Source organism: Microvirga mediterraneensis, assembly GCF_013520865.1.
GTDB classification, from domain to species: Bacteria; Pseudomonadota; Alphaproteobacteria; order Rhizobiales; family Beijerinckiaceae; genus Microvirga; species Microvirga mediterraneensis.
The window spans coordinates 3,327,114-3,439,625 of record NZ_JACDXJ010000001.1; the positions used below are offsets into that span (position 1 = coordinate 3,327,114).

Sequence of the window (112,512 nt, forward strand, 5' to 3'; positions counted from 1 at the left end):
CTCGGCGCTCATGGGCATCGGCGGCGGCCAGCTCTCCAACCTGTTCATGACCTTCTACAACCGCCCGATCCACCAGGCGGTGGCGACCTCGTCGGGCCTCGGCATCCTGATCTCCATCCCCGGCGCCATCGGCTACATCTATGCCGGCTGGCCGCACATGGCCGATTATCCGAACGTCATCGCCTTCCAGCCGCCTCTGGCCCTGGGCTATGTCTCGCTGCTCGGCTTCCTGCTGTTCATTCCCACCAGCACCTGGATGGCGCCGGTCGGCGCGCGTCTCGCTCACCGGCTCTCGAAGCGCCGCCTCGAGGTGGCCTTCGGCGTCTTCCTTCTGCTCGTCTGCGCCCGCTTCTTCGTCAGCCTTCTGGCCTGAGATCGATTGAGGCTCTAAGCTGTGCCTCCCAACCGGAGGCACGGCCATGGCTCTATCCACGACAGGACCTCTCCATGCCTTTCTCGCCGGCACCGGGCGCGACGGCCGGGGGCGCCTCGTGGCCGATGTGCTCGGCTTCTCCAATGACCGGCTGGAAGAGGTGCACGATTATATCCAGTGGCTGTTCCCGCTTCCGACCCGCAGCGCCGCCCAACCGGGAGCCCCAGTCCTGACGCAGGCCGAAATCGATGCGATCAGGGCGGACCAGGCGGCCCAGGACAATCTCGCACGAGCGACCGAGCGAATGCTGCAATTCTACCGCGAGACGCGCTGGTGGCTCACCGGGTACGATCACAACCACCTGCGCATCACCCGCATCATCCATAGCCTGAGGATCCTCGCCGGCCCGGATGAAGCGCAACGCTTCCACGAGGCGATTTTAGCCCTGAACGACGCCGCGGGATCGCCCGTCAATGCCCGCAGCCGCACTTACTGGTCGGATGCTGCGTGCGCCTGAGCTCAGGCGAACTGCGCCGAGCGCTGGTCGATGGCAATCGGGCTGAGAACCAAGCAGGCTGCAGCGGACCTGTCCGCTGCAGCCTATCTCACCCGGCTTGAAACATCTTACGCCGCGTATTTGTCCCGCAGATAGGCGAGGTAAGGCGCCGGATCGAGACCCCGCCCGGTTTCGCGCTGCAGCAGCTCGTCGCGCTGGAAGCGTCGGCCGGGCTGCCAGATCCGGCTGCGCCGCTCTTCCGCCAGGGCCGAGTACTCGCCGGCCTCGATGGCCGCATCGAGGGACGGCTTCTGCCGGCGCAGGGTGTCCATCATCTGGGCGCCCATGACGTTGCCGATCGTGTAGGTCGGGAAGGAACCGATATAGCCCGTGGACCAATGCACGTCCTGCAGGACGCCCTTGGCATCGTCCGGCACGACGAGATCGAGATCGCGCTTGATCGCAGCGTTCCAGGCGTCGGGCAGGTCGGCGACGGGCAGCGATCCGTCCATGAGGGCGCATTCGATGTCCGCCCGCAGCATGATGTGGAAGTCGTAGGTGAGCTCATCCGCCTCGACACGGATGAAGCCGGGCTCGACGCGGGTCACGGCGCGATAGAACTCCTCCGCGCTCACGTCGCCGAGCTGATCGGGGAAATGCTTTTGCAGCTCAGGGAAGTGCAGCTGCCAGAAGGTGCGGCTGCGGACGATGTGGTTTTCCCACAGGCGTGATTGGGACTCGTGGGCGCCGAAGCTGGTCCCGCCGACGGCATAGAGGCCCACGAGATCGGTTGCCAGCGTCGTGCGGGTATAGGCGGGGTCGACGCCCTGCTCGTAGAGCCCGTGCCCGACCTCGTGAGCGGTGCCGAACATCGAAGCCGGAAGGTAGTTCCGGTTGTAGCGGGTGGTGATGCGCACGTCGTTGCGGGTGAACGACACCTCGAAGGGATGCACCGTCGTGTCCAGGCGACCCCGCTTGAAATCGTATCCGAGTTTCTCAGCGAGGCTCAATCCGAAGGCGCGCTGCCCGTCTTCCGGATAGTCGCGGAACAGGAAGTCCGAACGGGGAGTTGGGCGAGACCGTGCGATATCGAGGATCGGAAGAAGCCCGGCGCGCAGTTCCCCGAACAGGGATTTGAGGCTCGCGGCCGTCTCGCCCGGCTCATAGATCGACACCATGGCGTCGTAGGGATGCTCGCTCCAGCCGATGCAGTCGGCATAGGCGCGGGACAATTCGACCGTCTTGGCAAGATGAGGCGCGAAAATCGAGAAATCGCTCTTCGAGCGCCCCTCGATCCAGGCCGCCTGGGCGACGGTGCGAAGAGCCGCACGTTCCTGGATCAGAGACGCCGGAACCCGCTTGTGGTGATCGACCGCATGGCGCGTCTGCCGCACCATGCGCCGCTCGGCGGAATCTTCCGCAAGCCCTTCCACCACCCGTTCGGCGTCCTCGAGCGCCTTCTCGGTCTCCGGTGCGAGCAGCAGATCGCGCGCGACGCGGGTCAGAGTCGCGATTTGATGACCGCGGGTTTCCGCCCCGCCCGCAGGCATCATGGTGCGGGAATCCCATGTCAGGACGGACGTCGCATTGAGCACGTCGTTGACGGCGGCGATGCGCTCCTGGAGCGCCACGAGAGAGGCTTGCTGGGTCATCTATCGGTCGTCTCGATTAGTCCGTGCCGCCGGTGTTGAGATGGCAGGCGGAGAAGCGGCCCGGGGCGATGCCCGTGAGAGGGGGCGTTTCCCGCTTGCAGCGCGGACCGGCGAAGGGGCAGCGCGGATGGAAGTGGCATCCGCTCGGAGGGTGAAGCGGCGACGGAATCTCGCCCGCGATCGGGCGGAAGCTCTTCTTGCCTACACCGATGCGCGGAACGCTTTCGAAGAGCGCGCGCGTATAGGGATGGTTCGGAGCGGCGTAGAGTTCCGAGGTGGGCGCCAGTTCGACGATCCGGCCGAGATACATGATCGCGACCCGGTCAGAGACGTGCCGCACCACGCCGAGATCGTGGCTGATGAAGATGCCGGTCAGGTCGAGATCCTGGCGCAGATCCATGAACAGGTTGAGCACCTGCGCCTGGATCGATACGTCGAGGGATGCCACCGGCTCGTCGAGCACCAGCAGATCCGGCTTCATGGCGAGCGCGCGGGCGATGGCGATGCGCTGGCGCTGACCGCCGGAGAACTGATGGGGAAAGCGCCTGCGATAGCTCGGGTCGAGCCCGACGCGCCCGAGGAGATCCGCCACGTAGGAATCCGCGTCGCGTCCCTTGACGATATTGTGCGCCACCGGCCCCTCGGCCACCGTGTCGCCGATCCGGATGCGAGGATTGAGGCTGGCGAAGGGATCCTGGTGGATCATCTGTACGCGTGTCGTCAGCTTCTGCGTCCGACGGCCCTGCGACTTGGCCACGGGGACCTTGTCGAACAGGATCTTGCCGTCGCTCGGCGTGTAGATACCGGCGATCATGCGCCCGAGCGTCGACTTCCCGCAGCCGGACTCGCCAACCAGGCCCACGACCTCGCCCTTGGCGACCGACAAGCTGACATCGGTCACCGCGCGCACGGTCTCGGCCTTCGGCCCCACACCCAGCATACCGGCGATGCGCTCGCCGATGTTGGGCTGCTTTACGAAGCGCTTCGATACGTGGTCGATGTCAAGGAGAGCGGCTGGCATGAAACGGGCTCGATCGGGTAATGGCATAGGGCGGTGCGTCCGTCCTCGAAGGTCTGGACAGGCGGCGTCGTGGTGCAGGCGGTTCCCGCCTTGGCACAGCGGGGCGCGAAGGCGCAGCCCGGTGGGAGGTTGGCCAGAGACGGCGTCGATCCCGGAACCTGCGGAAGCTTCGTCCCGGGCTCGTGCTCGGCCGGAACGGATGCGAGGAGGCCCGCAGTGTAGGGATGACGCGGCGATGCGATCACATCGGCGGCCGGACCGCTTTCCACGACCCTGCCCGCATACATGACGCAGATATCGTCCGCGAGGCTCGACACGACGGCGAGGTCGTGCGTCACCCACACGAAGGCGGTGCCGGTCTCGTCCGCAAGACGACGCACCTCGGCCAGGATCTGGCCCTGGATCGAGACGTCGAGCGCCGTCGTCGGTTCGTCCGCGATGATGACAGCGGGGCTATGCAGGAGAGCGATGGCGATGGCCACACGCTGGCGCATGCCGCCCGAGAGCTGGTGCGGATAGGCGTCGAGACGCTCCTCGGGGCTCGGAATGCCCACCTTGGCAAGCGCGTCGCGCGCCCGGCCCCGGGCCACCTTGCGCGAGACCTTGTCGTGCGCCCGCACGGCGGCGATCATCTGCGTTCCGATCTTGAGGACCGGATTGAGGGTCATCATCGGATCCTGGAAGACCATGGCGATCTGGGCGCCGCGGACCTTCCGCATGGCCTCGCCCTTCAGGCCGGTCAGATCCTTGCCGTTCAGGAGGACCTCGCCGCCGGCGATCCTGCCGGGCGGCTCGATCAGGCCGAGAATGGAATAGCCCGTCACGCTCTTGCCGGAGCCGGACTCGCCGACGAGGCCTAGGATGCGGCCGCGGCCGACCTCGAAGCTGACGCCGTCGACTGCCTTCAGAACGCCGGCCCTGGTCTGGAACTGCGTCTGAAGGTCTTTGACACGAAGGACCGCATCGCTCATCGGCTGCGCCTCGGGTTCAGAACGTTGCGGACCTGATCGCCCACGAGATTGATGGCGACGACCGTCAGCATCAGGGCGATGCCGGGATAGATCGAGATCCAGTAGCGGCCGGACAGCAGGAACTGGAAGCCGTTGGAAATGAGCGAGCCCAGCGACGGCTGCGTGATGGGAAGGCCGAGCCCCAGGAAGGACAGCGTCGCCTCCAGCGCAATGGAGTTCGCCACCTGCACGGTCGCCACCACGATCAGGGGCGGCAGCGCATTGGGAAGCAGGTGCCGGAAGAGAACGTGGCGCGCGGGCAAGGGCGTCGAGAGGGCCGCCTCGATGTAGTCCTTGCGCCGTTCCGCGCTGGCCGCCCCGTGGGTCGTGCGGGCGAAGTAGGCGTATTGCGCGGCCACGAGGGCGGCGACGAGCTGCATCAGCCCCTGCCCCAGCATGGCGACGAGGACCAGCGCGAGAAGGATCGCCGGCAGCGAGAGCTGCAGGTCGATGATGCGCATGATGAGCGCCTCGACACGGCCGCCGTAATAGGCCGCGATGAGGCCGACCGTCGTGCCCAGGACGAGCGCCAGGCTGCCCGCCATGACGCCGACGATCAGGCTCGTGCGCAAGCCGTAGAGGATGGCCGAGAAGAGATCGCGCCCGGCCGCATCGGTGCCGAGCCAGTGGACATAGCCGCCGGAGCCGACTTCGCCGGGCTCGAGGCGGGCGTCGAACAGGTCCAGCGCTTCCTGGTTATAAGGATCCTGCGGGGCGACGAACGGGGCGAAGACGGCCATCAGGACCACGACGGCGACGACGACGAGCGCCGCCACGGCGACCGGGCTCTGGCGGAAATCCGCCCAGAAGTTCGAGAGCCGGCTCCAGCCGGTCTCGGCCGGCAGTGGGAGAGCGGGAGAACTGCTCATGATGCCGCCTTCACGCGGATGCGCGGATCAAGCTGGCCGTAGACCAGATCGACGATGAGATTGATCATAACGAAGAGGAAGACCACGAGGATGAGATAGGCGACCATCACGGGACGGTCGAGCACGGTGATGGAGTCGATGATGAGCTTGCCCATGCCGGGCCAGTTGAAGACCGTTTCCGTCACCACCGCGAAGGCCAGCGTCGAGCCGAGCTCCAGTCCGAAGACCGTCACGATGGGGATAGAGATGTTCTTGAGCACGTGGAGGCCGACGACCTTGCTCTCGGAAAGCCCCTGGGCGCGGGCGAAGCGCACGTAATCGGAACTCATCACCTCGGCCGTGCCCGCGCGCGTCAGACGGATCAGCAGGCCGAGCTTGAACAGCGCGAGGGTGAACGCCGGCAGGATGATGTAGCTCCAGCCCTCGAGCGAGGTGATCGACAGGTTCATGCCGAGCACCTGCGTGGTCGGACCGCGCCCGCCCGACGGCAGCCAGCCGAGCTCCACCGCGAAGGCCATGATGAGCAGAAGGCCGACCCAGAAGCTCGGAACGCTGAAGCCGAGAACCGAGAGCCCCATGATCGCCTTGGCGGAAAGCGAATCCGGCTTGTATCCGGCCCAGAGCCCGAGCGGAATGCCAAGGCCTGTGGCGATCAGCATCGCGGTCAGCGCAAGCTCCAGGGTTGCCGGAAAGCGCGACCAGATCAGGTTCAGCACCGGCAGACGATAGATGAACGACTCGCCGAGATCTCCGTGCAGCATGTTGTTCATGAACACGAAGTACTGCTCGTACAGCGGGCGATCGAGGCCATAGCGATGGATCAAAGCCTCGCGCAGTGCCTGATCCGACGCGGGGTCGATCATCACGTCGATGGGGTTGCCGATGGCGTAGACGCCGAGGAACACGATGATCGACATCGCGATGACGACCATGAGCGCCTGCAGAACGCGCTGAATAAGAAAACCAATCATGCTGTCTCGTGCATGGTGTCGAAATGCCGGGGAGCGAGGAACAAGCTGCCCGATCCTCCCAGGCATCCATCAATCAGAAAACCGGAGGGAAAGGAACTTCCCTCCGGAAGAGAAACGGGCCGGGCCGAAACGCCCGGCCTTTTATCGATGCGATCAGCTCTTCGGCTTGATCTCGTAGGCCAGGGTCTCCTGGTCGACGCGGGCCGGGATCGTGAGCATGCCCTTCTTGGCGGCCCAGACCGTCTGGATCTGAACGGTCGGGATCAGCGCCCGGTCGTTCATGGAGACCTCCGTCACCTTCTCGAAGAGAGCGCGGCGCTTCGGATCGTCCATGGTGCGGGCACCTTCCTGAAGCAGCTTGTCCACTTCCGGATTGGAGTAGCCCTGCTTGTTGAAGGCGCCGAGGCCGATCGATGGATCCGCCGTGTGCACGAGCGAACCATAAGTGTAGCTCGCCTCGCCGGTCAGCGTGCCCCAGCCGCTCATCCAGAGCGAGAACTCGCCCTTCTGCTGAGCCGGGAAGAACACCGTGCCGTTGAGCGCGTTGGCGTTCACCTTCAATCCGGCGCGGGCCCACATCTGCGAGAGCGCTTCGCACACCGCGCCGTCGCCGGGCAGGCGGTTGTTGGTGCAGTGGAAGTCGATCTCGAAGCCCTTCGGGTAGCCGGCATCGGCGAGAAGCTGCTTCGCCTTGGCCAGATCGTAGGGACGCTCGGGCAGGTTCTTGTTGCCGCCGAAGAAGTTGGACGGCATCAGCTGGTTGGCCGGGCGCCCCAGGCCTTCGAGCACGACGCGGACGAGGGTCTTGCGGTCGATGGCGAGATCCAGCGCTTCACGCACCTTGGGATCGCGCAGCGGGTTGGCGTCGATTTCCTTGCCGTCGACCTTAACCTTCTTCGGAAGGGTCTCCTTCACGTTCGGCGTGAGGTTCAGGAAGTACACCGAATCGGCCACGAAGGTGTCGACCGACTTGTCCTTCTGCATCGCCGCGTAATCGGTCGCAGGCACGTAATTGACGAGATCGACCTGGCCGGACTTCAAGGCTGCCATGCGGGCCGGATCGCTCGGGATTTCCTTGCGGACGACCTTCTGCCAGGGCTGCTTTCCACCCCAGTAATTGTCATTGCGCTCGAGGACGAGATCGCCCTTGGGCTCCCAGGACACGAACTTGTACGGTCCCGTGCCGATGGCGGCCTTGCCGGAGTTGAACTGCTCGTTGCGAGCCTCCATACCGACATTCTTCGACACGACGAAGAGGCGGATGAAATCGTTCGGCAGCGTCGGCGCGGGAGACTTCGTCTTCACATGCAGGGTGTACTTGTCGGCGACCTTCGTCTCCGCGACCTGCTTCGTGTAGATGGTCATGCTCATGGGGCCGGTGACGACCGGGATGCGATCGATCGAGAACTTCACGTCCTCGGCGGTCAGATCGGATCCGTCATGGAATTTCACGCCCTCGCGGATCTTGAATTCCCAGGTCGTATCGTCGATCGGCTTCCAGGACGTGGCGAGACCGGGCTTCAGCCCCAGGTTCTCATCGGACATCACGAGCGTATCGAAGATGTGGCGCAGGGCTTCCGCCTGGCTGCCGAGCGTCGACCAATGCGGGTCGATCGAGTCGGGGCCGGCGCGCAATCCCATGGTCAGCGTTTGCGCGGAAACAGACCCGCAGAGCACCGTTCCGAGAACGACGGCTGCGACGAGCGATCCACCAAGTTTGAAGTTTTGTTTCACTTCACTTCCCCTCTTGCTAAGACCCTGGCTTTTCGTCCAAGGTGTTCTTATCGATTAGAACGGTAGGTCACTCGGTTACGAAAAGTCAACAGCGCCGTGCCCAAACCTGTACCAACACCTGACGCTTATGAAGGCACCCGTTATAAAGAAACGGAACGGACGCCAGATGAGCGCATTCTTGCCAATCTCGCGGCGGCGCTCGACCGTTCTCTCCCCGTGCCACTCGGCATCCAGCTGCGCGGCCTGATCGAGTTCGGCATCGCGCTCGGCGAGTTGCCCACGGGCCAGCGCCTTCCTTCGGTACGGGAACTGGCGGAGCGTGCCGGCATCGCGCACATGACCGTCGCGACGGTGTACCGCGAACTGCGCGAAGCCGGCCTCCTCGAGGCGAAGCCGGGTGCCGGCACCTACGTGGGCGACGGACACAGCAGCGACGGTCTGCGCTCTTCCGCGATCCGCAAGATCCAGAACCGAATCGAAACGCTCTTTAATGAAGCCGAGAACCTCGGTCTCGCGCCCTCCGTCGTTTCTTCTCTGGTTAATGCCCGCGCTGCGCGTGGCCCGACACCGTCTCGACCTCTGCGCCTCGTCATGGTGGGCAACTTCGTCGACACGACACGACAATATGCCAACAGGATTCAGGAATATCTCGGCACGGGCGATACCATCACGGTGACGACGGTCGACGCCCTCCATGCGGGCGAGACCTTTCCCCTGCCCTGCGATGTTTGCGTCACGCTCGCTCACCGTCGCGGCGAGGTCGAGCATCTCGTTCCCACCGGCATTCCCGTCGTTGGATTGAGCTTCATTCCAGCGGAGGAGACCAGGGCGCAGCTCGCCATGATCGATCCCATGGCGCGTGTCGGAATCGTGTCGATCTTTCCCGAGTTCACCGCCTTGATGAAGCCTGGCGTGCTGCGCTTCGCGCCGCACGTGTCCGATGTGGACGTGCGCCTGATCACGGCTCCCGATCTGGAGGCATTCCTGTCCCAGGTCGATGTGGCGATCTATGCCAGCGGTGCCGAAGCGACCGTCAAGAAGATGCTGCCGAAGAACCGGCAGGCCATGGAGTTCCGCTACGTGCCGGATCCCCATGCCATCCGCGCCACCCTGCTCCCCGTGTTGGAGCGATTGCGCTCATCCATCGTTACGCAAGAGGAAGACCCTTCATGAAAATCAGTGAGATGAACTGGCTTCAGGTCGAAGAATACCTGAAGACGGATGATCGCGCCGTCATTCCGCTCGGCTGCACGGAGCAGCACGCCTATCTGAGCCTGTCCGTCGACAGCATTCTGGCCGAGCGTGTGGCCTCCGAGGCCGCAGCCCCGACGGGCGTGCCGGTCTTCCCCGTGCAGGCCTACGGGATCACGCCCTATTTCATGGCTTATCCGGGAACCATCTCCCTGAAGGCCGATACCTATCTCCGCATCATCACCGACATTCTCGAATCCTTGAAGCGCACCGGCTTCCGCCGGATTCTCTTCGTCAACGGCCATGGCGGCAATACGCCCGGGCAGACGGCGGCGATCGAGTGGATGGGCGAGAATCCCGATTGCCGCGTGAAGTTCCACAACTGGTGGAATGCGCCGCGCACGTTCGAGAAGGTGAAGCAGATCGACCCGGTCGCCTCCCACGCCTCCTGGATGGAGAACTTCCCCTGGACTCGTCTGCCCGGCATCGAGCAGCCCTCCCACCAGAAGCCGATGGTCGATCTGGAACGCATGCGCACGTTCGGCCCGGAAGGTGTCCGCGAGATCCTCCAGGAAGGCAATTTCGGCGGCTACTTCCAGCGGTCGGACGAAGACATGAACGCCGTCTGGGCGGTCGCCATCGAAGAAACCCGCGCGCTGATCGAGAACTGGTAATGAACGAGAACACCATTCTGATCTGGGGCGCCGGCGCCATCGGCGGAACGCTGGGCGCCTATCTCGCCCGCGCAGGCGAGGACGTGCTGCTCGTCGACATCGTCGAGCCGCATGTGGACGCCATGAACCGCGACGGCCTCTTCATCGAGGGGCCGGTCGAGACCTTTCGGCAAGCCGTGAAGGCGGTTCGCCCCAGCGAGGTCGAAGGACGGTTCAAGCGCATCATCCTGGCCGTCAAGGCACACCACACCCGCGAGGCCGTGCGCGCCCTGAAGCCGCACCTCGCCGAGGACGGCACCGTGCTCTCCGCCCAGAATGGGCTGAACGAGATCGTCATTGCCGAAGAAATCGGTGCCGAGCGCACTATCGGCTGCTTCGTCAATTTCGGTGCCGACTGGCTCGAACCCGGCCGCATTCTCTTCGGCAACCGCGCCGCAGTTGCCGTCGGCGGGCTTGACGGGCAGACGACGGATTCCATCCGCGACTACCATCGCCTGCTGTCGATCTTCGAGCCGAAGGCCGTGCTCACCGACAATATCTGGGGCTATCTCTGGGGCAAGCTCGGCTACGGCTCGCTGCTGTTCGCGACGGCGCTGACGAATGCCTCGATGTCGGAAAACCTCGCCTCCGAGCGTCACTTCCCGGTCTATCACCGTCTCGGCCAGGAGGTCATGGCAGTCGCGAAGGCCCGTGGCGTGAAGCCGCTGGGCTTCAACGGTTTCGACCCCCACGCCTTCATGCCGGGAGCCGACGAGGCAGCGGCGCGCCGTTCCGTCGCCGACATGGCCGAGTTCAACCGGCACACGGCCAAGACCCATTCCGGCATCTGGCGCGATCTCGCGGTGCGCAAGCGCAAGACCGAAGTGGACGCGCAGATCGCCATCATCGCAACCCTCGGCCAGGACGCCGGCATTCCGACGCCGGCCATCCGCAGGCTCGTCGAACTGATCCACGACATCGAGGACGGGCGGCGCGAACAATCCTGGTCCACCCTCGACGAGATGCTGACGCCATGATCCTGGATTTCACCAATCGCCGCGTCGCCGTGACCGGAGCGGCTCAGGGCATCGGCAGAAGCATCGTCCAGTGCCTCGCGGCCGAGGGTGCCCATGTGTGGGCGCTCGACTTGGACGAGGCCGGATTGCGCGTTGCCGCCGAGGCCGGAGCCAAGGCGACTCGCACCCTCGACCTTGCCGATCGCGCCGCGGTCGGCCGCGTCTTCGACGAGATGGCGGAGAGCCTCGGCGGCATCGACATCCTCGTCAACTGCGCCGGCGGCGTTCGCGGGCAGGTGGCGAAACCGATCGAAGAGGTGAGCGAGCAGGACTGGCTCGTTCTCTTCGAAGCCAACGTACACGGCGCATTCTGGTGCTCGCAGGCCGTGGCCCCGTACATGAAGCGCCAGAAGTTCGGTCGCATCGTCAACATCTCGTCCGGCGCCGGACTTCGCCCGAGCCTGACCGGCATCCAGGCCTATACGGCCTCGAAGCATGCCCTTGTCGGGCTGACGAAGCAGCTCAGCTTCGAACTCGGCCCGTACGGCGTCACCGTGAACAGCGTTGCTCCCGGATTCGTGCTGTCGAACCCGGCGACGCAGCGCCAGTGGGAGAGCTATGGCCCGGAAGGCCAGGCTCGTCTTGTAGAGAGCATCCATACACGACGCCTGGGCCATCCGCAGGACATCGCCAACGCCGTCCTGTTCCTGGTTTCCGACGCGGCCTCATGGATTTCAGGGCAGATCATCTCCGCCGATGGCGGACGCTCCTGAGCTGGGCCCGAGTAGACAGATATTGAACGAAGGATTTTAAGAACCATGGACGATATCAGCAGCCAGCCCTGGCGTTGGGACGAGCAGACATGGCGCGGCAAGGTGGACCATGTACGCGCCGGCCGCTCCATGAAGCCCGCCAAGTGGAAGAACGGCGCCCGCTGCGCCGTCGCTTTCTCCTTTGATTCGGACCATGAGACGAACGAACTGCGCGATGGCGGCAAATCCATCGGCCGCATGTCTCAGGGACAGTACGGCAACCGGCAGGGTGTACCGCGTATCCTCAACGCGCTTGCCAAATACGATGCCAAGGCGACTTTCTTCGTTCCCGCCGTCGCGGCCCTCCTCTACGAGGACGAGCAGCGCAGGGTCGTCGCGGAAGGTCACGAAATCGGCATCCACGGCTGGATTCACGAGCTCAACAGCCAGCTGCCCTACGAGATCGAGCGCGACCTGATGTGCCGCGCGACCGACACCTTGGAGCGGATCACCGGCGTACGTCCCGTGGGCCTGCGCACTCCGTCCTGGGATTTCAGCCCCACCACGTTGCGTATCGAGCGGGAGCTCGGGCTCCTCTACGATTCATCGCTCATGGCCGACGACGATCCGTACGAACTGGTGGAACACGGAGAACCCACGGGCATCGTAGAGCTTCCCGTGGAGTGGATCCGCGACGACGCGGTGTATTTCAACATGCATCGCTTCAACGGCCTGCGCCCGCATACGCCGCCGACCGCGGTCTTCGACATCTTCTTCCGTGAGTTCGAACGGGCCTACGAGGAAGGCGGGCTCTTCCTGCTGACCATGCATCCGCATGTGACCGGCTACCGCTCCCGCATTTGGATTCTTGAAAAGCTTCTCGAGGAGGTTACCCGCCGCTCGGATGTCTGGGTCGCCACCCACGCGGAGATCGCCGCCTTCGTTAAGGCGGAATGCGCCCTATGAGCCGCCCTCCCCGCGCCCGGGACCTCGGCTTCGCCTGCGGCACGCTGCCCGCCGGCGCCCTCAACAGCATTGCCGATGTCCCAGGCGTGCTGGTCGGGCATCGGACGCTGGTCGATGGCGATGTCCGCACCGGGGTGACGGCGATCGTGCCCCATGGCGGAAATCTTTATCGGCAGAAGCCCGTCGCGGCCGTTCATGTCCTGAACGGCTTCGGCAAAAGCGCGGGCCTGGTGCAGGTGGAGGAGCTGGGCACTATCGAGACGCCGATCCTCCTCACCAATACGCTCTCGGTCGGCACCTGCTGCACCGCTCTCGTGCGCCATGCCATCGCGCGGAACCCGGATATCGGCCGCGAGACCGCCACCGTGAATCCGGTCGTGTTCGAGTGCAATGACGGTTACCTGAACGACATTCAGGCACTGGCGATCACCGAATCGGATGCCCGCGCTGCCCTGGAGTCCGCATCATCGCAATGCGCCGTCGGTTCCGTAGGAGCCGGCTGCGGGATGAGCACCTTCGGATTCAAGGGCGGAATCGGCACATCCTCCCGCCGTCTGGACCTCGACGGTTCAAGCTTTCACCTCGGTGTGCTCGTCCTGTCGAATTTCGGGCGCTCCGGAGACCTCCGTCTGCCCGACGGCAGGATCGTCTCGCCTTCGAGCGCCCCAGACGGGAAGCAGACGGAGAAGGGCTCCATCATCATCGTTGCCGCCACGGATATTCCGCTGAGCGATCGGCAACTCAAGCGCGTCATCCGCCGCTCCGGCGTCGGGTTGGCGCGCCTGGGATCCTTCTGGGGGCATGGCAGCGGCGACATCGCGCTCGGCTTTACCAACGCCAACATCCTGTCCCACGATGAGAAGGCGGCTCTCATCGGTCTTCGGATTCTCAACGAGGATCGCATCGATCTCCTCTTCGAAGCCATGGCCGACGCAACGCAGGAGGCCGTGCTCGATGCGCTCGTCGCCGCAAGCTCCATGACCGGCCGCTCGGGGCATCATCGTCCGGGCCTCTTCGAAACTCTGAAATCCCTCTCACCCGAAGCGTGAACACCATGACCGGCAGCACGACCTCCAATAACGATTTCGCCCTCGCGATCCATGGCGGGGCGGGTACGATCCTCCGCAGCAAGATGACGCCCGAACGGGAAGTCGCATACCATGCGGGCCTGCGCCGGGCCCTGGACGCCGGCCGCGCCGTTCTCGCCGATGGCGGGGCCGCGCTCGATGCCGTGTCGGCCGCGGTCATGGCCCTCGAGGACGAGCCGCTCTTCAACGCCGGGCGCGGGGCCGTCTATACCTCGGCCGGCAAGCAGGAGATGGACGCCGCGATCATGGATGGCCGCGACCGCTCGGCCGGTGCCGTCGCGGGCATCTGCGGTCCGCGCAACCCGGTTCTCGCCGCCCGCGCCGTGATGGAACGTTCAGGCCACGTGATCCTCATCGGCGACAGCGCCATGGAGTTCTGCCGCAAGCAGGGCCTTGCCTTCGAGGAGGCTTCCTATTTCTACACGGAACAGCGCTGGAACGCCCTGCAGGAAACGCTCGCCATGCGCAAGAGCGGCGCCGACGACCAGGACGAGTCGCGCAAGCACGGCACGGTCGGCGCGGTGGCCCGCGACCGCCACGGGAACCTTGCCGCAGCAACCTCCACCGGGGGAATGACCGCAAAGGCGCCGGGACGCGTCGGCGACAGTCCGGTGATCGGCGCCGGAACCTGGGCGGACAATGAGACCTGCGCCATTTCGGCCACGGGTCACGGCGAGATCTTCATCCGCTACGCGGCCGCTCACGAGATCGCCTCGCGTATGCGCTATGCGGGCCAGTCCCTGGAAGACGCCTCGCGTGCCGTGGTGATCGACATGCTGGCGCCGGCAGGCGGCTCCGGAGGCATCGTGGCGGTCGATCATGCGGGCAACGTGTCTCTGCCCTTCAACTGCTCCGGCATGTATCGCGGCATGGTCAAGGGCGACGGCAGGCTGCTGACGGCGATCTACGACGAGCCTCTCGTCGATTTCGGACGAATGTAAAGCCGGTGGCGGCACCGACGCGACGGGAGCCTTGGGGTTCCCCTGCTCTGGGCTGAGCCTATATCTCACCCGTCGCGAACCTGCCCTGAAGAGGAATGTCCCATGCCGCTCAACGAGAATCCAGTCTGGTTCATTACGGGCTGCTCCACCGGATTCGGGCGTGAACTTGCCCAGCTGGTACTCAAACGGGGCTGGCGTGCGATCGTGACCGCCCGCGATGTTGAGCGGGTTCAGGACCTGACTCGGGGGTACGAGGACAGGGCACTTGCCCTACCGCTCGACGTCACCAGGAACGACGACATCGCCGCCGCCGTCAAAGCGGCCGAAGAGCGGTTCGGCGCTATCGATGTGCTCGTGAACAATGCCGGCTATGGCTATCAGGCTTCCATCGAGGAGGGCGACGATGCCGAGATCCGCGCGCAGTTCGAGACGAACGTCTTCGGTCTCGCCGCCATGATGCGGGCGGTGCTTCCCGGCATGCGCGCCCGTCGGCACGGACACATCGTCAACATCTCGTCGCAGGCAGGCTTCATCGGCTATCCGGGCTCCGGATATTATGCCGCTACCAAGCATGCGGTGGAAGGCCTGTCGGACGCGCTCGCCAAGGAGGTCGCTCCGCTCGGGATCAAGGTGACCTGTGTCGAACCCGGCCCCTTCCGCACCGATTGGGCGGGCCGTTCCCTGCAGCAGCGGCGCCCGACGATTTCCGATTACCAGGGCACGGTCGGCGCCCGCCTCGAAACCACGGCGAACTACAGCGGAAAGCAGCCGGGCGACCCCGCCCGCGCTGCGCAAGCGATCATCAAGGCTGTCGAGGCGCAAGATCCGCCCAAGCATCTGGTTCTGGGGGCCATCGCGCTCGACGGCATCCGGCAGAAGCTCAGGGAGACTCTCGCAGAAATCGAGGACTGGGCGGAAACGAGCCGTGGAGCCGATTACCCCGACGGCGAGGGCTAGAGAAACGCATTTGCACAGCAGACGGCGCGGCGGCTATCCTGGGATGATCGCACCAGGCGGGCCATTCATAGCATGCCGATCGCGTCAGCCTTCCAGCCAAGGAGCCTCTCGACCATGAGCCTTGAATCCGTTCGCGCATTCCTCGCCCAAAAGGCGCCGGATATCGAGATCATCGAGATGCCGACAAGCACCGCCACGGTCACCCAGGCGGCGGAAGCGCACGGAGTCGAGCCCGAAATGATTGCCAAGACGCTGTCGTTGCGCGTTGGTGAGAAAAGCTTTCTGGTCGTCACCAGCGGCACGGCCCGCCTTGACAATCGCAAGGTCAAGGCGGCTTTCGGGGGCAAGGCCTCAATGCTGGACGCGGAACAGGTTCAGACGCTCACAGGGCACCCTGTCGGCGGCGTATGCCCCTTCGGATTGGCGACGCCGCTTCCTGTCTATTGCGACATCTCCCTGAAGGCCTTCGACGAGGTGGTGCCGGCGGCAGGCTCGATCCATGCGGCGGTGCGCATCCACCCTCAGCGCATGGCCGAGCTCGTGGGCGCCGACTGGGTCGATGTTTGCCAGTAAGAGCAGAGCCGTCCGTCCGGCAGATGCGCAGGAGCAAGCCGGTTTCAAGCCAGCATCCTAAATGACGTAGAAATCCTTATCGGTCATGGCGAGACCGGACTTCAGCTTGGCGAAGAGAAGGGCTTTGGACTTGGATCCGGAGCCATCCGGGTCGTAATACAAGTACCCGGTCTTCTTGTTGTAGATCAGGTAGTCGTTCTTGTCCTGCGCCTTGCTGCCGATGGTGAAGAAGTCAGGTTTCAGCTTTCCGGCCTTGCCGAGCTTCTTGAAGATGCTGTTCTCCAGGCGGATCGTGTCGTCCTTGACGTCGAAGTCCTTGATCGTGTCGACGTTGGTTTTGGCGTTCAGCTTGTCCTTGAACGTGAAGACATCGCGTCCCCAGCCGCCGTTCAGCGTGTCGTTGCCCGCTCCACCATCGAGCGAATCGTTTCCGGCATCGCCGTAGAGCTTGTCGTTGCCATCGCCGCCCAGCAGGGTATCGGCGTGCATCCCTCCGTACAAGGTATCGTTTCCGTCCTGCCCCAGCAGCCGATTCCGTCCGGTTCCTCCGTAGAGGACGTCATGCCCGTTTCCTCCGTAGAGGACGTCATTGCCGCCGTCACCATAGAGCCAATCATCCCCATCGCGGCCGTCGATGACATTTGCGCCCGCGTTGCCGAAAATCTCGTTCGAGAGCGCATTTCCGGTCAGGCTAAGGTAGAAGTCGCCGCCGGCGGCTTTCAGAACTTCGATATTGTCGCCCAGCGCATACGACACAGATGTGATGACCGTGTCATACCCTTGCCCTGCCTCTTCCCAGACGACATCGAACGCAGTATCGACAAGGTAGAGATCGTCACCGGCACCACCGACCAGGGTGTCGACGCCACCCTTTCCGTCGAGCGTGTCGCCGCCTGACGTTCCAACAATCCGATTCGAGAAGTCGTTACCGAACAGAGCCAGAGAGTTTGCCCCGGTGGCGGCTCTCAGTTCTTCGATCTCGGACTCGATCGCCAGGGCGAAATTGGCACTCGTCCAAATAATGTCATAGCCGCCACCGGCAGCTTCGAAGACACGATCATCTCGATTGTCGACGATATAGGTATCGTTCCCGGCCCCGCCATCCAGCGTATCGGCACCCTCCCCGCCGTCGATGTAGTCGTCGCCGCCATAGCCATCAATATAGTCGCCACGAGAGGAACCGATGAAGTGATCGCTGCCCCCCAGGATCACGGTCGCGCCTGCGGCGCCGCTTCGATGGAACTCCCTTAGCCCGCCATCGTAGTCGACCGGAATCGGGCCGCTCCCGTAGGTGAACCACAGCTCCCCGGCGCGCCGTACCTCAATCGACGAAACCTGCCCTGAAGTCCCGTTGATGGCAGAACCCCGATAGACGATGTCGAACATCATGTGATCGACATCAACCTGGAACGTCGCCGTTTCCAACCCATCCTCCACTCTGTAGGCAATCTCGCCCACGATCGCGGTGAAGAAGTCCTGCAGGCGGAGGCCAGGCCGCATGTTGTTGGTGAAGGTAACGACAGCCATCGCGGGGTACCGAGAAACTTTCGAATGCGTGTCGGAGAAGAAGACCGACTGAAGAGACGATGCACGCCTCGCCGGTTCTCCTCCTCGGAGAAGGCGATCGCCAGAGTCGAATGAAACATAATGTCAGAAAGCGATGAGGTTATTTAATCCTACCTCTTCGTCAACGCAATGGCAGGCAGGCATTTTTATCCGGCAGGCGTCGTGTCGATCAGGGACATTGAGAACAGATCAGCCTATTTTTGCGAGCGAACGTTCAGGAGAGCTTGCCAGGAGGAAGGGAACGCATTTTTTTGTGCGCCAATACTCCGATACCCCAAAGTACCCATCGAAGTAAGCTTGACATTTATTTTATCGGCTGATGCGATCTGTCCTTACGGAATATCTTCGCATTGGGACAGTGGAGGGTGTGATGGGCCGCATCATGAAAGAGGACGATATCTTCATTTCTGGATTGTTCGATCTCATGAACCTTCGCTTCGGCCCGTCGCAAGGTCCGGGAGAGGCTTTCGGAGGCATCGAGGAGATGGGCGTCCTGCAGAAGGAGTTCCAGATCTTTCAAAGGGGGCGTTCCTTCCGGGACTGCGTCGCCGTCCTGAATCTCGGGGGCTTCTGGAACGCCCGGGCACGGAACAGGTGGCTCAAGCTCATCGGGGACCTCGACAAATACGATTCCGATGAGCCCGGCGTGAACGGCAACGACCGCATCATGAACATGATGGTGGAGAATTTCGAATCAGGCCGTCCTCTCCCGGTGCTTTTCCAGGCTCACGATTCCCGCAGCGAGGAAGGGCGCCGGGTCGTCGTGAGAGATTCGAGAACCGGGTTCTTCTATATGGAGCAGCCCTACATCATCGTGTCGCTGCCGATGCTTCCGAAAACGGCCCCTCGGATGACCCAGCAGGCGTCGAAAACAGCCCGCAAGACTCCTGCTAAGACAGCCAAGACGTCCAAGGCTGCGCCCAAAACGGCGAAAAAGACCCCTCGTCGAAGGTAGTCCACAGGCCGGATGACCAGTCGTCGCTCCGCCGAACTCGACGAGGCCTATGGGCAGGTCGGGCAATACTACACGCAGAAGCTTCGTCGCCACGGCCCCAGCCCCCTGGGCGTGGACTGGAGTTGCTTTCCGACGCAGGCGCTGCGCTTCCGAAAGCTTCTCACGCTCTGCGATTTCGAGAATCCCTTCTCGCTCAACGATTTGGGGTGTGGGTATGGCGCCCTTCTCGATTATCTGGCGCTCTATCACTCACAAACCCAGGTCGATTATCTCGGAATCGACTTGTCGCCCGCCATGGTCCGCAGCGCCAGAAAGCGCTGGGCTGGGGAGACGATCCGGTTCCACCAGGGCAAGGAGTGCCCGCGCCTGGCGGATTACGGCATCGCAAGCGGGATCTTCAACGTCATGCTCGATCAGCCGATCCCGGTCTGGGAGCAGCTCATCGAAACGACGCTGGTGCATCTCCGAACCAGCAGCCGGAAGGGCTTTGCCGTGAATTTCGTCCATTTGCCGTCATCCGGCCAGAGGGCGCGGACGGGGCTCTATTGCACGAGCCCGGAACGATGGGGTCAGTTCTGCGAAAAGCATTTGGGCTCTCGCGTCCGCGTCATCGATGATTACGGGATGAACGAGTTTACGCTGCTCGTCGAGCCCCGCAGCCCTTGAGCGCCCTCAGGCACATGCCGCCTCCGAAACGCTTCGTCTCATGAACTCCCGATGAGCAGCTTCTCCCGAGCGGCTTGCAGGCGAGACTCCAGAATGGTTGCCCCGGTCAGCTGGATCAGCGCCTCGGCCTTCTCGAAGAGACGCAGAGCATCCTTTCGGCGGTCCTTCCCACGCCGCGCGATCATGGCCTCCCCGGCGACGATCAAGGCGCGGCATTCGGTGAGACGGGTCGCCCGGTCGCGGGACAAACCGATCGTGCGTTCGGCCGTCAGAAGAGCCTCGCCGTACTGGCCGGCTAGGGCCTGGCATTCGGCCAGACCGGCCATCATGTCGGGTTCGTAGTCCAAGGCCGCCCTTGCGGAATGCATGAAGTTCAGCCCTTCCTCGAACTCGTGGATGGCTCCCAGGGCGTCGCCCGCTAACCCTTTTGCCATCGCGACGCAGGCATAGGCGAAGACTTTCAGGTAAGGAGTGCCGTGGCGCTCGGCGAGCTGGCTCACCCGCGTCGCGTGCCGATGAGCGAGGTCCGGATCGCCCGAGAGCCAGGCGAGGTCCACGTAGCCGAGGTGGCTTATGAACTGGACCGTCGGATCGATCCGGCCGTCTCCGAGGGCGAGCATGTGGTCGAGCCATGCCCTTCCCTCGTCGATCCGATTGAGATGGATCAGGATCCTCGCCCGCAGGCTGAGCGTCCAATGCTCGACGCTGTATCCCAGGAAGCGGTTCTCGAAATCCTGAACATGCTGCAGCAGGGAAAGAGCGCGGTCGTTCGCCTCGAGCGCCTCCTTGAAGAGGCCGGCCCATCCATAGGCCTGGCTCAACGAGGCATAAAGGGTCGCCGCCCTGCTTTGATCGGCCGCATTGTCCAGGATTGCCAGGGCGTCCGTGACACGAGCGACGTAGTGGTCCGCGGCGCCTCCGCTCGCGCCGCTGATCCTGGCCTCCACGAACAGAAGCAAAGGAACCATCGTGTCGTCAGTTTCCCTTGCGATAGCCAGCGCTTCCTGGATGTAGGGAGCGGCATCCTTGGCTCCCATCCCTTCCCGCCAACCAAGCCATGCGATTTGAGCGCTCGAAAGAATAAGCAGAGCATTGTCTCTCACGGACCGGCTTTGCGCGTGGACGAGGCGGCGCACCACCTGCCATTGCCTGATCGCCTGGGCGGGGTGCATCGATCCGATCCACTCGGCCGCCTTGCGGGCGTATTCCGCCGCCTTCGAAAGGATGCCCGCCGCCTCGTAGTGGAAGCTGATGAGGCCCGCGACCTCGTCCTGCCGCTCCGCATAATAGTCGGCCAAGGCAGGAGCCGCGAAGGCATGAAGCCTGCTCCGGCGGGACTTCAATTGGCTTGAATAGGCCACCTCCTGGATGAGCGGGTGGCGAAAGGAGTAGTAGCGCCCGTCCGGCCTGTCCTGGTCCTGCAGCAACTCGACCGCACATAACCGGAGAAGCGCCGGCTTGATCTCGGCGGCCAGTTCCTGCGCACTGACGGCTTCCAGGACTGCATACGGCACCTCTTTTCCGATGACGGAGGCCATTTGCAGGATCGTTCGATCGAAGGGTGAAAGCCGGTCGATCCGCTCGCCGATGACGGCCTGGAGGGTGACGGGAAGCGGATTGTCCTTGATCTCGCCCCCGAGACGGTAATCTCCGGGCTTGCCGATCAGGACTTCGCTTTCGATCAATGAGTGGATGATCTCTTCGGCGAAGAAGGGATTTCCGCCCGACCGCTCCGCAATGCGGGTCCGGATCTCGGCCAAGTCCGCATGAGACCCGACGACCGAGGCGATGAACCGGTCGATCTGAGAGCGATCGAGATCGTTCAGTTCCAGGAGTTGAAACCCGTCCCTCTCCATCCAGGGGGCCCGATAGGAAGGCCTGTAGTTCACGACCATCAGGGCATGGGATCCGACGATTGAACCGCAGAGGACCTCCAGGAAACTCTCGCTCCCTTCGTCCAGCCAGTGGAGGTCTTCCAGGATGATGGCGCAGGGTTCGGAGGCCTGGGCACGGGCCAGCCAGGAGATGACGTCCAGAAGCGCGGCATGCCGCATCTTCGGGGTCACATCCTGTCCTGGAGCACCTTCGGCGATGCCGAGAAAATCGTACAGGATCGGCAGTGCGTCATCGGGAGGAGAACCAAGCTTTTCCAAGCGATCCTCGACGACCCTGCGGGCGATGGCGGGCTCATCGCTCGAGGAAACCCCGAGCATCAGCCGCACGAGTTCGAGAATGGTCTGGATCGGGGCCGCCTTGCCGTAGGATTGGGCCCTGACCTCGATGACCGGGATCCGGTCTCTCCGGCATCGCTGAGCGAATTCGTAGCACAGCCTCGACTTTCCGCTTCCGGCCGAACCGCATATCCCTACGATACGGCTCTCGCCCCGCAGGGCTGCCTGGAATGACGCTTCCAGCTCCGTCATCTCACGCTCGCGGGCTTGGAAGAGCGTCAGATTCGGGTCCTTGAAGAGCATCTCGGACGACGAGGCCTGAAGGCCCAGGAGTTCATAGACGCCGATGTCGTCCGGCAATCCCCGGATCGAGCGGCGCCCGATCGGTTTGGCGGAGCAGAACCGATCCACGAGATGGTAGCAATCCTCGCTGATATAGATCGTCCCCGGCTCCGCCATGGATTGCACCCGGCTGGCGATGTGGATCGCGACTCCGTACGCTTCCCTTTCGTTGATCGGCCAGGAAAACCTCGTCTCGGACACGATCAGGCCGGAGTGCAGGCCAAGCCGGACGGCCGTCGCCCCGAGCACGCCCTTGATCTCGGCCTGAATGGCGAGGGCGGCCTGGCAGGCCAGCAGGGCGTGCCCCTCCTGAACATGCGGCGCCCCGAAAAGCGCCATGATCCCGTCGCCGAGGCTGTGAATGAGGGTCCCTCCGAAGCGCTCCGCTTCCCGCCGCATGAGCATGACGGCCGGCGCCAGACGCCTCATCGCCTGTTCGGGATCGAGTTTCGAAACCAGCTCCGTGGAAGCGACGATATCCGCGAAGAGGATCGTGACCGGCTTGAATTCCTCGGTGCTGGCCGGCTCCGTCGTAGGGACGCCCGTTATGGGCGCGTCCGGGACGAGAGGCGCGCCGCACTGGCTGCAGAACCGCGCATTGGCCGGAGCAGGGTGTGCACAGCGTGGACAATTCATCGCCAGCCCTCAGTCCCGCACAGCCTCACCATCGCAACGTTCCGCCATTAAACGAGATAACCTGGAGACATTGCAAGCTACACGTGTGTCTTCCGCCGAGCTTCGACACACCGCTCCAATAAAACGGCGTTACGCCGACCCGTATTTTGTTTCAATATAACGAAGTTTTCATCCGTTCATCGCTGGAATTCGAGGTGTTCGGAGGTTGACGAGAGCGACATAACCATCGGACCGTCAAAAGAAATACAGTTACTATTCGATCCTGTTGGATCCCGCAGTTTCGCCACCCCGGAATCCGCGTCTCCTCCAGGGGAGGACCCGGCAAGCGTCACCGTATTGTTGTCGCACGTCTTGCATCCGCCAAATTCTCCACCCACATTAGCGGGGCCTAGGGGTCCGGGCCCCTCTGGCGGGCGGGTTGCCGCTCGCGATGTCGGACACCTCATTTTGCTCATGCGCCGACGAGCGCTCCCGCATTTGGAGGATCCATCTTGGACTACGTCGTTTTTCGCTCCCGACCGGCGGCCCCGCGCGGCGGGGGCTTGCTGTCCATTCTGCTGAGGCTCGTCGCCTTGGCGGCGGCGGGGATCGCCATGCTGGCGATCGTGGTGGTCGGCCTTTTCGTCGTGCTCCCTGTCCTGTTCGTCGGTGGCGCGGCCTTGTATTTCTACCTGCGCCGCCGGGTGCGCCGGGCGCAAACCCGCCCGCAGGACGGCATCATCGACGCTGAATATACGATCGTCGAGCGCCGAGAGCCGTAATCTCCGGCTGCGACAAGCGTTTGTTGCAACCTATAATGCAATATTAAGGGCATGGGTCGAGACTGACCGGACCGGCGGGCTTAACGATGAGCCTGCCTGGTTCGGACCCACCCCATGATGCCTCCCACCGATGTGAAAGACCGGCATGTCGCCAATCGGCAGGGCGCGGCCTTTGCCTTCGCCGACATGGTGCTCGTCGTCATCGCGATGGGCGTCATCAAGCAGGCCGGCGCGACTTTTCCCGCCATTCAGCTCGTCTTCTTTCGCGCTGTCGTCGGGCTTCTGCTCATAGCCCCGCTCATCTGGCGCTACCGTTCCGACGTGCTCAACAGCCGCCAGATGAAGGGGCATATCGGACGGGTGCTCTGCAGCAGCATGGCGCTGAGCTGCAACTATGCCGCAACGGCCGCCTTGCCTTTGACCCTCGTCACCGTGATCGGTTTCACCCGTCCCTTCGTCATCCTCGGATTTGCCGCCGTTCTGTTGGGCGAGCGCATTCTCAGGCGGCACTGGATAACGTCCGTCATCTGCTTCGTGAGCGTCCTGTTCATCGTGAAACCGGGCTCGATGAGCTGGGATTGGGGCCTTCTGGCGGCTTTGGGGATGGTTCTGTTCGGCTCCTCCAGCGTCATCCAGACCCGTCGCTTGACCAGAGAACCCGCCGTCGCCCTCATGGTGTTCTACACCATCGGCCTCGCCGTCCTGACGGCCGTTCCGGCGGCTTTCGTCTGGGTTTCCCCGGCCTTGAGCGACCTGCCCACCTTCCTGATCATCGGCGCGCTCGCCCAGGTCGGCCAGTTCTGCTTCCTGCGATCCCATCAACTGGCGGAAGCGAGTATCCTGGCACCGCTCAGCTACGTGGTGATCGTGTTCTCCTCGATCGCCGATTATCTCTATTTCGGCATTGTCCCGACCCTGTCTCTGGTCGTGGGAAGTCTGGTGATCGTCATGGCGGCCTTCACGGGAACTCAGATCGGCGGGCTGCGGCGCTAGTTCCCTTCTGCCCACGCGATCCCCGTTCGCGGCCCGAATGGCGCCCATGCAATTCCCGTGCATGGCAGCGCAAAAATTTGCATTTGCGTGAGGATTGCAACCCTCGCCCTGCCGCGCAACAAATTCATGCAACGAGAAAAGGTGGGAGGATATGACGAGAGTGAGCCTCAGCCGACGTCCGCGCCAGACGGATATCGCCCGCTTCGCCGGTGTCTCGGTGAGCACCGTTTCCCGCGTCCTCGCGAACGAGCCCGGCATCAGCACGAATGTCCGCGATCAGGTGATCAGGATCGCCTCCGAACTCGGCTACAGCATCCGTCCGGTCCCGGCGGTCCAGCCGCAGAACCCACGGGCGGTGGCGCTCATCCCGGTCGATCAGGCGACCGGGGGCCTCGGCGTGTTCTATGAGGGCATTCTCGGCGGCCTGAGGGGCGCGGCGGCCCGGACGGGTGGCACTCTCCTGCCGCGCCTCGTCCGCTCCTCCTCCCTCAAGGTCTCCGAGATCGAGCAGACCCTGTCGGAGACCGACGCCACGGGAATTTTCCTGGTCGGCATAGACCCGCCCGAGGACCTCTGCGAGTGGCTTCTCGCCTCGAAACTTCCGACCGTCTGGGTCAACGGCAACGACCCGAACCTGCAATTCGATTGCGTTTCTCCGGCCAATTTCTACGGCGCCCGGCTCGCGACCCAACATCTCATCGATGCCGGGCATCGGCGTATCCTCCATTTCACCATGTCCCACCGGCACACCATCCGTGAGCGCGTCCGGGGCTTCGAAGCGGCGGCAGCGAAGAATGGCGTGGCCACGCGTATCGTCCAGCTGCCGCCCGGATCCCGGACGAGCTCGGACGCATGCGAAGCCATGGAGGCGATCCTGCAGGAGGATCAAGGCTTTACGGCCGTCTTCTGCATGAACGACATGATGGCGGTCGGAGTCATGGAGGCGCTGACCAACCATCATATGTCCATTCCCCAGGACTTCGCCGTGATGGGCTTCGACGACCTCCCCTGCGCGGCCATGACCATGCCGCGCCTGACCACCATGCATGTGGACCGGGAGGCCATCGGCCAGGAGGCCTATTGGCTCATGCAGCGGCGGATCGCGGACCCGAGCGCCGATCCCCGCAAGGTGGAGCTGGCCGTCCGGCTGGTCGAAGGGGCGACCGTGCAGGCCCACACCAAGCCGTCCGAAAGCGAGGAGACCCCGGCATGACCTATGCGGCCGTTCACGCCAATCCCCTCACCGGCAACCCGCTCAGGACCCGAGCGGATGTCGAGAAGGCGCTTCTGGACCTCTTCGCCCCGCTCCTGCCGGCCTTCTCCGAGGGCAGCGCCCGGGTGAGCCTCAGCGCCACGGCGGCCCATTTCGATCAGGCGGCCGCGGACCTGGAAGGCTTTGCGCGGCCGCTCTGGGGTCTGGCGCCCTATGCGGCGGGCGGCGGCGACTTTGCCCATTGGCCCCTCTACGCGAAAGGTCTCGCCAACGGGACGGATCCGGAGCACCCCGAGTACTGGGGCAAGGTCACCGACCGCGACCAGAGGATGGTCGAGCTGGCGGCTCTGGGCTTTGCGCTCCGCCTCGTTCCCCAGCATCTGTGGGAGCCCCTGGACGAGCGGGCGAAGCGGAACGTCGCGACCTATCTGCTGGAGGCAAGGCCTCACGAATTCGCCGACAACAACTGGAAATTCTTCCGGGTCATGATCGATCTCGGCCTGGAACAGGCCGGTGTCGCGTTCGACCGGACGATCACCGAGCAATATCTCCAGGAGCTGGAATCCTTCTATCTCGGGGACGGCTGGTACCGGGACGGCAACGTACCCCGCGTGGACCATTACATCCCCTTCGCGATGCATTTCTACGGGCTGATCTATGCGGCCCTGGCGAGTTCCGACGAGGAGCGGAAGCACCGCTTCCGGGACTGGGCACGCCTGTTCGCACCCAACATCCGGCACTGGTTCGCGGATGACGGCGGCGCGCTCGTGTTCGGCCGGAGCATGACGTATCGCTTTGCCTGCGCGGGTTTCTGGGCCGCGCTGGCCTTCGCCGACGAGGAGGCGCTGCCCTGGGGCGAGGTGAAGGGCTATTATCTCCGGCACCTGCGCTGGTGGGCGAAACTTCCGATCACGGACAGGAGCGGCGTCCTCACGGTCGGGTTCGGCTATGCCAACCTGCTCATGTCCGAGAACTACAACTCCGCCGGCTCCCCCTATTGGGCCTTCAAGGCCTTCCTGCCCCTGGCGCTGCCGGCCTCGCACCCGTTCTGGACCGCCGAGGAAGCGCCCGCTCCCGTGTTCTCCGAGCCGTCGCCGCAGCCGCAGCCCGGCATGGTGATGATGCACATGCCCGGCAATGTGGTCGCGCTCTCGGCCGGCCAGGAAAACCTCCAGATGCGGTTCGGGAGCGAGAAATACGCCAAGTTCGCCTATTCCTCCCGCTATGCCTTCAGCGTGGAGAGCGATGAGCGGATCTTCGAGGGGGCGGCCCTCGACGGGATGCTGGGCTTCAGCGACGATGGACGGCATTTCCGGGTGCGCGAGACCAACGAGGACGCCCGCATCGCCGGAAATCTTCTCTATGCCCGCTGGCGCCCCTGGTCCGACGTGGAGGTCGAGACCTGGCTCCTGCCCGCTTCCCCATGGCATGTCCGGGTCCACCGGATCAGGTCGCCGCGTCCCTTGAGCACCGCCGAGGGGGGCTTTGCGATTCCGCGCGCGGATGCCTACCGGAAGCTGGAGCGGGTCGAGGAACGGCGCGGCGCCGCCCAGGTGATCGGCGCGGCGGATTTCAGCGGCATCGCGGATCTCGGCTCCACGATCGAGCGGCGTGGTATCGCGTTGAAAGCCCCTCCCAACACGAATCTCCTCTACCCGAAGACCTTCGTGCCGCAGCTCCGGGGCGAAATCCCAAGCGGCGAAACGGTTCTGCTGACGGCTGCCGTTGCGTTGACCGATCGGTTCGATGTGGCGGGAATCTGGAAGGACCTTCCAACCGCACCGACCATCGGCGAGCTCGAAGCTGTCATGAGGCGGGACGGCCGTCGGGTCGGCGCTCTGGCTTGGAGAATGGGCGAATGACCGGCCCGCGAAACATTGCCTTCGCCATGGACCCTGTCCGTACGGAAGGCGTCCTGACCCCGCCCCTGCTCGACCGTCTCGCCCGCTCGGGCACGATCCTGTCGCCGGAGCCCCTGCGGACATTTACGCAAGGACAGGCTGCGGACGTTCTCCGGCGGACGGAGATCCTGGTCACCGGCTGGGGCTGCCCGGCCATCGGGCGGGACGTCCTGGAGCTGGCGCCGAACCTGCAGCTGATCGCCCATGCGGCCGGGACGGTCAAAGGGTTCCTGTCGGCGGACGTGATCGACGCAGGGATCGCGGTCACGCACGCGGCCGAGGCCAATGCCATCCCGGTGGCGGAGTTCACGCTGGCGGCGATCCTCTTCGCCAACAAGCAGGTGTTCCGCTTCCGCGACATCTATTGCGCAGACCGCAACCGCTCGCGCACATTCCCGATGACCTCGCAGCCGCTCGGGAATTTCAACCGCACCATCGGCATCGTCGGCGCCTCGCGCATCGGGCGGCGCGTCATCGAATTCCTGAAGCCGTTCGCGTTCCGCGTTCTTCTCCACGACCCCTACGTGGATGCGCGCGAGGCCGCGGCACTCGGCGTCGAGAGCGTTTCGCTCGACGATCTGATGAGGCGCTCGGACGTGGTCTCCCTCCACGCGCCCGCCCTGCCCTCGACGCAGGACATGATCAGGCGCAGGCATCTCGCGCTCATGCGCGACGGCGCCACGTTCATCAACACGGCGCGCGGCATCATCGTCAACCAGGACGATCTCATCGACGAACTGCGCACGGGCCGCATCGATGCGATCATCGACGTCACCTACCCGGAGGTGCCGGAGGAATCCTCCGCGCTCTACGATCTGCCGAACGTGTTTCTCACGCCCCACATCGCAGGCGCCATCGGCAACGAGCGCGAGCGGCTCGGCGAATACATCGTCGAGGAGATCGAGCGATTCGTGGAGGGGCATCCGCTCCGCTCCGCCATCACGGCGGAAGCCCTGGAGACCATGGCATGACGTCGTTCCGGCCCGGCCTGTGCTCCGTCACGTTCCGCAAGCTCGCGCCGAGGACCATCGTCAGGCTCGCGGCCGAATGCGGCATCGAAGGAATCGAATGGGGAGGCGACGTGCATGTTCCTCCCGGACAACCCGACCTTGCTCGCCATGTTCGGCGCCTGACCGAGAACGCCGGTATCGCGGTCGCCTCCTACGGCTCCTACATCGCTCCCCCGAGCGACGATGAAGACGCCTTCGCATCCGTACTCGACACCGCGCACGCCCTCGGCGCGCCGAATGTCCGCATCTGGGCGGGTTCGCGCAACCGCGATTCCGCAACCTATTCGACGGAAGAGCGCCGGGACACCGCAGCGCTGATCCGGCGCATGGCCCGGCGGGCAGCGGATGCTTCCGTCACGCTCGGCCTCGAATACCACCCCGGTTCCCTCACGGACGATCTCGCCTCCGCCCAGAACCTGATGGCCGAGATCGACGATCCCAACGTGTTCCTCTACTGGCAGCCGCGCCCCGGCCTGCCGCTTGCGGAAGCCCTCGACGAGTTGCGCGCCATCGGCCGCGAGACGTCGCACGTGCATGTCTTCGCATGGGACAGCGAGAAGGCGCGCTATCCGCTCGCGGACCAGCGGGCCTATTGGAGCGAGATCCTGACCCATGTCCCAGCGACGCGCTGGCCCGGAGAGCGTTTCGCCATGCTGGAATTCGTGCGCGACGACAGCCCCGAGCAGTTCCGCGCCGACGCCGCCGTGTTTCACCAGATGTTGGAAGAGGCCAGGAAGCGCCCGTCCGGCGCGGACCGATCTCTATAACGACACTCGACGAGGAGCGTGCTTCTCGCTCCCTCGCCGAAGAACGACTTGAGAAGCGAATGGGAGGAAGCCATGAAGACTCAACTCGATCGTCGTACGTTACTGAAATCCGCCCTGGCGCTGGGCGGCGCCGCGGCCATTGGCGCTCCCGGCACGAGCTGGGCGCAGACGGAAGGCGGAAGGCTGCGCGCGACCTGGTGGGGCTCGCCGGACCGGGCAAAGCGCACCACCGAAGTGGGCAAGCTGTTCACGGAGCGCACCGGCATCGAAATCGCCGGCGAGCCCGTCGGCGCCGATTACTGGACGAAGATCGGCACGCAGATGGCCGGGCGCAACATCGCCGACGTGTTCCAGCTGGAGCCGAACAGCCTCGCGGATTATGCCGGGCGCGGCGCCGCGAAACCCATGGACGACTTCGTCGGGAAGCAGCTCGACATCTCCTCCTTCGGCGACAAGATGGTCGATCTCTGCCGGGCGAACGGCAAGCTCTGGGGCGTGGCGCTCGGCCTCAACTCGTTCTCGCTCTTCTACGACCAGACGGTGTTCGAGAAAGCGGGCATCGCGCCGCCGACCCATGAGACCACCTGGAAGCAGTTCGCCGACATGGCGGTCGATCTCACCAAGGCGGTGGGCCGTCCCGATTACTGGGGCGCTCCCTACGGGGCGCGCTATCACTACGTGTTCGACGTGTGGCTGCGCCAGCGCGGCAAGCGGCTCTATACGGAAGACGCCAAGCTCGGTTTCACGGTGGACGATGCGAAGGAGTGGTTCAGCTACTGGGAAGACCTGCGCAAGCGCAACGGCTGCGTACCGGCGGACGTGCAGACCCTCGACCAGGCGCAGATCGAGCGCAACGCCCTCGCGCTCGGCAAGTCGGCCATGGGCCTCACCTATTCGAACCAGCTCATCGGCTATCAGCTTCTCACCAAGAACAAGCTCGGGATCACCATGGTGCCGACGAACGGGCCCGGCACGAAATCAGGCCACTACTACCGCCCGGCCCTCATCTGGAGCATCGGCGCGACGAGCAAGAACCCGGACAAGGCCGCGGCCTTCATCAGCTTCTTCGTCAACGACATGGAAGCGGGCAAGATCCTCGGCGTCGAGCGCGGGGTGCCCATGTCGCCCAAGGTGCGCGAGGCCATCCTGCCGAACCTGAACGAGGTCGAGCGCGCGACGGTCGATTACGTCAACCTCCTGGCCGACAAGGTGAGCGACTACCCGCCGCCGGTCCCAGTCGGCGCCGTCGAGTTCGACAACAACGTCATGCGTAAAGTGGCCGACCAGGTGGCCTTCGGCCAGATGTCGATCGCCGATGCGGCGCAGCGCCTGCTGGAGGATGGCAATGCCGTACTGCGGAAGGTGAATTAGGGGGGCGAAACGGCAAAACCGTTGTCATTCCGGGTCGCCTTCGGCGCGAACCCGGAATGACGGAGGACACCGTGCCCCAGTGTCATTCCCGGCCGGAGATGGCGAAGCCATCGGAGGGGAAGGGAATCCACGTTCAGGTGCAACGCCATGGATCCCCTTCCCTCGCTTCGCTCGCCGGGGATGACATCACCCTGTCCCCCTCCTCCAACGCGCCGCAGAGCTCATACACGCGCACCCTCGCCTCGAAGCCCTTCGGCTGGATCGTATCGACCATCCGGAATGAGAAACGGTCCGCGACATGCTCGCGGACGGCGTCGCTGACGAGGATCTCGGTGCCGTAATCCTTGTTGAGCGGCTCCAGCCGCGCGGCCAGGTTCACCGCCGCGCCGAGAACCGTGTAGGCCATGCGGTCGGAGGATCCGATGGTGCCGACGACCGCTTCTCCGGTATGGAGGCCATAGCGGGTCCGGTAGGCGGGCCACCCTTCCCTTTCGAATTCCTCGTTGAGCTTGCGGTTGGCCTCCCGACAGGCCAGGACGGCCGCGCAGGCATGGGCGACATGGTCGGGATCGTCCGCCGGGGCATTCCAGATCGCCATGACCGCATCGCCGACGAATTTGTCCACCGTGCCGCCATGCTCCATGATCACCGCCGAGAGCGCCGCGAGATAGCGTGACGTGCGGAGCATCACCTGCTCCGGATCGGCCTTCTCGGTGATCTGCGTGAAACCGGCGATGTCGGTGAACAGGATCGTGACATTGCGCCGGGAGCCGCCGAGCCGGAGAGCATCGCCCGTGGCAAGGAGCTGCTGGACCAGGCGCTTCGGAACGAAAGCCGCGAAGGTTCGCACCACGGTGCGCATGGTGGAGACCGACCGGCCGAGATCGTCGATCTCGCGGATGATGGAACGGACGTCCCTCCGCGGCCCGTCGGTGTCGAATCTCTGGATGCGGTCCGTCTCGGCCGCGAGCGCCTTCATCGAGCGGGACAGCAGCAGGCCGATGCCGCCGATGACCGGGAGAGACGCGAGCACGAAGCCGAGCGCCAGGAGAACCAGTCTCCGCCGGCTGTCCTCGATTTCCGCGAAGAACTCGTCGAGCGGCGCCACGACGGCCAGTCGAAGACCGGAGGATCCCGAGGTCTTGATCGGCCGGAAGGCCGCCACATAGGTGCGCCCGTCGGCATCGTCGAAGATCTGCTGCGCCGAGCCGCCCCGCTGCCATGCATCCAGGGGCCGAGAGATGTCGACATCCAGCATCCGGTCGAGCGGCGGCAGGTCGAGCCGAGCATTCGCCCCCTGGCCCTTCAGGAATTCCGACATGTGCGGGTGCGCGACCACCGTGCCGCTGTCGTCGAAGAGGAACACGATTCCGGATTGTCCGAGCTTCTGTGATCGAAGAAAGGCTTCGGCATCGGTGAGCAGGATGTCTCCGGCGGCGATCCCGCCCCGTCCCCGCGTGAACGGGGCGCGCACCGTATAGCCGATCAGGTTGGCGATCTCGAAAACGTAAGGCTCCGTGACGGCGCCCGCGCCCGGCTTGAACGCATCCTGGTACCAGGGGCGCACGCGCGGATCGTAATCCGCCTCCCGTTGCTCCTGGGCCAGAACCTCGAGGCTGGAGGACAGGTAATACGTAAAGCGTCTTCTCGACGTCGCATCCTTCGGCGTATCGATGACGGTGAGCCGGAACATCGTACCCGCCGGGGGCTTGAGCCGCGCGCGCAGCTCCGGACCGGCGCGATCGATGACGTCGAGTTCGACGAGGCCGCCGTCGTCATAGCCGACATAGAGATTGTAGAGCTGTTCGTGCCGGTTCAGGAGCGCGGCCAGGATCGCGGTGAGCTCCGGATTGTCCTGGATCGCGCCGGTCTCGACCGGCCCGAGCTGCCGCAGCACGGCCAGGATGTCGAGAACGTCCTTGAACTGTCCGTCCACCCGGTCGGTCGTCTGATCGGCGACGCGGTCGATGAAGGACAGGGCGGCCGAACGGGTGATCGACCGGGCGCTCTCGAAGCTCAGGAACACCAGCGAAAGGCCGACGGCCATAACCACCGCCACGAAAAGCGCCGTGATCGAGGGTTGATAGCCGATCCGAACACGCATGCGCCCGCCTTCCTGTCGCCGCTCCCAGAGTTACCCGGGATCGCCGATGGAAGACAAGGGCCGGGCTGTTCCCATACCCCGCCGTTGTCGCTGACACCGCGCCTCCTGCGTGACACACTGCTCCGGCTGGAGAAACGGGCCATGGCGCAGAACGTGACGGTCTATTTCGCGACGAACCGCATGCCGCTCACCGACGGGAGCGGAGAAACGATCGTGGATTTCGGCTCGGAGCCCGGGCCCATCGACGGCACGGCGGTGCGGTTCGGCTCCGCGCAGGCGAGCGTCACGGCGACGGGTTCCGGCTTCGTCGCGGGGTCGCTCTATGTGGCGCCCGAGCAGCTCATCGGGCCGAACATCCAGCGGGGCAGCCGCGACATCTTCGAGAAGCTGCGGCAGGACATGCAGGAGGGAGGGCGGCCGACCCTCGTGGTGATCCACGGTTTCTCGAACACCTTCAAGGACGCCATCGAGCGAGCCGCGAGCATTCTCGTCTTCTACGGCATCGACGCCAACGTGTTCTCGTTCACTTGGCCGTCCATCGGCTCGCCGCTGCCGACGCCCCTGCCCTACAACGATTACTTTCACGACCGCGGAACCGCGCGCGGTTCAGGCGTCGCCATCGCCCGCACCATGCGCATCCTCTACGACTTCATCGACAACCTGCCCCGCCGGGACTTCTGCCGCCAGCCGCTGCACCTCATCTGCCACAGCATGGGGAACTACGCGTTCCGCTATGCCGTGCAGTCCCTGATGCAGGTGCCCCAGGGCGAGCCGCGCGAATATGTCCGCACGGCCGATACGCCCGCGCCGAACGCGGAGGAGCGCCCCTTCCCGGCTCTCGTCGCGCTTCCGACCGAGGCATCCGATTCCAACCGCCTGCGCCGGACTTTCGACCAGATCGTCCTCGCGGCCGCCGACGAGGACGAGGATGCGTTCGAAGACGTCAAGGAGCTGCGCTACCTGCCGCGCCTCGGCAACCGCGTCACGGTCTACCACACGCAGAAGGACTGGATCCTCTCCACCTTGAGCTCGGTGACCAAGTTCAACGGACCGCGCTTGGGCGTGAACGGGCCGGAGAACATGGCGATCATCAGCGACAAGGTCACGGCCGTGGACGTGAGCGACGCCATCGATCCCAGGCACGATGTCCAGAGCCACCAATATTATCGGCTCTTCCCGCCCGTGCGCGACGACATCGTGGCCGTCCTGTCCGGCGAGCGCCAGGACAAGATCACCAACCGCGACCGCACCGACATGCAGCGCTACAGCCTGCAGGCGCCCGCACGGAGCAGGCGGCGGAAAGGGCGGTAGGAGAGCCCATAAGCCCAAGCACTCTTTGGAGCTGGCTCGTCCCACTCCGACCTCATCCTGAGAGTCTGGCTCGTAAAGGGCTCGCGCGCATTTCCCCTCCCCTCAAGGGGGAGGAGAGCACCCGCGCTTTACGAGTCAGACGCTCAGGGTGTTCGAAACCACGCGCTTGATCTGCCTCAATCCCTGGACACCATCTCTTGCCACCATTCCCTATTCGTCCTCTGCGGCGTACGATGTTGCAACCAACGTCATGGAGCGCAGACCGCCATGAGCGGCACCCCGGCCCGGATCCTCGGACTCATCGGCTGCCTCCTGGCCCTGTCCGCCGTCCTGCCGGCCCGGGCGGACCCCTTCTTCGTCAAGGTCTATGGGCGAACCTACAAGATCGATCCCCGGTCCGCGCCCGATCAGAAAGGACTGGCGCCGCAGGACATCCTGAAAGCCCTCCCGGCCGATCTGGCGAAAGCTCCCGCGATCCGGCCCTCCCACGAGGAGGTGCTGGCGGAGGTGGAGGAACGGCTCTGGATCGCCAGCAGCCAGCTCGACGCGAAAGTCGAGGACGCGGCGAAGTCCCGCGACCGGCGCAATGCGGGATCGGACACGAAGGCCGCCAGGCAGGAGATCACGGATTCGCTCGAGTCGGGAACCGGCCAGGGGCGCTCCCCGGAACTCCAGGCGCTCTACGACCGCTACCGCGCCCTGAACCTGCTCGCGCGGGAACTGCGCCGGTCCCTCGACCTGCCGGTCAGGACACCGGCATCGGGCTTCTCACGGCCGAAGCTGACGCCCGAGATCGAGGCGACCTACCGCGCCCAGAAATTCGATCCCTATGAGGCCTATTACGGCTTCAGGCGCGTGAAGGCGGCCTTTCGCTCGGGCGATGCCGAACTTATCGCCCGCGTGACCGATTATCCCCTCAGCCTCACGGGCAAGATCAGGCGCACCCTCCGCAACCGCGATCAGGTGCTCGCCGCGAAGGAGACGATCCTGAACGCCGCCGTCCGGGACGCGGTGGCCAAATCCACCTTCGAGAGCGTGTTCGTGCGGGACAAGGGCATGATGGTCGGCGGCGGCGCCGTCTGGATCACGCCCGACAAGTCGGGCTTCGGCCTGGGAACCGTCAACCTGGACTAAGCGTTACGAAGCTTGACCATTATGCCTCAACTTGGCCGGGATGATGCGGCAGCATCTGTCCGGCGCAACCGATCCGGAAGGGAAAACGAATGATCAGAGGCCGGCATTACACGATCGCCGCTTTCACCGCCCTGGCATCGCTCGTCGGGATGGCCCACACGGCGCAGGCCGCGCAATGCGGCAACAGCGCGGCCGGCTTCGAGAACTGGAAGCGGGAATTCTCGCAGGAAGCGAAAGCCAACGGCGTCGGGCAGACGGCGATCTCCGCCCTCATGAACACGGATTACGCGACGGCCACCATCCGGGCCGACCGGGGCCAGAAAAGCTTCCGACTCTCGCTCGACCAGTTCATGGCCAAGCGCGGCGCGCCGGTGATCGTCTCGCGCGGGCGCTCGCTCAAGCAGTCGAACGCATCGCTCTTCGCGTCCCTGGAGCAGCGCTACGGCGTCCCGCCGGGCCCGCTGATCGCGATCTGGGGCATGGAGACGGCCTTCGGAACCCAGCGCGGGAACCAGAACACGCTCTCGGCGGTGGCGACCCTGGCGTATGATTGCCGCCGGTCGGAATTCTTCACGGACCAGCTCTACGCGGCCCTGGAGCTGATCGACCGCGGGGTGCTCTCGGGCAGCACGCGCGGGTCCATGCACGGAGAGATCGGCCAGACCCAGTTCATGCCGAAGAACATCCTGCAATACGGCCGGGGCGGCAATCTCGACAACACCGCCGACGCCCTGGAGGCCACGGCCAATTTCCTGAAGGGCCACGGCTGGCGCGCCGGAGCCGGATACCAGCCGGGCGAGCCGAACTTCAAGGCGATCCAGGCCTGGAACGCCGCATCGGTCTATCAGCAGGCCATCGCGCTGATCGGCCAGCAGATCGACGGCAACGCGCGCCGGTCCGCCGAGCGGTAAACATCACTCCTCCCGGCGCGTCGTGCCGAGCCGCACGGCGCGCCGCTTACAGATAGCGGACGCCCAGCTCCTGGAAGCCCCGGCGCACGACCTGGCAGGTCCGCGCGATGTCGTCCCCGTCGACCCTGAGAACGAAGCGGTCCGGAACATCGACCGTCGCGACGCTGATCTTCGCGCCGGTCTCGGACATGTTCAGCACCATGCATGCGATGTCCTGAGCCTCGCCCGCGAGGGCGGAGAGCCGGATCCGCGCCGGGCGGCTCACCCTCGTGCGCTCGCTCGCACGGCGCTCCTCCACGCCGACCACCCATTCGTCCAGGCTGCGCGCGATTCCCGCCACGCCGCCTGCAGCGATCTTGATGTTGCGCCAGACCTCGGTCGTCACGGCGCTCTGCCGTTCGATGGCATCGGCCGTTTCGACGATGAATCCTCTCACCTCGGTGACGGCCGCGCTGATCGAGGCGAGCGCCTGCTCCACGTCGCCCGAGACGGTCTGCATGGACAGGATCTCGCCCGAGATGCGCGCGGTCGCCTGCGCGGCCTGGTTGGCGAGGTTCTTCACCTCGTTCGCCACCACGGCGAAGCCCCGCCCCGCATCGCCGGCGCGGGCCGCCTCGATGGTGGCGTTCAATGCCAGAAGGTTGATCTTCTCGGCGATGACGGTGATCGCCTGGACGACGCCGTCCATGGCCTGCGCGGCGTCGCGCAGCTTGGCCGTCGAGGCGTCGGCGCCCTGCGTCCTCACATGGATCTCGTCGACGGCGCTGCGCGATTCCTGCATCCGCCCCGAGATCGCTTCCGCCGTGACGTTCATGCCTTCGGCGGCCGTCGCGATCGCCTGCACGTTGCCGAGCGTCTGCTCGGCCATCTGGATCGCCTCGCCACGGACATTCATGCTGCGGGTGATGTCGGTCGCGAACTTGACCACCTTGAACGGCCGCCCGTCCGCATCGAGCACGGGGTTGTAGTTGCCCTGGATCCAAACCTCGCGCCCGCCCTTCGCGACGCGCTGGTAGACGGCCGCCGAATACCGGCCGGCGCGCAGGGTTTCCCAGAAGCCCGCATATTCGGCGCTCGCCGCATAATTGTTCGAGACGAACATGCGATGATGCCGTCCCCGGACCTCGTCCAGGGTGTAGCCCATCGTGTCGAGGAAATTCTGGTTCGCGTCCAGGATGACGCCGTCCATGTCGAAATGAATAACCGCCTGGGAGCGGCTCATGGCGGCGACCTGGGCGGCGGCCTCGGCGGCTTTGCGCTTCTCCGCCGTGATGTCGGAGGCATACTTCACGATCTTGAAGGGACGCCCATTGCCGTCGAAGATCGGATTGTAGCTGGCCTGCAGCCACACCTCCCGGCCGTTCCTGTCGATGCGCTTGAACTCGCCCGACAGATACTCGCCGCGATTGAGATTCTGCCAGAACGCCTCGTAGTCGGGACAGGCAGCGTATTCGGCGGGCACGAACATGCGGTGATGCTTGCCCTTCACGGCGTCGAGCTCATAGCCCATCGTCTCGAGGAAGAGTTCGTTCGCATCCGTGATCGTGCCGTCGAGCGCGAAATGGATCACGGCCTGCGACCGGTTGATCGCGGCGATCTGTCCGGCGAAATCCGCCTGACGAAGCCTCTGCGCCGTGATGTCAGTGGCGAACGCGACCACCTCCGCGACCCTGCCATTTCGATCGAGGACAGGCACGTAGCTCGCCTGCAGCCAGATGGCGCGGCCGTCCTTGCAGAGGTGCCGGGACTCCGCCGTGTGGCGGTGTCCCTGCCGCAGCTCTTGCCAGAATCTGCCATAGGATGGGGATTCGGCATCGGCCGGATCGACGAGGACGCGGTGATGCCGGCCGCGCATCTCCTCCAGCCGATACCCGACCAGCGTCAGGAAGCCGTCGTTCGCATCCAGGATATGGCCGTCCGGGTCGAGCGTGATCGTCGCAAACGTCGCATCGAGCGCCCGAACCTTCGCGCTGGTTGGGCGGAACGGACGCAGACCAAAAGGCATCGGAGACTCCTGAAACGGAAGGCCCCTCATGTCACGACGCACCTAAAAAGATCTTAAGCCAAGCTTCGCGCCTCCATGTTTTCTTACCCGTTCCTGCTGTTTCGAGAAGTGTTTCCGAGATCCGTTCGATCTCTGCCTGGAGGCTGGTTCATGCAGCGCGGGAACTCTCCTCCACTCAAGGGGGAGGAGTTGGGGGTGTCGGCGTCGGCCTATAGAGGTGTGGCGCGGTTCACCCCTCCCCATAGGAGGGAATTGCCCAATCCCCCTCCCGCCGGAAAGCACCCGTCGGGATTGACATGGAGCCCGTTGTGCGAGCTATCGGTTGGCGCGCCGGACGGCAGTGTTATGAGGAGAAGCGGCATGGTCAAGAAGATCGGCTCAAAGGCCTGGCGGGTCCAGGCGTCGGACGACGGTGCGATCATCGCCCTGGGCATTCGCACCGATACGGACCGGGAATACGAGATTCTCATCAGCGCGGTGGATTCGACGCCCATTTTGACGGATCTGCTCGGCGAGATGGTGCGGACCCACAAGGGCAAGCCGCCGAAGGCGTTTGCCGAGAATGCCGGGCCGAACCATTTCAAGAGCGTGCCGGTAGAACCGCTGAGCACACGAATCGAACGTGGCGGCGAGAAACCCGTTCTCGTGCTGGATTTCGGCGGAACGATCCTGAAGGTGGCCATCGATCCCGCTCGCCTCCAACAGGATCTGAGCGGGACTTAGCGCATCGACTGCGACTTCGAACGTGAGTCCGGATCTCTCGGTTTTGCGTCCGATGCTTCGTGGTTTCGGACGGACGCATCATTTGTTCTCAGGCTGGGTCGCTTTCGGCGTCACGATGATGGCACCGGCGTTGGGATGGCGATTGTCCACCCGCTCTCTCCGCCGGGCGCCGTCGCCTTTCATCCGTCCGTCGAACAGGAACGGCTGTGTTCCATTCGTGCTCGCAGCAGCCGGAGCCTGCGATGGTTTGGACGGAGCATTTTGAGCGTTGGCGGCGGTCGCGGACAATGCCAACGCAGTCGCGACCGCCAGAGCTTCGGACCCAAAAGTGCAAGCCCACCTTTTGGTCCGATGATCTAGTCTCGACATGACAGCCCTCCTCTTCCTATGTGGCACCGACGCGACCGTATGAATCGGCTTCGGTCACCCTCGGGGAGCAACCGGGCAGCAGGATGGCAGCCGTTGAACGGCTGCTCACCTTCAGAAAGGCTTGGCTCCGGCGGGCCGCTTACGACTTGTCCTTCGACGGCAGGATCGACCCGACGATGCCGCGCGCGGTATTCGCCAGCACGCTCCCCGTATCCGGATCGCCCTTGACGAGCGCCCCCATGAAGTGGCGCGCCTGCTTCAGGGTGATGTGCGGCGGCAGCGGCGGCACGTTGGGATCGGTCACCATGTCGAGCACGAACGGCCTGTCCGCCGCAAGCGCCCTGTCCCATGCCGGGCCGACCTGCTCCGGGTCCTCCACGCGAAGGCCGTCGAGGCCGATGGATTTCGCGAACTCGGCGTAAGGCACGTCGGGCAGCGACTGCGAGGATTCCCATTTGGGATCGCCGGACTGCACCCGCTCCTCCCAGGTGACATAGGCGAGATCGCGATTGTTGAGCACCATGACGACGAGGCGCGGATCGGCCCACCGGTCACGGTACTTGGCGATGGTGATGAGTTCCGCGAGCCCGTTCATCTGCATGGCGCCGTCGCCGACGAGCGCGATCACCGGCCGGTCGGGGTGCGCGAACTTCGCCGCGATGGCATAGGGCACCGCGCATCCCATGGTCGCCAGGGTTCCCGAGACGGAACCCATCATCCCGCGCCGGAACGCGAGGTCCCGCGCATACCACACGGTGGTCGTGCCACTGTCGGCGGTGACGATGCAGTTTTCGGGCAGGCGCGGCGACAATTCGGTCGCGACCCGCTGCGGGTTGATCGGCCGGGCGGGCGCGGCGGCCATGCCGTCGAGCTGCTTGCGCGAAACCGCGATATTCGCCTCGATGGTGTCGGCCCAGGACCGGTCGGTCTTCTCGTCGAGGAGCGGCAGCAGGGCGGCCAATGTGGCGGCCGCGTCGCCCACGAGGTTGACCTCCATGGGATAGCGCAGGCCGAGCATGCCGGCATCAAGGTCGATCTGCACGCCCCGGGCCTGGCCCTCCTTCGGCAGGAACTCCGTGTAGGGGAAGCTCGATCCGATCATCAGCAGGGTATCGCAGTTCGCCATGAGCTCCCAGCTCGCCTTCGTTCCCAGAAGGCCGATGGATCCCGTGCAGAACGGCAGGTCGTCAGGCACGACGGCCTTGCCGAGAAGCGCCTTGGCGACGCCGGCTCCCAGCCGTTCCGCGACGGCGATGACCTCATCGGTCGCTCCGAGCGCTCCCGCTCCGACCAGGATGGCGACCCGTTCGCCCGCGTTCAGCACCTCCGCGGCCCGGCCGAGCGCCGCCGCGTCGGGAACGACGGGCGACATCTCGATGCCGACGCCCGAATGGGTCATTCCGTGCTCGCGCGCCGGCTGGACCATCGGCTCGGCCTGGAGGTCGTTGGGGAGGATCACGCAGGTGACCCGCCGCTCCGCCTTGGCGATCCGATAGGCCCGGTCGATCAGGTGCCGGACCTGCTCGGGCGTCGAAGCCGTCTCGACATAGGCGCCGGCCACGTCCTTGAAGAGCGTCTGCAGGTCGAGGTCCTGCTGGTAGTGAGCCCCGATGACGGTGCGGGCCTGCTGCCCGACGAGGGCCAGGACCGGCTGGTGATCCAGCTTGGCATCGTAGAGACCGTTCAGGAGGTGGATGGCCCCGGGTCCCGAGGTCGCGATGCAGATTCCGACCTCGCCCGTGAACTTCGCCTCCGCGCATGCCATCAGCCCGGCCATCTCCTCGTGCCGCGCCTGGACGAACTCGATGGAATCCTCCACGCGGGAGAGTGCGCCGATCAGGCCGCCGATGCCGTCGCCGGGATAGCCGTAGACCCGGCGCACCCCCCACTCCTGCAAGCGCTGCCATATGAAATCGGCCACTGTCTCTGCCATAACGGGCTCCTGTCTGGGATCACCCGTTCAACACATGCGGCTCCGGCGCGGTTGCATTCGGGCACGTCCGCGCGCTGCGAGCCGCGCAGGCGGAGGAAGCGTCGTCCGGCTTGAAGCCTGAGCGCGACGACACATAATTACGCCGCATGCGATCCGGCTTTTTCCGCAGGATCCGTCCGAGCCACAGTAGCCCCATGAGCCATGCTGAGATAGGAGACGGCAGCTTGGTCTACCTTGCGACCTGACAGGAACTTTGAAGTGTTTGCCGTGCCACAGCCCCCGACCAACGAAGCCGAGCGGCTCGATTTCCTCTATTCCTGCGGGATCCTCGACACGTCTCCGGATGAGCGGTTCGACCGCATCACGCGTCTGGCTGCCCAGTTCTACGAAGCAGATGCCGCGTTCATCGGCTTCATCGACGACCGCTATCAATGGATGAAGTCGATCCAGGGTGAGGGCCTCGCCTCCTGGATCGAGCGGGACCGGTCCGTCTGCCAGCTCGTGATCGCGTCTGGAAAACCTCTCGTCATCGGGGACATGAAGGCCGATTCACGACTCGAGGGGCATCCGGTCGTTCCCCTCCTGCCCTTTCGATTCTACGCCGGCGTGCCGCTCGTGACGGATGACGGCGCCGCCGTCGCGTCGCTGTGCATCCTCAAGCGCGAGCCGCAGGACGCGGACGGGTTCAACCTGTCTCCCCTGGAGGATCTCGGGGCGATTGCCATGGACGAACTCGAACTCTGGCGGCTCAACCGGGAACTCGAACGGGCCTCCACGACCGACGGCCTGACCGGCCTGGCGAACCGGCGTGCCTTCGATGCCGCCCTCGATCAGGCGTGGCGCCGGCTCGAGCGCACGCGGGAGCCCCTGTCCCTCCTGCTCTTCGATCTCGATTTCTTCAAGATCCTCAACGACCGGGCCGGGCATCCGGCAGGCGACGAGGCGCTCCGGCATTTTGCCAAAATCCTGTCGGAAGCGACCGGGCGACCGGACGATTTCGCGGCGCGCTACGGGGGCGAGGAATTCGCCCTTGTCCTGCCGGACACCGACGGGGCCGGAGCCCTGGCGGTCGCCCGGGCCGTCAGGGATTCCCTCGCCTCGGCCAGGATCGCGCATCCGGGCGGCATCGGCGGGTGCCTGACGACGAGCATCGGGCTCGCGACCATCGGCCCGGAGGACGTGGATTGTCCGGACGCTCTGGTGGCGCGCGCCGATACGGCCCTCTACCGGGCCAAGCAGCAAGGCCGCGATTGCTGCGTTCCTTGGAGCGCCTGATCCGGCAGGCGCCATTCTCCTTTGCGCAGGCGACGCTTATGATGGCCGCGCGGCCTTTTCAGGCGGCGGGAGATGGCCATGGCGACGAAGTCTCAGCTCACCCAGCCGACGGGGACGACGCAGGAGCCGGCTCCGTTTTCTCCGTCGCCCCTCCTGATCGATCCGCGCAGGGGCGACGTGGAGGACGACCTCGCGAGCACCAAGAGCCGGTCGCTCGTCGCCATCGGCGGGCGGCTCCTGGCGGAAATCAGCATTCCGAAGCTCATCCTGGCGTGGATCATGCTGATCGGCCTTCCGGCCGTTCTTCTGGGGCTCGCGCCCCTGGTAGTCCTGGGATGGGCCGCCAAGCTCACCGGGCAGATGGCGACGGCGCTTGCCGGCTTCTGGCCGCTGCTCATCCTTGCCGGTCTCGCAGCCCTCGCTTGGTTCGGCGGCAGGACCGTGGTGCGCGCGGCGGAACGAAGCTTCTGGTCGCTCAACGCCCTGGCCGTCCAGCCCGTCTATACCCTGTTCCGCGAAGGGCTGCGGCACATCGCCGGCAAGCTCGCCCCCGATCTCCGGCCACGTCGGCTGACGCGCCTCTACGCAATCGCCGCCCTCGGCGGCGGCCTTCTGGTGAGCGTCCTCGCGTGCTCGCTCGTCGTCCTCGCCTGGCCCGCGTCGCGCTGGGTCGGCGACGCGAGGGACCTCCTGGCGCCGCTCCAGCTGATCGTGCCGGCCCTCGCCAACGCGGCCGTCATCATCGGATGCTACGTCACGGGGGCGGCCCTGGTGTGGGCCGTGGCCGATGCGGCCCTGGGACGACCGGCCGATCTCATGGCCTTCGACGACATCCCGTCCGAGTCACGCACGTGGCGCGTCGCGCACCTGTCGGATCTCCATGCGGTCGGCGATCGCTACGGCTTTCGCATCGAGAGTGGGCGCATGGGACCCCGGGGCAACGAGCGGATGCGCCATGTCCTGGACAGGCTGGACGCGGTCCATGGGCGCCAGCCCCTGGACCTCGTTCTGATCACCGGCGACATGACCGACGCCGGCCGCTCCGGCGAATGGGCGGAGTTCATGGAGGCCGTTGCGGATCATCCCGCCTTGGCCGAGCGCCTGCTGATCCTTCCCGGCAACCATGACGTGAACGTGGTCGACCGCGCCAATCCGGCGCGGCTCGAGCTGCCGACGAGCCCCGGCAAGCGCCTGCGCCAACTGCGCACGCTCTCCGTCATGGAGGCCCTGCACGGCGGCAGGGTTCTCTGCTTCGACACCGGGACCGGCCGCCTCGGCCCCAGCTTGAGCGAGCGGCTCGCGCCGCATCGCGACGACATCGCGGCCTTCGCGGACGACGGCGGCATCCGCCGGTCCATCCGGCTGACCCGGATCTGGGACGACGTGTTTCCCATGGTCGTTCCGCCGACGACCGAGGACGGGTTGGGCGTGCTGATCCTCAACTCGAACGCGGAGGCGCATTTCTCCTTCACGAATGCGCTCGGCCTGATCTCGGCCCTCCACGCGAAGGATCTGGCGGCCGCGATGAATCTCTACCCGCGCGCCGGCTGGATCGTGGCGCTGCATCATCATCTGGTGGAATATCCCACGCCCGCGAAAGCGTTCTCCGAGCGCATCGGCACGGCTCTCATCAACGGAACCTGGTTCATCGGGCAGCTTCGCTCCTTCGCCGACCGGATCGTGGTGTTCCATGGGCACCGGCACACCGAATGGATCGGACAATGCGCAGGCGTGCGGATCGTCTCCGCGTCCTCTCCGGTCATGAACGCGCCGCAGAACGGCAGCGTCTCGTTCTTCGTTCATACCCTCGCGGTCAGCGACAGCGCGCTGAAACTCGCCTCCCCTGAGCGCGTCGAGGTCAGGCTTCCGGACGCGACCGGTCGGGAAGGAGCAGTTCCGTCTCCTCCGGCGGACCGAGCAGCATCGCCAGCCACCGGGTCGATGGATCCTGGGCGCAGAAGGTGAGAACCGCGATGGTGATCGGCAGGCCGATGAAGGTGCCCGGCAGGCCCCACAGGAACGTCCAGAGGAAGATCGAGAACAGCACCACGGAAGGAGACATGGCCAGCACGCTTCCGGACAGGCGCGGTTCGATATAGCTGCCGACCACGAACTGGATGACGTTCAGGCAGGCGAAGACCACGATGACGGCCTGCCACGTGTCGAACTCGACCATGGCGAGCAGGGTCGGAAAAAGCGTCGCGATGAACGGGCCGATGAACGGGATGTAGTTCAGCGTGAAGGCGATCACGCCCCATTCCTGCGCGAGCGGCAGGCCGAAGAGCACCGCAAAGGCCCAGACGAGCGCGCCGGTGAGAATGCTCATCAGGGTCCGCACCACCATGTAGCGCCGGATCTTCACGCCGGTTTCCGCGCTCCCGGCCAGCAGGACCCGCGCGATGCGGCGGTTCGGGAGAGCCTCGACTTTCCGGGCCGTCGCCTCGACCTCAAGGAGGCCGAGGATGACATAGACGAGGACGACGAGCCAGAAGCTCAGGGTCGTGTTGACTTGGCTCGTCAGCTTCTGCGTCAGGCCCACGAGCCAGCCGATGTTGAAGTGGTCAGCCCAGAGGCTCGCTACCGCGACACCCTGCTCCTCGAGCCAGAACGCCGTCTGGTTGTAGAGTTCCTGGAACCGGCCCAGGTTGCCCAGGATCCAGCGCCCGACGCGGCTGAACGCCCAGACGATGAGCGACGCGAAGCCGCTGAAGGCCACCACGAGCAACAGGATGCTGACGGCCAGGGCCAGGAGACGCGGGATATAGGTCTGAAGCCGGAACTGGAGCGGCCAGACGAGCGCGATCAGGAACAGCGCGAAGGCGAAAGGCGCGATGACCGCCTCGGCCGCGTAGATCGCGCCCAGCAGGGCCAGGACCACGAGGGTGATCAACGGCCAATGCATCGACCCGGGACGAGAGGGTGTGCGCTGCGCTGCATCCGAGGGAACCTGCGGCCGATCCATGTGGTCTTTCCCGGTTGGGCTTATGCGTCGAGGAGTCATGCTTCCTCGGCGGCCGCCTGTCGTTGTCGGCGCTGCGTCGAGTTCGAGGGACGGCAAGTCCGGGTTCTCGCCTGCAGACCGGATGATGTCCCGATCCCATCTGCAACTCAAGTTTCGTTCATTGCGGAGGGATCGGATGCGCCGGCCTCAGCACTCCGCCAGCAGGACATCCAGGTCCGCCGTGGAACGCTTGCCGATATCGTCGGCGCCGGTCTCCAGGAATTCACTCGCGGCCCGGCGCCCCTCCGTCCGCAGCATCGACACGAACTCCCATTCGCCGTTGAGCTTCGACGACGCGCCGAACCCGGCGAGCATGTCGCTCCTGATCCGGTGCGTCCGCATCCGCGCCCAGCGCGCGCCCTCGCCCGTTCCGGGATCCGCCACCTGGCGCAGGAGCGCGATCATCCGGAGTTCCTTCATCAGGGGAGAGTTGAAGGAGATCTCGTTGAGGCGGTTGAGGATGTCGGCTGCCGTGCGCGGCATCTCCTTGCGCTCGCGCGGGTTGATCTGCACCAGGATGGCGTCGTTCGCGTCGGTCTCGCGCACCAGCGGCGTGATGGTGGGATTGCCCACATAGCCTCCGTCCCAATAGAGCTCGCCGTCGATCTCGATGGCGGCGAACATCGTGGGCAGGCAGGCGGACGCCAGAAGCACGTCGGGCGTGATCTCCCCATTGCGAAAGATGCGACCGCGCCCCGTTCGCACGCTCGTCGCCGTGACGAACAACTGGATCGGCGACGCGCCCAGGCGCTCGAAATCGATGCTCTCGGCCAGGATGTGGCGCAGCGGATTGAAGCCGGAGGGGTTGATGTCGGATGGTGCGAGAAGGCGCGAGGTCAGGTCCATCGCCACATAGGCCGGGGACGTGTCGAGGGTCCAGCGACCCATGAGCCGGTCCAGGGGCGACCGCTGCAGCGGACTGAAGGCCGCGGCCCGCGACACGCGCTCCCAATATCGGTCGAGTGCATGGCGCGCGCCCTCCGCGCCCCCTTCGAGCCAGCCATCCGCCAGCACGGCGGCGTTCATCGCGCCGGCCGACGTGCCGGAGATGCCCGCGATGCGCAGCCAAGGCTCCTCGAGAAGCCGGTCCAGCACACCCCAGGTGAACGCACCGTGAGAGCCCCCGCCCTGAAGGGCCAGATCGACCAGGACAGGCCTCCGTTTCATGGTGCACCTCCGCCGCGCGAGGCCGATCCGGGCCTCTGTCGCGCAACCTGGGCCGTCATCATGCAGGCGGCGGCTGTCGGAATTGGGGCAGCCCGGCGGGTACGGAGGCATCGCGGGTGCGGTGGCTGGGAGGCGCCTCCTGCGTCAAATGGGAACGAGACGGGAGAAAATCGCGAAAAGGCGTCCAGCGCGCTTGGAAACGCGCCATATAAGAACGGGCGTCATGTTTCAGGCAAGGCGGTGTCGCGCCGTCGCCCTGCCGTGATTTTTTCGGCAAAGCTCTTGCAACCCGGCAGTGATGTCAACCATATTGGGCGATATCGCGCAAAAGCCGGAGTTTTGCCCCGCTCCCCACCCGGAAGGAGACCGCCCCACCCATGTCCAGTGGCCTGCCCCTCCTGGCCATCGTCGCCCTTCCTTTCATCGGGAGCCTCGTCGCCACCTTTCTGCGTCAGGACGCACGTAACGGCGCGGCCTTCCTGGCCGGAGCCGTGGCCCTGTGCGGGGCCGTTCTGACGGCCTTCCAGTATCCCGCGGTCGGTCGCGGCGGCGTCCTGCACGCCACCATCCCGTGGATCCCGTCCCTCGGCCTGGACTTCAGCCTGAGGATGGACGGCTTCACGTGGCTGTTCTCCATGCTGGTGACCGGCATCGGCTTCCTGGTGGCGCTCTATGCCCGCTACTACATGTCCCCGGCCGATCCGGTGCCGCGCTTCTTCGCTTTCCTGCTCGCCTTCATGGGCGCCATGCTGGGCATCGTGCTCTCGGGCAACCTGATCCAGTTGGTCTTCTTCTGGGAGCTGACGAGCCTCTTCTCGTTCCTGCTCATCGGCTATTGGCACCACAACGCCAGCGCGCGCGACGGCGCCCGCATGGCGCTCACGGTCACGGCCACGGGCGGCCTGTGCCTGCTCGTCGGCATCCTCCTGCTCGGGCACATCGTGGGCAGCTACGATCTCGACAAGGTGCTCGCGTCCGGCGACCAGGTCCGCGCCAGCAGTCTTTATCTCCCGACCCTGATCCTCGTGCTGCTGGGAGCCCTGACCAAGAGCGCCCAGTTCCCGTTCCATTTCTGGCTGCCGCACGCGATGGCTGCGCCCACTCCCGTTTCGGCCTATCTCCACTCCGCCACGATGGTGAAGGCGGGCGTGTTCCTGCTCACCCTGCTCTGGCCGGTGCTGTCCGGCACGGAAGCCTGGTTCTACATCGTCGTGACGGCTGGCCTCAGCACCCTGCTGCTCGGCGCCTATTCGGCCATCTTCCAGCAGGACCTGAAAGGCTTGCTGGCTTATTCCACCATCAGCCATCTCGGCCTGATCACGCTGCTCCTCGGCCTCGGCAGCCCGCTTGCGGCCGTCGCGGCGATCTTCCACACGATGAACCATGCGACCTTCAAGGCCTCGCTGTTCATGGCCGCTGGCATCATCGACCACGAGACCGGAACCCGCGACATCCGGCGCCTGAGCGGCCTGTTCCGGTTCATGCCGATCACCGCGACCCTCGCCATGGTGGCGGCCGCCGCCATGGCCGGCGTGCCGCTCCTCAACGGCTTCCTGTCGAAGGAAATGTTCTTCGCCGAGGCGGCGGAGTCCCACGTCGATTCGCTTCTCGACGATTCCCTGCCCTATTTCGCCATGCTGGCGAGCGCCTTCAGCGTCGCCTATTCCCTGCGCTTCATTCACGGCGTGTTCTTCGGCCCGCCCCCGACCGACCTGCCGCGCACGCCGCATGAGCCGCCGCACTGGATGCGCTTTCCCATCGAGCTGCTGGTTCTTGTGTGCCTGCTCGTCGGCATCCTTCCGGCCATGACCATCAAGCCCTTCCTGGCGGCGGCGGTTTGGGCGGTCCTCGGCGCGGATACGCCCCAGTACAGCCTTGCCGTCTGGCACGGTTTCAACGAGCCCCTGCTCATGAGCGTGATCGCCCTGGCGGGCGGCATCATCCTGTACTGGATGCTGCAGGGGTATCTCGCCAAGGGCATCGAGGGCCCGCCGCTGGTGCGCCGCCTCAAGGGCCAGCGCATCTTCGAGCGGGTTCTCGTCGAGGTATCGTGGCGATGGGCGCGGTCGCTCGAACGCGTGTTCGGCACGCAGCGCCTCCAGCCGCAGTTGCGCCTGCTGGTCGCCTTCGCGGTCGTCGCCGCCCTCTGGCCGCTCTACCGGCACGGGCTCGAGGTCGGCGCCCGGCCCGACATGGCGTTCGACCCGGCCTTTCTCCTGCTCTGGATCGTCGGCGGCCTGTGCGCCATCGGGGCGGCCCATCAGGCCAAGTTCCACCGCCTCGCCGCCCTCGTCCTCGTCGGCGGCGCGGGCCTCGTCACCTGCATCACCTTCGTGTGGTTCTCGGCCCCCGACCTCGCCATCACCCAGCTCCTCGTCGAGATCGTCACGACGGTGCTGATCCTCCTCGGCCTGCGCTGGCTGCCGAAGCGGATCGAGACGGCGGGCGACGGCTTGGAGATGGGAATCCGCGCGAGGATGCGCCGCGCCCGGGACCTGATGCTGGCGGTGGCGGCCGGCGCGGGCATGTCGCTGATCGCCTATGCGATGCTCACGCGGCCGCTTCCCGACACCGTCTCGCGCTACTTCGTCGAGAACGCCTATGCGGAGGGCGGCGGGCGCAACATCGTCAACGTCATCCTGGTCGACTTCCGCGGCTTCGACACCTTCGGAGAGATCGTCGTCCTGGCCGTCGTGGCCGTCACCGTCTTCTCCCTGCTGCGCCGGTTCCGCCCCGCGCCGGAAAGCGTCGAGGCGCCGGAGCAGCAGCAGGTCCAGGACGCCTACGACACCGCCCGGCCGGACCGGTCGGTCGGCGACACGCTGGCGGATTATCTGACGATCCCGTCGATCGTCATGCAATGGCTGTTTCCGGTCATCGGTATCGTGGCCATCCACCTCTTCCTGCGCGGCCACGACCTGCCGGGCGGAGGCTTCGCGGCCGGCGTCACGATGTCGATCGCGCTGATCCTGCAATACATGGCGGGCGGCACCCGCTGGATCGAGGCGCGGCTGAGAATCCTGCCGATCCGGTGGATGGGCCTCGGCCTGCTCTGCGCGTCCTTCACGGGGCTGGGCGCCCTGCTCTTCGGCTACCCGTTCCTGACCTCGCATTTCCAGTATCTGGACCTGCCGGTCATCGGAAAGGTTCCCGCCGCCTCCGCGCTCCTGTTCGATCTCGGCGTCTTCGCCGTCGTGGTCGGCGCCACGGTGCTCATCCTGATCGCTCTGGCGCACCAATCGCTCCGCGTCCCGCGCGCCGCCCGGCCGCCCGTCCCGGCCGCGACGCCCGACCTGACCAAGGAGAATGCATGATGGAACTCATCTTCGCCCTCGCGGTCGGCATTCTCACCGCCTCCGGCGTGTGGCTGCTGCTGCGCCCGCGCACGTTCCAGGTCATCATCGGCCTGTCCCTCGTCTCCTACGCGGTGAACCTGTTCATCTTCGGCATGGGCCGGCTGCGCGTCGGAGCGCCGCCGGTGCTGGAGAACGTCGAGGCCGTGGATCCGGCGCTCTACGCCGACCCGCTGCCGCAGGCGCTGGTCCTGACCGCCATCGTCATCAGCTTCGCGATGACGGCCCTGTTCCTCGTCGTCCTGCTGGCCTCGCGGGGCCTCACGGGGACCGATCACGTGGACGGACGCGAGGACGTTCGATGAAGGACGCGATGGACCACCTGATCATCGTGCCGATCGTGCTGCCGCTCATCTCCGGCGCGCTGATGCTGCTCCTCGAGGAGCGTAGCCGCTCTCTCAAGGGCGGGATCGGGATCGCCACGACGGTGATCCTGCTGATCGTCTCCCTGGTCCTGCTGCAGCAGGCCGACGAGACGGCTCCGGGAACGGGGCTTCGCACCTATCAGCTCGGCAACTGGCCGGCCCCGTTCGGCATCGTGCTGGTGCTCGACCGGCTCTCGGCCCTCATGCTCGTGCTGACGAGCGTGCTCGGCCTCGCGACGCTGCTCTACGCGCTCGCGCGCTGGCATCGTGCGGGGCCGCGCTTCCATACGATCTTCCAGATCCAGCTCATGGGCCTCAACGGCGCCTTCCTGACCGGCGACCTCTTCAACCTTTTCGTGTTCTTCGAGGTTCTCCTCGCCGCGTCCTACGGTCTCGTCCTGCACGGGGACGGGAAAGCCCGCGTGCGGGCGGGCCTTGCCTATATCGCCATCAACCTCACGGCCTCCCTGCTCTTCCTGATCGGCGCCAGCCTCGCCTATGGCGTGACCGGCACCCTCAACATGGCGGATCTGGCGAGCCGCGTTCCGGGCCTAGCGCCGGGGGACGCGTCGCTCCTGGCGGCCTCGGCGGCGATCCTCGGCACCGCCTTCCTGATGAAGGCGGGCACGTGGCCGCTCAACTTCTGGCTCCCGACCACCTATGCCGCCGCCGCCGCGCCGGCCGCCGCCATGTTCGCCATCATGAGCAAGCTCGGCGTCTATGTGATCCTGCGCCTGTGGAGCCTGGTGTTCGGCCCGGAAGCCGGTTCCCTTGCCGGGTTCGGCGGAGACTGGCTGCTCATGGGCGGCATGCTGACCATCGTGTTCGGCATGGTCGGCGTGCTGGCCTCGCAATCCCTGCCGCGCCTCGCGGGCTGCAGCGTCCTCGTCTCGTCCGGAACTCTCGTGGCCGCCATCGGCCTGGGGAACGGATCCGTCATCGGCTCGGCCCTGTTCTATCTCGTCAGCTCCACCCTGGGCATCGCGGCCCTCTTCCTGCTCGTCGAGCTGGTCGAGCGCCTGCGCGATCCCGGCGCCGACGTGCTGGCCGTGACGATGGAGGTTTACGGCGACAGCGACGAAGAGCTCGAGGCTGAGATCGGCGTGGCGATCCCCGCGACCATCGCGCTCCTGGGCGGCAGCTTCATCGCCTGCGCGCTGCTCCTGGCGGGCCTGCCGCCCCTGTCGGGCTTCGTCGCCAAGTTCGGCATGATGGCCGCCATGCTCAAGACGAACGGCGCCTCGGTCCCGGCCTCGGCCTGGGTGCTCATCGCCCTCCTGACCGTATCGGGGCTGGCGACGCTAATCGCCATGACCCGAAGCGGCATCACGTCCTTCTGGGCCCGCATGAGCGACAGCGTCCCCCGGGTGCGGATCATCGAGATGGCCCCGGTCGTCGCGCTCCTGCTGCTCGCGCTGGGCCTCACCATCGGCGGCGGTCCGGCCATGCGCTACATGGAGGCGACCGCCCAGGCCCTGCAGGCGCCTCAGGGCTACATGTCGGGCGTGCTCTCGCCCCCGAAGGCCGGCGACGGCGCCGCGGAGGCTCGCCCATGAGGTGGTTCCTGCCCTATCCGCTCCTGTCGGCCGCTCTGCTCGCCCTGTGGCTCCTGCTGAACCAGAGCGTTTCGCCCGGCCAGCTCGTCCTCGGCAGCGTCCTGGCGGTCCTCGCCTCCTGGGTCATGGCGGCCCGGCGGCCCGAGAAGCCCCGCATCCGCCGTCCCGGGGCTGTGTTGCGGCTGGCCGGCATGGTCTTCGTCGACATCCTGCGCTCGAACCTCGCCGTCGGGAAGATCATCGTGCGCTCGCGCGAGCCGGGCCTGAATGCCGGCTTCATGACGATCCCGCTGGACATGCGCAGCCGACACGGACTCGCGGTGCTGTCCATCATCATCACGTCGACCCCCGGGACGATCTGGGTGAACTACGACACCGCCAAGGGCACCCTTCTGCTGCACGTGCTGGACCTGGTCGACGAGACCGTCTGGCTGCGGCTCATCAAGGGCCGTTACGAGCGGCTGCTGATGGAGATCTTCGAATGAGTGCCGTCATTCTCGGGTGGGCCGTCACGGGCGCCCAGGTCCTTCTCGGCCTCGCCATGTGCTGCGCCACCTACCGGCTCGTCGTCGGCCCGCGCGCGCAGGACCGGATCCTTGGCCTCGACACGCTCTACGTGAACGCGATGCTGCTGCTGGTGACCTTCGGCATCCGCGCGGGCAGCAGCCTGTATTTCGAGGCGGCGTTGATCATCGGGCTCCTCGGCTTCGTCGCGACCGTGGCGCTCGCCAAGTTCCTCATGCGCGGAGAGGTGATCGAATGAGCATGGCGGAAGGACTTCCGGCCTGGGCGGCCCTGCTGACGGCGTTCCTCGTCCTGCTCGGCGCGGCCGTCACCCTGATCGGTTCGGTCGGGCTCCTGCGGCTCGGCAACTTCTACGCCCGGGTCCATGCCCCCACGCTCGGCACGACTTTCGGCATGGGCTGCATCCTGGCCGCGTCCGCCCTCTGCTTCAGCGTGCTAGAGGCAAAGCCCGTCATTCATGAGATCCTGATCGCCGTGTTCGTCACGCTGACCACGCCGGTGACCCTCATGCTGCTCGCCAGGGCTTCCCTCTACCGCGACAGGACGGAGGGTTCCAGGAACGTTCCGTCGGCCGACGATGTGGAGGACCTGATCCCTCCGAAAAGGTGAGTCAGGCGATGGGCTTGCGAAGCCGCACCCTGGGACCGGCCTCGTCCGACGGGATCAGCATCACGCCGCCACGCTCGAGGGCCGCCACAACCAGGGCCGCCGTCGTCGAGTGGAGATGATGGCGACCGTTTTCGAAATCGCGGATGGTGCTGCGCGAGACCTCCGCCCGCGCGGCGAGCTCCTCCTGGGTCCAGTCCAGAAGTCCGCGGGCGGCGCGGCACTGTTCGGCGAGTAGATGCGGCATTCCGGATGCTCTTGACCGGGCGACTCCAAGTCACCCTTTATGGTTGAACCTAGAGCATCGCCCCCGAAAGTGAAATGCCCCTCGGGATCGGTCCGGAATGCTTGCAGGGATTGTCTCTCAGAACCGGACGTTGATTCCGACGCGGCTGATCCAGCCGTCGTTCCTGAAGCGATAGCTCGCCTGATCACCGGCGCGGGCCAGCGTCAGCGTCTCATCCTGCAGCCGGTAGTACAGCGTCTCGCTCTTGAGCGAGATCGTCTCGGTCAGCCGGTGCTCCGAGCCGGCGCCGACCACGAAGCCCGTCGTCCAGTCGTCGCCGCTCGCCTGCGGGCCCGCGCCCGGCGGGCTCACCGTGATCCGCGCCTCCCGGTCGACCTGCGCCACCGCCAGGCCGCCCGTCACATAGACCAGCGTCTCCTGCACGATCGGCAGCAGGCTCGGCATCGTCAAGCCGACCCGGCCCTTCACGCTCCCGAACCAGTTCATCTGCGAACTCAGGTCCGTGCGCACGCCAAAGCCGCCGTCCGTCGCGATCCCGCTGCGGCTGCGGCCCACGTCCATCGCGGTCAGGTCCGCCTCCAGGCCCGCCACCACGGCGCCGAACTGCCACAGATAGCCGAGCTGCGCCCCGCCGCCGGGGCCGGAGCCGCTCAGGCCCGCCCGCGTCGGCAGCGCATCCGGGCTCACGCCCAGCACGCCCGTGCGCTCCGCCTCGCCGCCGTCGCCGATCCAGGCCCCGTGCACGCCGGCATAGAACCCGCTCCAGCCGATCGCCGCCGGCGCCGCCATCGCAGGCACCGCCGGGCGCGGCAGGTCGGCGGCCAGGGCCGGGCCGGCGATCAGGACGGACAGGGACAACACGAGGCGCTTCATGGGGATCTCCGGAACAGGGCCGCGGACGCGAGGACGGGGGAGCGGGGAAGGAGCCGGGTGGAGCAGGCCCCACCCGGCCGCCATGGTCAAAGGATCACGTCGCTGAAGGTGAACCTGCCGACGATCTTGATCTGGAAGTCGGCCCGGCCGTCGCCGTCGACGTCGCCCATCAGAAGGCCCCGGTCGTAGCGCAGCTCGCCGGCCGTGCCGGTGAAGGCGGCCTTGAGGAAGTGCGTGCTCTCCTTGGAGAACAGGAACGGAGCGTCCGCGCCCGTCCAGGCGAACTTCTGATTGCCCTTGCGCAGCGTGTTGGCGTCGATGTCGCGCAGGTCGATCCTGTCGCGCCCGGACTGGAAGTCGTAGATCACGTCGCGCTGCGACCCGACCTTGCTGTCCTGGACCGCGTTGAAGTCGAACACGTCCCGGCCGGATCCGCCCCACATCTTGTCGCGGCCGAGCCCGCCGGTGATGCGGTCGTTGCCCGCCTCGCCGTTGAGAACGTCGTTGCCGGACCCGCCGTCGAGCCGGTCGTGGCCCGTGCCGCCCCACAGGCTGTCGTTGCCGTCGCCGCCGAGCAGCGTGTCGTGGCCGGACCCGCCCCACAGCCGGTCGTGGCCGGTGCCGCCCTCGAGCCGGTCATGGCCGAGGCCGCCCTCCAGGAGGTCGTGGCCCGAGCCGCCGAAGAGCCAGTCGTGGCCCTCCCCGCCCGACACGGTGTCGTTGCCGTCATCGCCGTAGAGCCAGTCGTTGCCGCCATGCGAGCCGATGTAGTCGTCGCCGCCGCCGCCGTGCAGCGTGTCGTCGTCCGCGCCCAGCACGATATGCTGGCTGGCGCCGTCGCCGAACACCACCTGCGAACCGGCGCCGCCGGTGAGCGTGACGTTGCCGATCACCACGGCGAAGTCGACGTTGTCGAGCTGAAGATGCGTGCCGGAAGGCAGGCCGCTGCCGTCGATCACCAGAGCCGTCATCGGCTGGCCGGGGAGCGTCGGCGTGCCGCTGATCACCAGGGGCTGGCCCGGGGCGGCCATGCTGCCGGGCGCCATCGTGGGCGTGATCGTCTGCACGATCAGCGGCGTGTCGGCGCCGAGGCCGCCGAGGAAGCCCGCCCCGCCCCCTGCGAGCTGGCTCTGATCGGTCGAGCCCGCTTGGGTATGAGCCTGGATCTCCCGGATCAGGTCGGCGAGCGACGAGCCTGCCGTCTTCGGCGCGGACGGGCCCGTGACCTGCAGACCGTAGCCCACCGGAAGCTGCGCCAGCAGCATGGTGCGCCCGCCGGAGGTCACAAGCGGAATGTCGGCATAGCCAGGAACTCCCTCCGACTCGCCGCGCCCTTCCGTCACCACCGGGATCGTGAGCATCCGGCCGGTGCTGCCGTCCGGATAGGTGACCGGGGTCTCCACGACGCTCAGGCCGTCGGTCAGGCGCGTGTCGATGCTGTAGGGCGGCGAGGCGACGGCGGTGGCCGGTGCGTTGCCGGCGGCGTCGCTCCAGCCGGTGCCGACCGTGATCAGGTTGTGGCTGGTGGCCTGGTTTCCGTTCGGGGTCAGGGTGGCGGTGTAGACCCGCGGATCGGTTGCCGACACCGCCAGATTGGAGAGCGTGCCGTTCTCCACCGTCACATCCTCGGCCGCAAAGCCCACCGGCGCTTCCGAGAAGGTGAAGGTGACCACGGCGCTCTGACCCACGGCCAGATGGTCGGAGGACAGCGTGATCGCGACCGTCGGAGGCTGGCTGTCGAGGGTGAAGCTGAGCGCGCCCGACACCGGCGAGACGTTGCCGGCCGCGTCGGTCTGGCGCACGGAGACGGTATGAAGCGCATCCCCCGTGAGGGTGAAGCTGGTGCCCGTGCCGGTCGTCCAGCTCTGGCCGTTATCGGTGGTGTACTGCCAGGAAGCTCCGCTCTCCAGGCCCACGACGGTGACGACGCCGGAATTGGTCAGTCCGTCGCCCTGGAGGCCCCCGTCGATGGCCAGGGATAGGCTCGGCGCCGCCGGAGCGCCGGTATCGAGCTCGTAGGTCAGGCTGGTGACCGGGCCTCTGTTGCCGGCCACGTCCGTCACCATGAATTGCAGCGTGTTGTTCCCGGACGCCAGGGTCACGCCGGTCCATTGCAGGAAGGTCCCGCTGACCAAGGAGGTGATGTTGGCGAAGGTCTGGCCGCCATCCACCGAGCCCCACAGAACATCGCCCGCGGCCAGCGCGCTGGACAGGGTTGCGGACACGGTCTGGACCGCGACCGAGGTGACGAGATCGGTGTTCGAGACGCCTGTATCGGCCGAGAGCACCACCCCGTCGACGGTGGTCGACGGCGGCGTGGTATCGAGCACGTAGGCGCGCGACAGGACCACGCTGTCGTTGCCGGCCCGATCGGTGACCTTCACGATCAGCGTGTCGCTGCCGGTGAGCGTCTGCCCGGTCAGAGACCACGCGCGCGAGTTGACGTTCGTGAGAGCGGCGGTCCACGTCGCGCCGTTGTTCAAGGAGACGTAGACGGTGTCGCCGGGCTCGAGATCGGCCGACAGCGTGCCGGCGAGGGTCTGCGCCGCCGTTCTGGTGATGAGATCCGCCGACGACGTGCCGGTATCGGCCGAGAAGGCGACGCTGACTGCGGTGTTCGCAGGGGCGGTGGTGTCGAGCACATAGTCCTGCAAGAACACGGGGCCGCTGTTGCCGGCCGCATCCTCGACCCTGACCAGCAGGGTGTTGCTGCCCGGGAGCAAGGCGCCGTTCAGGCTCCAGTTCGTGCTGCCGGGGATATTCTGGGCGAAGTCCCAAGAGAGACCGTTGTCGAGCGAGACAAGGACGATGTCGCCCGCCTGGGTGGGGCGGTCCAGAGTGCCGAGGATGGTCTGCGTCGCGCTGTTGGTCACGAAGTCGCTGCTCGACAAGCCGGTGTCGTTCGAGAACGACAGGCTCGTGACCGCCCCCGGCGCCGTACGGTCGATCGTCACCGACAGGCTGCCGGACAATGGACTGTTATTGCCGGCAGCGTCGGTCGCCCTCGCGGTGATCGTGTGCGTCCCCTCAGACAGCACGCTGGTCGTCACCGACCAGCTGCCGTCGCTCAGGGCCGTCGTGCTTCCGATCGCATTGCCCTGGGAATCGTACAGGATGACCGTCGCGCCGCCTTCGACGGCGCCGGCCGTGCCGAAGAAGGTCGGCGTGTTGTTGTTGGTGATGTTGTCGAAATTATAAACGCCGCTGTCGCTGGCGGCCGACAGATCCGGCACGGCCGGCGCAGCGGGCGCCTTGGTGTCGAAGGCGAGGGACGGAGTGGTGCCGGCGGCGCCCGCATTGCCGGCAGCATCCACATAGGAGGCGCCCGGGACCGTGATGCTGACGCTGCCGTTGTTCGTGTCCGCATTCGGCGTGAACACGGCGGTCCGCACCAGACCCGAGCCCGAGAGCGCAGACAGGGTGCCGCCGGCGACCACGATGTCCCCGCTGCTGCCGCTCCAGGTGAAGGTGCCGCCCGGGTCCTCGCTGAACGTGAAGGTGATGATGGCGGTCTCGCCGATTTTAAGGAACGGCTTGTCGCTGGTGATGCTCAGCGTGGGTGCCTTGGTGTCGAAGGTGATCGACGGGGTGTCGCCGGCGGCACCGGCATTGCCGGCCGAATCCGTATAAGAGCCGGCCGTGACCGTGATGCTGGCGCTGCCGCTGTCGTTGTTCGCATTCGGCGTGAAGGTCGCCGTACGCACATTGCCCGAGCCTGAGAGCCCCGACAGGGTCCCGCCGGAGATCACGAGATCGTCGGCGGTGAAGCTCGTCCCCGGATCCTCGCTGAAGGTGAACGTTATGGTTGCCGTCTGGCCGGCTTTCAGGAACGCCACGTTGCTGGTGATGCTCACCGTGGGCGCGATGGTATCGACGAAGATGGCCTTGTTCGCACCGAGCGAGCCGGCCGCGCCGGGAGCCGGAAGCGTCAGGGTGGCGTTCAGCGAGTTGCCGGCGAGCTTGATGCTGGCGCCGTTCAACTGCAACGCGTTGCTGGCCGCATAGTCGAGATCGGCGCTGGTATCGCCGGCCTGCACGGTATAGGCGAAAGTCAGGGTATTGCTGCCGCCGCCGCTGACATAGGTGGCCGTGCGATCGGTGGTGCCGGTCTCGAGAAGCAGCGTCGGCACCCCACCCGCCGTGCTGACGTCGACCGCCTGGTCGAAGGTGACCGTCACGGTGATCACGTCGCCGGCCTTGTAGCCCTCATTCGCATCGGGCGAAGAAACGGAGACGACGACCGGAGCGGTCGGGGGTGGCGGGAAATCCGTGTCGACGACGAAGTTGTCGAGCCAGAAGCTCGAATAAGGATTCTGCGTGCTCTCCGGGGCGGCGTTATCCGTAATCACGAGCTTCTGCATGACGCCGGACGCCGGCATCGGGTATCCGTCGATCTGGTGCTTGTAGCTCCATTGCCCGTTCCAATAATAATTTTGGAGCAAATCTGTATCTGAGATCGATATGCCGCCGAAATTCAGGGACGGAGGCCAGCCGTTCACATTGTACGGGTCCGCCTGATAGTTGATGATGAAGTCGTTGAACTGGAGCGCCCCGCCCGTCACGCTGGTGACTTCGATCCTGAACTGGCTGCCGGCATAAGCAGGATCTTCGGAAAAGCTCAGGCGACCGCTACTGACGTTGAAAGACCAGTTCCCTTCGGCGAAGACGGCAAACCGCAATCCGCCGACCACGACGACGCCATCAGACCCGTCTGGATCCGTGACCGGGCCCTCGAAATCAATTGTCCTGTAAGCCATCGCTGCCCCCTCACCTTCTGCGTGCCCCATCGGATATGGATCCTCTCGGAGCCGGTGGACCAAGGGCGCATCTCGTAATTACGTTTCACATATTGGGAATTGCCCGCTACGATGCAGGTATCGGCAGGCAAATCTTGAGCCGATAAGCTCAATTTCCGTTGCGGAACCTGCTCGACACCGAGGCTAAGTGTCAATGCAGCGAGGCTTAAATTCTTAACGATATCGCGAAAATCAACAGGAGTGTTGCATTTGTGTGCTCTGTTTCAGGGCTGAGCACGCCCCGTCATCGGCTTCAGGTCAGTGCTCAAGCGACCGCCCGCACGCCCTCCTGCTCGTCCCGCGTCCTCGGCTGGGGCTTCTGGGCGTCGGCGATGAAGGCTGCAATGGCCTCGCGGGGCATGGGCTTGGCGATGAGGTAGCCCTGGGCCTGGGAGGCGCCGGCCAGGCGCAGCGCATTGAGCTGCTCTTCCGTCTCGACGCCCTCGGCCGTCGTGCTCATTCTCAGGTCCTTCGCAAGGCCGATGGTCGCCTTGATGATGGCGCGGCTGTCGGACGAGTCGAGCATGCTGCGCACGAAGGACTGGTCGATCTTGATCTTGTCGAAGGGAAAGCTTCTCAGATAGCTCATCGAGGCATAGCCGGTGCCGAAATCGTCGAGGGCGATCGAGACGCCCAGGGCCTTGAGCCGCTTCAGGGTGGCGGTGGCTTCCTCCGTGAGCTTGACGGATTCCGTGATTTCCAGGACGAGGCGCTGGGCCGGCATGCCGGAGATGTCCAGGGCCTTCTTGACGCTGGCGAACACGTCCCGGTTCCTGAACTGCACCGGCGAGAGATTGACCGCGACCTTCAGCGGCTGCTCCCAGGACATGGCGGTCGCGCAGGCATCCTCGAGGATCCAGTCGCCGATGGGGCCGATGAGGCCCGATTCCTCGGCGGCCGGAACGAATTGCAGCGGCGAGATCATCCCCTTCGACGGGTGCTTCCAGCGCACCAGGGCCTCGCAGCCCCACATCCGGTTGGTCGCCAGGTCGAGGATCGGCTGGTAGAACAGCTCGAACTCGCCATTGTCGTGGGCGTTCCTCAGGGCCCCCTCGAGGGCGCGGCGCTCCGCCCTCGTATCCTTGATGTCCGCGTCGTAGAGCCGGTAGCTGCTGCTCGTATCCGACTTGGCCGCATAGAGCGCGACATCGGCGGCCTTCATCAGATCGTTCGAGGTCTTGCCGTCGGTTGACGCGATGGCGGCGCCGATGGACAGGCCGATTTCGATCTCCGTGTTGCTGGCCGTGCACGGGACCTGCATGGCGGCCTGGATCGTCGCGATGAAATCCACGACCTGCTGCCGGTTCCGGATCGGCCGCTGGATGATCGCGAACTCGTCGCCGCCGATGCGGGCGATGAAATCGGTCTTGCGGAGACGCTCGCGCAGGCGTCGCGCGACGGCCTGGACGATCTCGTCCCCGACCCCGTGACCATGATTGTCGTTGATGTCCTTGAACCGGTTGAGATCGATGAGATGCAGCGCGAAGTCCGTATTGGAGCGCTGGGCGGCGGCGAATGTCCGCTTCAGGTTCTCGACGAAGAGCAGCCGGTTGGGGAGCTTGGTCAGGACATCGTGACGCGACAGGTAGCTCTCGCTGGCCGCCCGCAGGATGCCGGTTCTCACGTGCCGAAGGCCGAGCAGGCTCGCCGCCTCGATCCCGATATCCATCATGTAGGCGAAGAACGCGATCAGGCGGCTTTCGAGCCGCCGTCCCGCCATGAGTTCCGCCACGGTGCGGCTCACCGCGATGCCGCCCGGATAATGGGCGAGCGGGTGAAGCGCGACCACCCGCTCCTTGCGGTCGATCCAGCTGACATCGCGGATGATGGTCGGGACGTTCTTGCCGATCAGACGCTGCAGGGGCGTGTTGGGCCGCCAGATGCGGCGCCCGAGCGCGCGCTCGGAAATCGGGCAATGGGTGAGGATGATCCCGTCGCGCCGATACAGCGTGATCGCCAGCGAAAGGGTCCTCAGATGGTCCTTGAAGACCCTTTCGAAATGGCCGAGATCGATGGTGGACACGACGAGGCCGAGAAACTTGCCCTCGGAATCCTCGATCTTCCGGGCAAGCGACAGAACCTTCTTGCCGGTGGCGAGGATCCGCATCGGCTCGCCCAGATAGAGAGTGAGCGACGGATCCGTCGCGAGGGCGCGGTAATAGGACGTGTCCCTGACATAGATCGGATCGGACATCGGTCGCGGCGACGAGGAGCCTACGATCCGCCCCCGGGCATTGACGAAGTCGATGCGGACGATCTGGGACAGGGAATGGCACGCGCCGACCAGAACGGCCTTCGTGGCCTGCGAGGCCGCGAACCCGTCGAACTCATGCGATTGGAGGCAGTTCTGCGGGATCCGGCCCACCACGTCCCGCAGGACGTTCTCGATGGATTGAAAGACGGCATCCGTCCGCTCCTGAAGGGACAGGGCGAGGTTCGCCAGATCGCCCTCGGCTCTCGCGAGATCGTCGTCGTAACCCCGCGCGAAGAGGAACGCGACGCCAATGATCCCCATCGTCGCCGTCAGGATGCTGAGAAAAATGATCATATAAGCGGGCACAACGGGTTTCGATCCGAGCTCTCGGGCGACGATCTCCGCCAGATTTCGCCGGAAGTCGTCGTTAATCCGTTAACTCCGGCAGGAATTGTGTCCGGGTGGATCGAAAAAGGCCAAGCTTCGGTTGGCGAGACGCCCGCCATGGCCATTCCGGGTCGATGGTGGAGGCGATTGCGGCGTGATACATTGATGGAAGCCGACCGCGCCCGGATGGACCTTCAGGGTCCTACGCCCGAGCGCATCGCGCAGCCCTTAAAAGGGATCGACCCGATGACCAAGACCGTCACGTCCCTCTTTCACGGCGAGCATCATGCCAACGACGCGGCAAGCCGCCTGAAGCAGGCCGGCATTCCGGCGAACGCCATCGACATCTGGACGACCCCGCACAACCTGGCGCCTCTCCTAGAGGATCTGGGCGTGTCGCGCTCCGATGCTCATGCGTATGCAGAGGGTGTGATCCGGGGCGGCACCGTCGTCATCGTGAAATGCGACGCGTCCGAAGTCGGGACCGTCGTCGGCATTCTTGACCAGGAAGGCGTGCTGGATCTCGACGAGCAGCAGGCGGCGTGGCGCTCGGAAGGATGGAAGGGACCCGGCGCGGGACAGGGCGGCGAACTGACGGAACCGCCCGAGGCCAGCCGGGAAACGGCAGATGCGGATCGGTCCGAAGTTGTCGTCCAGGGACGGATCCGCATTCAATCCTTCCGGGTGGAACGCCCCGAGCGATAGAGCGCTGCCGACGGACGCTCACTGCGCCCCCTTGGGAAGAAGCGCATCGAACTGCTCGGCCGTCAGGTAGCCCGTGACGGCTGCGTTGCGGCTTTTCTGGTAGCCCATGATCGCTTCCCTGGTGAGCGGACCCATGATGGCGTCGAGCGGCCCGGTATAGAGGCCAAGGTCGCGGAGCCGCTGCTGGATCAGGCGGCGCTGTTTCTGCCCGAGCTGCGCATCGTCGACGGGCGAGGCAACAGAGGCATGCCGCAAGTCTTCCGCCTGGGCGGCCGCGATCTGGGCCTGGGCCTCGACCCGCCGGGCTTCCTGCTTGGCCCGCTCCGCATCGGCCTGAGCCTTCTCGACATCGGCCTGGGCCTTCTTGGCATCCGCCTGTGCCTTCAAAACCTCGGCCTGCGCCCGCTCGGCTCGAAGCTGCTCATCGCGAGCGCGCGCCTCAGCCTGCTCGCGCGCTCGGCGCTCCGCCTCCAGCTTCCCATCGGGCTCCTCGCTCTTCTGGACGGACGATACCGGCTGCGGGGTGATCGATGCGACCGGCCGCTCGATGGCCGAGGGAGCTGGCGCAGGTTTGGTCAGGCTGACATCATCCACGCGCCCGAACACGGCCCCCATGCCTCCGCTCGCGGCAACCTTGATCAGGTCGTTGAGCGAGGGGCCTGGCTGCTGAAGGAGCTTGGCCACCGCTTCCGCCGCCTGCTCCGCTGCGGCGTCGATGCGCGAAACCGGAATGCGGGCCGAACTGGAGAAGACCGTGACGGCATTCTTCGGGACGTCGCTGGTGAATTGCGGCCTCGCATCCAGCCCCTCGATGGGGCTCTCGAAACTCGGCGACGTCATGAAGAAGAACACGCCGCCGGTCTGAGCCCGTCCGACGATCTGCGCAATGTTCGTCGTCGAGAGCGCACGCGACAGCAGGTCGGCCGCCCGGCCGATTTCTGTGTTCGTCGTCAGAAAGAAGGTCTGGCCGCCCCACGATACGCCGTGCCCGATCAGCATGGCGAAGGCCAGATCGGCTCCTTCCGCCTTCGCGGCGAAATCCCGCAGATTGGCCCGGGCCATCGCGTTGCTTGGATTGGGGCTGACGATCACCTCGAAGCCGTGTGCCTTGAGGGCTTCCGCGATCTCGCTTCCACGCTTTGCGCCGACGCTGGACTTCGGCATCTTCTGATAATCTTCCGCCACTAGGACTAAAGCGACACGTCCGGCGGCCTGCGCGGAGACGACGCTCGCCAGCAGCAAGGAAATCGCGAAGGTTACGCTCCCGATGAGGAGTATCGCGCATGTCCTCCCAAGCTGTCCCCGTGTGCTCTTGCGCACAGAGGATAGCCCCGCCACCCTGCCTGCTTGACCGAAATGCATGGCACGTCTCCAAGACTTGCACTAATATGAAATTCGGTAGTCGTGACGCGAACTAACCTCACCAGCCGTTGGAGATCTCCCGTGGGATTACGGCTAAAATTCAACATCATTCTCGCCGTTTGCTATCTGATAGGGCTCGGCTTATCGATTTATCCATTTTATCAAATCTCCCGGCGAGAAGCCATGGAACAGCTGCAGTCGCAGATCGATGTTCTGCGGGCTCAGGCGCTTTCCATTCGTCGCTATACCTCGGAAGAGATACAGCCGCTCCTGGCGGAACATTCGAGCGTACAGTTCCTGCCGCAGACGGTTCCATCGTTCTCCGCCCAGACGACGTTCCGCAACTTCCGGGGCTTCTACCCGCAATTCTTCTACAAGGAAGCCGCGCTCAACCCGACCAATCCGGCGGATCTCGCGCGCGACTGGGAACGCGAGCTGATTGAGAAGCTTCGCGCCAATCCCGACCTGACCAAGGACATCAGCTTCCAGACGATCGACAATCGCTCCCACTACACGGCGACCTATCCTCTCGTGATCAAGGACGAGTCCTGCCTGACCTGCCACTCGACGCCGGACAGGGCGCCGACATCGATGGTGGCCCTCTACGGCAACAAGAGCGGCTTCGGTTGGAAGCTCAACGAGACCATCGGGGCGCAGATCATCTCCGTTCCCATGGATATCGCGGAAGGATCGGTCTGGCGGAACCTCGGCTTGTTCGTCGGCACGTCGAGCGTCATCTTCCTGGTCCTGCTGGTGCTGCTCAACATCCTGCTGAACCGGTACGTGATCAGCCCGGTGACCCGGATGGCGAAGACCGCGGAAGCCGTCAGCATGGGCGATGCGACCATCGCCGAGTTCGAATATCCCGGCTCGGACGAAATTGCGTCTCTCTCCCGTTCCTTCAACCGCATGCGCAGGAGCCTGGATAGCGCATTGAAGATGCTCGAAAAGTGATCGCCACGATTGATCCCTGGCCGACCAGAACCAGATGATCGCTCGTCAGAGGATGTTCTCCGATGACTGCAGACAAGGATCTGAGGACAGGCAGCAGCCAAGGTGGAACCGGCGGCACCATGCCTGCCAGGGTCGGCAAGTATCGCGTCGATCATGTCATCGGCCGCGGCGCGATCGGCGTCGTCTACAAGGGTTACGATGAGCAGATCGACCGGCCGCTGGCGATCAAGACGCTCCGTCCGGAGATCCTGGAGAACCTGACCGAGAACGACGAGCTTCTCCGCCGCTTTGCGACCGAGGCGCGCTCCGCGGCCCGATGCCTTCACCCGAATATCGTCACGGTGTTCGATTTCGTGGAGCAGGACGGCGCGCCCTACATCATCATGGAATACGTCAATGCGGGAACGCTGGAGAACGTGATCCGGCGGGGCACGCTTTTGCCCATCCGACAGGTCGGCGAGATCATGGCGCAGCTCCTGTTCGCCCTGGGCTACGCCCATTCCAAGGGCGTCATTCACCGCGACGTCAAGCCGGCGAACATCCTCTGCCCGTCGGCGGCCTCGATCAAGGTCTCGGATTTCGGCGTGGCCCACGTGGAAGCGCTCGACCTCACCAGGCCCGGCGGCATTCCGATCGGCACTCCGAACTACATGGCGCCCGAGAGGTTCCTCGGACGCCCGGCCGACATCCGGGCGGACCTCTTCTCGGCCGGGGTCATCCTCTTCCAGATGCTGACCGGCGCGAAGCCCTTCATCGCCGCCGACCTGCCGGAGTTGATGCGCAAGCTCATGAACGATCCGCCTCCGTCGATCATCAACTACCGGCCCGAGCTTTGGCCGGAAATCGACGCGGTCGTGCAGCGGGCCCTGGCGCGCAATCCCGAGGACCGCTTCCAGACGGCGGACGAGTTCGTCGTTGCGCTCAATACATCCATCGAGATGCGCCCCAGCGCCGACCTTCCGCCCCTCGACCTGACCGAGCTTTCCCACGTGCCTGGGAAGGAGCCACCGGCGCCGGTCAAGGAACAGCTCAATCAGACCATGGCGGAGGTCCTCACGCCGGATGCGATCGACGCGCTCGGGCGCTCGCTCGCGCATTCGCTCGGGCCGATCGGCCACCTTCTGGTGAAACAGGCGTCCCACGAGACCATGGACGTCGATACGTTCCTCGAATGGCTTGTCGGGAAGATCACCACCGAGGCCGAGGCTGCGACCTTCCGGAAGACGGCGCAGCAGGTGCTGCGCGACGACAAGGGCTTCAAGATCGCCCAGATGGAAGCCGTGATCTCCCAGACGGAGATTCGCGCCGTCACCGAAGTCCTGCTCCCGCTCATCGGCCCGGTCGCTCCGACGCTCGTCGCGCGGCAGGCCGAGAAGGCGGTGGGCCGGGACGATTTCTACCGCCGTCTCTCGGACTTCATTCCCAGCGAACGCGATCGCGCGAGCTTTCTCAGGATCCGTGGTAAACTCAGCGAGACCAAGCCGTGACGTGTAGGTACGCGATGAAAGAATGATGGACAATCCGGCACCCGATGCTCCGCAGCCTGCAGGCAAGCGTGTCCGACGTCTCCGGGCGGTCTTCGCAGCCGACATGGCGAATTTTGGCGGCTTGGTTTCCGTCGACGAGACCAACACCCTCGACGCGTTGTGGGCGACGCGTCGCATCGCCCGTGAAGAGCTCGCGGCCCATGGCGGCTGGCTCTTCGGCATGCCGGGAGACGGCATCTTCGCATTGTTCGAGAGCGCCGTCGATGCGGTCCGCTGCGCTCTCGACACGCAGGCGCGCCTCGCGGCCATGACGAAGTTCGACGCGGTGCGCATGCGGATCGGCATCCATCTCGGCGACGTCCTGTTCCATGACGATCTACCGTTCGGCGAGACGCTCGTCATCGCGGCCCGGCTGGAGAGCCTCGCCGAGCCCGGCGGGATCCTTGTCTCGGCCGCCGTCATGGAAGCCGTGGCGCCCCGCATTTCCGCGACCTTCGGCGAGCGCGGCGTGTTCGACCTCAAGCACAGCCCGCGCAGGATCACGACCTTCAGCGTGTCGATGCCTCCGGCTGCCGACATGAACGCGACCGTGAGCAGGGTCGAACCCCTCGACCGGACCGTTCTGTCGGTGGCTGCCGCGAGAACCGAAGAGTGGGGCAGCTCCGCCTCGCCTCCCCGGCCCGCTTCGGAGGCACGAACGGTATCGCTGCCGAAGGCCGCGCCCCTGGTCGTTCCCTCGCGCCCTTTGGATGAGGCCTCGGAGCCTGCCCATGAGGTTTCCCCGGAGGACCCGCGCTCCCCGGCGTCGGTGGATCCCGCCGCCTTCGAGGCTTGTCTTGCCGAGATTGCCCATGCCCTGACGACCTATCTCGGCCCCGTCGCCGGTTTGCTCGTCAAGCGGCATGCCGCGAACCTGACGGATCTCGCGACGCTCATCGAGGATCTTGCCCGCGAGATCCCGGTGCGGGATGAACGCCTGCAATTCCTGAGCCGCGCGCAACAGCTCGTGGCGCGGCGGCGCCATTGATGATCTACTCGCCGAACTCGGCGATATCGTCGATCCGTTCGAGATCGTGAACGATCAACCCGCCCCTGTCCTGGGTCAGGAGGCGCTCCTCGGCCCATCGGTTGAGAAGCTTGTTCAGCCCCTCGCGCGACATCGCCGTCCACTGGGCCATTTCGCTTTGGGTCAACTTGAGAGCGACCTCGACCCCCTTCGGCGTGGCCTTGCCATGATCCCGCGCAAGGTGGCCGAGAATCCGCGCGAGGCGCTGGGGCGCCTGGCGCAGGGTCGCATCTTCCATCCGGGCGCTGGTCCACCTGAGGCGCATGCACAGCAGACCGATCACGTTGCGCACCAGCCGCGGGTCTCGGTCCAGCGCCTCATAGAAGGTCCGCCGGGCGATGCTCGTCAGGCGTGTCCGGAGCATGGCGGACGCACCGGCGGTCCTCACGCCCCCGTCGAGCATGCCGATCTCGCCGAAAACGGCCCCGTTCGTGAGCACATTCAACGTCACCTCGGCGCCTGCGGCCGAGACGGCCCAGATCCGGATGCGACCGTCGGCGATCACGTAGAGCGCATCGGACACATCCCCGACATTGAACAACAGCTCGCCCTTTTCCAGAATCCGCGTCTGGGCCTTGCGGGCAATCTGCTCGACGGTCGGCGGGTCGATCGCCTTGAAGATGTCGAGCGCTTCGAGATTCGCTGACTTGTCCGCGCCGGTCGCGGCGATCGACGATCGTGTCTCCGCCATGGTCGAGTTCCCACAACAATGGAGCAAGGACCACGCGAGCATAGCGTCCGACGGGCCGCGTGCAAAGACAATCCGCCGCCCTGCGCGCGTCAGGCGGAATGTGAAGCAGATCACTGTCGGGGACCGCACAAGGATATACACCCGGCGCACCGGGCCCGTTTTCCGCCAAAAGATCATCGTGATCGACCAATCGGGCCGGGATTGAGGAGAGCCCGATGCACGATCAGCGATGGGGGAATGACTGGAACCGGCCTCAGGAGAGCCAGGCCGGCTGCCGGCATTATCCGCAATCCGTCTACCAGGATGATGAACCCTACGGACGAATGCGCGGAGGGCGCGGCGATATTCATGACGGCGTGGACCGGGGCAACCCGCCGGACGATCACTTCAGGAGCGATGCCGGCGGTCACGCGCCCTATCACGGCGACGATCCCGGCTCGTCCATGCAACCGCATGACGGAGGCGGCCTCGGCTGGGACGCGGGGGCGTGGAACGATGCAGGAGGTTTCGACTCGGTGCTGTCCGGCCACCTGTTCGACGGCCTCGGTCATGCCGGGGCCATGCCGCCGATCATCGTCTTCGCCATCGACCATCTCGACGTGAACTTCAACACCTTCATTCAGACCACCCAGATCCAGAATACGCTCGTCTTCCTGAACGCCACCGATGGCGGTTCCATCGATGTGGGAGGCGACGTCAATGCCATCGGCCTGCAATCGGCTTCGACGGACCAACTGACCGTCATCCCCCATGACCCGGTCTTCGGTTGAAGAGCGCAAGAACGCAACGACCGGCCTCCTGGCGTATTCGAAGGGTCCCGTTCGGGACCCTTTCTCTTTTCGAGCACGCCGACGCGCGCACGGGCAGATCAGATTTTTCTTCGCTCCCACTCAAAAAATTCGCGGGTGTGAAACGGTTCACAGCTCCATCCGGCAAGGTCGTTCAAAGTCTCATCATCGCCAACGGAGATCAGATCTCAGGCGGTACTGAACGCAACACTCAGCATAGATAGGACAGCCCATGTCTCTCAACGTTAATGCCAGCCCGATCACCCAGGTTGCCTCCACCGTTGCCGAGGGCGGCGCCGGTCTCGGCGGTCACGGCGGCGATGCGACCGCGGTGACGAACCAGAGCGCCGAGAGCCTCAACTACCAGTCCATGAATTCTTCGGACCATTTCGGCTGGGGGAGCCCTGACCTCAACGTCAACGCCAGCCCGATCACGCAGGCGGCCTCCACCGATGCGCATGGCGGGGCTGGGTTGTTCGGCAGCGGCGGCGATGCCTTCGCGATGACGAACCAGGACGCCCATCAGCTCAACGACCAGTCCTCGTACGATCACTTCCCCATCTACTACTAACCACCCTGTCGCTCAGGGCGCCACCGGCCGAAGGCTGGTGGCGCTTTTTCTCGTCGGCACGCCTGCGCCGATCCCGCCGTCGCGGTCGCCTGCCCGCAGGCGAGGCCGCCATTGGATCGGACGATTGTGAAGCATGTCACAGCGCCCAGCCTCCGGCTCCCTCATGATCATGCCCAGACACGGAAAGGCCGTCGCCTCGCAGGCCGCAGGTTTTCCCCGCGCGAGGACGGCACGCAGCAAAGGCGCCCACGATGAGAAACGGAATGAAGACCAGCGCCGAAGTTCAGCTTCGTACCGCTCTTCGTACCCTGAAGAGGCCGCTGATCGGCATCAGCGCCATCAGCTGCCTTGGCAACATCCTGATGCTCACCGGCCCCATGTTCATGATGCTGGTCTACAACAAGGTCCTGTCGAGCAAGAGCCTTCCCACCCTGGCGGCGCTCACCCTGCTGGCCCTCCTGCTCTACGGCTTCTACGGCCTGCTGGAAGGGCTTCGCGGCAAGCTCATGGCCCGGGTCGGCATCACGTTCGATCACCGGCTGGCTCCGACCCTCTTCGAGGCGACCCTGAAATTGCCGCTCCATTTCGGACCGCATGCGCGCAATCATGACCCGCTTCAGGACCTGGCGGCTATCCGCAACTACCTGATGGGTCCCGGCCCGGTCGCCCTCCTCGATCTGCCCTGGATGCCGATCTATTTCGCGATCCTGCTGATCGTGAACCCGATCCTGTTCCTGGCCGCCGCGGGCGGCGCCCTTTTTCTCGTGCTCCTCAGCCTCGTCAACGAATGGGCGACCAAGGGCACGGTCAAGGTTGCCACGCAGGCGCATGCGGCGACCATGACCCTTCTCCTGGATGCAAGGCGCAACTCCGAGGCAGCCGCCGCCATGAGCATGGGGGACGATCTCTGCAAGCGCTGGGGCAGCGGATACGTGAACTCGATCTCGCACGCCCGCGATCTCGCGGACCACGCCAGCGTCTTCGGCGCGATCTCCAAGACGGTCCGCCATGTCCTGCAATCGGCCATGCTCGCCCTCGGGGCCTATCTGGTCATCGAAGCGCAGATGTCGCCCGGCGCCATGATCGCAAGCTCGGTCATCCTCGCACGCGCCCTCGCGCCGATCGATCAGGTCATCGGCAACTGGCGCAGCACATCGGCTGCCTGGCAGGCCCTCCGCCGCCTGAGGACGCTCACCGCCAAGCTTCCCAAGGCCGCGCAGCAGCAGCACGGCATGCCGCGTCCGCGCCACGCGCTCTCGGTGCGCGACATCGCCATCGTTCCGCCCGGCGCAGCCGTCGCGACCGTCTCCGGCGTGTCGTTCGAGATCGAGGCGGGCGATGCCCTCGGGATCATCGGGCCGAGCGGCTGCGGCAAGTCCACCCTCGTGCGGGCTTTGGTCGGCGCATGGCCGACCGCCCGGGGCGAGGTGCGCTTCGACAATGCCCTGATCAGCCAGTATTCGCCGGACGCCCTCGCGGACGCCATCGGGCATCTTCCCCAGAGCATCGAGCTGTTCGATGGAACGATCGCCGAGAACATCGCGCGCTTCCGCAAGGATGCGACCTCCGAACAGGTAATCGAGGCCGCCCGGATGGCGGGTGTGCACGACATGATCCTTGCCTTCCCCATGGGCTACGACACGCCGGTCGGAGAAGGCGGCGCCACCCTGTCCGGCGGCCAGCGCCAGCGCATCGGCCTCGCCCGCGCCCTGTTCGGAAACCCGTTCCTGGTGGTGCTCGACGAGCCCAACTCGAACCTCGATCCGCTCGGCGAGCAATCGCTGAACGATGCCATTCAGCATATGCGTCAGGCGGGAAAGATCGTGGTCATCGTGGCGCATCGCCCAAGCGCCATCTTCGCTGCCAACAAGATCCTGTCGGTGCGCGGCGGCCGCGCCGAGATGTTCGGCCCGAAGGAGCAGGTGCTCGCCGCCCTGTTCCCGCGCATCGGCCAGCCGCACAAGCCCTCTCCGGCCCCCGGCGTACAATCCGGCGCAGCCCAGGCCGCGCCGGCGCCGATCCCGCAGACGGAACCCGATGCGCCTGCCGCCGCGACGGTCACCAACCTGGACGCCACCCGCGCGCAGCGAGCCAATGGCCATGTGAGCTAGAAACGTTCCGACCTGAAACTGTGGCCTGGGTCACAGCGCGAGCGAGAGCGCCATGCGACTCTGAGGCCGGAGCGAACGTCCGGCCCCTGCGACCAACCGGATCGGCCGGTCGCCCGCAGCGCCGAAGCCTAGACAGCGGAGCCCGCCATGACCGAGTTCGAAGACGACCTCGCCGCCAATTCATCCTCCATGCGCCGGCTGATGCGCTGGTTCGTCCTGAGTTCGTTCATCGTGTTCTTCGGGATCGGGGGCTGGTCGGTCGCCGCCAAGGTCGACAGCGCGGTGGTGACGGGAGGCACCTTCGCGGTGCAGTCGAGCGCCCAGGCCGTTCAGCACCTGGAAGGCGGCGTCATCGGGGCCATCCTGGTCAAGGACGGCGACCTCGTGCAGGAGGGGCAGGTCCTCGTCCGTCTCGATGCCGCGAAGGTCACGGCGGATGCGAGCATCCTCGAGCGCAAGCTGATCGACCTGACGGCCCAGAAGGCCCGCCTCGAGGCCGAGAACCTGGATCGTACGACGATCACGCGCACCGAAAGCCCGTTCTCGTCCAGGCAGATGGAGAGCGCCCTGCGGGCGGCTTTCGCCTCCGAGGAGAGCCTGATGAACGAGCGGCGCTTCACGCGGCAGAACCAGCTCTCGCAGCAGCAGGAGCGCAAGATTCAGGTCGAACGGCAGATCGACGGGTTCAACGAACGATACAAGGCGCTCAAGGAAGAACTCGCCCAGGTGACGGCGGAGCTCGCCGACCAGCGGATGCTCGACAGCAAGGGACTGATCCGGCGCCCGGTGCTGCGCCAGACCGAGCGCGAGGTCAGCCGCCTGAAGGGCGAGATGGGCGATATGGAGGCCAAAGTCGCAGGCGCACACTCCCAGCTCACGGAGATCGAGTTCAAGATCGCCGAGCTGACCCGGAATGCGCGATCCGAGGTTCTGAAGCAGCTCCAGGCTGTCACGGCCGGTCTCGCGGAGACGGAAGAACAGCTCGCCGCCGCGCGGGACCGCCTCCAGCGGCTCGACATCCGGGCGCCGCGGACGGGGCTGGTCCACGAGCTCGCGGTCCACACGATCGGCGGCATCGTCGGTCCGGGCCAGAAACTCATGTCGATCATCCCGAACGACGAACCGCTGATCGTGAATGCGAAGATCCGGCCCGACGAGGTGGAGCAGGTTCATGTCGACCAACGGGCGAGCATCCGCATCAGCGCCTTCAAGCTGCCGACGCCGCTGGAACTCGAGGGTTGGGTGACGAACGTCTCACCGGACCAGGTGGTCAGCAGTCAATCCGGACAGGCCTATTTCACCGTCAAGATCGCGATCGTCCCGGGAGAGCGGAGCAAGCTGGAGGGAAAGGAGCTCACGCCCGGGCTCCCGGCGGAGGTCCTGATCCGTGGCGACGCGCGGCGCATCATCACCTACCTGACGCAGCCGCTGACCGACCGGCTTGCGGTTGCCTTCCGCGAATGAGGACGCGGCATCTTGACCGGCCAATGAGTGGCCGCAGGACATAAGACGGGGCCGGCTCCGCCGACGCGGGGCCGGTTTCGGCGCTTCATACCCAGTTCGCCCCCTCGCCACCGACAACCGAAGCCATATAAGATTCCCAGAACGGAGCGCTGGGTCTTCGCGATGGCGAGAGGCGAGCATGGACAGGGCTGACCACGGCTCTTCGCGCCGAAACCGCTCCGCGCGGCGACAAGGCGTGAAGCGGGTCAATCTGGCGCTCCAAGGGGGCGGCGCGCACGGAGCCTTCGCCTGGGGCGTGCTCGACCGCCTGCTGGAAGAGGATGGCATCGCCTTCGAGGGGATCAGCGCCACGAGCGCGGGAGCGATGAACGCCGTCGTGTGCGCCCACGGGCTCGCCACGGGCGGACGCGCGGGCGCCCGTCGGTCCTTGAGGGAATTCTGGCAGCAGATCTCACGCATCGCGTGCCTCAGCCCGGTCCAGCCCTCCTTCTTCGATCGTCTCACCGGGAACCATCGCCTGGAGACCTCCCCGGCTTTCCTCGCCTTTCACATGCTGACGCAGGTGGCCTCGCCCTACGAGCTCAACCCGCTCAACTACAACCCGCTTCGCGACCTGCTCGAACGGTCGGTCGATTTCGAGCTGCTGCGCGGCTCTCCCCAGGTCAAACTGTTTCTCTCCGCGACCAATGTCCGCTCCGGAAAGATCAGGGTCTTCGAGAACCACGAGATGAGCGCCGATGTCGTCCTCGCGTCGGCCTGCCTGCCGTTCATCTTCCAAGCGGTCGAAATCGACGGCGAGCATTATTGGGACGGCGGCTACATGGGAAACCCTGCCCTCTTCCCGCTCATCTATCGCTGCGAGCAGCCCGATATCGTGGTGGTCCACATCAACCCGATCAGCCGTCCCGACGTGCCGAAGACGGCCGCCGACATTCTCAACCGCATCAACGAGATCAGCTTCAACTCGTCCCTGATGAGGGAAGTGCGCGCGGTGGAATTCCTGAACAGGCTCGTCGAGGAAGGGCGCGCTCCCACGCCCGATATCAGGCAGGTCCGCCTGCATGCCATCGAAGCCGACGACGTCATGCAGCACCTCGGTGCCGCCTCGAAGCTGAATGCCGACTGGGCGTTCCTGAGCGACCTCCATGCCATCGGCCGCAGGCGGGCGGACGCGTGGTTGCTCGATGACTTCCCCAAGGTCGGCCTCCAATCCTCCATCGACATCCAGGGCAGGTATCTTTAGGCGCCGGTGAGATCCCAAGGCGGAGCGCTGCCGAACTTTGTGACCACGTACACAGAAGGAGGGGCCGAAAAAGCCCAGTCTGAATCCCATGAGCAGCTCAGACCTGTGGGAGCGAGCAATGGGAAAGCGGATGTGGATCGTAGTGGCCTCGCTCCTGTCGGCGATGGGCTCCGTGAATGCCGGTCCGTATCTCTTCCGGCACGACGAAGCTCCGCCCCTCCCGGGCTGGGTCGAGTTCTGTAATCGAAACCCGGACGAATGCACGATCGACCTCCGGCAGCCGGAGACGATCCCTTTGACGGAGACACTCTCCGCCCTCCTCTCCTCCGTGAACGCGTCGGTCAACCATTCCGTGATCCCGGTGACCGACCAGGACCATTGGGGCGTCGTGGACCTGTGGAGTTATCCGACCGACGGCATGGGCGATTGCGAGGATTACCAGTTGCTCAAGCGCAAGAGGCTCGTCGAGGCCGGGCTGCCGCGCCGGGCCCTGCGCATGACGGTCGTGCTCGACGAGAACGGCGAGGGTCACGCGGTCCTGACCGTCCGCACGGATCGGGGCGATCTCATCCTCGACAACAAGACGGACGACATGCTGGAATGGTCCCGGACGCACTACCGGTATATCAAGCGCGAAAGCGCCGAGGCGACGGGTTGGGTTTACCTGACGCTCGAACCGGCCGGCACATCGCTCACGGCCTCGTCCGGGCAATAAACTTCGCCGTCAATCGGCTCCGCCGTCGCGGTCGGCGGCTTCCTGCTGCAGGCGAGCGAGGTCGACGATCCTGACGCGGGCCCGCCCGAGATCGACGACCCCGCTCTTGCGCCATTTCTGCAGCTGCCGGTTGACCGTCTCCCGGCCCGCGCCGACGAGCACGCTCAGCTCCTCCTGCGTGATCTCGATGTCCTCGCCGAAATCCTCGGCGAGCTTCAGCAGGCGGCGCGCCAGACGGGTCTTGAGAGACAGGAGAGACGCCTCTTCCAGTCGCTCGCTCGAGAAGCGGAGGCGCTCGCAGAGCAGCTCGACGATCCTGGTCGTGATGTCCGGCTGCATCTTGAGCAGATCCTGGAAGTCGCTTCGCCGGATCACGAACAGCTCGACCTGGCCCGAGGCGACGGCATCGGCGCTCCTCGGATGTCCGTCCAGCAGGGCGATCTCGCCGAAAACGTCTCCGGGCCCGAGGATGTTGAGCGTGAACTGGCGGCCCGTATCGGTCGTCGTCGTGATGACGATCTGGCCCCGCCTGACGCCATAGAGGGCGTCGCCCGGATCGCCTTTGAGAAACAACGTTTCCCCATCCAGCATCTTCCGGGATGTGCACAGGGCGGCGATCTGCGCGATCGCATCCGGCCCCAGCGCGGAGAAAAAGGAATTGACGGAGAGCGCCGAGACAAACGGCAGGTCCCTCTGGATCTGTTCGCCACCGGGACGCACCATCGCGTCTCCCACGACTGTTCCGCCCCAGCCGAAAGCCGGGCAATTATATAGGAAATGGAAATTGTCTCAATCGGACAGGTTGCGGTTCTGCCCGGGGAGCCCCACCGGAACCGGTAATTTTCCGACGCGATGGCATTTTCTTACCGGCCGAGGAATTCGAGCCTATCCTGGCTGACCCGCGCATCGGGGGAGTTCGACGTCCGGCTTACTGCCTGGCCCCCGTCAACCCCTGGAGAACCCAGCGCCGCGCGCGCCGCATGGCGGAGAGCTTAGGGCGTTTCATCACTGCCTCCTGCCGCCGAACTGACGCGGGTGAATGATGACGGCGGGCTCTGCCTTGCGAACGGCAGGCCGGACCGGAACGGAGACGATCAACGGCTGATCGGTCAACCTGTCCAGAACGATGAGAACCATGACGACCTCCTGATTTCCATTCCATGATGGCCGAAGCGGGAATGCCCTTCCGTGACATTGATCACGGAAGCCGAAGCCCTCAGACGACGGGCAAGACCTGCAGGCGGGACTGGCGGGTCACGTCGAGCGTCTCCTTGCCGGACAGCACGATGGGCCGCGGCGCGCGGCCGTTCACGGCGATGGCGTCGGCCACGAACAGGAGAGCAAGGACACACAGGATGCGACGGGACATGATCGGCCTCCATGTGAAGCCGACCTTGTCACCGGGTGAGCCGGGAAACCGTGATCGTGCGCACAGAAGCCCGGGAAGCTCCATGCGAGAGTGAAGCCATCGAGATGGAGGTTCACATGTTCTACCTGTACTTTCACTGTGCGGGTCCCGGCGAGATCCTGATCGACCGTGACGGGGCAGAGGTTATCGATCTGATCGAGGCCCGCGACCGGGCCCTCACCCTGGCGAAGATGCTCGTCGAGCAGGCCTACGGCACACGCGACTTTTCCGATTGGCACGTCTATGTGAGCGACGAGGAGGACGAGGAGATGCTGCTGATCCCGTTCTCCGCCGTCATGCCGACGATCCATTGACGAAGGGGCGCAGGGTTGTTCGAGACCCTGCCCCAGCAAGCCCACCCTCTCCGGTCCCTGGCGCAACGACAGTTCAGCGGCCGGGCGCAACCTCAAGCCTTGATGAAGCGCGACGAGCGGACGAGCCAATCGGCCTGCTCGGCCATATGCCGCCATCGACGCGCGATCGAACGCAGTTCCGCGCGCATGTCCGCCCGCTGGAACGGGTCGTCGGCAAGACGCTCCGCCCTGGCGGCCTTCTCTCGATAATGCTGATAGGGATTCATGGGTCTCTCGCATCACGCCGTGATCCGCATCCGGACCACGGCTCTCGAACCATGGTTTTCAGACCCTGACGGCGCCATTCGGCCTGTCGGGGACTGAAATGGTCACCTGCTGACCGGATCGGGGATCAAGAATGGTGAGTGTCATCGTGAGCTCCTTCGATTGAGCCCATCATGACCGAATGCACGCCGTCGTTCCGTGACGGACATCACACAAACCCGATGTGACGCGGCGCACAGATCCGTGGAGGCGCTTACGGTAATTTGAGAGCCTTCCTCCCTGTCAACTCAGCGCCTGGATCAGCGATCGGGCGCTTTTCTTTTGGCAGCATCGCTCCGTTCGGCCCGGTCTCTGTGACCAAGCCCACATCGGCGGGTTGTCGCTCGGTGTAGCGTCGAAGGGTGCGAAACACGTCTCAGAGGAGAAAGACCATGACGAAGACCCATCGAACCCGGCTCGGCGCCGCAGCATCCCTCATCCTCATGATCGGATACGGTGCGACGAGCGTCGAAGCCTGCGACTCCCGGGTCACGACACGCCCCGGCGACCTGTGGGATCGGCCCGCGCCTGTGGTGCGGGACCATCGAGGCCCATACGGCTCCGCTCCCGGCGGCGTGATCGTCACCAGCACGTCCGGCGGCCCGATCGTGCGGGATCACCGCTCGCCCCCGGTCGTGCGCGATCATCGCCGGTAGGGCATGGCGCGAGGACCGGCGCATCGTGCGGATGATCCGATCCGCACGATGCAAAGGGATCCTCTTTCAGCCTCTCGGTCCGGTTCCGGCGATGCCTGAACTGTGACGGTCGCCACAGTCCTTGGAAGCCTCTTGGCATACAACGATGGCAGCCTTGATTGGAGAGCATCTCATGAAACAGAACCGGAAGTCGTTCGTGTTCGTCCGAAAGAGCGATTGCAAGACCGTCTTCGACTCGATCTATCTCCGTGAAGCCGTGTTCCGCAAAGCCGTCACGGCTTCCGAGGTCAAAGCGGGACTTTTGCCGAGACGCAATGGTTAAGACGTCGTGACCTGTCGCGAACAAACAGGACCTGATGGATCAGGTCCTGCTTGATATCCCCCCTGTCATTCGCCGAGCCGGACAAGAGACGTCGGAGCCATTGTCACCCATGCCTTGTCGAGCCTGCGCAATAAACCGGACGTGAAGTCGGATTCACGCCCGGTTTTTCGAAGTCGTACAGATCCGTACACGCAAAATCGTTATCCGCTTTCGCGCAGGATGCTCTAGCTCACGCGGCGCCAATATCCTTCGATCGGAATAGCGACGGCACAGCGCTCGTCGGTCGAGAACCGGGGATAATCGTCTCCGTCCGTCCAGCCGCCGTTTCCGCCGGGGACGAAGTGCAGATAGACGAAAACGATATGCGAGATGACCCACATGCCAGCCTCCTGATCTGCACCGATGCTATCCCGGATAGGCGGCGCGCTCTGAGACGAAAGTCACATAAAGCCGCCGTTTGCTTGCCGCGTGGGGCGGGGTGGACACTTTCCCTGGATCGTGCGACGCGGTCTCCCGTATCTCTGCTCGAAGAGCAACCCGGCCCGCCCCTATCGCGAGGGCCGGAGCAAAGGGGAACCGCGCGCCATGATCGTCCTCTCCGACAAGGAAATCCGTTCGCTCCTGCCGATGAGCGAGGCCATCGAGATCGTCGAGAAGGCGATGATCGCGGTCTCCGAGGGTGCCGCCAACCTGCCGCTGCGCTCGGCCATCGATGTCGGCGCCCCCAACAAGATGGGCGTGATGCCGGGCGCGCTCATGCCGGGCAACGGCCGGATCGATGCTTGCTTCGGCGTGAAGCTGGTGAGCCTGTTTCCCGGCAATCCCGACGCGGGATATTCCTCCCACCAGGGCGCGGTCGTGCTGTTCGAGCCTGAACACGGCTCGGCTGTCGCCATGATGAATGCCGGCCTTCTGACCGCCATCCGCACGGCCGCCGCCAGCGCGGTGGCGACCCGGGCGCTGGCGCGGCCCGACTGCGCGACGCTCGCGATGATCGGCGCGGGAGAACAGGCCGAGCAGCATCTCGAAGCCATGCTCCGGGTGCGCCCGACGCTCCGGGAGCTGCGAGTGGCCGGGCGCCGGCGCGAGAAGGCGGAAGCCTTCGCGGCCCATGCGGCCGAGCATTATCCGGCCCTCGCCGTCCGTGTCTTCGACGATGTCCGCTCCGCCGTCGAGGGAGCCGACCTCGTCTGCACGGTCACGTCCTCGGCCGAGCCGGTCCTGATGGGCGAGTGGATCGCGCCGGGTACCCATCTCAACGTGGTGGGAGCCTCGATTCCGTCGAAGCGTGAGATCGACGAGGAAACGGTAGTCCGCTCAAAGCTCTACGTCGATTACCGCCCGTCCACCTTCGCCCAGGCCGGCGAGGTCATCGGCGCCATCGAGAGCGGCCGCATCGGGCGCGAGCACGTGCGGGCCGAGATCGGCGAGGTTCTGGCGGGGAATGCCGCCGGCCGAACGGCCAAGGACGAGATCACGCTCTACCGCTCGCTCGGCGTCGCCGCGCAGGATCTCGCCTGCGCGAGCCATTGCCTGCGCGAGGCGAAGGCGCGCGGCTTAGGGATCGAAGCATCCCTGGATTGAGCAAAGCAAGCTCTATCGCTGGCGGTCCCACACCAGCGCGGCCAGCGGCATGACGTGGTTGCGTCGCAAGGTGATGATCAGGACTCCGCAGAGCGCGATTCCCGTCCCGGCCGCCATGCGCAGGTCGAAGTGATCCCCCGTGATGAGCAGCCCGAGCGCCACGGTCATGAGCGGGTTCATGATCGTCAGCGGCGCGATCAGGTTGGCAGGATATTTCCCGATGAGCCCGTAATAGATGGTGTGGGCGATCAGGGACACGATCAGGGCTGAGAACAGCAGAGCCGCCAGGAAAGGCCAACCGGCTTCCACGGCACGCGGGATCTGGTTGGTTTCGAGACCAGCCGTCAGGAAGGCCAGCGGCAGCACGGAGGCGAGGCCGATCCAGGCCTGGAACCGCAGCGGCTTCACGCCCTCCATCTGCTTCATCATCACGGCCGCCAGCGAACCTGCCGCCGCAGAGCCGAGAATGAGGGCAAGGCCGCCCGAAATGGGAAAGCCGCCGGCGGGATCCCACATCACCAGAACGCCGCCGATGAATGTCAACGCGATGCCCAGCCCTCGTCGCCAATAGACTTTCTCTCCCAGCATCGCGACCGACAGGAGGGTCGTGATCGGCAGGCCGAGCTGCCCGACGATGGCGGCGCTCGACGGACTGGCGGTCCGGATGCCGAGAAAGAAGAGGGCGAAGCCGCCTCCCCCCATGAGAAAGCCCACCAGGAGGATGCGCCATGTCGGCTTGGGCATGGGCAGGAGCCAGGGCAGCGCCAGCAAGGCGACGATGCCATAGCGAATGGCCGCGTAGAACAAGGGAGGGATCGCCATGTCGGAAACGACGATCTTGCTCACCACCGTATGGGCTGCCCACAGGAGACAGACCAGAATCATCAGGGAGAAATCACGCAGGGCCATGATACTGGATAGCGCGGCCTCGACAGGCGCCGCAAATGCCGCGTGCGTAGGGCTGGCATGCTCCCAAAGGTTGGGGACGTTCACGCGACAGCAAGGATTGCATGAAGCGCCCTCGTTGTCATTCCCGGCCGGAGATGGCAAGGCCATCGGAGGGGAAGGGAATCCACGATCAGGCGCAACGCTATGGATCCCCTTCCCGCCCTTCGTGCACCGAGGATGACAGAGGAGCCCTGCTCGCGACCTCAGCCGACATGATCCCAGATGTCGTCCTGCGGCTCGTAGCCGATGAGCCGGCGCGTGCTCTCGATGTCCCAGGCCATGCCCCGGTTCCTCGACATGCCGTTGACGACGATGCCGGGCTGCGGCCAAGCTTTCGCATCTGCGAGAAGCGCCCGCTCGATCACGGCCGCGAAATCGCGGTTCGAGAGCCACATGTTGCGGAACCACGCGAGGTCCCGCTCCGTATCCGGGCCGGGGCTCGTCTCCTCGCCGGGCAGCCCCGACGTGTTGATCGTCTCCGGCCTGTTCTTGCCCGGCTGGCACCAGCCGATCCGGACGCACACGGCTTTCAGCGCGCCCTTCGACCGATGGGCCTCGGCCAGGCAGGCGCGCTCGCCCATCAGCTTGGACGCCGCATAGGCGAAGCCCTGGATCGTCTCCCGGCCGTTGAACCAGCGCGTTCCCGGCCCCGGCGGAAGGGATGTCGTCAGAGAACCGGGCGTCAAGGTATCGGCCAGGGGCGCGTCCTTGTATTGCCCCATCACGTGGTTGGAGGAGGCGAACACGATCCGCGGCACCCCTGCCCGGCCGGCGGCCGCCAGAAGGGCGAGCGTCATGTCGAAGGACGCGCAGGCATCGCGCCACGGCGCGTCGGGATAGGGGTTCTGGGCGGCGAAATGCACCGCGCCGTCGATTCCGGCCAAGGCCGTGTGCCACCCGACGTCGGACGGATCCGTGAGATTGCCCGCAACCCATTCCACGCGATCAGACGCGCCGGCCGCCTGCGGCACCGCGCGGTCGAGCGCGACAACGCGCTCGCACCAATCCCGCTCCAGCAGGTGAGCGATCAGCTTCCGGCCGAGATTGCCTCCCGCGCCTGTGACGAGAACGGATCGGATCGGTTTCAGGGAAGACATGATCGGACTGATGCTCCACGACATTGATCGTGAGGCAGTATTGCGCCGCCGGTGCCGGCTGTCACCCAAGGTCAACCAGCGGCCCAGACATGGAAAGGCCCAGGCTCCGGGGCGAACGGACAGGATGCCTTCGCATCTCTGCCTCGCGCACTACGGGCCTGGGCCGATGGGGTCCAGACGGGCGCCTGCATCGTCAGGCAAGCACAGGAACAGACCATGCCGGAGTACATCCGTCCTGGCACGGTCTCATCGATGCTGGCGGTGACGCCCGCCGCTGTCGAAGTCCACAACAATGTCCGCTGGGTCAGCCTGATATGGGGATCGGATTCCGGTCCGCAAGGGGCACGGCGAATTCTTCTTCCTGTGGCATGCCGGGGTCGAGAATCCGCCGCCTGGCCCGGTCGGCGGCCTCCCCGGCGCATTTCTCCAAGTGCGCGGTCTTGTTGATCACCTGGAGATTGGGAGCGCCCCAGAACGCGAGCAGCTCGGACCAGGGCCGCGCGCGGTGCTCCGCCCAGACGGCGAAGAGCGGAACGCGGTGGTCCACCTCGGCGGTCTTGAGAAGGCGGCGCCCCGTGGTTGCGCACTTCCGCTGTTGGCGCAGCTTCAGAATCCGCAGGTGATCGGGCGGCGCGGTCCAGAACTGCCACGCCACCACGCAGGCCGCATGCCACGTGGCGTTCCTGTTCGGCTTGCCGTCGTCCCAGAGGTCGCAATGCCATCCGAGCCTGTAGACGGGCTGTCCGCAGACGCAGCAATGCCCCGGCCCACGGGCGAAGGCTGCCTCCCGGTAGGGAGCGGGCGGGACGCGGAAGGACGCGGGAAGCCCGGTCTCCTTGCCGGAGCCGAGCCGCCACTGCCATCCCGCGGGCTGTCCGCTCCGGGCCGCGAGCGCCCGCGCCAGCCGGTCGGCCAGGAGCGGGCGGTGCCGCCAGTAGGATTCCACCGCGCGACGCTGGGTCGGCGGGATCAAGGGTTGCCGAAGCGCATGGGACAGGACGCAGCCTGGAAAGAGCGCGGAGAGACGCTTCTCGAGCCGGGCGCGCGCCTTCTGGTTCCTCTCGTCTCGCCAGGTGGACATATCCGATCAGCCACGCGCCCCATGTGAATCGTGATCCGTGTTTAACGCATGGTCGTTAACGGAAAAACCGGGTCCACTTTTTGGCATGGGGCCGCTAGGCTCCCTGATAGAGTCAATCAATCCGTTGGGAGAGACGCCGATGAAAGCCCTGCGATGCGATGAGCCCGGTCGCCTGAGCGTGATCCAGCGGGATGTTCCGCGCGCCGGTCCCGACGAGGTGCTGGTGCGCATCCGGCGCGTCGGGATCTGCGGCACCGATTATCACATCTTCCACGGCAACCAGCCTTATCTCGAATACCCGCGCGTGATCGGCCACGAGCTCGCAGGCGAGGTTGTCGAGGCACCGAGCGGCAGCGCGCTCAGGAGCGGCGACATCGTCTGCATCGAGCCCTATCTCTGGTGCGGCACCTGCCGCGCCTGCCGGAAGGGGAAGACCAATTGCTGCCAGCACCTCCAGGTTCTCGGGGTCCACCGGGACGGCGGGGCCTGCGAGGTCATCGCCGTGCCGGAGCGCAACGTGGTCCCGGCATCCGGCCTGAGCCTGGACGAGGCCGCGATGGTCGAGTTCCTGGCGATCGGCGCGCACGGCGTGGGGCGCTCCGGCGCCAGCGCGTCGAGCCGCGTCGCCGTGGTGGGAGCGGGGCCGATCGGGATCGCGGCGGCGATCTTCGCGAAGGTGCGCGGCGCTCACGTGTCCGTCCTCGACATGAATGCCGGGCGGCTCGCCTTCTGCCGCGACAAGATCGGCGTCGATCATGTCTTCGAGGTTTCGGCCGACATCGACGACCGTCTCAAGGCCGCCACCGACGGCGACTTCTTCGACATCGTCATCGACGCGACGGGAAGCCCCAAAGCGATGATGAAGGGCTTTTCCTATGTCGGCCACGGCGGCACCTACGTTCTCCTGTCCATCGTGCGCGCCGACATCACGTTCAACGATCCGGAGTTCCACAAGCGGGAGACGTCGCTGCTCGGGAGCCGCAATGCCACGCGGCAGGATTTCGAGACCGTGCTCGACGTCATGCGCGGCGGCGGCGTGCCGACGGCCGCGCTGGCAAGCCACCATGGCAGCATCGACGACGCACCGGACCTCATCCCCAGATGGTCGGCGCCCGAAGCCGGCGTCATCAAGGCGCTGATCGAGGTTTAGGCTTCGATCTCAGGCATTTGCTTGACAATTCACCGTGAGAGGCAGAGCCTCGATCCTGCGGCAGACGATCTTGTCTGACCGCCGTTGTTTGCGTCCGCCATGTCACCCTTCTCGGGAGATCGCGATGCAGTCATTCACGCTTCGAGCCACCACCTGCGCTTCGGCCTTTCTCTTCATCCTCGCACCCGCCCTCGCGCAACAGCAATCCCAGCACGTCATGGTCAACCCGGACGAGCTCACCTGGAAGGACGGGCCTCCCTCGCTTCCCAAGGGAGCCCAGATGGCGCTCCTTTACGGAGATCCCTCGAAGGACGGCATGTTCGTGATGAGGCTGAAATTCCCGGCCGATTACAGGATCCCGGCGCATACCCATCCGACCGAAGAGGTGGTGACCGTCGTCAACGGCGAGTTCAATATCGGCATGGGGTCCACATTCGATCCGTCGAAGACGAAAACCATCAAGACGGGCGGCGTCGTCGCCATGGCGCCGGGAATGCAGCACTATGTGCAGATCGGCAAGGAAACGGTGGTGCAGCTGAGCACGCGCGGGCCATGGTCCATCGCCTACGTGAACCCGGCCGACGATCCGCGCAAGTCGCAATAGGCGAAGCCGGTTATTTGAAGATCCGGCATTTCGGCGGATCGAACTCGAAAGGGACTTTGCCTTCGGCGGCAAAGAAGTCATCGAAGGCCTGCTTCACGCCGGGCCAGTGCGGATAATCGTCGCCGATGAGAACGCCTCCCGGCCGGATCATCGGCCACCATTCGCGCAGGTCCGCCGTGACCGCGTGAACGTCATGGCCGCCATCGATGTGAACGACGTCCGGACGCACGTCGTAGTGCCGCAGGACATTGGCGGCATTCACCGAGTCGAGCGGAAGCGGGAGCACGTAATCGCCGAGCCCCTCCCCGACGATATTGGCCGCGAAGGTGTGATAGAGCGCGGGAAATCCATTGATGAAGTTCAGGTGCGCGAACCACTCGTCGTTGGTCCAATGGTCCCAGGCGCCGAGCCAGGTATCGACCGCGATCACGACGCCGTCATGATCCATCTCCTTCATCCTGGAGGCGAGCGAGATTACGGAACCGCCCTTCCAGACGCCCACCTCGACCACCACCGAGGGCCTCAACGCCTCGACGGCTTCGTTCAGGTAGGGATGGGTCGAGCCCCAGCCCTGACGGTCCTGCCGGTACAGGCGCTCGGGATAGGCCAGGAACGGGTCCTGGCCGCGCCACATCAGGCTCACCAGTTCTTCGCGAATTCTCGTCATCCTCGGCCTCGCTCTGTTCCGGACGCGGGCGGGGCGGCAGCCTCCACGCCTGATCAACCGCCCGCTGCCGATAAGGTTCGCGGGCCGGCCCGCCAGTGGCGCGCCGACGGCTTCCGGCTGCTCAATCGGCAGGCAATCTGACGCTCGATCAGGCGGAGTGCGCATAGCAAGAGAACATTTACCTTTGTGACATGCGACTGACGCATGCGACGCATGCCTTCAAGCCGTCTTTTTGCAACGCACAAAACCATCCATATTTCTAGACGAAAGTATAAGACCGGCCGAGCCGAACCAGGACCACACCATGAGCACCTTGCAGATCAGCGCCCCGATTTCCACCCAGAGCCTCGCCGGCCCGCGGCGTACCGGGCCTGTGCTGCGCATGCTCCATGCGGTGGTGGAAGCCATCGGCGAGACGAACCGCCGGAAAGCCGAACGCGAGATCGCCCGCGTCGCCCGGAGCTACGGCATCGTGGCTGTCCAGCCCCGCGACTGAAGCCCAGACCGAACCCACGAATTCAGGAAACCGCCATGCTCATCGTCAGCATTCTCCGCCTCTTCCGCAGCATCCTGTCCGACGCCCGCCGCATGCAGCGCGAGGCGGTCCGCCGCCATCCGAACCTCGATTGGTAATCCTCAACCGGACTTCCCCCATTTCAAGGAGACATTTTCATGATCACATCCATATTTCTCGCCCGCCTCGCCGCCTGGCGCCGCTACCGCCAGACCTTCCGCGAGCTCGAAGCCCTCAATGACCGGGAGCTGGCCGATCTCGGCATCGGCCGCCGCGACATCCGGGCCATCGCCCGCCAAGCCGCCCAGTAAGCCGCCGGGCTCAAACCTGCGCGACGCCCTGGCACAGGAAGCCGACCGGGCGCGGCGCTCCGTCGAGGTAATAGGACTCGATGCGCTGAATGGTGAATCCGGCCTCGTCGAGCAGTTTCTGCACCGGGCGCGTCAGGTTGCACCCCACGGCGAGCTTGCGCCAGATCGGGTTGAGCCGATGCTGCCAGGCGGCCACGCCCGCATCGCTCGACAGGCCGTGTTCGAGGAACAGCACGCGCCCATTCGGCTTCAGCACGCGCCGCACCTCGCGCAGGGCCTGCGCCGGATCCGCCACCGAGCACAGGGTATAGGTGATCACCGCCGTGTCGATGACCTCGTCCGCCAAAGGCAAAGCCTCCGCCGGAGCCTGGATGATGTCCAGAGGGACGGGCGAGTGACGGCGACGCTCGCGGCCGAGATCGAGAAACTCTGCGATGGGATCGACGCCGATCACGCGCGTGACGCGGGCAGGGTCGTAGAGCGACAGGTTCAAGCCCGGACCGATCCCGATTTCCAGCACCGTGCCGATCGCCTGCGGCACGACCTTCTCGCGCTCGGCCGCAATGCCGTCCATCGCGCACAGGCAGCTGACGAGGCGTGGGCCGATATGGCGTGCATAGAACCCCATCCCGAGGTCCTCCTGTTGCAAAGTCGAGAAAGCTACCCCTTTTCCCGACCATAGCCCGCACCACCGCGGCGATCTGTGAGCCAGCGCACCCCGCCTCGTCGTTCGCTGCGACTTCACTCGCAAGCAACGCGTCCGATTATCCTTAATTTAACCAAGCCGTCGTTAAATCGAGCCTCGTGAAAGTGTTGCTTCACGCGTGAAGGCCTCGACCGCTCCGGCCTCCTATTCCGGCCCCCTGGCGATCAAAAAGGCATGTCATGCGCGATCGAGTTGTTGCGTAGAGTTCGCCATGTTGAACAGGTCCTATCCGCCGCGCGTCCGCGCCCCTCGCAAGAAGCGGCGCAATCTTTTTCCGACGGCGGTCCTCGTGGCGATCTCCATGAGCCCACTCGCCTATTTCGTCGATTTCCAGCATCGGAGCGACGAGCCTCGCGAGGAACAGGTGAGCAGCATTGCTGCCCCGGCGCCCGTGCAGGTGGCAACGGCGCCCGCCTATGACCCGGCGCTGGTCGACCCCACACCGGCTATGAAGGCCGATGCCCTTCACTTCACACGCAATGCCCCGCTGCAATCGGGCTTCAAATCGTCTCCGGTGCGGCAACAGGTGGCCGTTGCGCCGGCTGCACCTGAGGCACCCGCTCCTGCCGTCGAGCCGACGGCACCGGTTGTTGCGCTGGCGGAAGCCGTGCAACCCCTCCCCGCGCCGGTGCCCCTGCCCGTGCCGCGCCCGACCGACCTGATGCCCCCCAGGGTCACCGCGGCCCAGACGGCGAGCATACCGGCACGGGCTTCGGTCACGCCGAGGACCGTGACCGGGGCGGTAGCCATAGCCAGCCCACCGGCCGACAACCGCTCCTTCATCGAGAAATTCTTCGGCATCAAGCCCGCCACCCCGCCCGAGGCGGCGCTCAGCTATGCCTCGCTCGACAACGGCACCGGCAGCATTTCCCCGACATCGCGCTTCGTGCCCTCGCCCGGGACCGGCAGCGGCGGGACCGCCGTCTACGACATCACCGCCCAGGTGGTCATCATGCCGAATGGCGAGAGGCTGGAGGCGCATTCGGGTCTCGGCGATATGATGGACAATCCGCGCTACGTGAACGTGCGGATGAAGGGCGCGACGCCGCCCGGCACCTACGTGATCACCGAACGCGAGGCACTCTTCCACGGGGTGCGCGCCCTGCGTCTCACGCCGGTCGGCGGCAGCGGCGCCATCTACGGCCGCGACGGCATTCTCGCCCACACCTATATGCTGGGCCCGCGCGGAGACTCCAACGGCTGCGTGTCGTTCAGGAATTACGACCGCTTCCTCCAGGCCTATCTCCGAGGCGAAGTGAAACGCCTCGTCGTGACTGCCGGCCACGGGCAGGATCTCCTCCCCCGGACGGCCCGCCGCTCCGACCGCGCCATCTGATGCGGGGCGGATCGGTTCTACGCTCCGCGCGAGAAGGGCTATGAGCGTTCCGGCCATCCCGATTGTGTGAAGCGTCCTCGGTCTCATCCCACCGACGTCTCATGGCCGGCCTCGTGCCGGCCATCCACGTCTTCCTTACATTCCTCCAGCCTCATCCTGAGGAGGTCGCAGAGCGACCGTCTCGAAGGATCGTTCAGAGGGCAAGGCGCCCGCGTGCCCGGACACGGTCCAAGACCTCGAGAGGCTTCGCTCCTCAGGATGAGGCCGGAGAATGTCATCGGGGCGATGTTATGTTCTTACTTTGTTCTTGACAGGGTGGATAACCTTGGCTATATCGTTGCCCTAGATCTGCTCTGACGAGGGGCGCGCTCGCGAGGCGTCGCAAGAGTGAGAGCAGGCACGGTCCCGCCGCAGGCCTCGCAATCCTGTGGTCGCGGGAGGTCGACCTTGGGGGCTCCCCAGCTGGTCCACCTGAAAAGAACCGTGCGTGACGAGCAGTTCGGCTCTCACATTCACCCCTAGAGAGCGAGCCGGGCTGCCCGACGCGCCACCCTCGAACCCGAAAGGCTCGCAGCGCAAGCTGCGGGCCCCACGGGGCTGGCTCTTTGACAGCGATCACCACACCCGCCGCGTCATGACCGGCCTCGTGCCGGTCACCCACGCCTTCGGAGCTGCACTGCTGCCAAGGCGCGGATGGCCGCATCAAGTGCGGCCATGACGGAGAGCTTCCCCCGGCTGTCATCCCGGCCGCGCAGCGAAACCCGGGATCCCGATCCGCTGACGGTGCCGAAGGAGATGCGATGCGGCTCGCCCCTTGCGCCTCCATAGGCGGATCCGGATCCCCGCTTGCATGAGCAAGGATAACGTCGCGGTTCCGGCGATGCATCCTGCAGCCGTCCCCGCATCGCTGATGCCACGCAGGGCACGGGGGCGAAGACCGCCCTCCTCTTACGGCGGAAAGAAAGCCGTTGCTGGCGGAAAAAGCGAAATCTGCTCGTTCGCGCTCGACAAGCACGACAACCTGATGAAGATTTGCCCGGACACGACAGCCGGGGAACGCGAACCGAATGCGACGGACAGGACGAGATGGCGGCGGCAACACGTCCCCCATGAAGGCCACGAACAGGACCAGGTCCTGCATCGCGGCCGCCGCCGTTGCGCTCTGCCTCGCCGGATGCGCCAGCCCCAAGGGCGTTCTGCTTCCGGTGGCCGAGACGGTTCCCGGTGCGAGCAAGGTCGACATGCTGGTCGCCACGACCCGCATGAGGGCAAAAGATCCGCAGGAATTCTATTCGGGCGGCCGTGGACCGGAACTGTCCTTCGCCGAGTTCACGGTCTCGATCCCGCCGGCGGCCAACCGCGCGGCCGGCGAGGTGCAATGGCCGCAGAGCACCCCCGGCAATCCCGCCACGGATTTCGTCACCCTGAAGGCGGACATCATCGACCGCCAGCAGGCGACCGCATGGTTCAACCGTACCGTCCGGACCGTGCCGCAGCGGCGCGTGCTGGTGTTCATTCACGGCTTCAACAACCGCTTCGACGACGCGGTCTTCCGCTTCGCCCAGATCGTCCACGATGCCGGCACGCCCGTGGTGCCGGTGCTGTTCACCTGGCCGTCGCGCGGCAGCGTGCTGGCTTATGGCTACGACCGGGAGAGCAACACCTATTCCCGCAATGCCCTCGAGAAAACCCTGCGCACGCTGGCGAGCGACCCGGCCGTCGGGGAGATTTCGATCCTCGCGCATTCCATGGGCAATTGGGTGACCCTGGAGGCGCTGCGCCAGATGGCGATCCGCGACGGCCGCGTGGCGCCGAAGATCCGCAACGTGCTGCTGGCCGCTCCCGACGTGGATGTCGACCTGTTCCGCGAGGCGGTTCTCGACATGGGCAAGGCCCGCCCGTCCTTCACCCTCTTCGTGTCGCAGGACGACCGGGCGCTGGCGATCTCCCGACGCATTTGGGGCGACGCGGTGCGGCTCGGCGCCATCGACCCGGAGCAGGAGCCCTATCGCAGCGATCTCGACAAGTCGGGCATCACGGTCCTGAACCTGTCCAAGCTCAGGACCGGCGATCCCTTGAACCACTCCAAATTCGCCGAGAGCCCCGAAGTCGTGCGCATGATCGGCCGGGAACTCGCCGAAGGCCAGACCCTGACGGATGCCCGGGTCGGGATCGGCGACAGGATCATCCAGGTGACGGCGGGAGCCGCGGCCGCCGTCGGCACGGCGGCGGGCCTTGCCGTTTCGGCCCCGGTCGCGGTCGTCGATCCACGGACGCGCGAGAACTTCCAGGGTCATGTGGAAGGCCTCGGACAGGCCGTCTCGGGAACGCTCACGCCGTAGCGCTCCCGCCCCTACCCCGAAGAGCATCCGCTTTCGGTGTTTTCCTGGCCGCCCCTCAGGTGTTCCCCTAATTCCGCTTTCGAACCGACTCCCTAAGCTCAATCGCATGGGATCGCATCCTGCGCGAGGCGACGTCGGCATGACGGTCGGCGCGGCCCGGAGGCCCCGGCACGTCCGCGCGCCGACATGGAGGAGGACATCATGGATCTCCACAACAGCTACAACATCCACAAATGCGTCGCCGAGGCGATCGGCACGTTCTGGCTCACCTTCGCCGGCTGCGGCAGCGCGGTGATCGCGGCCGCCTTTCCCGAGGTGGGCATCGGCCTGCTCGGCGTCGCCCTCGCCTTCGGCCTCACCGTGCTGACCATGGCCTATGCCATCGGCCACATCTCGGGTTGCCACCTGAACCCGGCCGTGACCGTCGGCCTCGCCGCGGGCGGCCGCTTCCCGCGGCAGGATATTCTGCCCTACATCGTGTCCCAGGTGATCGGCGCCGTCATCGCGTCCTTCGTCCTGTACCTGATCGCCTCCGGGGCGCCCGGCTTCGATCTCGCGAAGGGCTTTGCCGCCAACGGCTACGGCGCCCATTCGCCCGGCCAGTACAGCCTGATCTCCGGCTTTGTGGCCGAGGTCGTGCTGACCATGATGTTCCTGTTCATCATCATGGGCTCGACCCACGGCAAGGCTCCGGTCGGCTTCGCGCCCATCGCCATCGGCCTGGGCCTGACGCTGATCCACCTCGTCGGCATCCCGATCACCAACACCTCGGTGAACCCCGCCCGCAGCACCGGTCCGGCCCTGTTCGTGGGCGGCTGGGCCCTGGCGCAGTTGTGGCTGTTCTGGGTCGCGCCGCTGATCGGCGGCGCAATCGGCGGCATTCTCTATCGCTGGCTCAGCGAGGAGCCCTCGGCCCAGGTCACGGGCGTCACGCCGCCCGCGCCGGCCGAGTAAGCGTCCGGCAGCAGCAACATCCCGAGCTGCACGGCATGAGGAAGATGCACCCATGACCTTCGCCGAACCAGATATGACCGAAGCGGTTTCGTCCCGAGGAGATGCCCCGGCACCGGACATGGTCCGGATCCCCGGCGGCACGTTCCGCATGGGCTCGGACAGGCACTACCCCGAGGAAGCGCCGGTCCACCGCGTCACCGTCGACGATTTCTGGATGGACCGGACCCCGGTCACCAATCGGGAGTTCCGGCGCTTCGTCGAAGCGACCGGGCACGTCACCGTCGCGGAGCGCAAACCCGACCCCAAGGATTATCCCGGCGCGCTGCCGGAGATGCTCAAGGCGGGCTCCCTCGTCTTCAGCCCGCCCGATTACCCGGTCTCCCTGGAGGACTGGAGTCAATGGTGGTCCTTCACCTTCGGGGCGAACTGGCGTCGACCCTACGGGCGTGGATCGTCCATCAGGGGCCTCGACGATCATCCGGTCGTGCATGTTGCCTATGCCGATGCGCAGGCCTACGCCGCCTGGGCGGGCAAGAGCCTGCCGACCGAGGCCGAATGGGAATACGCCGCACGCGGCGGGCTCGACGGCGCGGAATTCGCCTGGGGCGACGAGCTCACGCCGGGCGGCCGTCACATGGCCAATACCTGGCAGGGCGCGTTTCCGTTCCAGAACAAACGCGAGGACGGCTACGAGCGCACTTCGCCGGTCACGGCCTTTCCGCCCAATGCCTATGGCCTGCACGACATGATCGGCAATGTCTGGGAATGGACCTCGGACTTCTACACGCCGAAACATCCGGCCGACGCCCCCAAGGCCTGCTGCATCCCCGAGAACCCGCGCGGCGGCCGCGAAGCCGACAGCTACGATCCGTGCCAGCCGGAGATCCGCATCCCGCGCCGGGTGCTCAAGGGCGGCTCGCACCTGTGCGCCCCGAGCTATTGCCGCCGCTACCGGCCGGCCGCCCGTCACCCGCAGCCGGTCGACACATCGACAAGCCATGTCGGCTTTCGGTGCATCATCAGAGAAGGGACGAAACCATGAGCTTGCCTCGGCCTGACTTTGCTGCGCGTACGATCCTGGCGCTCGGTCTGTGCGCGGCGACATTCGGCTTCGGCCCTGGGGCCCGCGCCCAAACGATCACGCAGGACGAGGCCCGCTCCATCGCCACCGCGGCCTACATCTATTTCTATCCTCTCATCACCATGGACGTGACACGCAAGCAGCTCACGAACATCCCGCCGGGAGAAAGCGGCATCGGCGGGCCGATGAACAGCTTCGTCAATGTGCCGGCCTTTCCGACGGCGGAGATGCGCTCGGTCGTGCGGCCCAATTTCGATACGCTCTATTCCAGCGCCTGGATCGACCTGACCCGGGAGCCCATGGTGATCTCCGCACCCGATACGGGCGGACGATACTACCTCCTGCCCATGCTCGACATGTGGACCGATGTCTTCGCATCGCCGGGATGGCGCACCACGGGGACGCAGGCGGGCAATTTCCTGCTGACCCCGCCGGGCTGGACCGGATCCGTGCCGGACGGTTTCTCGCGCATCCAGGCCCCAACGCCTTACGTGTGGATCATCGGCCGCACCAAGACCGATGGGCCTTCCGACTACGACGCGGTCCATAAGATCCAGGCCGGATTCAAGGTGACTCCCCTGTCGGAATGGGGCAAGCCGCCGAAGCCCGTCGAGGCCAGGATCGACCCCTCCGTCGACGTGAAGACGCCGCCGAAGGTGCAGGTCGACTCGATGGCCGGTGACAAGTTCTTCGCCTATGCCGCCCAGCTGCTCAAGCAGCACCCGCCGCATGCTACCGACCAGCCCATGATCGCCCGCCTGAAGCGCATCGGCTTCGAAGCCGGGAAAGACTTCGACACCGCCCGCCTCGATCCCGTCGTGAAGAAGGAAATCGACTCGGCCCCGAAGAACGCCCAAAGCCTCATGGAGTGGAAGGTCCCGACGCTCGCCCGCGTCGCCAACCACTGGTCCATGAACACGGACACGATGGGCGTCTACGGAAACTACTATCTCAAGCGCGCCATCGTGGCCCAGTTCGGCCTGGGGGCGAACCTGCCCGAGGATGCGATCTATCCGCTCAACCTCGGCGACGAAACCGGCAGGCCGCTCGACGGGGCGGACAAGTACACGCTGCGCTTCGATGCAAACGCGCTTCCACCCGCCGACGCGTTCTGGTCGGTGACGCTCTACGACAAGGACGGGTTCCAGGTCGCCAATTCCCTCGACCGCTTCGCCCTCAGCAGCTGGATGCCTCTCCAGCACGATCCGGACGGATCGCTGACCCTCTATGTGCAGAACGACAGCCCCGGCAAGGATCGGGAAGCCAACTGGCTGCCTGCTCCGAAGGGGCCCTTCAACCTGACAATGCGGATCTATGCGCCGAAAGCGGACGCTCTGACGGGACGGTGGAACCCACCCTCCGTCACCAAGCCCCCCGCGGCACCGAGCCTGGCCGCGCAATGACCAGGCTCCGGCCCTCTCGACCGCATGGAACGAGGAGAGGCTTGTGGCAGACCGGACACTTCAGGCGACATCCCGTAGCGCCAGGCTGATAGCCTGGCTCGCGGTTGCGCTCATGGCGGTGCTGATCGTGCTGGGGATCGCGTGGTACGGCATATCGGTCGATGTGGAGCGCCGGATCTGGCACAACATCGTGGAGCGACCGAACGGCCCCATGGCGTTCCGGTTCCTCCTCCAGCCGACGATGGCCTTCCTGGCGGCCCTGCACGATGGAATCAATGACGCGCGGCTTGGACGCCTGCCCTATTTCCGGACGGTCCTGAGCGATCCCACGCGACGCAACAAGCGGCTTCGTGAAGGCTTCCTGTCGACCGGCCGCATCCTCCTGCTCGGCCTGGGGATGGATGCGATCTACCAGTACAGGGTCCTGAACACGTTCTTCCCTGGCGAAATGGTCCTGACGGCGCTTCTGCTCGCCTTCGTTCCCTATCTCGTCTTCAGGGGCATCGTTACCCGGATCGCGCGCTGGTGGATCCTCCACCACCCGCACTCCGATCCTACGAGGTGAAGCGTCATGGACCCGGTCATGCCAAAGCCTCCCGTCGATGCGCAGTCCGCCTCAGACACGATATCGGTCGAACTGTCGTCACGGCGCACGGGAATGTCGTTCCAGCGCACCCGCATGAGCGCCGACCGAACATTGATGGCCGTGATCCGCACGTCGCTATCGTTGATCAGCTTCGGATTCACGATCTATCAGGTCTTCGAGAAGCTCAGGGAGCAGCAATTGCTGACCGGCGCCCGCCCGGCGCGAAATTTCGGCGTCGCCCTCGTGGCACTCGGCATCACCATGCTGGTGATCGGGATCGTCTATCACGTCCAGTTCATGCTCGGACTGCGCAAGGAGCGCACGGCCATGAAGGTCGCGGGCCTTATCCGCGCGGAGAGCAAATTTCCGCCGTCGCTCACGCTGATCACCGCCGTGATCCTTCTTCTGATCGGCATCGCGGCCATCGTGAGCATGGTTTTCCAGGTCGGACCGTTCGGTTGATGAAGAGCCGGTCCGTTCCCGTGAGACGCCTGCACATTCAAGGAGCCATCAATGTCACCGCAGCCCCGAGCGCCACCAGAAGAGAATGGCAGGCCGATAAAACTCCACCCCCAAACGTTTCGCGCGCCTCACCTGTCCCGGCCAATCGTATCGAGGGCTGCCATGCGAGGCCGTTCAGCAGATGCCTACAACGTTGCGTCACGCCTCTTGTTCCGGCCTGCCCGCCGTCCGTGGGTAGGCAAACAGCCAATCCCGCCAAAGCTACACAAGGAGGAGCACCGTCATGGCCACGTCGCCGAAAGACCGCAAGCCGAACATCCTCGTGATCTGGGGAGACGATATCGGCATCTCGAACTTGAGCTGCTACTCGCATGGTCTGATGGGCTACCACACACCCAATATCGACCGCCTCGCCAAGGAAGGAATGATGTTCACCGATTCCTACGGCGAGCAATCGTGCACGGCGGGACGCTCCTCCTTCATCACCGGGCAGAGCGTCTATCGCACCGGCCTGTCGAAAGTCGGCATTCCGGCCGCTCCGATCGGAATGAACGACAAGACAATCACCATCGCGGCGCTGCTGAAGGAGCAGGGCTATGCAACCGGCCAGTTCGGCAAAAACCACCTCGGCGACCTGAACCACATGCTGCCGACCAACCATGGCTTCGACGAGTTCTTCGGCAATCTCTACCACCTCAACGCCGAGGAAGAGCCGGAGATGGACAACTATCCCAAGAAGGAGGATTTCCCTCATTTCCGCGATATGTTCGGCCCGCGCGGAGTGATCCATTCATGGGCGACCGACAAGGACGATCCGACGGAAATGCCCCGCTGGGGCAGGGTCGGAAAGCAGAAGATCGAGGATACGGGCCCCCTCAACAGAAAGCGCATGGAAACCTGCGATGACGAATTCGCCGCCGCCGCGAAGGATTTCATCAAGCGTCAGAACGATGCCGGCACACCTTTCTTCGTCTGGCTGAACACGACCCACATGCACTTCATCACGCATACCAAGGCGGAAAGCCTGGGTCAGGCCGGGCGCTGGCAATCGCCCTACCATGACACGATGGTGGATCACGACAAGCTCGTCGGCGACGTCCTGAACTATCTCGACGAGCTCGGCATCGCGGACGATACCTTCGTCATGTACTCGACCGACAACGGACCGCACCGGAACACCTGGCCGGACGGCGCCACGACCCCGTTCCGAAGCGAGAAGAACACCAACTGGGAAGGGGCCTTCCGCATACCGTTGATCGTGCGCTGGCCAGGCAGGATCGAGGCCGGATCCATCTCCAACGGCATCGTCCAGCACCATGATTGGCTGCCGACCTTCATGGCGATGGCCGGTGCTCCGGACATCGTGGAAAAGCTTAAGACCGGCTATCAGGCCTTAGGACGGCTCTACAAGAACCACATCGACGGCTTCAACCTTCTGCCGTACCTGACTGGGGAAACGAAAGAGAGCCCCCGCAACTTCTTCTTCTATTTCAGCGACGACGGCGACGTGCTCGCCTTGCGTTACGACAATTGGAAGATCGTATTCATGGAGCAGCGCATGGAGGGGACATTGGGTGTGTGGGCCGAGCCCTTCGTCAGGCTGCGGTTGCCGAAGATCTTCAACCTGCGGACCGATCCCTACGAGTTCGCTCCCATCACGTCGAATACCTACTGGGACTGGATGTTCCATAACGCCTACTTCATCTACGCAGCTCAGGCCGGAGCGGCGAAGTTCGCCGAGACATTCAAAGAGTTCCCTGCGGTCCAGAAGCCGAACTCCTTCACCATCGACGATGCCATGTCGAAAATGTCGGAAACGGCAAGCGGCGACTGATCAAGGCCGGCCGGGCGGCAATCCTGCCGCCCGGTCACATGGCGGATCAAACATCCCATCGGGAACGATGAACCGAAGAAAATGGTCGTGCGAGGATCGCATCACGGCTCGACCAGCTTGTTGCGGATCGCGTACCGCACCAGTGTCGCCGTCGAATTGACGTTGACCTTGCGCATGGCCGAGGCCCTGTGGCTTTCCACGGTCTTCAGGTTGAGACCGAGGATCTGGGCCACCTCCTTGTTGCTTCGGCCCTCCGCGATGAGCTGGACCACGCCCCGCTCCCGCGCCGTCAATGCACCCTCGGTGGCGTGCCCCTGCGACAGGAAAGCGTTCAGAAGAGCCTCGGAGATGCGTCCCGTGAAAAACGGCTTGTGCTGAGACAGGGACTCGACGGCCGCGATGAGAAACTTCCGGGCATCTGATTTCAGCAGGTAGCCGCGTGCCCCGGCTTCGAGCGCCTCGCGCAGCAGCAACTCGCTCTCATGCATGGTGAAGATCAGAACTTCCGTCTGTGGCCTGATCGCGCGGATCTCCCGCGTCGCATCGACACCGTTGAGAGAAGGGAGTTGATAATCGAGAATGGCAACGTCCGGCTTGGTCTCGGCGACCAGCTCGACGGCCTTGCGACCGTCGGCGGCCTCGGCGACGACCTCCCACCCGGATTGGCTGCTCAGGATGGCATTGAGCCCTGAGCGGACCACGTCATGGTCGTCGGCGATCAGGATGCGCGTCATGGCCGGTTGCGCCCTCCCCAGATTGAATTTTTATAGCCCAAAAGCGCGACGGTGAAACCCAGGAAAACCCTGAGAGCAGCCCGGGCGATTCCCCATTGAACGGATGACCACCCTACCCCGCTTTTCGCTCATGCCCTAATCGCCATGCCTTTCGGCGTGACGCGAGGCGCAGCCGCCCGGATGATGGTCCCGCGCCGGCCGCTGCGGATCCGGAGGCTGCCGCCGAATTGGCCGAGGCGGATGCGCATTCCCGGGATGCCGACACCGAGGCTGGCCTGCCGCGCCCCCATCTCTGCCCGATCCCTCCGCATCCCGCGCCCGTTGTCCGCCACGGACAGGATCACCTGATCGGATGTCAGGCGCAGGCTGAGGACAACCTGGGACGCCTCGGCATGGCGGTGGACATTCGCCAAGCCCTCCTGAACGATGCGGAACAATGCGCGCTGGAGATCGACGGACAACCCGTCGGCGGCCTCGTCGAACCGCAGGATCGTCTCGAGATCCGTCCGCTTCGCAAAACCCTCGGCGAAATCCTGGACCGTGCTCACGAGGCCATCGTTCTCCAATCTGGGCGGGTGAAGCAGGTAGGTGAAGATCCGCAGCTCCTTCAGGGCCTCTTCCAGCGAACGGTCGATTTCGTCGAGGATGCGGCGCCCGGAAGGAGGCAAGCGGAGGCTTCCGACCTGCATCAGGTTGAGGCTGACGGCCACGAGATGCTGCGCAGTCGAGTCGTGCAGCTCCACGGCAATCCTCTCACGTTCCTCCTCCTGAACATTCAGCAGGCGTTCCGACAGGGTGTTGATCTCGGCCCTGATGGCGACGACCTCGGTGATGTCCTCGTGGGCCACGATGGTGCGGGACAGCGCCCCTGCAATGAAGCGGGTCGCCCGCATCTGGAACCAGCGCGGCCGGTCCGGGCCATCGCACCGGTACACATCGCGATACTCCCGCGTTCGCCCTGCAACGACGGCGGCAAGACCGTCGTGGATCTGGCCGAGGGCCGGGTCAGCCAGCCGGGCGCGAGCGCAGACATCGAGATAGTTCATGCCGAGGCCGTAAGACGGGGCGGGATATCCATTGTCCTTCGCGAACCGTTTCCATGCCTCATTCACGGAAACGATCACGCCCGCTTCATCGAGAACCGCGATGTGAGCCGAAAGCGCATCGAGGGATGCCTGGAGGAACTCCCTCTCCTGCATGAGCGAAAGCCGAGCCTGGTATCGCGCCCTGGTCGAAACCGCGGCGGATTTCAAGGCATCGGTTGAACCGATTGTCCTGAGCGCGACACCGGCCGAAGCGGTCCCTATCAGGGCCAGGACCATCCCCGCATACCAGAGCCATCGTTGGGTCGGGTAGGTCGGCTGGCCGATCTGGGCCGCCGGCATCGTCGACAGGACGGTGTAGCCGGTGCGGATGGAGTGCTCGAAGGCGACGAGCATGCCGCCATTGTATCCGTCGACCTCGAAGTGCCCGCTCCGGACACCCCGTGCCAGGGCATCGGCCAGCCGGAGGCGCAGGGACGAGGCCAGCGGCAGATCCGTCCCGTCCCATCTCACCTGCTGCAGGTCGCGATCGAGGATGAACATCATCCAGCCGTCAGGCGGGTTGCTTTCGCGGACGACCTTGCCGAAATACGCCTCCGGCACGGCGAGGGTCAGGATCCGCTCGCCGTCCCGGGCAGCGCTCGCCAGCCGCAGGCTCAGCGCAATGATCCAGTCCCTCGTCAGCGGCGCATAGAGGCGCTCGGAAACGGAAAGGCCGTCGTGCCGTGTCGGCTGCATGAGCTGACCGCCTAACGGGAACAGGTTGATGGGAGGCAGGTGCCCCCCGTAGCTGATAGCCGAGCTGAGGAGCACGCGCTCATGGTTCCAGAGGACGAACCGGGAGCCATCGGGACGGGGCGTAGCTAGGAGTTGCCGGTGGAAGGGGGCCAGATCGTCGGCCGCGAGAAGCGGCGATGCCGCAAGCCCCTTCACGACGCTCCCGAGAGCATCGGCCTCCCGTTCGAGCCCTCGGGATGCCGCCGCCGAAATGGACAGGCCGCGTTGAATGGAATCGTGTCGATCCTGGGCGGCATGCCCATAGACGGCGAAGGCGGCAATGAGGAAGGACAGGCCGGATGCAAGGGCGGCCGCGAGGGCGATCCGGTTACGGGTTCTGGACGATGAGCTTCCCAACGCAACACGAGGCTCGGCTGCAGACGCAGCAGACATGTCACCTCCCTCGCAGGGATGGTCGCCGCCTCGCCGGGGCGTCTTTCCGTTCCCGGAAAGATCTAAGGATTAGTCCCTGAGCACGAAGCGCGGCCCATCACGATATCTTAAACTTGTGTACTGGTAGAGATTCGCCTCTCTCGCTCGTGCGGTGGCCGAGCGACAGAATAAACATATGTTATCGATGGAATGAATACCTGACCGGACCGCTACTCCTTCTGAGAAGGGTTCAGGACCTTCCGCCATCCAGGCACCTTCAGAAGCTTGAGTTTCTCTTGCCCTGAAGTTCCTGCAGCGCCTCGGCATTGGGGCAGTACTCGCCATACTGAGCCGATGCCTGCCCCCGAGACAGATCGTCCCGGCACCGGACTGCCGCCGTGCATCCCGAGCAGGTCAGGCTCATGTCGCGCATCAGGGCTGCATGGATGTGCCTGATATGACCCTCATCGAGCGCGAGCGCATTCATGAGGCGCGGAAGCTCCTGCCCTGCCTCGGGGCTCCGTGCGGCGAGGATGGGAAGCATTTCCGGCGGCACTCCGATGTCCCGGGCGATGGCCTCCCGCTGCTCCCGGTCGAGGGCCTCGAACTCATGCACGCGCATCCAGTTCGCTTTCCATCGCCTGATCGCCGTTCCCAGATCCATCGCTGCCTCCATGCCGCCGGATAATCCTATCGTCATGACGGGCCTCGACCTTGATCCATCTCAATCTGACGTGACGCAGAAGATTTCCCCGGCCATTGCGGCAAGGCCAACCTTTCGTCATACCGTCTGTGCAGGATGGTCGAAGGGTGGATCGAGGACATGGAGCCGGGAGCAAGCAGGATCATCTGCATCGGCGGCGCGGCCGTCGACCGCAAGTATCGCGGTATGGCGACGATCCGGCCGGGGACGTCCAATCCCGTCGTGTCGGAACGCTCGTTCGGCGGCGTCGCCCGCAACGTGGCGGAGAACATCGCCCGGCTTGGAACCCAGGTGTCCCTGGTCTCCATCGTCGGCGCGGACGACAATGGACGCGCGCTGCTCGAGCACCTGAAACGCCTCGGCGTCGATACCCGTACGGTCGCCATATCCGACACGCATGCGACGGCCGAGTATGTGGCCGTGCTTCAGCCCGACGGGGAACTCGCCATCGGGCTTGCCGACATGGCGATCCTGGACGGGATCAGCCCTGCCCTGCTGCACAAGGTACAGCCGGATTTCGGATCGGCCTGGATCTTCGCCGATTGCAACCTGCCGCAGGAAACCCTGCATGACCTCATCGGGCTTGCCCGGCAGCATGCCCTGATGCTCGCACTGGACGCCGTCTCGACGCCGAAGATAGCCCGCCTGCCGCAGGATCTGAGCGGCATCGGCGTGTTCTTCCTCAATCTCGACGAAGCCCGGGTCTATCTCGACCGCCCAGAGATCTCGCCGGAGGCGGCAGCGCAAGCCCTGCTCGCCCGTGGCGCTGAACAGGTGATCCTGACCCTCGGAGGCAGAGGACTTGTCGCGGCGGATCCGTCCGGGATCGTGACGATCGACGCTGTCCAGGCCGAGATCGTCGACGCGACCGGCGCGGGCGATGCCCTGATCGCCGCGACGCTCGTTTCCTTGCTCAGGGACGCGTCCCTGGCCGACGCAGCCCGGCTCGGCACCGTCGCGGCGGCCCTGACCGTCGAGAGCCCGGTCAGCGTTCGCCCTGACTTGTCCCTTGCCTTGCTGGATTCCGCCTTGACGGCTAGATCAGGGCCGACTTTCGAACGGGAGCCCTCATGAAGCACGACATTGCCGGCCGGTTTCTAGACATCGCTCCCGAGGTGCAGGCTACACTTGCCACGGGCGGAGCGGTGGTGGCCCTCGAATCCACCATCATCACCCATGGCATGCCCCATCCGCAGAACGTCGCGACCGCCCGCGACGTCGAGGAAGTGGTGCGCACGAACGGCGCCGTTCCGGCGACGATCGCCATCATCGAGGGGCGGATCAAGATCGGCCTCTCGGACGCGGAGCTCGACTGGCTGGGCACGGCCAGGGACGTGATGAAGCTGAGCCGCGCCGACCTGCCCTATGCGGTCGCCTCGGGACGGCACGGAGCGACGACCGTGGCCGCCACCATGATCTGCGCCCGTCTGGCGGGCATCCGCGTCTTCGCCACCGGCGGCATTGGCGGCGTGCACCAGGGCGTCGAGGACACCATGGACATCTCGGCCGATCTCGACGAGCTCGCCCGCACGCCCGTGGCGGTGATCTGCGCCGGAGCGAAAGCCATCCTCGACCTGCCGCGCACCCTCGAATATCTCGAAACCCGCGGTGTGCCCGTGGTCGGCTACCGGACGGATCGCTTCCCGGCCTTCTGGAGCCGGACGAGCGCGCTGTCCGTGCCCTTGCGGCTCGACGGCCCGGACGCGATGGCCGACCTGATCCGCACCAAGGAGGCCCTGGGCCTAGACGGCGGAGTTCTGATCGCCAATCCGGTTCCGGCCGAGGACGAGATCCCCGCCGAGGAGATGAAAGGCTTCATCGACGCGGCCGTGGCCGAGGCGAAGGCCCGCGGCGTCGTCGGAAAGGCCGTGACGCCCTTCCTGCTGTCGCATCTCTTCGAGAAGACGGGCGGGCGAAGCCTCGCGACCAATATCGCGCTTGTGAAGAACAACGCCGCCCTGGCCGCGCAGCTTGCCGCGTCGCTGGCGCGCTGAGCGGCCCTACTCTCTTTCGCACCAAGCAGCCATCGCTTCGAACACGATGGCATGTCGCCGGGCAAGGGCTTCGATGTCGGCGGAATAGCCCCCGCCGATAACGGCCACGAGGGGGATCTGGCGGCTGCGGGCCTGTTCGATCACGTAATCGTCGCGCCGCCGCAGGCCTTCATCTGAGAGCGCAAGACGACCGAGCTTATCGTCGCGGTGTGGGTCGACGCCCGCGTTGAAGAAGACGAGATCCGGCTCGATGGCATCGAGGAGGCGCGGCAGGTGAGCATGGAGGGCATCGAGATAGGCGTCGTCCTCCATGGCATCGGGCAGCCCGACATCGAGATCGCTCGGGATCTTGCGGACGGGATAGTTCTTCTCCGCATGCATGGAGAAGGTGAACAGATCCGGCTCATCGCGCAGGCAATCGGCCGTGCCGTCGCCCTGGTGCACGTCGAGATCGACGACGAGCGCATGCCGGATCGCGCCCTCGGCGTGGAGCGCCTTGGCCGCGATGGCGACATCGTTGAACACGCAGAAGCCGGCCCCGGTCTCCCGCTGCCCGTGATGGCTGCCGCCCGCCGTGCTGCCCGCAAGGCCGTGCCGAAGCGCCAACCGGGCCGCAAGCAAGGTCCCGCCGGCGGATGCCCGCGCACGGCGGACCACGCTCTCGCTGATGGGCAGGCCGATCCGCCGCTCGATCTCGCGAGGAACCGAGCAGGCGACGACCTGATCGACATAGGCGCGGTCGTGCGCCAGCGCGATCAGGTCGGCCGTGGCCTCCTCCGGCCTGGCGAAACCACCGGGCACCAGCCCCTTTTCCATGACGACTTCGGCAAGACGTCCATATTTGCGCATGGGGAAACGATGGCCGTCGGGCATGACGGCCTCGTAGGCGGGATGAGAAACGATCGGCACCTGCTTCATGGCTCAACCCCGACGGATGAGGCCCGGACGACTATCGACCTGCGGCAATCGCCTTCTCGGCCAGCCGGATTGCGGATTCCTGCGAGCGCGCGCCACAGATGAACCCGCTCGGGTGACAGAAGACGCCGTCGTCGATCCCGGCCACTTGGGAAAACTCGTCCTCCTGCAGGCCGCGCCACGCTTCCGGCAGAGACAGCCTCTGACCGAAGGAGTTGGGCTCCGGCGGAATCGTGCGGCAATACCAGGCCGTGGCATCCTCGTTCGGGTAGATGATGAACAGCAGGTCGCGCAGACCACCCTCGAAAACTGCCTTTTCCCAAGGCAATTTTCGGTCGAGAACGATGATCCTGGAGTCAGGCGCCTTCCTGGCGGCTGTCAGGACGAGGGATTGGGCCTGAGCCTCCGCGTGGGCATGCCTGCATGCCCGAACCAGGATGCCCCGGGCGAAATCGGCCGCCTCGACGAAAGCGTCGTCATAGGATTGGTCGCTCGCCCAGGTGGGATTGAAGGCCTCGATCAGGAGCGACAGGTGCCCCTGGTTGATCGACGCCACGCCGTTGTCGGCCTGGTCGATGGCGAGGATGAGGCCGGTATCGATGTCCTGCCAGACCGCGTCCAGAAGGTCCTCATCGATGCCTTGAATGAAGTTGGGCAGAGCGTTGCGTCCGAAATCGCGCCAGATCAGGCCGACCGAGCTATAGGGCGTACCGTCGGGCCGCCGAGGAAGATCCCGCATATGATGGTCGTAGCGCCCGCGCGCGACATCGTAAGTGCCGCCGACATCGAAGACCAGATCGGCCGTCTCGATAATGGCGGAATCGCGGGTTCGCGCAAACTCGAAAGGCCCCAGTGCATCCCGCAGGATGGAGAAGGCAAAGACATCGTCGGCATGAAACGTGCCGCTGTGGGTTACAACTTTCATACCTGTCGTACCGGCCACATTCGGCCACTCCTGAACCGTATTGTATCGTTATCGCGATAACAGAGCTACTCGAAGAAGATAAGCGCCTGCAATCACATCCTTTATGTCGACGGCGACATAGCCTGAATAACCTTGCTTGACCTTCCCATCATGGCAAGGTCTAGACCTCTCAGGACCCTGAAAGAAAGGATCCTGACCATGTATCGTTTTCACGTCCCGGACATGAGTTGCGGCGGTTGCCTGAGAAGCGTCAGGCAGGCGGTTCAAAGGATCGATCCGCAAGCTCAGGTTGAGGGAGACCTGGAAAATCATGTCGTTACGGTTGCCTCAAGCCTAGAAGAGGCGCTCCTGCTGTCCGCTTTGGACACGGCTGGTTTCCCGGCTCGTCTCCTGTCGCTGCACGAAGCTTGAGGCCAAAAGCCTCTTGCCCCGCAGCTCCTATCAATTTCAAGAGAAACAATGATGAAGATCCAATTCCTTGCCCTGACCCTTGCCTTGTCCGCCCTTCCCGCTCTCGCCCATGCCCAGAACATGCATGGCGGGCATTCAGGTCACTCCACTCCGGCCCAGACTACCCAGAAGGCGGATACGCCTGCAACGCAGGGCTACCGTCAGGCCAACGAGACGATGCATCGGAACATGGATATCGCCTTCAGCGGCGATCCGGACGTCGACTTCGTGCGCGGCATGATCCCCCATCACCAGGGCGCCATCGATATGGCGAAGGTGGTGCTTCAGCACGGCAAGGACGAGCAGGTTCGCAAATGGGCCACCGACGTGATCCGGGAGCAGGAGCGTGAAATCGCCGAGATGCGGGGCTGGCTGAAGAAGAAGGGCGTCGAGTAGGCGAAGATCGCCGTGTTCATGGCCGGGCCAACGTCCGGCCTTTTTCATATCGCTTCATGTGCAGAACCTCTGCCACGAACGTGCAGGGTCGAGCGTTTACGAGTATCCCTTGCGGGCGAATGGAAAGGAAGAATCATGTTCACGCTCACTATCAGCGACAAACCTGTTGCCATCACCAATGCCGATGAGGACGAAGCCCGCGAACTCCTCATGAGCGAGGATTTCAAGGACGATCTCAAGGTTCTGGAGAGCGATGGCGCTCCCCTGTGGGACGGGTTTGCGACCCTGAACGTCCGGGCCGCGACGGAAGAAGAAAAGAACGAGTTCGAGAGCGCTGATTTCGACGATGACGAGGAGGATGATGAGGAGGAAGGCCCCTACATCATGTTCCTGGTCGACGTGACCGATCCCGATGAGGTGGAGGAATAGCCCTGAGCGGCTTGATCCTGAGCCGGCTCGACCGGTAGGTTGAAAATCAGGGCGGATCCGTGGAACGGGTCCGCCCTCTCCGCATAGGAACCGGCGGGGAGCGGAACCGTTGGCACGGGATGAGTTGGCTTGTTCAACCCCGTCTCGTGAACGACCCCTTCAGCGATCCAGGCCTCTACCTCGATTTCCGGTACGGCCGCCGGGCCATTCTCTTCGATCTGGGCGACGTGAGCGCGCTTTCCTCCCGCGAATTGCTGCGGGTGAGCCACGTCTTCGTCTCGCACACTCATGTAGACCATATGGCCGGTTTCGACCGGCTCTTCAGGCTGTGCCTTCATCGCCCTCTCCCCTTGACCCTCATCGGCCCACCGGGCTTTGCCGCGCAGATCGAGCACCGGATCCGGGGCTTCACCTGGAATCTTCTCGATGAGAACTCGGTCGATTTCTGCCTGAGAGCCATGGACTACGACGGCACCGGCCTGATGAGGGCAGCGGAGTTTCATGCGCGCGAAGCCTTTGCCCGACGCGAGATCGCGCCGCCCGCATTTCCGCACGGCGTCGCCTGGATGGAGGATGAGTTCAGGATCGATGCAGTGGCCCTGGCTCACGGCATTCCTTCCCTCGCCTTCGCCCTGAGGGAAGTTCTCCAGGTGAATGTATGGCGGGGCGTGCTGGACGACCTCAATCTGCCGCCGGGCCCATGGCTCAACGAGGCCAAGCGCGCGGTTCGCCTTGGACTGCCCGGCGATCATCTCATTGCAGTTCCAGGAGGACAGCACATCAGCCTCGGCGATCTGAAAGGCCGGGCCTTGCGCGTCGCTCCAGGGCAGGTGGTCGCCTACGTGACGGATGCCGCGCCCCATGCGGAAAACCGCGCGAAAATCCTTCAACTCGCCCACCAGGCCGACCAGCTGTTCATTGAAGCCGTCTTTCTAGAGTGCGACCGTGCCCTTGCCGTCGCCTCCCTCCACCTGACGGCGCATGAGGCCGGGTCCATCGCCCGGGAGGCCGGTGTCAAGCATGTCACGCCCTTCCACCACTCGGCCCGCTACCTGTCTGAGCCGGATGCCCTGCGGGACGAGCTGTTCGAGAGCTTTCGCGCCGAGGGACGGGCGGTGACGAATGCCTAGAGGCTGTTATGGACCGCGATGTAGTTTGCGGCCTGTCGTAGCATAATACAGACCAGAGCAATGACATGCAGGTCTGCGAGAGTTTCAGGTAAGCGCTCGTAGTCGCGCACCAGACGCCGAAAGCGTGTGGTCCAACCGAAGGTCCGTTCGACCACCCATCTCCGCGGCAACAGCACGAAGCCGCGCTTGGCCTCAGGTAGTTTGACCACCTCCAGTTCGATCCCATGCTCGCGGGCGGCAGCCGCGGCCCTCTCGCCGGTATAGCCCTGATCGACATAGGCCAGATCGACGCTCTCACCGGTGGCGACCTGCACGGCCTGAGCCAGTTGTCCCACCTCAGCCCGATCATCCGCGGTGGCGGGTGTGACGTGAGCGGCCAGGAGATGCCCGAGGGTGTCCACCGCCAGGTGCAGCTTGGAGCCCTTCTTGCGCTTGGCCCCATCATAGCCGGCGCGGGCGCCACTCTCCGGCGTGGAGCGCAGCGTGCGGCTGTCGAGCACCGCGGCCGAGGGCTCCTCATTGCGTCCGGCGGCTAGGCGCAGCACGGCGCGAAGGTCGTGCGCCAGCTCCTCGAAGCAGCCGGCGTTCAGCCAGCGCTGCGCCTGCTGGTAGACGGCGGCCCAGGGCGGCAGGTCGTTGGGCATCCAGCGCCAGGGCGCTCCCGTTTTGATGATGTAGCGCAGCCCGTTGAACACCTCGCGCAGGGAGTGCTCCCGCTGGCCCGCCTCTTCGGGCAGGAGCGTCAGGTAGGGCGCCACCAGCGCCCATTCCTCATCGGAGACATCGGAGGGGTAAGGTTTGCGAGCAGAGGTCATCCTGCCAGAACGGCGATGACCTCAGCCAAGGTCCATAACAGCCTCTAGTTCCTTATTGGGGTTGAAAGATGGCGTCGTGAAGCTGCCGAGGATCCGGCCTGCGGCCCGAGCTGAACCGGATCACGCGATAGCCGCACGACTTCAGAACCTTGTCGCGCTGCGCATCCTTACGGGCATCGTGGGAGCGGTCATCGAGTTCGACAATGGCGATCACCTCAAGGTCCTGGACGACGACCCAGTCGACACGCGTGTTCGAGATCTTCTTGAAAGCCATCCAGAAGGCGCGACTACCCTCCTTGGCGTCGGGCCGAACGAGGGCCAGGATCGGAACCTGGGGCCAGATCTGGCAATCGGGGCATGCCGCAAGAAGGCGCTGGTAAAACTCCCTCTCGTTGTCCGTCATGATCGAGTGGCGCCGGTAGCGTGGCTTGCGGGTCCAGAAGAGGACCAGGACGAACAGGATGCCGAGCAGCCCGACGCCGACGAACCACGACCAGGAAAGATTGTCCAACATCATCATAAGCGGCCCCTGCCCTGAACTCATTCCCAAGGCAACGGCCAGGCTTTCCGTTGTCTTCGAAGCATAGCAGCTACCATGAAACCGACACGGAGGGTCCTGCGTCTTCTTATTGTCGAGATAGGAATGCCGGGAGAGCAACATGGACCTCAGCCGCCGAACCTTCATGCTCGGAGCCGCTGCCGCCGGCGCCGCTCTGCAGACCAACGGCGCCCTCGCCCAGTCGATGCGGGAAGCATCCGCCTATCAGCGTATGTACGGCCCCATCGACGACGACCTCTTCCCGATCCCGGGCATTCAATTGTCCAGGATCAATCCAGCCTTCCTGCGGCGCGTGGTCGAATACGAAACCGCCGAAGCACCCGGGACCATCGTGATCGATCCCCGGTCGCGCTATCTCTACCTCGTCATGCGCGACGGCATGGCCGTGCGCTATGGGGTCGGCGTCGGCCGTTCGGGCTTCAGCTGGTCCGGAACCGCTACCATCCGGAACAAGCAGGAATGGCCGGACTGGTATCCGCCGAAGGAGATGTTCGGGCGGCAGCCCGAACTCATGGAGCAGATGGGAGAATTGCCCGGCGGCCCCGGCATGCCTGGCGGTCCCGGCAACCCTCTCGGGGCCCGCGCGCTCTATCTCTGGCAGGGTAACAAGGACACGCTCTATCGCATCCATGGCACTTTCGAGCCCTGGACCATCGGCACCAATGTTTCATCCGGCTGCATCCGCATGATCAACCAGGATGTGATCGACCTCTACAACCACACGCCGACCGGAACGAAGGTGGTCGTCCTGTCCTCACCGTCGAACCGGCCAAAGCGCAATCAGGCCACCGCGCAGGTCTATTAAGCGAAAAGGTACGGTTTGCGCCTATTTTTGCCATGGTTAACGGCCACACGTCGCTCAAGGGACGCGGGAACAAACAACCATGGCGCGAATTTTCGCCCGATCCGGACGATCGGATGGCAGATGCAGGTCGACCTCTGCATCCGGACGCAGATACCTGCCCGGCAGGAAAAGTGTTTCGTATCTGGCGTTCGGGTTTTTAAGTGCGGCTTCTGTTCTCCTGATGGCGACTGCCCGGACCCAGGATGCCGCCGCATTCGGAGACACCCGTACTCTCAGTTTCTATCATACCCATACTCGTGAAAGCTTGACCGTCACCTTCCGGCGCGACGGGCAATACGACTCGGGCGCCCTGCAGCAGCTCAACTGGTTCCTGCGCGACTGGCGTGTCGAGAAGCCGGCGCAGATGGACCCGCGCCTGTTCGACATCATCTGGGAGGTTTATCGGGAATCCGGCTCGTCGCAGCCCATCAACATCATTTCCGCTTACCGGTCGCCCGAAACCAACGGCGCCCTGCGCCGTCGATCGAGCGGTGTCGCCGAGCACAGCCAGCACATGCTCGGCAAGGCCATGGACATTCGCCTTCCCGATGTGGATACGGCACGGCTGCGCGCCGTCGCCATGAAGATGCAATATGGCGGCGTGGGTTATTATTCGTCCTCCGCCTTCGTCCATGTGGACACCGGCAACGTGCGGGCCTGGCCTCGCATGACGCAGCAGCAACTGGCGCAGTTATTCCCGGACGGGAAGACCCTTCACCTTCCCTCGAACGGCAAGCCGCTTCCCGGATATGAACTGGCAAAAGCCGAAATCCTGCCCCGCAACGCCGCCCTCGCCACCCAGGCTTCGGCCGGCGCCGGCCCGTCCATCGGTGGCGTGTTCGCCAGTCTTTTTGGCCGCAAGAATGCTGCGCCGCCGCAAGCTGAAACCCCGATCCAAAGCCAATCGACGATGGTGGCCTCGGCCGATCCCGAAAGCGTCAAGGAAGTCATGATAGCGGCCATTCCTCTTCCGCCGAGGCGCCCGGCGGATATCCAGCTCGCGTCAGCCGGCATGCCTGATCTGGCATCGGATGCACTGGCGGCGCTTGTCCCGGCTCCCGCTCCGAGGACCGCACCAGAGTTGAAGCCTATTCTCGGGTATGACGCGACGGCCGCGGCAAAGTCTCTCTTTGAACCGAAGACGGCGTTTCTCGATATCGGCTTCACGTCCGCATTGAAGGATGAGCTGAGCGTCACGCACTTCAGCGGCCCTGCCGTCAAACCTCTTCCCCTGATGGACGAGGCGCGGGCCGAACTCTGAATGTCGCGGCTCCCGTCAGACGCCCAGCATCCTGACGAGGCCGACCAGCAGCGCCAGCACAAGGACGCCCGCTACTGCGACGGCCCAATGGGCGGCACGGCTTCTCTGAACTGTAGATGTCGCCGTCGCGGCGGCCGATGAAGGCGCCTTCTGAAGAGGGACCTTGCGCTGCTTCATCCGGGCGGCAGCTGCGCGATCCGGAAAAGGAATGATGACGGCGCTTCTCACGGGAGCGGGACTTGGCTTCGCATTCGGGGAAACGAGGCTGTCTTCCAGTTCGACCGGGACGCCGGTTTCCTCGATTTGAACGACGATGAGGGCAATGTCCTCTGCGCTCATGGATGCGATTGGCAGATTGTCCTCGAGATCCCGGTTCGTGAGATGGCCTTGCTGACGTCCGAGGGCGATCAAGCGGTCCAGGGTGTTGCTGTCTAGCGCCGGCTGCATGAGGGCACGACCCCATTTCGTCTGGTGGGCGGGGAAGCAGGCAGAGCCGCTTCGTGGAGCTTCGCCGAGCTAACGCGACAATAACTCCAGATGTTGCACCCGGACACGGTCCGACGCGTAATTTTGCCGATGCTTGAGCCGTAGGTCTAACCGCGCGTTTAAGGACGGCTAGTTCTTCGTCGCGCCGGAGGCCTCCTGCAGGGCGGCCTTCTCCTGCCTGACCTGTTCGGACAGTTGCTCGGCGATGGCCACGAGCTTACCGGCCATCATGTGCTTGCCGTGAAGCTCGACCTGACCGGCCAGCCCGACCGTGAGGAGGGATTCGAAGACGAGATCGGCCGGAATACCCTTCCGGATCAGATCGATGGCGACCTTCTGCCATTGATCCGACAATTGCTCGCGAAGTGCGGAAACATCGTTGCTCATCGCCTGACCATATACGATCCTCCCCGGAATGTCCCGTCCCGAACTCCTGCCCCGGCCGGACTGTCACCAAGCTTACATGGAACCGTTCTAACTCGACTCCGTCCCAAGGAGACGGAGAAGCCGATATGGACGAGCACAAGGCCCGCCTTCGCGCAAGCGATCTGGAAGATTCAGGCGATGTCGGGGTGAACCCGACGCGCAACCTCACGATGGGCGAGATCATCGCCACGCGTTTCAACCGCCGCGACCTTCTGCGCGGATCCCTGGCCGTTGCCGCGATCTCCGCGACCGTCGGCACCCGAGCCCTGGCGGCCAACGAGCAGCCGGCCAAGAAGGGCGCCGCCGCGTCCTTCGACTTCAAGGAAATCGAAGCCGGTGTCGACCAGACCCACCATGTGGCCGAGGGATACGACGCGAAGGTGCTTCTGCGCTGGGGCGATCCGCTCTTCCCGGACACGCCCGAGTTCGATCCGCAGAACCAGATGGCCGAGAAACAGGCCCGCCAGTTCGGCTACAACACCGATTTCGTCGGCTACATCCCGATCGACGGCTCCAGCGACCACGGCCTCCTCGTAGCGAACCATGAGTACACCAACGAGGAACTGATGTTCCCCGGCGTCGGCGTCCAGGATGCCAAGGACGTTGCTTTCGCGAAGATGACCAAGGACCTGGTCGACATCGAAATGGCCGCCCATGGCGGCGCCGTGGTCGAGATCCGTCGTGTGAACGGCGAATGGCAGGTGGTGAAGGATTCCAAGTACACCCGCCGCATCACAGCCGAGACGCCCATGGACATCACCGGCCCGGCCGCCGGCCACGACCGCATGAAGACCACGGCTGACGCGACGGGCCGCAGGGTGAACGGCATGGTCAACAACTGCGCCGGCGGCGTGACGCCCTGGGGCACCTGGCTCAGCTGCGAGGAGAATTTCAACGGCTACTTCTGGGGAGCCCTCGGCGATAACCATCCCGAGGCCAAGAACTACAAGCGCTACGGCATCGGCACTCCGGCCTATGCCTGGGGCAAGTTCCACGACCGCTTCGATCTCGCCAAGGAGCCGAACGAGGCCAACCGCTTCGGCTGGGTGGTCGAGATCGACCCGTTCGATCCCACCTTCGTGCCGAAGAAGCGCACCGCGCTCGGCCGCACCAAGCATGAAGGCGCCGCCGGCATCACCAACAGCGATGGCCGCTACGTGATCTATCTCGGCGACGACGAGCGGTTCGACTACGTCTACAAGTTTGTCACCGCGGGCAAGGTCGACAAGCAGAACCGCGCCGCCAATTTCGGGCTGCTCGACGAGGGCACGCTCTACGTGGCCAAGTACAACCCGGACGGCAAGGGCACATGGCTGCCGCTCGTGCACGGCCAGGGCCCCCTCACCGAGACCAACGGTTTCAAGAGCCAGGCGGACGTGCTGATCGAAACCCGCCGCGCGGCGGATCTCCTCGGCGCCACCAAGATGGACCGCCCCGAGGACATCGAAGCCAATCCGCAGACCAACCGTGTTTACGTCATGCTGACGAACAACACGCGCCGCAAGGAAGACCAGGTGGATGCCGCCAATCCGCGGGCGAACAACGCTTTCGGTCACATCGTCGAGATGATGCCGGAGGGCGGTGACCACGCCTCGACGGCCTTCACCTGGGAAGTGCTCGTGAAATGCGGCGACCCGTCCGTGGCATCGGTCGGCGCGACCTTCTCGTCGGAGACGACCAAGAACGGCTGGTTCGGCATGCCCGACAACTGCGCCATCGACAACCAGGGACGCCTCTGGATCTCCACCGACGGCAACAACGCCAAGGCGACCGGCCGCGCGGATGGCCTGTGGGCCCTGGAAACGGAAGGTGAGATGCGCGGCACGTCCAAGCACTTCTTCCGGGTTCCGGTCGGAGCCGAAATGTGCGGCCCGTTCTTCACGCCCGACGACGAGACTCTGTTCCTCGCCGTACAGCACCCCGGCGAGGCGGAGGAAGGCGCTCCCGCCAGCTTCGACAATCCCATCACGCGCTGGCCGGACT

At 65.0% G+C, this 112,512-nt stretch carries 105 protein-coding genes (2 of these 105 running past the window's edge); 67 read left to right on the forward strand and 38 right to left on the reverse strand.

Features of this window, described 5'->3' with window-relative positions; translation table 11 throughout:
- Positions 1–373, forward strand: partial view of a sulfite exporter TauE/SafE family protein gene (locus tag H0S73_RS15685; RefSeq protein WP_181053020.1) — the 3' end only. It extends 479 nt beyond the left edge of the window; the window shows 373 of its 852 coding nt (coding positions 480–852); its start codon lies beyond the left edge, outside the window; the stop codon is at positions 371–373.
- Positions 374–419: 46 nt separating this feature from the next.
- Positions 420–890 carry an opioid growth factor receptor-related protein gene (locus H0S73_RS15690; protein WP_181053021.1) on the forward strand — a complete coding sequence of 157 codons (471 nt, stop codon included), beginning with the start codon at positions 420–422 and terminating at the stop codon, positions 888–890.
- Between the two features lie 107 nt (positions 891–997).
- Here the strand turns inward: H0S73_RS15690 and H0S73_RS15695 are convergent, their stop codons facing one another.
- From H0S73_RS15695 to H0S73_RS15720, 6 genes are all read right to left on the reverse strand, one after another.
- Entirely contained in the window at positions 998–2,521 is a 1,524-nt protein-coding gene (locus tag H0S73_RS15695) for a carboxypeptidase M32 (protein WP_181053022.1), read from the reverse strand.
- Between the two features lie 16 nt (positions 2,522–2,537).
- Positions 2,538–3,542, reverse strand: a complete 1,005-nt coding sequence (locus H0S73_RS15700; protein ID WP_181053023.1) for an ABC transporter ATP-binding protein — start codon at positions 3,540–3,542, stop codon at positions 2,538–2,540.
- The gene (locus H0S73_RS15705) at positions 3,494–4,513 is read right to left on the reverse strand and encodes an ABC transporter ATP-binding protein (protein WP_181053024.1); all 1,020 of its coding nucleotides are present in this window, start codon (positions 4,511–4,513) and stop codon (positions 3,494–3,496) included. The genes H0S73_RS15700 and H0S73_RS15705 overlap by 49 nt, the downstream gene beginning before the upstream one ends.
- Entirely contained in the window at positions 4,510–5,421 is a 912-nt protein-coding gene (locus tag H0S73_RS15710; protein ID WP_181053025.1) for an ABC transporter permease, read from the reverse strand. Before H0S73_RS15710 ends, H0S73_RS15705 begins: the two co-directional genes overlap by 4 nt.
- On the reverse strand, positions 5,418–6,392 hold the full coding sequence (locus tag H0S73_RS15715) for an ABC transporter permease (protein WP_181053026.1): 975 nt from the start codon (positions 6,390–6,392) through the stop codon (positions 5,418–5,420). Before H0S73_RS15715 ends, H0S73_RS15710 begins: the two co-directional genes overlap by 4 nt.
- 153 nt (positions 6,393–6,545) lie before the next feature.
- Entirely contained in the window at positions 6,546–8,126 is a 1,581-nt protein-coding gene (locus tag H0S73_RS15720; RefSeq protein WP_181053027.1) for an ABC transporter substrate-binding protein, read from the reverse strand.
- Positions 8,127–8,222: 96 nt separating this feature from the next.
- Between H0S73_RS15720 and H0S73_RS15725 the strand changes: the two genes are divergently transcribed.
- From H0S73_RS15725 to H0S73_RS15765, 9 genes are all read left to right on the forward strand, one after another.
- Complete coding sequence (locus H0S73_RS15725) at positions 8,223–9,299, forward strand: GntR family transcriptional regulator (RefSeq protein WP_181053028.1); 1,077 nt, start codon at positions 8,223–8,225, stop codon at positions 9,297–9,299.
- Positions 9,296–9,991 carry a creatininase family protein gene (locus H0S73_RS15730; protein WP_181053029.1) on the forward strand — a complete coding sequence of 232 codons (696 nt, stop codon included), beginning with the start codon at positions 9,296–9,298 and terminating at the stop codon, positions 9,989–9,991. The genes H0S73_RS15725 and H0S73_RS15730 overlap by 4 nt, the downstream gene beginning before the upstream one ends.
- The gene (locus H0S73_RS15735) at positions 9,991–11,007 is read left to right on the forward strand and encodes a ketopantoate reductase family protein (protein WP_181053030.1); all 1,017 of its coding nucleotides are present in this window, start codon (positions 9,991–9,993) and stop codon (positions 11,005–11,007) included. The genes H0S73_RS15730 and H0S73_RS15735 overlap by 1 nt, the downstream gene beginning before the upstream one ends.
- A complete protein-coding gene (locus tag H0S73_RS15740; protein WP_181053031.1) occupies positions 11,004–11,759 on the forward strand; it encodes an SDR family NAD(P)-dependent oxidoreductase in 756 nt (251 codons plus the stop codon). The genes H0S73_RS15735 and H0S73_RS15740 overlap by 4 nt, the downstream gene beginning before the upstream one ends.
- Before the next feature lie 45 nt (positions 11,760–11,804).
- Positions 11,805–12,704 carry a polysaccharide deacetylase family protein gene (locus H0S73_RS15745; protein WP_181053032.1) on the forward strand — a complete coding sequence of 300 codons (900 nt, stop codon included), beginning with the start codon at positions 11,805–11,807 and terminating at the stop codon, positions 12,702–12,704.
- A complete protein-coding gene (locus tag H0S73_RS15750; protein ID WP_181053033.1) occupies positions 12,701–13,753 on the forward strand; it encodes a DmpA family aminopeptidase in 1,053 nt (350 codons plus the stop codon). Before H0S73_RS15745 ends, H0S73_RS15750 begins: the two co-directional genes overlap by 4 nt.
- A 5-nt stretch (positions 13,754–13,758) precedes the next feature.
- Entirely contained in the window at positions 13,759–14,733 is a 975-nt protein-coding gene (locus H0S73_RS15755; RefSeq protein WP_181053034.1) for an isoaspartyl peptidase/L-asparaginase family protein, read from the forward strand.
- Between the two features lie 102 nt (positions 14,734–14,835).
- Positions 14,836–15,690, forward strand: a complete 855-nt coding sequence (locus H0S73_RS15760) for an oxidoreductase (protein ID WP_181053035.1) — start codon at positions 14,836–14,838, stop codon at positions 15,688–15,690.
- 114 nt (positions 15,691–15,804) lie between these two features.
- Positions 15,805–16,263, forward strand: coding sequence for a YbaK/EbsC family protein (locus tag H0S73_RS15765; RefSeq protein ID WP_181053036.1), 459 nt, complete (start codon positions 15,805–15,807; stop codon positions 16,261–16,263).
- 57 nt (positions 16,264–16,320) lie between these two features.
- Here the strand turns inward: H0S73_RS15765 and H0S73_RS15770 are convergent, their stop codons facing one another.
- On the reverse strand, positions 16,321–17,721 hold the full coding sequence (locus H0S73_RS15770) for a calcium-binding protein (protein WP_181053037.1): 1,401 nt from the start codon (positions 17,719–17,721) through the stop codon (positions 16,321–16,323).
- Between the two features lie 478 nt (positions 17,722–18,199).
- On the opposite strand from H0S73_RS15770, the gene H0S73_RS15775 reads away from it, so the two are divergent.
- Positions 18,200–18,784 carry a hypothetical protein gene (locus H0S73_RS15775; RefSeq protein WP_181053038.1) on the forward strand — a complete coding sequence of 195 codons (585 nt, stop codon included), beginning with the start codon at positions 18,200–18,202 and terminating at the stop codon, positions 18,782–18,784.
- 12 nt (positions 18,785–18,796) lie between these two features.
- Complete coding sequence (locus H0S73_RS15780; protein ID WP_181053039.1) at positions 18,797–19,450, forward strand: class I SAM-dependent methyltransferase; 654 nt, start codon at positions 18,797–18,799, stop codon at positions 19,448–19,450.
- A gap of 38 nt (positions 19,451–19,488) precedes the next feature.
- On the opposite strand, the gene H0S73_RS15785 is transcribed toward H0S73_RS15780, so the two are convergent.
- The gene (locus tag H0S73_RS15785; protein ID WP_181053040.1) at positions 19,489–22,599 is read right to left on the reverse strand and encodes an ATP-binding protein; all 3,111 of its coding nucleotides are present in this window, start codon (positions 22,597–22,599) and stop codon (positions 19,489–19,491) included.
- A gap of 491 nt (positions 22,600–23,090) precedes the next feature.
- On the opposite strand from H0S73_RS15785, the gene H0S73_RS15790 reads away from it, so the two are divergent.
- From H0S73_RS15790 to H0S73_RS15820, 7 genes are all read left to right on the forward strand, one after another.
- Positions 23,091–23,360, forward strand: coding sequence for a hypothetical protein (locus tag H0S73_RS15790; RefSeq protein ID WP_181053041.1), 270 nt, complete (start codon positions 23,091–23,093; stop codon positions 23,358–23,360).
- 114 nt (positions 23,361–23,474) lie between these two features.
- Entirely contained in the window at positions 23,475–24,353 is an 879-nt protein-coding gene (locus H0S73_RS15795; protein ID WP_181053042.1) for a DMT family transporter, read from the forward strand.
- A gap of 151 nt (positions 24,354–24,504) precedes the next feature.
- Positions 24,505–25,566: a LacI family DNA-binding transcriptional regulator gene (locus tag H0S73_RS15800; protein ID WP_181053043.1), complete on the forward strand. Its 1,062-nt coding sequence runs from the start codon at positions 24,505–24,507 to the stop codon at positions 25,564–25,566.
- On the forward strand, positions 25,563–27,428 hold the full coding sequence (locus H0S73_RS15805; RefSeq protein WP_181053044.1) for a DUF2264 domain-containing protein: 1,866 nt from the start codon (positions 25,563–25,565) through the stop codon (positions 27,426–27,428). Before H0S73_RS15800 ends, H0S73_RS15805 begins: the two co-directional genes overlap by 4 nt.
- The gene (locus H0S73_RS15810; protein ID WP_181053045.1) at positions 27,425–28,438 is read left to right on the forward strand and encodes a hydroxyacid dehydrogenase; all 1,014 of its coding nucleotides are present in this window, start codon (positions 27,425–27,427) and stop codon (positions 28,436–28,438) included. The genes H0S73_RS15805 and H0S73_RS15810 overlap by 4 nt, the downstream gene beginning before the upstream one ends.
- Complete coding sequence (locus H0S73_RS15815) at positions 28,435–29,244, forward strand: sugar phosphate isomerase/epimerase family protein (protein ID WP_181053046.1); 810 nt, start codon at positions 28,435–28,437, stop codon at positions 29,242–29,244. Before H0S73_RS15810 ends, H0S73_RS15815 begins: the two co-directional genes overlap by 4 nt.
- A 72-nt stretch (positions 29,245–29,316) precedes the next feature.
- A complete protein-coding gene (locus H0S73_RS15820; RefSeq protein WP_181053047.1) occupies positions 29,317–30,615 on the forward strand; it encodes an ABC transporter substrate-binding protein in 1,299 nt (432 codons plus the stop codon).
- 133 nt (positions 30,616–30,748) lie between these two features.
- Here the strand turns inward: H0S73_RS15820 and H0S73_RS15825 are convergent, their stop codons facing one another.
- Complete coding sequence (locus H0S73_RS15825) at positions 30,749–32,719, reverse strand: adenylate/guanylate cyclase domain-containing protein (protein ID WP_246388957.1); 1,971 nt, start codon at positions 32,717–32,719, stop codon at positions 30,749–30,751.
- Positions 32,720–32,860: 141 nt separating this feature from the next.
- Between H0S73_RS15825 and H0S73_RS15830 the strand changes: the two genes are divergently transcribed.
- From H0S73_RS15830 to H0S73_RS15840, 3 genes are all read left to right on the forward strand, one after another.
- Positions 32,861–34,030 (forward strand): alpha/beta hydrolase, encoded by a 1,170-nt coding sequence (locus H0S73_RS15830; RefSeq protein ID WP_181053048.1) that lies wholly within the window; start codon positions 32,861–32,863, stop codon positions 34,028–34,030.
- 267 nt (positions 34,031–34,297) lie between these two features.
- Complete coding sequence (locus H0S73_RS15835; protein WP_181053049.1) at positions 34,298–35,164, forward strand: hypothetical protein; 867 nt, start codon at positions 34,298–34,300, stop codon at positions 35,162–35,164.
- Positions 35,165–35,253: 89 nt separating this feature from the next.
- Complete coding sequence (locus tag H0S73_RS15840) at positions 35,254–36,075, forward strand: lytic murein transglycosylase (RefSeq protein WP_181053050.1); 822 nt, start codon at positions 35,254–35,256, stop codon at positions 36,073–36,075.
- Positions 36,076–36,121: 46 nt separating this feature from the next.
- On the opposite strand, the gene H0S73_RS15845 is transcribed toward H0S73_RS15840, so the two are convergent.
- Positions 36,122–38,080 (reverse strand): methyl-accepting chemotaxis protein, encoded by a 1,959-nt coding sequence (locus H0S73_RS15845; RefSeq protein WP_181053051.1) that lies wholly within the window; start codon positions 38,078–38,080, stop codon positions 36,122–36,124.
- Between the two features lie 360 nt (positions 38,081–38,440).
- Here H0S73_RS15845 and H0S73_RS15850 point away from each other — a divergent pair, with 360 nt between their 5' ends.
- On the forward strand, positions 38,441–38,803 hold the full coding sequence (locus H0S73_RS15850; protein WP_181053052.1) for a hypothetical protein: 363 nt from the start codon (positions 38,441–38,443) through the stop codon (positions 38,801–38,803).
- Between the two features lie 508 nt (positions 38,804–39,311).
- Here the strand turns inward: H0S73_RS15850 and H0S73_RS15855 are convergent.
- Entirely contained in the window at positions 39,312–41,105 is a 1,794-nt protein-coding gene (locus tag H0S73_RS15855; RefSeq protein WP_181053053.1) for a thiamine pyrophosphate-requiring protein, read from the reverse strand.
- Positions 41,106–41,372: 267 nt separating this feature from the next.
- On the opposite strand from H0S73_RS15855, the gene H0S73_RS15860 reads away from it, so the two are divergent.
- Both H0S73_RS15860 and H0S73_RS15865 read left to right on the forward strand, forming a co-directional pair.
- Positions 41,373–42,380, forward strand: coding sequence for a sensor domain-containing diguanylate cyclase (locus H0S73_RS15860; protein WP_343058385.1), 1,008 nt, complete (start codon positions 41,373–41,375; stop codon positions 42,378–42,380).
- Positions 42,381–42,458: 78 nt separating this feature from the next.
- A complete protein-coding gene (locus H0S73_RS15865) occupies positions 42,459–44,345 on the forward strand; it encodes a metallophosphoesterase family protein (RefSeq protein WP_181053055.1) in 1,887 nt (628 codons plus the stop codon).
- Here the strand turns inward: H0S73_RS15865 and H0S73_RS15870 are convergent.
- Together H0S73_RS15870 and H0S73_RS15875 are read right to left on the reverse strand one after the other, a co-directional pair.
- Positions 44,239–45,282 (reverse strand): AI-2E family transporter, encoded by a 1,044-nt coding sequence (locus tag H0S73_RS15870; RefSeq protein ID WP_425488228.1) that lies wholly within the window; start codon positions 45,280–45,282, stop codon positions 44,239–44,241. The genes H0S73_RS15865 and H0S73_RS15870 overlap by 107 nt on opposite strands.
- 246 nt (positions 45,283–45,528) lie before the next feature.
- A complete protein-coding gene (locus H0S73_RS15875; protein WP_181053057.1) occupies positions 45,529–46,548 on the reverse strand; it encodes a patatin-like phospholipase family protein in 1,020 nt (339 codons plus the stop codon).
- 377 nt (positions 46,549–46,925) lie between these two features.
- On the opposite strand from H0S73_RS15875, the gene H0S73_RS15880 reads away from it, so the two are divergent.
- The 6 genes from H0S73_RS15880 to mnhG are packed head-to-tail and all read left to right on the forward strand — an operon-like array spanning position 46,926 to position 52,956.
- Positions 46,926–49,862 carry a monovalent cation/H+ antiporter subunit A gene (locus H0S73_RS15880; protein ID WP_181053058.1) on the forward strand — a complete coding sequence of 979 codons (2,937 nt, stop codon included), beginning with the start codon at positions 46,926–46,928 and terminating at the stop codon, positions 49,860–49,862.
- Positions 49,862–50,206, forward strand: a complete 345-nt coding sequence (locus H0S73_RS15885; RefSeq protein WP_181054363.1) for a Na+/H+ antiporter subunit C — start codon at positions 49,862–49,864, stop codon at positions 50,204–50,206. The genes H0S73_RS15880 and H0S73_RS15885 overlap by 1 nt, the downstream gene beginning before the upstream one ends.
- On the forward strand, positions 50,203–51,822 hold the full coding sequence (locus H0S73_RS15890; protein ID WP_181053059.1) for a monovalent cation/H+ antiporter subunit D: 1,620 nt from the start codon (positions 50,203–50,205) through the stop codon (positions 51,820–51,822). The genes H0S73_RS15885 and H0S73_RS15890 overlap by 4 nt, the downstream gene beginning before the upstream one ends.
- Positions 51,819–52,307: a Na+/H+ antiporter subunit E gene (locus H0S73_RS15895; RefSeq protein ID WP_181053060.1), complete on the forward strand. Its 489-nt coding sequence runs from the start codon at positions 51,819–51,821 to the stop codon at positions 52,305–52,307. The genes H0S73_RS15890 and H0S73_RS15895 overlap by 4 nt, the downstream gene beginning before the upstream one ends.
- Positions 52,304–52,585: a K+/H+ antiporter subunit F gene (locus tag H0S73_RS15900; protein WP_181053061.1), complete on the forward strand. Its 282-nt coding sequence runs from the start codon at positions 52,304–52,306 to the stop codon at positions 52,583–52,585. Before H0S73_RS15895 ends, H0S73_RS15900 begins: the two co-directional genes overlap by 4 nt.
- On the forward strand, positions 52,582–52,956 hold the full coding sequence (mnhG, locus tag H0S73_RS15905) for a monovalent cation/H(+) antiporter subunit G (protein WP_181053062.1): 375 nt from the start codon (positions 52,582–52,584) through the stop codon (positions 52,954–52,956). Before H0S73_RS15900 ends, mnhG begins: the two co-directional genes overlap by 4 nt.
- Position 52,957: 1 nt before the next feature.
- On the opposite strand, the gene H0S73_RS15910 is transcribed toward mnhG, so the two are convergent.
- The 4 genes from H0S73_RS15910 to H0S73_RS15925 form a co-directional block, all read right to left on the reverse strand.
- Positions 52,958–53,200, reverse strand: a complete 243-nt coding sequence (locus H0S73_RS15910) for a helix-turn-helix transcriptional regulator (protein WP_181053063.1) — start codon at positions 53,198–53,200, stop codon at positions 52,958–52,960.
- A 117-nt stretch (positions 53,201–53,317) separates the two neighbouring features.
- Positions 53,318–54,157, reverse strand: a complete 840-nt coding sequence (locus H0S73_RS15915) for an outer membrane protein (RefSeq protein ID WP_246388960.1) — start codon at positions 54,155–54,157, stop codon at positions 53,318–53,320.
- A 2-nt stretch (positions 54,158–54,159) separates the two neighbouring features.
- Entirely contained in the window at positions 54,160–58,830 is a 4,671-nt protein-coding gene (locus H0S73_RS15920) for an Ig-like domain-containing protein (RefSeq protein WP_181053064.1), read from the reverse strand.
- Between the two features lie 304 nt (positions 58,831–59,134).
- Positions 59,135–61,417 (reverse strand): bifunctional diguanylate cyclase/phosphodiesterase, encoded by a 2,283-nt coding sequence (locus H0S73_RS15925; RefSeq protein ID WP_181053065.1) that lies wholly within the window; start codon positions 61,415–61,417, stop codon positions 59,135–59,137.
- Positions 61,418–61,615: 198 nt separating this feature from the next.
- Here H0S73_RS15925 and H0S73_RS15930 point away from each other — a divergent pair, with 198 nt between their 5' ends.
- Positions 61,616–62,155, forward strand: a complete 540-nt coding sequence (locus H0S73_RS15930) for a hypothetical protein (RefSeq protein WP_181053066.1) — start codon at positions 61,616–61,618, stop codon at positions 62,153–62,155.
- 18 nt (positions 62,156–62,173) lie between these two features.
- Here the strand turns inward: H0S73_RS15930 and H0S73_RS15935 are convergent, their stop codons facing one another.
- Positions 62,174–63,517 carry a peptidoglycan-binding protein gene (locus H0S73_RS15935; protein ID WP_343058386.1) on the reverse strand — a complete coding sequence of 448 codons (1,344 nt, stop codon included), beginning with the start codon at positions 63,515–63,517 and terminating at the stop codon, positions 62,174–62,176.
- A 183-nt stretch (positions 63,518–63,700) separates the two neighbouring features.
- Between H0S73_RS15935 and H0S73_RS15940 the strand changes: the two genes are divergently transcribed.
- From H0S73_RS15940 to H0S73_RS15950, 3 genes are all read left to right on the forward strand, one after another.
- Positions 63,701–64,471 carry a c-type heme family protein gene (locus H0S73_RS15940; RefSeq protein WP_246388962.1) on the forward strand — a complete coding sequence of 257 codons (771 nt, stop codon included), beginning with the start codon at positions 63,701–63,703 and terminating at the stop codon, positions 64,469–64,471.
- 62 nt (positions 64,472–64,533) lie between these two features.
- Entirely contained in the window at positions 64,534–65,958 is a 1,425-nt protein-coding gene (locus H0S73_RS15945; RefSeq protein ID WP_181053069.1) for a serine/threonine-protein kinase, read from the forward strand.
- Positions 65,959–65,980: 22 nt separating this feature from the next.
- Positions 65,981–66,985, forward strand: a complete 1,005-nt coding sequence (locus H0S73_RS15950) for an adenylate/guanylate cyclase domain-containing protein (RefSeq protein ID WP_181053070.1) — start codon at positions 65,981–65,983, stop codon at positions 66,983–66,985.
- Between the two features lie 4 nt (positions 66,986–66,989).
- Here H0S73_RS15950 and H0S73_RS15955 read toward each other — a convergent pair whose 3' ends face one another.
- Positions 66,990–67,715 carry a Crp/Fnr family transcriptional regulator gene (locus tag H0S73_RS15955; protein WP_181053071.1) on the reverse strand — a complete coding sequence of 242 codons (726 nt, stop codon included), beginning with the start codon at positions 67,713–67,715 and terminating at the stop codon, positions 66,990–66,992.
- Positions 67,716–67,930: 215 nt separating this feature from the next.
- Between H0S73_RS15955 and H0S73_RS15960 the strand changes: the two genes are divergently transcribed.
- From H0S73_RS15960 to H0S73_RS15985, 6 genes are all read left to right on the forward strand, one after another.
- The gene (locus H0S73_RS15960) at positions 67,931–68,485 is read left to right on the forward strand and encodes a hypothetical protein (protein WP_181053072.1); all 555 of its coding nucleotides are present in this window, start codon (positions 67,931–67,933) and stop codon (positions 68,483–68,485) included.
- A gap of 250 nt (positions 68,486–68,735) precedes the next feature.
- A complete protein-coding gene (locus H0S73_RS15965) occupies positions 68,736–69,074 on the forward strand; it encodes a hypothetical protein (protein ID WP_181053073.1) in 339 nt (112 codons plus the stop codon).
- Between the two features lie 263 nt (positions 69,075–69,337).
- Positions 69,338–71,185 (forward strand): type I secretion system permease/ATPase, encoded by a 1,848-nt coding sequence (locus H0S73_RS15970; RefSeq protein ID WP_181053074.1) that lies wholly within the window; start codon positions 69,338–69,340, stop codon positions 71,183–71,185.
- Between the two features lie 147 nt (positions 71,186–71,332).
- Positions 71,333–72,649: an HlyD family type I secretion periplasmic adaptor subunit gene (locus H0S73_RS15975; RefSeq protein ID WP_181053075.1), complete on the forward strand. Its 1,317-nt coding sequence runs from the start codon at positions 71,333–71,335 to the stop codon at positions 72,647–72,649.
- Between the two features lie 178 nt (positions 72,650–72,827).
- The gene (locus H0S73_RS15980; protein WP_181053076.1) at positions 72,828–73,892 is read left to right on the forward strand and encodes a patatin-like phospholipase family protein; all 1,065 of its coding nucleotides are present in this window, start codon (positions 72,828–72,830) and stop codon (positions 73,890–73,892) included.
- Between the two features lie 118 nt (positions 73,893–74,010).
- Positions 74,011–74,607 carry a transglutaminase-like cysteine peptidase gene (locus H0S73_RS15985; protein ID WP_181053077.1) on the forward strand — a complete coding sequence of 199 codons (597 nt, stop codon included), beginning with the start codon at positions 74,011–74,013 and terminating at the stop codon, positions 74,605–74,607.
- A gap of 9 nt (positions 74,608–74,616) precedes the next feature.
- Here the strand turns inward: H0S73_RS15985 and H0S73_RS15990 are convergent, their stop codons facing one another.
- From H0S73_RS15990 to H0S73_RS15995, 3 genes are all read right to left on the reverse strand, one after another.
- Complete coding sequence (locus tag H0S73_RS15990; protein WP_202049818.1) at positions 74,617–75,330, reverse strand: Crp/Fnr family transcriptional regulator; 714 nt, start codon at positions 75,328–75,330, stop codon at positions 74,617–74,619.
- A 282-nt stretch (positions 75,331–75,612) separates the two neighbouring features.
- Positions 75,613–75,744 (reverse strand): hypothetical protein, encoded by a 132-nt coding sequence (locus H0S73_RS26115; RefSeq protein WP_281369179.1) that lies wholly within the window; start codon positions 75,742–75,744, stop codon positions 75,613–75,615.
- A 79-nt stretch (positions 75,745–75,823) separates the two neighbouring features.
- On the reverse strand, positions 75,824–75,976 hold the full coding sequence (locus H0S73_RS15995) for a hypothetical protein (RefSeq protein ID WP_181053078.1): 153 nt from the start codon (positions 75,974–75,976) through the stop codon (positions 75,824–75,826).
- 56 nt (positions 75,977–76,032) lie between these two features.
- Here H0S73_RS15995 and H0S73_RS16000 point away from each other — a divergent pair, with 56 nt between their 5' ends.
- Positions 76,033–76,329 (forward strand): DUF6894 family protein, encoded by a 297-nt coding sequence (locus tag H0S73_RS16000; protein ID WP_246388964.1) that lies wholly within the window; start codon positions 76,033–76,035, stop codon positions 76,327–76,329.
- Positions 76,330–76,421: 92 nt separating this feature from the next.
- On the opposite strand, the gene H0S73_RS16005 is transcribed toward H0S73_RS16000, so the two are convergent.
- Positions 76,422–76,595 carry a hypothetical protein gene (locus H0S73_RS16005; RefSeq protein ID WP_181053079.1) on the reverse strand — a complete coding sequence of 58 codons (174 nt, stop codon included), beginning with the start codon at positions 76,593–76,595 and terminating at the stop codon, positions 76,422–76,424.
- 429 nt (positions 76,596–77,024) lie between these two features.
- Between H0S73_RS16005 and H0S73_RS16010 the strand changes: the two genes are divergently transcribed.
- Entirely contained in the window at positions 77,025–77,288 is a 264-nt protein-coding gene (locus H0S73_RS16010; protein ID WP_181053080.1) for a hypothetical protein, read from the forward strand.
- Positions 77,289–77,460: 172 nt separating this feature from the next.
- Positions 77,461–77,610, forward strand: a complete 150-nt coding sequence (locus tag H0S73_RS16015) for a hypothetical protein (protein ID WP_181053081.1) — start codon at positions 77,461–77,463, stop codon at positions 77,608–77,610.
- A 224-nt stretch (positions 77,611–77,834) separates the two neighbouring features.
- Here H0S73_RS16015 and H0S73_RS16020 read toward each other — a convergent pair whose 3' ends face one another.
- On the reverse strand, positions 77,835–77,990 hold the full coding sequence (locus H0S73_RS16020) for a hypothetical protein (protein WP_181053082.1): 156 nt from the start codon (positions 77,988–77,990) through the stop codon (positions 77,835–77,837).
- 205 nt (positions 77,991–78,195) lie between these two features.
- Between H0S73_RS16020 and H0S73_RS16025 the strand changes: the two genes are divergently transcribed.
- Positions 78,196–79,194: an ornithine cyclodeaminase family protein gene (locus H0S73_RS16025; protein WP_181053083.1), complete on the forward strand. Its 999-nt coding sequence runs from the start codon at positions 78,196–78,198 to the stop codon at positions 79,192–79,194.
- A gap of 12 nt (positions 79,195–79,206) precedes the next feature.
- Here the strand turns inward: H0S73_RS16025 and H0S73_RS16030 are convergent, their stop codons facing one another.
- The 3 genes from H0S73_RS16030 to H0S73_RS16040 all read right to left on the reverse strand — a co-directional run bounded on the left by H0S73_RS16030 (position 79,207) and on the right by H0S73_RS16040 (position 82,320).
- Positions 79,207–80,103 carry a DMT family transporter gene (locus H0S73_RS16030; RefSeq protein ID WP_181053084.1) on the reverse strand — a complete coding sequence of 299 codons (897 nt, stop codon included), beginning with the start codon at positions 80,101–80,103 and terminating at the stop codon, positions 79,207–79,209.
- Between the two features lie 242 nt (positions 80,104–80,345).
- Positions 80,346–81,239: an NAD-dependent epimerase/dehydratase family protein gene (locus H0S73_RS16035; protein WP_181053085.1), complete on the reverse strand. Its 894-nt coding sequence runs from the start codon at positions 81,237–81,239 to the stop codon at positions 80,346–80,348.
- Positions 81,240–81,543: 304 nt separating this feature from the next.
- The gene (locus H0S73_RS16040) at positions 81,544–82,320 is read right to left on the reverse strand and encodes a hypothetical protein (RefSeq protein ID WP_181053086.1); all 777 of its coding nucleotides are present in this window, start codon (positions 82,318–82,320) and stop codon (positions 81,544–81,546) included.
- Positions 82,321–82,459: 139 nt separating this feature from the next.
- Between H0S73_RS16040 and H0S73_RS16045 the strand changes: the two genes are divergently transcribed.
- Entirely contained in the window at positions 82,460–83,470 is a 1,011-nt protein-coding gene (locus H0S73_RS16045; RefSeq protein ID WP_181053087.1) for a zinc-binding alcohol dehydrogenase family protein, read from the forward strand.
- Positions 83,471–83,594: 124 nt separating this feature from the next.
- Positions 83,595–84,074, forward strand: a complete 480-nt coding sequence (locus H0S73_RS16050; RefSeq protein ID WP_181053088.1) for a cupin domain-containing protein — start codon at positions 83,595–83,597, stop codon at positions 84,072–84,074.
- A gap of 10 nt (positions 84,075–84,084) precedes the next feature.
- Here H0S73_RS16050 and H0S73_RS16055 read toward each other — a convergent pair whose 3' ends face one another.
- On the reverse strand, positions 84,085–84,741 hold the full coding sequence (locus tag H0S73_RS16055; RefSeq protein ID WP_181053089.1) for a class I SAM-dependent methyltransferase: 657 nt from the start codon (positions 84,739–84,741) through the stop codon (positions 84,085–84,087).
- Positions 84,742–85,045: 304 nt separating this feature from the next.
- Between H0S73_RS16055 and H0S73_RS16060 the strand changes: the two genes are divergently transcribed.
- Together H0S73_RS16060 and H0S73_RS16065 are read left to right on the forward strand one after the other, a co-directional pair.
- On the forward strand, positions 85,046–85,237 hold the full coding sequence (locus tag H0S73_RS16060) for a hypothetical protein (protein WP_181053090.1): 192 nt from the start codon (positions 85,046–85,048) through the stop codon (positions 85,235–85,237).
- A gap of 176 nt (positions 85,238–85,413) precedes the next feature.
- Complete coding sequence (locus H0S73_RS16065) at positions 85,414–85,566, forward strand: DUF1127 domain-containing protein (RefSeq protein ID WP_181053091.1); 153 nt, start codon at positions 85,414–85,416, stop codon at positions 85,564–85,566.
- 10 nt (positions 85,567–85,576) lie between these two features.
- Here H0S73_RS16065 and H0S73_RS16070 read toward each other — a convergent pair whose 3' ends face one another.
- Positions 85,577–86,194: a class I SAM-dependent methyltransferase gene (locus H0S73_RS16070; protein WP_181053092.1), complete on the reverse strand. Its 618-nt coding sequence runs from the start codon at positions 86,192–86,194 to the stop codon at positions 85,577–85,579.
- Between the two features lie 289 nt (positions 86,195–86,483).
- On the opposite strand from H0S73_RS16070, the gene H0S73_RS16075 reads away from it, so the two are divergent.
- The 8 genes from H0S73_RS16075 to H0S73_RS16110 all read left to right on the forward strand — a co-directional run bounded on the left by H0S73_RS16075 (position 86,484) and on the right by H0S73_RS16110 (position 96,270).
- Positions 86,484–87,608 carry a tlde1 domain-containing protein gene (locus tag H0S73_RS16075; RefSeq protein ID WP_181053093.1) on the forward strand — a complete coding sequence of 375 codons (1,125 nt, stop codon included), beginning with the start codon at positions 86,484–86,486 and terminating at the stop codon, positions 87,606–87,608.
- 1,109 nt (positions 87,609–88,717) lie between these two features.
- A complete protein-coding gene (locus H0S73_RS16080) occupies positions 88,718–89,950 on the forward strand; it encodes an alpha/beta hydrolase (protein WP_181054367.1) in 1,233 nt (410 codons plus the stop codon).
- 201 nt (positions 89,951–90,151) lie between these two features.
- Complete coding sequence (gene aqpZ / locus H0S73_RS16085) at positions 90,152–90,904, forward strand: aquaporin Z (protein WP_181053094.1); 753 nt, start codon at positions 90,152–90,154, stop codon at positions 90,902–90,904.
- 73 nt (positions 90,905–90,977) lie between these two features.
- Positions 90,978–91,946 (forward strand): formylglycine-generating enzyme family protein, encoded by a 969-nt coding sequence (locus H0S73_RS16090; protein ID WP_246389299.1) that lies wholly within the window; start codon positions 90,978–90,980, stop codon positions 91,944–91,946.
- The gene (locus H0S73_RS16095; protein ID WP_181053096.1) at positions 91,943–93,388 is read left to right on the forward strand and encodes a DUF1254 domain-containing protein; all 1,446 of its coding nucleotides are present in this window, start codon (positions 91,943–91,945) and stop codon (positions 93,386–93,388) included. Before H0S73_RS16090 ends, H0S73_RS16095 begins: the two co-directional genes overlap by 4 nt.
- A 43-nt stretch (positions 93,389–93,431) precedes the next feature.
- Positions 93,432–93,953, forward strand: coding sequence for a hypothetical protein (locus H0S73_RS25525; protein WP_181053097.1), 522 nt, complete (start codon positions 93,432–93,434; stop codon positions 93,951–93,953).
- An 18-nt stretch (positions 93,954–93,971) separates the two neighbouring features.
- The gene (locus tag H0S73_RS16105) at positions 93,972–94,436 is read left to right on the forward strand and encodes a YidH family protein (protein WP_246388966.1); all 465 of its coding nucleotides are present in this window, start codon (positions 93,972–93,974) and stop codon (positions 94,434–94,436) included.
- A gap of 283 nt (positions 94,437–94,719) precedes the next feature.
- Positions 94,720–96,270: an arylsulfatase gene (locus H0S73_RS16110; protein WP_181053099.1), complete on the forward strand. Its 1,551-nt coding sequence runs from the start codon at positions 94,720–94,722 to the stop codon at positions 96,268–96,270.
- Between the two features lie 101 nt (positions 96,271–96,371).
- Here the strand turns inward: H0S73_RS16110 and H0S73_RS16115 are convergent, their stop codons facing one another.
- The 3 genes from H0S73_RS16115 to H0S73_RS16125 all read right to left on the reverse strand — a co-directional run bounded on the left by H0S73_RS16115 (position 96,372) and on the right by H0S73_RS16125 (position 99,896).
- Positions 96,372–97,004 (reverse strand): response regulator, encoded by a 633-nt coding sequence (locus H0S73_RS16115; RefSeq protein ID WP_181053100.1) that lies wholly within the window; start codon positions 97,002–97,004, stop codon positions 96,372–96,374.
- Positions 97,005–97,132: 128 nt separating this feature from the next.
- Positions 97,133–99,217, reverse strand: coding sequence for a sensor histidine kinase (locus tag H0S73_RS16120; protein WP_181053101.1), 2,085 nt, complete (start codon positions 99,215–99,217; stop codon positions 97,133–97,135).
- A 256-nt stretch (positions 99,218–99,473) separates the two neighbouring features.
- A complete protein-coding gene (locus H0S73_RS16125) occupies positions 99,474–99,896 on the reverse strand; it encodes a DUF6455 family protein (protein WP_181053102.1) in 423 nt (140 codons plus the stop codon).
- A 123-nt stretch (positions 99,897–100,019) separates the two neighbouring features.
- On the opposite strand from H0S73_RS16125, the gene H0S73_RS16130 reads away from it, so the two are divergent.
- Positions 100,020–100,973: a carbohydrate kinase family protein gene (locus H0S73_RS16130; RefSeq protein WP_181053103.1), complete on the forward strand. Its 954-nt coding sequence runs from the start codon at positions 100,020–100,022 to the stop codon at positions 100,971–100,973.
- Positions 100,970–101,893 (forward strand): pseudouridine-5'-phosphate glycosidase, encoded by a 924-nt coding sequence (locus H0S73_RS16135; protein WP_181053104.1) that lies wholly within the window; start codon positions 100,970–100,972, stop codon positions 101,891–101,893. Before H0S73_RS16130 ends, H0S73_RS16135 begins: the two co-directional genes overlap by 4 nt.
- A 6-nt stretch (positions 101,894–101,899) precedes the next feature.
- Here H0S73_RS16135 and H0S73_RS16140 read toward each other — a convergent pair whose 3' ends face one another.
- Together H0S73_RS16140 and H0S73_RS16145 are read right to left on the reverse strand one after the other, a co-directional pair.
- Positions 101,900–102,811, reverse strand: coding sequence for a histone deacetylase family protein (locus H0S73_RS16140; protein WP_181053105.1), 912 nt, complete (start codon positions 102,809–102,811; stop codon positions 101,900–101,902).
- Positions 102,812–102,842: 31 nt separating this feature from the next.
- Complete coding sequence (locus tag H0S73_RS16145) at positions 102,843–103,733, reverse strand: MYG1 family protein (protein WP_181053106.1); 891 nt, start codon at positions 103,731–103,733, stop codon at positions 102,843–102,845.
- A gap of 198 nt (positions 103,734–103,931) precedes the next feature.
- On the opposite strand from H0S73_RS16145, the gene H0S73_RS16150 reads away from it, so the two are divergent.
- The 4 genes from H0S73_RS16150 (at position 103,932) to H0S73_RS16165 (ending at position 106,138) form a co-directional block, all read left to right on the forward strand.
- On the forward strand, positions 103,932–104,144 hold the full coding sequence (locus tag H0S73_RS16150; protein ID WP_181053107.1) for a heavy-metal-associated domain-containing protein: 213 nt from the start codon (positions 103,932–103,934) through the stop codon (positions 104,142–104,144).
- A gap of 48 nt (positions 104,145–104,192) precedes the next feature.
- On the forward strand, positions 104,193–104,579 hold the full coding sequence (gene copM / locus H0S73_RS16155; RefSeq protein ID WP_181053108.1) for a CopM family metallochaperone: 387 nt from the start codon (positions 104,193–104,195) through the stop codon (positions 104,577–104,579).
- Positions 104,580–104,714: 135 nt separating this feature from the next.
- Positions 104,715–105,008 (forward strand): hypothetical protein, encoded by a 294-nt coding sequence (locus H0S73_RS16160; protein ID WP_181053109.1) that lies wholly within the window; start codon positions 104,715–104,717, stop codon positions 105,006–105,008.
- Positions 105,009–105,127: 119 nt separating this feature from the next.
- Positions 105,128–106,138, forward strand: coding sequence for a ribonuclease Z (locus H0S73_RS16165; RefSeq protein WP_181053110.1), 1,011 nt, complete (start codon positions 105,128–105,130; stop codon positions 106,136–106,138).
- Here the strand turns inward: H0S73_RS16165 and H0S73_RS16170 are convergent.
- Both H0S73_RS16170 and H0S73_RS16175 read right to left on the reverse strand, forming a co-directional pair.
- The gene (locus tag H0S73_RS16170; RefSeq protein WP_181053111.1) at positions 106,135–106,953 is read right to left on the reverse strand and encodes an IS5 family transposase; all 819 of its coding nucleotides are present in this window, start codon (positions 106,951–106,953) and stop codon (positions 106,135–106,137) included. The genes H0S73_RS16165 and H0S73_RS16170 overlap by 4 nt on opposite strands.
- A 52-nt stretch (positions 106,954–107,005) precedes the next feature.
- Complete coding sequence (locus tag H0S73_RS16175) at positions 107,006–107,473, reverse strand: DUF2726 domain-containing protein (protein ID WP_181053112.1); 468 nt, start codon at positions 107,471–107,473, stop codon at positions 107,006–107,008.
- Between the two features lie 139 nt (positions 107,474–107,612).
- On the opposite strand from H0S73_RS16175, the gene H0S73_RS16180 reads away from it, so the two are divergent.
- Both H0S73_RS16180 and H0S73_RS26265 read left to right on the forward strand, forming a co-directional pair.
- A complete protein-coding gene (locus H0S73_RS16180) occupies positions 107,613–108,317 on the forward strand; it encodes a L,D-transpeptidase (RefSeq protein ID WP_181053113.1) in 705 nt (234 codons plus the stop codon).
- A 220-nt stretch (positions 108,318–108,537) separates the two neighbouring features.
- Entirely contained in the window at positions 108,538–109,617 is a 1,080-nt protein-coding gene (locus tag H0S73_RS26265; protein WP_425488196.1) for a peptidoglycan L,D-endopeptidase MepK, read from the forward strand.
- A gap of 15 nt (positions 109,618–109,632) precedes the next feature.
- On the opposite strand, the gene H0S73_RS16190 is transcribed toward H0S73_RS26265, so the two are convergent.
- Together H0S73_RS16190 and H0S73_RS16195 are read right to left on the reverse strand one after the other, a co-directional pair.
- Positions 109,633–110,064 carry an RNA polymerase sigma factor region1.1 domain-containing protein gene (locus H0S73_RS16190; protein WP_181053115.1) on the reverse strand — a complete coding sequence of 144 codons (432 nt, stop codon included), beginning with the start codon at positions 110,062–110,064 and terminating at the stop codon, positions 109,633–109,635.
- 168 nt (positions 110,065–110,232) lie between these two features.
- On the reverse strand, positions 110,233–110,490 hold the full coding sequence (locus H0S73_RS16195; RefSeq protein ID WP_181053116.1) for a hypothetical protein: 258 nt from the start codon (positions 110,488–110,490) through the stop codon (positions 110,233–110,235).
- 125 nt (positions 110,491–110,615) lie between these two features.
- Between H0S73_RS16195 and H0S73_RS16200 the strand changes: the two genes are divergently transcribed.
- A protein-coding gene (locus tag H0S73_RS16200) for a PhoX family protein (protein WP_181053117.1) crosses the window boundary here: on the forward strand, positions 110,616–112,512 show its 5' portion. The gene runs 71 nt beyond the window's last position; the window shows 1,897 of its 1,968 coding nt (coding positions 1–1,897); the start codon lies at positions 110,616–110,618; its stop codon lies beyond the right edge, outside the window.

Bases quoted from the DNA above. Each gene is read 5' to 3' on its own strand.
- H0S73_RS15690 (WP_181053021.1), top strand. From the start codon at position 420: ATGGCTCTATCCACGACAGGACCTCTCCATGCCTTTCTCGCCGGCACC.
- H0S73_RS15695 (WP_181053022.1), bottom strand. From the start codon at position 2,521: ATGACCCAGCAAGCCTCTCTCGTGGCGCTCCAGGAGCGCATCGCCGCC.
- H0S73_RS15700 (WP_181053023.1), bottom strand. From the start codon at position 3,542: ATGCCAGCCGCTCTCCTTGACATCGACCACGTATCGAAGCGCTTCGTA.
- H0S73_RS15705 (WP_181053024.1), bottom strand. From the start codon at position 4,513: ATGAGCGATGCGGTCCTTCGTGTCAAAGACCTTCAGACGCAGTTCCAG.
- H0S73_RS15710 (WP_181053025.1), bottom strand. From the start codon at position 5,421: ATGAGCAGTTCTCCCGCTCTCCCACTGCCGGCCGAGACCGGCTGGAGC.
- H0S73_RS15715 (WP_181053026.1), bottom strand. From the start codon at position 6,392: ATGATTGGTTTTCTTATTCAGCGCGTTCTGCAGGCGCTCATGGTCGTC.
- H0S73_RS15730 (WP_181053029.1), top strand. From the start codon at position 9,296: ATGAAAATCAGTGAGATGAACTGGCTTCAGGTCGAAGAATACCTGAAG.
- H0S73_RS15735 (WP_181053030.1), top strand. From the start codon at position 9,991: ATGAACGAGAACACCATTCTGATCTGGGGCGCCGGCGCCATCGGCGGA.
- H0S73_RS15740 (WP_181053031.1), top strand. From the start codon at position 11,004: ATGATCCTGGATTTCACCAATCGCCGCGTCGCCGTGACCGGAGCGGCT.
- H0S73_RS15745 (WP_181053032.1), top strand. From the start codon at position 11,805: ATGGACGATATCAGCAGCCAGCCCTGGCGTTGGGACGAGCAGACATGG.
- H0S73_RS15750 (WP_181053033.1), top strand. From the start codon at position 12,701: ATGAGCCGCCCTCCCCGCGCCCGGGACCTCGGCTTCGCCTGCGGCACG.
- H0S73_RS15755 (WP_181053034.1), top strand. From the start codon at position 13,759: ATGACCGGCAGCACGACCTCCAATAACGATTTCGCCCTCGCGATCCAT.
- H0S73_RS15760 (WP_181053035.1), top strand. From the start codon at position 14,836: ATGCCGCTCAACGAGAATCCAGTCTGGTTCATTACGGGCTGCTCCACC.
- H0S73_RS15765 (WP_181053036.1), top strand. From the start codon at position 15,805: ATGAGCCTTGAATCCGTTCGCGCATTCCTCGCCCAAAAGGCGCCGGAT.
- H0S73_RS15775 (WP_181053038.1), top strand. From the start codon at position 18,200: ATGGGCCGCATCATGAAAGAGGACGATATCTTCATTTCTGGATTGTTC.
- H0S73_RS15780 (WP_181053039.1), top strand. From the start codon at position 18,797: ATGACCAGTCGTCGCTCCGCCGAACTCGACGAGGCCTATGGGCAGGTC.
- H0S73_RS15785 (WP_181053040.1), bottom strand. From the start codon at position 22,599: ATGAATTGTCCACGCTGTGCACACCCTGCTCCGGCCAATGCGCGGTTC.
- H0S73_RS15795 (WP_181053042.1), top strand. From the start codon at position 23,475: ATGATGCCTCCCACCGATGTGAAAGACCGGCATGTCGCCAATCGGCAG.
- H0S73_RS15800 (WP_181053043.1), top strand. From the start codon at position 24,505: ATGACGAGAGTGAGCCTCAGCCGACGTCCGCGCCAGACGGATATCGCC.
- H0S73_RS15805 (WP_181053044.1), top strand. From the start codon at position 25,563: ATGACCTATGCGGCCGTTCACGCCAATCCCCTCACCGGCAACCCGCTC.
- H0S73_RS15810 (WP_181053045.1), top strand. From the start codon at position 27,425: ATGACCGGCCCGCGAAACATTGCCTTCGCCATGGACCCTGTCCGTACG.
- H0S73_RS15815 (WP_181053046.1), top strand. From the start codon at position 28,435: ATGACGTCGTTCCGGCCCGGCCTGTGCTCCGTCACGTTCCGCAAGCTC.
- H0S73_RS15820 (WP_181053047.1), top strand. From the start codon at position 29,317: ATGAAGACTCAACTCGATCGTCGTACGTTACTGAAATCCGCCCTGGCG.
- H0S73_RS15825 (WP_246388957.1), bottom strand. From the start codon at position 32,719: ATGCGTGTTCGGATCGGCTATCAACCCTCGATCACGGCGCTTTTCGTG.
- H0S73_RS15830 (WP_181053048.1), top strand. From the start codon at position 32,861: ATGGCGCAGAACGTGACGGTCTATTTCGCGACGAACCGCATGCCGCTC.
- H0S73_RS15835 (WP_181053049.1), top strand. From the start codon at position 34,298: ATGAGCGGCACCCCGGCCCGGATCCTCGGACTCATCGGCTGCCTCCTG.
- H0S73_RS15840 (WP_181053050.1), top strand. From the start codon at position 35,254: ATGATCAGAGGCCGGCATTACACGATCGCCGCTTTCACCGCCCTGGCA.
- H0S73_RS15845 (WP_181053051.1), bottom strand. From the start codon at position 38,080: ATGCCTTTTGGTCTGCGTCCGTTCCGCCCAACCAGCGCGAAGGTTCGG.
- H0S73_RS15850 (WP_181053052.1), top strand. From the start codon at position 38,441: ATGGTCAAGAAGATCGGCTCAAAGGCCTGGCGGGTCCAGGCGTCGGAC.
- H0S73_RS15855 (WP_181053053.1), bottom strand. From the start codon at position 41,105: ATGGCAGAGACAGTGGCCGATTTCATATGGCAGCGCTTGCAGGAGTGG.
- H0S73_RS15865 (WP_181053055.1), top strand. From the start codon at position 42,459: ATGGCGACGAAGTCTCAGCTCACCCAGCCGACGGGGACGACGCAGGAG.
- H0S73_RS15870 (WP_425488228.1), bottom strand. From the start codon at position 45,282: ATGCATTGGCCGTTGATCACCCTCGTGGTCCTGGCCCTGCTGGGCGCG.
- H0S73_RS15875 (WP_181053057.1), bottom strand. From the start codon at position 46,548: ATGAAACGGAGGCCTGTCCTGGTCGATCTGGCCCTTCAGGGCGGGGGC.
- H0S73_RS15880 (WP_181053058.1), top strand. From the start codon at position 46,926: ATGTCCAGTGGCCTGCCCCTCCTGGCCATCGTCGCCCTTCCTTTCATC.
- H0S73_RS15885 (WP_181054363.1), top strand. From the start codon at position 49,862: ATGGAACTCATCTTCGCCCTCGCGGTCGGCATTCTCACCGCCTCCGGC.
- H0S73_RS15890 (WP_181053059.1), top strand. From the start codon at position 50,203: ATGAAGGACGCGATGGACCACCTGATCATCGTGCCGATCGTGCTGCCG.
- H0S73_RS15895 (WP_181053060.1), top strand. From the start codon at position 51,819: ATGAGGTGGTTCCTGCCCTATCCGCTCCTGTCGGCCGCTCTGCTCGCC.
- H0S73_RS15900 (WP_181053061.1), top strand. From the start codon at position 52,304: ATGAGTGCCGTCATTCTCGGGTGGGCCGTCACGGGCGCCCAGGTCCTT.
- mnhG (WP_181053062.1), top strand. From the start codon at position 52,582: ATGAGCATGGCGGAAGGACTTCCGGCCTGGGCGGCCCTGCTGACGGCG.
- H0S73_RS15910 (WP_181053063.1), bottom strand. From the start codon at position 53,200: ATGCCGCATCTACTCGCCGAACAGTGCCGCGCCGCCCGCGGACTTCTG.
- H0S73_RS15915 (WP_246388960.1), bottom strand. From the start codon at position 54,157: ATGGCGGCCGGGTGGGGCCTGCTCCACCCGGCTCCTTCCCCGCTCCCC.
- H0S73_RS15920 (WP_181053064.1), bottom strand. From the start codon at position 58,830: ATGGCTTACAGGACAATTGATTTCGAGGGCCCGGTCACGGATCCAGAC.
- H0S73_RS15925 (WP_181053065.1), bottom strand. From the start codon at position 61,417: ATGATCATTTTTCTCAGCATCCTGACGGCGACGATGGGGATCATTGGC.
- H0S73_RS15930 (WP_181053066.1), top strand. From the start codon at position 61,616: ATGGAAGCCGACCGCGCCCGGATGGACCTTCAGGGTCCTACGCCCGAG.
- H0S73_RS15935 (WP_343058386.1), bottom strand. From the start codon at position 63,517: ATGCATTTCGGTCAAGCAGGCAGGGTGGCGGGGCTATCCTCTGTGCGC.
- H0S73_RS15940 (WP_246388962.1), top strand. From the start codon at position 63,701: ATGGAACAGCTGCAGTCGCAGATCGATGTTCTGCGGGCTCAGGCGCTT.
- H0S73_RS15945 (WP_181053069.1), top strand. From the start codon at position 64,534: ATGACTGCAGACAAGGATCTGAGGACAGGCAGCAGCCAAGGTGGAACC.
- H0S73_RS15950 (WP_181053070.1), top strand. From the start codon at position 65,981: ATGATGGACAATCCGGCACCCGATGCTCCGCAGCCTGCAGGCAAGCGT.
- H0S73_RS15955 (WP_181053071.1), bottom strand. From the start codon at position 67,715: ATGGCGGAGACACGATCGTCGATCGCCGCGACCGGCGCGGACAAGTCA.
- H0S73_RS15960 (WP_181053072.1), top strand. From the start codon at position 67,931: ATGCACGATCAGCGATGGGGGAATGACTGGAACCGGCCTCAGGAGAGC.
- H0S73_RS15965 (WP_181053073.1), top strand. From the start codon at position 68,736: ATGTCTCTCAACGTTAATGCCAGCCCGATCACCCAGGTTGCCTCCACC.
- H0S73_RS15970 (WP_181053074.1), top strand. From the start codon at position 69,338: ATGAAGACCAGCGCCGAAGTTCAGCTTCGTACCGCTCTTCGTACCCTG.
- H0S73_RS15975 (WP_181053075.1), top strand. From the start codon at position 71,333: ATGACCGAGTTCGAAGACGACCTCGCCGCCAATTCATCCTCCATGCGC.
- H0S73_RS15980 (WP_181053076.1), top strand. From the start codon at position 72,828: ATGGACAGGGCTGACCACGGCTCTTCGCGCCGAAACCGCTCCGCGCGG.
- H0S73_RS15985 (WP_181053077.1), top strand. From the start codon at position 74,011: ATGGGAAAGCGGATGTGGATCGTAGTGGCCTCGCTCCTGTCGGCGATG.
- H0S73_RS15990 (WP_202049818.1), bottom strand. From the start codon at position 75,330: ATGGTGCGTCCCGGTGGCGAACAGATCCAGAGGGACCTGCCGTTTGTC.
- H0S73_RS26115 (WP_281369179.1), bottom strand. From the start codon at position 75,744: ATGGTTCTCATCGTTCTGGACAGGTTGACCGATCAGCCGTTGATCGTC.
- H0S73_RS15995 (WP_181053078.1), bottom strand. From the start codon at position 75,976: ATGTCCCGTCGCATCCTGTGTGTCCTTGCTCTCCTGTTCGTGGCCGAC.
- H0S73_RS16005 (WP_181053079.1), bottom strand. From the start codon at position 76,595: ATGAATCCCTATCAGCATTATCGAGAGAAGGCCGCCAGGGCGGAGCGT.
- H0S73_RS16010 (WP_181053080.1), top strand. From the start codon at position 77,025: ATGACGAAGACCCATCGAACCCGGCTCGGCGCCGCAGCATCCCTCATC.
- H0S73_RS16015 (WP_181053081.1), top strand. From the start codon at position 77,461: ATGAAACAGAACCGGAAGTCGTTCGTGTTCGTCCGAAAGAGCGATTGC.
- H0S73_RS16020 (WP_181053082.1), bottom strand. From the start codon at position 77,990: ATGTGGGTCATCTCGCATATCGTTTTCGTCTATCTGCACTTCGTCCCC.
- H0S73_RS16025 (WP_181053083.1), top strand. From the start codon at position 78,196: ATGATCGTCCTCTCCGACAAGGAAATCCGTTCGCTCCTGCCGATGAGC.
- H0S73_RS16030 (WP_181053084.1), bottom strand. From the start codon at position 80,103: ATGGCCCTGCGTGATTTCTCCCTGATGATTCTGGTCTGTCTCCTGTGG.
- H0S73_RS16035 (WP_181053085.1), bottom strand. From the start codon at position 81,239: ATGTCTTCCCTGAAACCGATCCGATCCGTTCTCGTCACAGGCGCGGGA.
- H0S73_RS16040 (WP_181053086.1), bottom strand. From the start codon at position 82,320: ATGTCCACCTGGCGAGACGAGAGGAACCAGAAGGCGCGCGCCCGGCTC.
- H0S73_RS16045 (WP_181053087.1), top strand. From the start codon at position 82,460: ATGAAAGCCCTGCGATGCGATGAGCCCGGTCGCCTGAGCGTGATCCAG.
- H0S73_RS16050 (WP_181053088.1), top strand. From the start codon at position 83,595: ATGCAGTCATTCACGCTTCGAGCCACCACCTGCGCTTCGGCCTTTCTC.
- H0S73_RS16055 (WP_181053089.1), bottom strand. From the start codon at position 84,741: ATGACGAGAATTCGCGAAGAACTGGTGAGCCTGATGTGGCGCGGCCAG.
- H0S73_RS16060 (WP_181053090.1), top strand. From the start codon at position 85,046: ATGAGCACCTTGCAGATCAGCGCCCCGATTTCCACCCAGAGCCTCGCC.
- H0S73_RS16065 (WP_181053091.1), top strand. From the start codon at position 85,414: ATGATCACATCCATATTTCTCGCCCGCCTCGCCGCCTGGCGCCGCTAC.
- H0S73_RS16070 (WP_181053092.1), bottom strand. From the start codon at position 86,194: ATGGGGTTCTATGCACGCCATATCGGCCCACGCCTCGTCAGCTGCCTG.
- H0S73_RS16075 (WP_181053093.1), top strand. From the start codon at position 86,484: ATGTTGAACAGGTCCTATCCGCCGCGCGTCCGCGCCCCTCGCAAGAAG.
- H0S73_RS16080 (WP_181054367.1), top strand. From the start codon at position 88,718: ATGAAGGCCACGAACAGGACCAGGTCCTGCATCGCGGCCGCCGCCGTT.
- aqpZ (WP_181053094.1), top strand. From the start codon at position 90,152: ATGGATCTCCACAACAGCTACAACATCCACAAATGCGTCGCCGAGGCG.
- H0S73_RS16090 (WP_246389299.1), top strand. From the start codon at position 90,978: ATGACCGAAGCGGTTTCGTCCCGAGGAGATGCCCCGGCACCGGACATG.
- H0S73_RS16095 (WP_181053096.1), top strand. From the start codon at position 91,943: ATGAGCTTGCCTCGGCCTGACTTTGCTGCGCGTACGATCCTGGCGCTC.
- H0S73_RS16105 (WP_246388966.1), top strand. From the start codon at position 93,972: ATGCCAAAGCCTCCCGTCGATGCGCAGTCCGCCTCAGACACGATATCG.
- H0S73_RS16110 (WP_181053099.1), top strand. From the start codon at position 94,720: ATGGCCACGTCGCCGAAAGACCGCAAGCCGAACATCCTCGTGATCTGG.
- H0S73_RS16115 (WP_181053100.1), bottom strand. From the start codon at position 97,004: ATGACGCGCATCCTGATCGCCGACGACCATGACGTGGTCCGCTCAGGG.
- H0S73_RS16120 (WP_181053101.1), bottom strand. From the start codon at position 99,217: ATGTCTGCTGCGTCTGCAGCCGAGCCTCGTGTTGCGTTGGGAAGCTCA.
- H0S73_RS16125 (WP_181053102.1), bottom strand. From the start codon at position 99,896: ATGACGATAGGATTATCCGGCGGCATGGAGGCAGCGATGGATCTGGGA.
- H0S73_RS16130 (WP_181053103.1), top strand. From the start codon at position 100,020: ATGGAGCCGGGAGCAAGCAGGATCATCTGCATCGGCGGCGCGGCCGTC.
- H0S73_RS16135 (WP_181053104.1), top strand. From the start codon at position 100,970: ATGAAGCACGACATTGCCGGCCGGTTTCTAGACATCGCTCCCGAGGTG.
- H0S73_RS16140 (WP_181053105.1), bottom strand. From the start codon at position 102,811: ATGAAGCAGGTGCCGATCGTTTCTCATCCCGCCTACGAGGCCGTCATG.
- H0S73_RS16145 (WP_181053106.1), bottom strand. From the start codon at position 103,733: ATGAAAGTTGTAACCCACAGCGGCACGTTTCATGCCGACGATGTCTTT.
- H0S73_RS16150 (WP_181053107.1), top strand. From the start codon at position 103,932: ATGTATCGTTTTCACGTCCCGGACATGAGTTGCGGCGGTTGCCTGAGA.
- copM (WP_181053108.1), top strand. From the start codon at position 104,193: ATGATGAAGATCCAATTCCTTGCCCTGACCCTTGCCTTGTCCGCCCTT.
- H0S73_RS16160 (WP_181053109.1), top strand. From the start codon at position 104,715: ATGTTCACGCTCACTATCAGCGACAAACCTGTTGCCATCACCAATGCC.
- H0S73_RS16165 (WP_181053110.1), top strand. From the start codon at position 105,128: ATGAGTTGGCTTGTTCAACCCCGTCTCGTGAACGACCCCTTCAGCGAT.
- H0S73_RS16170 (WP_181053111.1), bottom strand. From the start codon at position 106,953: ATGACCTCTGCTCGCAAACCTTACCCCTCCGATGTCTCCGATGAGGAA.
- H0S73_RS16175 (WP_181053112.1), bottom strand. From the start codon at position 107,473: ATGATGATGTTGGACAATCTTTCCTGGTCGTGGTTCGTCGGCGTCGGG.
- H0S73_RS16180 (WP_181053113.1), top strand. From the start codon at position 107,613: ATGGACCTCAGCCGCCGAACCTTCATGCTCGGAGCCGCTGCCGCCGGC.
- H0S73_RS26265 (WP_425488196.1), top strand. From the start codon at position 108,538: ATGGCGACTGCCCGGACCCAGGATGCCGCCGCATTCGGAGACACCCGT.
- H0S73_RS16190 (WP_181053115.1), bottom strand. From the start codon at position 110,064: ATGCAGCCGGCGCTAGACAGCAACACCCTGGACCGCTTGATCGCCCTC.
- H0S73_RS16195 (WP_181053116.1), bottom strand. From the start codon at position 110,490: ATGAGCAACGATGTTTCCGCACTTCGCGAGCAATTGTCGGATCAATGG.